Here is a 95,633-nt window from a genome sequence, read left to right as displayed (position 1 = left end):
ACGGTCTTGACCAGCTCGTTGACGGTCACCTGCGCGGTGCCGCGCACCACGATCCAGTGCTCGGAGCGGTGGTGATGCTTCTGCAGCGACAGCCGTCCGCCTGGCTTGACGATGATGCGCTTGACCTGGTGGCGGTCGCCATTGTCGACCGACTGGTAGGAGCCCCAGGGACGATGCACCTTGACGTGGCTCTCGGTGACTTCTGGCGCCGTCACCTTCAGTTTGGCGACCAGCCGCTTCAGTCCATTGGCGTCCTGCTGCCGCGACACCAGCACGGCGTCCTGGGTCGCCACCACGACGAGGTCGTCGACGCCTTCGAGCGCCACCAGCGCGCGGTCGGTCGTCACGTTGCAGTTGCGGGAATCCTCGAACACCGCGGCACCGCGCGCCGCATTGCCCTGGCTGTCCTTGTCCGAGAGTTCCCAGACCTGGCGCCATGAGCCGATGTCCGACCAGCCGCACGCCACCGGCACCACTGCCGCATGCGCCGTCTTCTCCATCACGGCATAATCGATCGAGATCGCTTTCGCCGCGGCAAAGGCCGCCGCATCGAGCTTGACGAAGCCGAGGTCGTGCCCGGCCTTCGCAACCGACTCTTCGACCGAGGCAATGCTATCCGCATCGACGTTGCGGTATTCGTCAAGCAGCATGGCGGCGCGGAACATGAAGTTGCCGCTGTTCCAGAGATAGCCGGCATCGATATAACTGGCCGCGGTCGCCGCATCCGGCTTCTCGACGAATTTTGCGACCGCGCGCACCTCACCGGCGACAACCTCGCCCGGATTGATATAGCCATATTCGGTGGCAGGCCGCTCCGGCTTGACGCCGAAGGTCACGATGCGGCCCGCTTCCGCGGCCACCAGTCCTGCGCGGCAGGCGGCCACGAAAGCATCGGTGTCGCGCACCAGATGATCGGCGGCGAGCGCCAGCACGATCGCATCCTGGTCGCGGCTTTGCGCGAACGCCGCACCGGCCGCGATCGCGGGACCTGAATCGCGCCGCATCGGCTCCAGGAGCACATCGGCCTCGCGGCCGATCTCGGCCAGTTGCTCCAGCACCATGAAGCGGTAGGCCTCGTTGGTGATCACGATCGGGCGCTCGAACACCGCCGCGTCCGAAACCCGCAGCAGCGTCTCCTGGAAGGTCGAGCGCGTCCCGAACAGCGACAGGAACTGCTTCGGATGCACCTCGCGCGAGGCCGGCCACAGCCGCGTGCCGGCGCCGCCGCACATGATCAGGGGGATTATTCGTCGATCCATCGCCTCAAATCCTGTCGTGATCGTGATGCTTGTTCAGCAAGAACGGTGCCAACGCAATGACACCGCGTTCAGCCGCTCGCCTTTGCCAATAGACGCCAACCACTTCATCCGTGTGAAAGTGACCGAACGAGGACAATCGCACGGCATTCTCCTTCCGTCATATTTCTGTGCCTTATGCCTGCTCTCTGCCCCCCAACATTGTGGCCCGATCCATGCAAAGATCCCGATGCTGAACATGATCAATTTGATGAACATTCAGGCGCAACCTGCGCACCATGGCCACAACAATTGTCTGGCAGCGCACAGAATCTGTTCGGTTGCATGCCCTCACGACAACAATTTGGTGAATCGATGAGACATGCTGATCAAATTTCACGCACCAGCTGTGCATCGAAAACGCCTCATGCACCAATGACGATTGATCGCGCGGGAGCGATGTGCTTCTCAATGCACCCATCCCGATGAGGCCACGACTTGAAGATCTTCATCAACGGCCGCTTTCTCTCACAGAAGCTGACAGGTGTTCAGCGCTATGCCGCCGAAATCGTCAAGGCGATGGATAGTCTTTTGGCATCGGGCGAGGTGTCCGCGCCGCTTCGTAACGCGGAGTGGACCATTCTTGCCCCCATCGATGCGAGCGAAACGCTTGCGCTGAATGCGATAAAGGTTCGCAACGTCGGGAGGTTGAGCGGTCACGCGTGGGATCAGGTGGATCTTGCGCGCGCCGCGGCGGGCGGCCGCCTGATTAGCCTCGCGAATTCTGGCCCGGTGCTTCATTCCGATCAGCTTGTGGTCATTCACGACGCACAGGTGTTTCGTCGGCCCGATTTCTTCAACTGGCGCTATCTGGCAGTCCATCGCACCCTCGATCGGCTGCTCGCTCGCCGCGCCATGATCGCAACGGTGTCCGATTTCTCGCGCCGCGAACTCGCAGCCGTGCTCAATTTGTCCGCACCCCAGATTCCGGTCTTCTCGAACAGCGCAGAACATTTTGCGGCCACAAAGCCTGATTTCACGATCCTCGATCGCCTCGGTCTAACGCCTCACCGATATTTTCTTTCTGTCGGCTCCATGACCAAGAACAAAAATATCTCGTTGGCGATCGAGGCGGCGCGAATGCTGGAACGTCCCGACGTTCCACTGGTCGTCGTCGGAGGCGACAACAACAAAGTGTTCCAGAGCAAGACAAGTGTGGCGGATCCAGGCCTGATTCTCGCAGGGCGGTTGAGTGACGGTGAGATCGCGGCGCTCTATGCACGTGCGCTGGCCTTTGTTTTTCCGAGCCTCTACGAAGGTTTCGGTGTTCCACCGCTTGAAGCGATGCTGTTCGGATGTCCGGTCATCGCATCGACCGCCGATGCGGTTCGCGAAACCTGCGGCGACGCCGCTGCCTATTTCGATGCCACCAATGCCGACGAATTGCGTCAACGCATGCTCGAAAGATTGGCAGCAGGTGCAATCGCCGACGACGAGCGGACCAGGCAGCTCGATCGCATCGCGGCGTTTTCGTGGCGAAAGTCTGCAGAATGCCTGCTGCAGTTTTTATCGGTGCAGAGAGAGCGCTGAACGAGCGGCTTACGCGCGCAACAGATATGTGACGCTGGGTTCAACAGGGCGCCAATCCCCTGATCAGTCGCAACTATCTTCGATTGAATTGATGAATTCTAACCGCATCGGCAGATTCTCGATTCGGAAGTCTGCCTCGATGTCGAACAAAATCATGCGCACGAATTCATCACTGCGACCGCGCATTCAAAAGTCGGTGTGATCAGCTATCGCTTCGCGAACATGTCGTGAATGGTGGGGCAAACGTTGATGGCCCAAGAACACCACATCGCGGCCACAATATTGCTTCTCATCGCAATGCACTTTAATCGTGTCGACTTCGGCCTTGCGAAGGATCAACTGTGTCAGGTCTCACAACACCACCGATTAAGATTCTACATGTCGCTGAGACGGTCCGGGGCGGCATTGCGAGCTATCTGAACGAGCTCCATCCTCAGCAGCGCGCGAGTTTCGGCGCCGGCAACGTTCACTATGTGGTGCCTTCAGATCATCGGGATGATCTCGTCGGCATTGAAGATGCCGAAATCACCACGTTCGACCGCTCGGGACGCAGCGTATCGGGTCTGTTCCAGATGCTGCGCGCGACATTGCAGGCGATCGACGTCATGCAACCCGACATCGTCCACCTCCACTCCTCTTTCGCCGGTCTCGTGCTTCGCCCCGCCCTTGCCTTGAGGTCCCGGAGACCACGCGTCATTTACTGTCCGCATGGTTGGGCATTCTCTCGCGAGACGAGCAGGCTCAGCCATCAAGTTACGAAGGCCATCGAAAATCTCCTGGCTCGCACGTCCGATCGAATCATCTGCATCTCCGGCGATGAACACAACGAGGCCACACGCGCCGGCATTGCGCCCGATCGCCTAAGCCTTGTGCACAATGGCATCTCGAGGAACCGCCCGTTGCCGAAGGCGATCGCAGCGAGTTGGCCCTCAACGAAGACGAAGGTGCTGTTCATCGGTCGACTGGACCGACAAAAGGGCTACGATTTGCTGGTTGACGCTGCGCGATCACTCGAAGACGTGCTGGATGTTCGTATCGTCGGCGCAGCCGTGATCGGCAAATTTGACGGGTCAAAAGTCCCTTCCAATGTTTCCCTGCTCGGCTGGCTGAATCGGCAACAGATCGAGGCCCAGCTCGACGCGGCCGATATCGTCGTTATTCCCTCGCGATGGGAGGGCTTTGGCCTCGTCGCCCTGGAGGCGATGCGCGCGGAAAAGCCAATCCTCGCGTTTCGTATCGGTGCCCTGCCGGAGATTGTAGAGGACGGCGTTACGGGCGTGCTTTGCGAACCGGTCTCAACCGCCCAGCTTGTCGAAGGCTTCAAACGATTGCTCGAGCTGGACCTCGGCGTGCTCGGTCGGCGCGGCCACGATCGATTCAGGCAGCTCTATGACGTCGAAAAGACGCACCGCAACCTGCACGAGGTTTACATCGACGTCCTGCAGGGCGATCGGGCTCGTTCGAAAGAACAGGCCGAATTGCAGTCCAATCTACCCAACACCTTGTGACTTCGGCGCACGAGGCAATGCAGCGACCTTCGGGACGCACGTCGCGCGGGACGCGGTACCGGATTTTGAAGCGCTGGGAGAACGGTGCAAGCTTGCTGACCGATATGGATACGATTGGGGAAATCGTTGGGTCATCCCGGAAATGGGGTGGATCCTGGATTGTCGCGATTATCCTGGCTCTCAACATCTCCCCGCAGGCGGCAAAAGCCGATGGTCAACGGCCGCTGGACGGCCGATTCGTCCTGGGGGTCGGCACGCATCAGGGGTTGGGCGGCCCGGTCAGCACGCGGGGTTATGTGCCGTCAGTCAATATCGGCCAGATCAAGCAACTTGGTCTGACTGCGTTCCGCGACGATTTCCCGTGGTCGGATTTCGAACTGCCAGGTCGACGGATGGGATTCAGCCCGCAGCTCGGCAGGCTGGAAAGCCAGATCACATCCGGCGTCGCTCGCCCATTCCTGATTCTCGCGTTCGGCCATCATCTCGTACCGAACTCGATGCCACCGACGACCGACGAGGCGCGACGACGGTTCGCGGAATACGCGGCAGCAGCGGCACAGTCGGTCGCGCAGCAGCGGCCGGTGTTCGAGCTCTGGAACGAATGGAATGGCGCGGCGAAGAAAGACCCTGCCTTCTCCGCGGAAAACTATCTGGCGCTCGCAAAAGCCACTCGGCCGGCGGTGAAGCGTGCCGCGCCGGACGCGCCTTTCGTCATCGGTGCAATCGCCGACGATCCGGGTTGGGCGTGGACCCAGCAGATGCTCCAGACCGGAATCCTGCAATACGCCGACGGTATATCAGTCCATCTCTACAACTTCTGCATGGCACCGACCCGACGAACCTCGGCCGAGATCATCGATCGACTGCAGGCATTTCGCCGCCTCGTGACACAGGCCAGCGGCAATCCGGATTTTCCGATCTATGTCACCGAGACCGGCTGGCCCACAACAACCGCCAAGTGCGGCGTCAGCGAACAGCTACAAGCCGACAATATGGCTCAGCTGATCCTGTGGGCGTCGACGGCGTCGTCCTGGCTCAAGGGAATATCCTTCTACGAACTGAAGGACAGCGGAAAAAATCCGTCGGAGCTTGAAGACAATTTCGGCCTGTTCCATTTCGACAACAGCCCCAAGCCTGCGGCGTGCGCGGTTCGCGGCGCGTGGGCCTTCATTCGTTCGAGCACCAGGGCGGACTCCAGGAAATTGTCCGACGACGTCGTTGCCGTCCGGGCTTCAAGTGCCGCCGGGGACAAGGTCGCCGTCTGGTCGGAGGACCCAAACCGGCGCTACGAGGCACGGCTGAAGGCCGACGCACCACATGCGACGTTTGAGGCGCCCTGCGACGCGTCCGCCCAACCCGCCTCCGGCGCATGGATGCCAGTTTCGAGCACACCTCTTCTGATTACCGCGGTTGGCGGTACCGTTCCCGATCTTGAAATACGGCCGGCCCGGTAGCTGCCGATGAATGGGTTTGTATCTGGGGTTCAGGCGTAGGCCGCACTTTCAAGCGAGATTGACAATGAAAATCCTTTTGACATCCTCACTCTACCCGACACCGAAAGCGCCGAAACTCGTCGGCGGCGCCGAAATCTTCGCCCGCCGGTTCGCCGAAGACCTTAGCGCACATGGCGACGAGGTCGAAGTCATCCGCGCAGCAACCGGGCCCGATCAAGAACCCGAGCAGTGCAACGGCATCAGCATCTATTCCGCCCCGGTGCAGAATGTCTATTTGCCGTTCACCGAACAGAAGAATGTCGCCCTGCGCAGCCTCTGGCACAGTGTCGAGGATTGGCAGATCTTCGCGCCGATGATCTCGCAACGAATCGCCGCCTTCAAGCCTGACGTGCTGCATTCCAACAACCTGTCCGGACTGACAACCGGCATCTGGCGTGTTGCAGCCCAGCACGGCATTCCCGTTATTCACACCATCCACGACTATTACCTGACGTGTCCGCGCTGTTCGCGATTCACAAAGGGCCGCGTCTGCGAACATACCTGCCCGAGCTGCGAGCTCCTGACCTACCACCGCAAGCGCGCCACGCACTGGCTCAGCGCTGTGGTCGGCGTCAGCGAACGCGTCCTTTCCATTCATACCGATCTCGGGCTGTTCGCCGATACGCCCATACGTACCGTCATCCATAATGCCTCAACGGCGCCGCCGAGCGCCCCCTACCCCCGCCCCCTCTGCACCACCGAGGTCACGTTCGGATTCATCGGCCGTCTCACCGAAGAGAAGGGCATCGAGAACCTGATGCGCGCGCTCGCCCTCCTGCCGCGCGACCGCTTCCGAACATTGATCGCAGGCCGTGTCAGCGAACCTGAGCAGCAGCGCCTCAAGGCCCTCGCGCCGGATGCGCGTGTCGAGTTCATGGGCTTCGTCGCTCCCGACGATTTCTACCGGGAGGTCGATGTCGTGGTTGCGCCGTCGATTTGGCACGATCCGGGGCCCCTCGTGGTCGCCGATGCCAAGGCTGCCGGGCGGCCACTACTTGGAACCCGCTTCGGGGGCATGCCGGAAGCGATCGAGCATGGGGTCACGGGCTGGCTGACCGACGCCGATCCGGAATCGCTGGCGGAAAGCATGCGCTCAATCGCAGCGGATCCGCGGAAGATCGTTGAGATCAGCGAGCGGCTCGCCAATGCCAAGAACAAATGGACGTTTGCCGACGTCGTGGCCGACTACAGGAAGTTGTACGAGCGGTTGCGCGAAGCGAGACCCGTCATGTCGTTGCGCGCCGGCTGACGTCTCATCTCGACCGGCCGCCCGGCATCTCCAGCGAAGCACCTTCAGAGCCGACATGATCCGTCTCTTCGCCATTGCCGGCTACGTCTATCAAAGCCTCCTTGCGATCGTCCTGATCTTCGCGATCAGTCATCTGCTACCCGCCGCCGACTACACCAACTTCTCGCTCGCGCTGGCGTCAAGCCAGCTGCTCTGCGTGCTGATGTTCGAATGGTTGCAACTGGCCGGCCTGCGCTTCCTGGCGGCGGCCGGGGAAGCCGAGGCGGCGCGGTTGCGCACATCGCTGTTCGCCGCTGGATTCTTCAGCGCGATCGCGCTCGTTGCCGTCGGAAGCAGCGCTTCTCTGATCAGTGCGCTCGCGCCAGGCGTTGTTGCGGTTGGACTTGGAGTTGCGGTGCTTCAGGGCGCCACCGATTTGTATTTCCTGGCCGTTCGCCTCTCCGACCGGCTCGGCACGGCATCGATCCTCATGGCGGTGCGGGCGACTGCCCTGCTCGCCGGGGCGGTCACCGGCGCGCTCGTCGCGGGGACGGCACAGGCCACGCTGCTGGGAATCGCCGCCGGCCATGCGGCCGTCCTGCTCGTCGGCGTGATCGCTCATCGCGCGCCGTTGCAGGCCGTGTCGCTTCGGACCATGCTGGCACACTGGGCCGAATTCTGCCGGTACGGCATGCTCGCCGCGGGCGCTTCCGTCATTCATCTGTCGGTGCCGGTGATGCTCCGCTTCATCGTGATCAGCCGGCTGGGCGCGACCGGCGCCGGCGCCGGCTTCTCGATCGCGCTCGATCTGCTGCAACGCCCATTCTGGGTTCTCAACGCGGCGATCCATACAGTCAGCTATCCAGACGTGGTTCGGGATTTCGAACACGGCAGCGACGCAAAGGCACGTCGATCGACCGGGCAGATGTTCGACTTCATGATCTGCGCGACCATCGTGCTACTCGGAGGGCTGATCGGCTTCATACCGGACGCAGGCCGCATCCTGCTGCCGCAACCAAGCCTGGACGGCTTTCTGGCGACCGCACCGATCGTCGCCCTGTTCTGTTTCCTGCACACCCACCTACAAGCGACGCTCGCGGTGGTTCCGCATCTGGAGAAACTCGCGCCACGGCTTGTTGCCGTCGCCGCGGGACAACTTGTTATTGTTGTGACAGGTTCGGCAATTGCAAGCGCCACGGGCGTTTCGCCGACCGGCACAGTCGCCTGCGCGTCGGCCGTAACCGCTCTCGCGATCCTGCTTGCGCTCGGTCCGACCATCAGGTTCCACGCCATCTTGCGCTGGGGGCTCACCATCGAGGCGGCCGTGGCAGGCATCCTGATCGGTTCACTCGCCGTCCTGCCCTCGCTCCCGCCCGCCTGGCTTGCAGGCAAACTCGCTCTCGCCGCGACCGCAACCGCGCTGGTCGCCTGGCGGGGCGATTTCCTGATGCTGGCCCGACGCGATTGACGATGGTCGACGCTCTCTGACTTGCGCACGCGACCGTGCGGTTCCGTCGACGGAACCGTCATCCCCGATCGTGCAGATGCGGTGCGCCACGATTGCACGGCAGCGTTCGACAAATCGGCACCGCTGTGAACGCCGCACGACAGCAGCACACCCGTTTCTTGCCTGGCTGCCCGATCAATACAACTATGACTTGTATTGAAATATGGCGCCCGTTTGAACGACGGCGTCGTCGAGAGAGAAGAATCGATGGGAGAGAAGAATCGATCTACTGAACACGAAGATCTCGGCTGAGAATTTCTCCAGCCGACTCTTGGCAATTCGTCTATCCGTGGAATTGCGGAAGCGCATTCGCGGCAAACACCGAATCGCAAATGATTCGCACAATGTTTGCGCGTGCATCACCCGCATGTCGCGAAATCCCGATAGGACTCTCGCAAGCGCAGCCGTTGCTCGGATCAATTCGCACGCAACGTGCGCAGATTTTCGGCAAACCGAAGAAGTTTTCGAAAGCGCCTTCGTCGCGCCATCGTGCTTCTGCATGAAGCGAGTCATCGCGCGACGACGAAGGGTGAGCAGTTTCCACGGAGGAACTTCGACACCCGCCTCGCTTGCTTCGATTTTTATCTGAAATTCATACGCAACGTAGAAGGTTCACCACTAAGCCAGCGGACAATTGCGTTCGCCCTCCAACTCGAGTGTGCAATGTCGACATCGACCGACCAGACCGTTCTCTCCGCAAACGGCTTCATCAACTCCATCGGCGTCAACACTCATGCAGGCTTCGGGTGGGGCGGTTACAACGACCTCGCGCTGATGACCGACGATCTGGAGTATCTCGGCGTCACGCACCTGCGTGACGCGATGGCGACGAGTCCGGCGGCACAACCCGTCGTCGACGGCCTGGCGGCCGCCGGCTACAAGTTCGACTTCATCGTGTCGTCCGCGCTGCCCTCCTCGGGCAGCACCGGACTGCAGAATTACCTGGTATCGCTGGACAAGTTCGTCGCGAGCCATCCGGGCAGCATCACCGCCATCGAAGGGCTCAACGAAGCCAATCACCAGCCGTTCTCCTACAACGGCAGTTCGAGCCTCACCGCGGCCGCCGAGTTCCAGAACGCGCTTTATCAGGCCGTGAAGGCTGACGGCTCCTTGTCCGGCGTCGCCGTCTACAACCTCTCGCTCGCATACAACGATCCGGCGGGGTACAGCCAGCTTGGCGACATGTCTGGTTCGACCGACTACACCAACGCCCATGCCTATGTCAGCACCGGCAGCAATCCGGAAAGCTCAATTGCGGCAACGCTAAGCGCGGTGGAGTCGGCTGCGCCCGACAAGCCCGTGGTGATTACCGAGACCGGCTACACCACCCAGGCCAACACGCAGTATCTCGGCGTCGATCAGACCGTGCAGGCGAAATCCATCCTCAACACCCTGGTCGATGCCTACAAGGCCGGCGTGTCCTCGACATATCTCTACGAGTTGCTCGACCAGAACTCGAGCACGAGCGACACCAATCCAGAAGACAAGTTCGGCCTGTTCAATTCCGACGGGACCCCGAAGCTGGCGGCGACCGCCATCCACAATTTGACGACGATCCTCGCCGACGACGGCACCGGCGGCCATCAGCCGACTGCTGCGCTGAACTATTCGCTGAGCAACATGCCGGCCACCGGCGAGAGCATGGTGCTCGGCAAGAGCAACGGCACCTACGATCTGGTGGTATGGGCTGAGCCACAACTCTGGAACGGCTCGACCGATACCGAGATCTCGAACCCGACGCAGACCGTCACGGTCAACCTCGGCAGCGTGCACCACTCGGTCAAGGTCTACGACACGCTGACCGGAACCACGGCCATCGCGACCTATACCGACGTCAGCACCATCACCATTCCGGTCAGCGACCATCCCATCATCATCGAGATCGATGCACCTGACACCACCCCGGTGACGACGCCGAGCCCGACCGAGGTCAGCGGCACCGCCGCGGGGATCGTGGCGCAGCTTTCGGATCTCAACGACTCAAGCACACTGAAGTCCATCACGCTCACGGATACCCACATCCTGCCGGTCGCCTCAGCGTCGACGATGAACTACATCATCTCGCACTACGGCAAGGCGCTGGCGACGATCCAGGGTGGCTATTCCTTCTCGGTGACCAATACCGCCTCCAACTGGACGACTACCCTCACCTACGGCTCGACCGGAAATCTGCTCTCGACGGCGAACACAGGCCTGAACAGCAGCGGCCAGCCGATCACGACCAACATCACCTATACCGACGGCTCCAAGGACACCATCGGCTATTCCGCGGGGGTGAAGACCACCTTCATCCACGTTGCCGCTGATGGAACCCGGACCACCGACACTTATAATGCCAGCGGCGGCGTCACCAGCGAAGTCGTGCAGACGCCGAGCGGCGGCTACTCCACCACGCTCTACACCAATGGTGTGAAGACCCAAGCCTATGTCAAGAACGCCGACGGCAGCCAGGACAACACCACCTACAATATCACCGGCCAGAGCTACACGACGCAGGTCCAGCACGTCGACCCGAGTGGCAAGGTCACCTCCGTGACCCGCACCCATGCCGACGGCTCGCTCGCCTCCACACAGGTCTACAACAGCGACGGCGGCAGCGTCATCACCACCTACAGCGCCACGGGCGTCAAGCAGGTTGAAACCGACTATCACGCCGACGGTTCCAAGGACGTCTATACCTCCAACATCACCGCTCAGACCTACACGACCGAGCATGACATCTACGACGCGACCGGCTTTCTCACCACGATAGCGCGCCGGCATGCCGACGGCAGCCTCGCCTTCAAGCTGGTCCAGACCGAGAGCGGCACCAAGACCACCGACTGGTACGACGCCAAGGGCGTACTGACCAGCGAGGTCGTGCAGATGGCCAATGGCTACAACTCCACGACGGTCTACACCAGCGGCGTGAAGACGGCGGCCTACATCCACAATGCCGACGGCAGCCAGGACAATTACAGTTACAACATCACCGGCCAGAGCTATACCACGCTGCATCAGCACGTCGATGCGTCCGGAAAGGTCACGGCCGTAACCCGCACCCATGCCGACGGCTCGCTCGACTACACCCAGGTCATCAATCCTGACGGCAGCAGCGCGGTCGCATATTACAACGCGACCGGCGTCAAGATGTCGGAGACCGACTATCACGCCGGCGGCTCGAAGGACGTCTACACCTACAACATCACCGGCCAAGCCTATACGACCGAGCACGACATCTACGACGCGACCGGCTTCCTCACCGAACTGGTGCGCCGCCATGCCGACGGCAGCCTCGCCTTCAAACTGGTGCAGACGACCGACGGCACCAAGACCACCGACTGGTATGACGCCACGGGCAATCTCACCAGCGAAGTGGTGCAGATGGCGAACGGCTACAACTCCACGACGGTTTACACCAACGGTGTGAAGACCGCGGCCTACATCCACAATGCCGACGGCAGCCAGGACAATTACAGCTACAACGTTACCGGCCAGAGCTACACCACGCAGCATCAGCACATCGATGCATCGGGCAAGGTGACCGCCGTGGAACGGACCCATGCCGACGGTTCGCTCGACTACACCCAGGTCATCAATCCGGACGGCAGCAGCGTTGTCGTCAACTACAACGCGTCAGGTGTGAAAACCACCGAGACCGACTACCACGCCGACGGTTCGAGGGACGTCTTCCTCTTCAACATCAGCGGGCAGACCTACACGACCGAGGAGGACAGCTACGACGCGACCGGCTTCCTCACCACGCTGGTCCGCAGCCACGCCGACGGCAGCCCCGCCTTCAAGCTGGCGCAGACGATCGACGGCACCAAGACCACAGACTGGTACGATGCCACGGGCAATCTCACCAGCGAGACGCTGCAGAAGGCGAACGGCTACAGCTCGACGACGCTCTACAGCGCCGGCCTGATGATGAGCGCCTTCATCACCAATGCCGACCAAACCCAGGACAATTACAGCTACCACATCACCGGCCAGACCTACACCACGCAGCACCAGCATCTCGATGCGACCGGCAAAGTCACCGAAGTGGACCGCGAGCATGCCGACGGCTCGCTCGACTACACGCAAGTCGTCAATACCGACGGCAGCAGTGTCGTTACCAACTACAATGCGACCGGCGTCAAGACGACTGAGACCGACTACCATGCCGACGGTTCGCGGGATGTCTTCCTCACCAACATCACCGGCCAGACCTACACCAGCGAGCACGACAGCTACGACACGACCGGGTTCCTCGACAGCATCGTGCGCACCCATGCCGACGGCAGCCTCGCCTTCCAGCTGGTGCAGACCAGCGACGGCACCAAGACCACCGACCAATACAGCGCAACCGGCACCATCACCAGCGAGGTGGTGCAGAAAGCGGACGGCTACGATTCGACGACGACATACACCAGCGGCGTGAAGACCGCGGCCTTTATCCACAACGCCGACGGCACCCAGGACAATTACAGCTTCAACATCACCGGCCAGTCCTACACCACACAGCATCAGCATCTCAACGCAGCCGGCACTCTCACGGAAATCGACCGGACCCATGCCGACGGCACGCTCGACTACATGCAGGTCATCAACAGTGACGGCAGCAAGGTCACCGACAACTACGACGGCATCGGCAACAAGACCCAGGAGACCGACAACAACGCCGACGGTTCGAAGGATGTCTTCTTGTTCAATTTCAACGGCCAGTCGGGCGTAACCCAGCACGAGAACTACAATGCGTCGAATCAGCTGCAGTACTTCGATGATGTGAATGCCAGCGGCGTACACACCGTCACCGCCGTGGCCGCCGGACTCACGTTGGAGGGCGGCAACGGCAACGACACCTTCTCAACGGCACCGGGAACCACCACCGTGCTGTTCGATCACGGCCATGACCAGGTGCTCAACTTCCACGCCGGCGACGCCACCAACCACGACACGGTCGAGATCTCCAAGGCGCTGGTCGCCGACTACAGCCACCTGCAGATCGCGCAATCCGGCACCGACGTGATGGTCACGATCTCGGCCAGCGATTCGATCCTGCTGAAGAACACCACCGTCGCCAGCCTCACCAGCCACGACTTCCTCTTCGTCTGAACACGGCAAATTGTTGGCGACAGTGAATCAACATTGCGGATGATCGGGAACGGCACAGCCGCGCCCCGATCATCCGGTCAAACATTAGGCGCTTGCCTCGTTGAGAGGCGCAAACAGCGCGATAAACATTCTTTATTTCGCGCGCATTGACCCATAGCGTCGTGCGGACGATCGGGTCCGCAGCCCCGCGCCGTTGGCGTCTCACCGTCATTTGCGCTACGCCGACCGCGGCCCGCGCACTTGTGTCACAATCCATCTCTAAAGAATAACGTCCGCCGCCAGAGACTTGATGCCCGACATGAAAGCCAGTGAGCCAAGACGATTCGTCGTCCTCGATTTCTACCGGTTCGTCGCCGCACTCGGCGTCTTCATCTTTCACCTGAAGAACATCGACCAGGGCATCTCGCCGGCCTGGAACGGCTCCTACGGCCTGTTCGTAGACATGTTCTTCATCCTGTCCGGCTTCGTGATCTCCTACTCCTATCCGGCGACGTCGACCGGTATCCGCGCCTACGGCCGCTTCATGGTCCGCCGCATCGCGCGGATCTATCCGCTGCATCTGCTCACGCTGCTGGCGTTCGCGGGCCTGGTGGCGTTCGGGATCGCCGGCCCGACGGCGCATTCGGGTCTCGCCGACTTCCTCTACAATCTGTTCCTGGTCCAGGCTTGGGGCGTCACCGACCATTTGAGCTTCAACACGCCGGCATGGTCGATCAGTGCCGAACTGTTCTGCTATTTGCTGTTCCCGCTGCTGATGCTGCTCGCGGCCTCGGTCCGCCCAATCGTGCTCGCGATCATCGTGGCTGCCGCTTACGGAATCCTGGCCCATGCCTGGCTGCCGATCTGGGCGGAGCGCTCGCAGATGTATGGCGCCAATTTCGACTACGGCATGCTGCGCGCCCTGCCGAGCTTCCTGAACGGCATCCTGCTCACGGTCCTGTTCAAGCTGTCCGGCCCCTACCGCAGCAAGCCGGTTGCGATCGCCGGTATCGCGCTGTTCCTGCTCTCCGTGCTGATCCTCAATGTCTTCGCCAAGCCGGATCTCGCGATCATCCTGTTCTCGCTCGCCATCCTGTTTACCGCGGTCGGCGAAAGCGCATTCAAGCGGTTTCCAGGATCGGCCTGGCTCGGCCGCCTCGGCAACACCTCTTACGCCATCTACATGCTGCACGAATTGCTGCTCATTCTGCTGTTCAAGCCGGCCTGGAGCTATCTCGGCCTGCAACCGGGTGCATTTCCGCTGTTCGCGCTCGGCTGCTGCGTCGTCCTCACGACCGCAGCCGACATCACCTACGTCTATGTCGAGAACCCGGCACGCAAGCTGATCAACCGTCTTGCGCCCGCCAAGCGCGTCGACGTCAAGACCTCAGGCGAACTCCGTCCCGGCAGCGGTAAGGTTCTCGATCTCGCCGAGCGCGGACAGACCGCAAGCGCGCGCTAGATGGCGGCCTCTCCGCTTTCCTCAGGTGGCGGAGCGCCTGATCCGGCTCATGACCTGATGCCACACCTGCAGGACCGCGGGCCGCGCCACGACGAAGACGAACGCGAGATAGACGATCGCGCCGAGCGCCGTGAGCATCGCAAGCCGCAGCCAGGGCGACAGCGGCGGCAACGCCAGCGACACCGTGACGACCGCGGCCGCCATCACGGCGGAGCCTGTCAATGCCGGCATCAAGGCGGCAGCATATCGCCGCACCGGGAACGCCAGGATGCGGATCGAGGCGCCGGCCGACAACGGATACAGCAGCAGCGCCCGGACCACATAGCCCACCGCGATGGCGATCAGTCCGAACGGCGCAGCGATGAAGAAGATCGCAATGTTCGACACTGCATAGATGAAGGTCAGCCAAGTCTGCCAGTGCGGCTTGCCGAACGCCAGGATCACCGAGTGGTTGTAGAGCCCGATGGTGGTCAGAAATCCCGTCACCGACATGATCGACAGCAGCGGCGCCGCTTCCAGCCATTTGGCGCCGAAGAACGCCTGGATCAGGTCGGGCGACAGCGCGGCGATGCCCGCGAAGATCGGCGCCGTCAGCAGCGAGGTGTACATCACGAAGTCGAGCAGCGTGGCGCCCGATGCCTCGCGGTCGTGCTGCAGGCCTGCGATGGTGGAGAAGAACACCCGGTTCAGCGCCGTACCGATCACGGTGCTGACGGCATTCACGAGCCGCTTGGCGAGGCTATAGAGTCCAGCTCCCGCCGCGCCGGTGTACCAGGTGACGAAGATCAGGTCGGAATTGGAGTTGGCGAAATTGGTGACCCCCGTCAACGCCACATACCGCGCATAGCTCAGCAGGTCGTAGGCGGTCTTCCGGCTGAAGCTGAAGCCCGGACGCCACGGCGTCAGCGACCAGAGGCTGACCAGCGATGTCAGCGACGTCGTGACCAGCTGGCCGACCAGCGCAAGCACGCCGTATCCCTGGCTTGCCAGGGCGATGCCAACAGCACCGCCGATCGAGATCGAGAGCATCGAGCGCATCGCCAGCGAGCGGAACAGCTGGTTGCGCGTCAGCCAGGCCTCATGCGTGCGCGACAGGCCCTGCACCGCGACCACGACGCTAAAGCCCTTCAGGACGAGCGACAGGTCCTGCAGCCCGGAATATCGTTCCAGCGCGTTGCTCGAGGCGAACAACAATGCGGCCGCCAGCAGCGAGAGGGCTGCGATCAGCCAGAACGAGGCGCTGTAGTCCTCATCCCTTGGCTGTGCGCGGGCCTGTACCGCCACCGCGATACTTTCGATCAGCACGGAGCGGCAGAAATCCAGCGCCAGCGCACCGGTCGCCACAATGCCGAGAATCTGCGGCGACAGCAGCCGCGCCATGATGACGTAGATGGCGAGGGTCAGCGCCTGCCCGACGGCGGAGTCGATCGTGGACCAGATCACGCCCGAGACGATCGAGCGCGGCTTGAAGGGAATCTGCCGGTTCAATGTCGAACTTGCCGGAAATTTCGGGACACAGGCGGCCTCAAACTCTCAACTGCAGCGCGCAGATACGACGAACGGTCGCCTTGCTTCAACGCGCGAATGACACTATCCGTACCTTAGCATCTGGGATTCAACACCGCATGAACTTTCGACACGACTTCCGAAAATTGATCAGGAAGCTCGGCTATGACTATTCGTATCGGCTTCCATATCCGCATGTCGAATTGTTCTACTGGGAGCCTGATGACGGTACGATAAATTTCGGCGATTTCCTCTCCGCCGTGGTGGTCGATCAATGCCTTCGGCAATTCGGTTACACCCGCGCGGACGAAGCCGCGCGCAGCGCGCGCATGCTCTCGATCGGATCGATCCTGCACTACGCGCGCAACGGAGACGTTATCTGGGGCTCCGGACTGAACGGCCGCGCCGGCCAGGAGGACCTGCATCCCTCGGTCAACCATCTCGACGTGCGCTCGGTCCGCGGTCCGCGCACCCGGGAGATTCTACGCCGCCGCGGACTCTCCGTGCCCGACGTGTTCGGCGATCCGGCGCTGCTGATGCCTCATCTGTTTCCCGGCCGCTTCCAACTTCGTCCGAAGACGCCGTGGGCGTTCGTGCCCAATCTACATGACATCCGCATGTTCGATCCGAACGCCGCGAACATCATCTCGCCGCTCGGGTCGTGGAATCGCCGCATCGAGGCCATCCTCGAAGCGGAGTTCGTGCTGGCGAGCTCGCTGCACGGAATCATCATCGCCGAGGCATATGGCATCCCCGCGCGCTACGTCAGGCTGAGCAACGCCGAAGCCGAATTCAAGTATCGCGACTACTACGAAGGGACCGGACGCTTCGCCGTCGAGTTCGCATCGAGCATCGAACAAGGCAAAGAGATGGGCGGCGTTGCTCGCCCGGATTTTAATCACCAGACCCTGATCGATTCATTTCCCGTCGATCTCTGGAGCAGAAGCTGACACGAACCTGACAGGTTGGAACGTATCCGAACTAAGTCCATTGTTTTGAACAAAACTTGGCCATTTGCTTCTCATCTCATCGCTTGCGCCTCTGTAATTTGTCGCGAGCGCAATTGATTGACGCCATTCAAATGACACGTAGCGGCGCATAGTCGTCACTGCGGACTCGCGATGATCTGCATTTCGAAGGACCCTTGATCAGTCGCAACTTGTTTGAGGCGTACGACGCATATGTTGAATCGATACTGTGTGAGTGGATTGACCGCTCGATTTTCAGACAGCGCTTGAACACTCCGTCATTTTACTTTCGGAGAATCCGATCTTGACCGAACTCAACATGCGTTTCTCCGAGGACGAACAGTCCCGGAATATGCGGAAGGGCGCTCTCGCTGCGGTCGCCACCCAACTCGTGCGCGTCGGGACGCAGGCTGGCTCGGTCATCATGCTCTCGCGCCTGCTGACGCCCAGCGACTTCGGCACCTACGCGATGGCCTCGCCGGTGCTTGCCTTTGCGGTGCTATTTCAGGATCTGGGCCTGGGGCACGCAACGGTGCAGAAGGACGAGCTGACCCAGAGCGACCTGAGCTCGCTGTTCTGGATCAATCTTTCGGTCGGTGCGCTGCTGGCGCTCACCCAGGTGCTGCTGTCGCCGTTGATCGCCATGTTCTACGGCGATCCCAATCTCGCGGCGCTGACGTCGGGCATGAGTCTCACGCTGCTGCTCAGCGGCGCAGACGTGCAGCATTTGTCGCTGCTGACGCGGCAGATGAGATTCTGGACGCTGGCAGGCCTGGAATCCGCGGCCGCGCTGGCCGGACTTCTGACGTCGATCGTGACGGCGTTCGTCTATCACAGCTACTGGGCGATCCTCGCCGGCAGCCTGGCATCCGGCGTGGTGCTCGCAGCTGGCGCGTGGTTGAGCTCGGGATGGCTACCGTCGAGACCCGGCTCGATCAAGGGCGCACGCGACATGCTGAATTTCGGCATGGGCGTGACCGGCTTCAACTTTGCGGAATTTCTCTCCCGCAACACGGATGGCGTGCTGATCGGCAAAGTCTGGGGCGCAGCGTCGCTCGGCGCCTACAACCGCGCCTACCGACTATTGCTGCTTCCGCTGCAGCAGGTCACCAATCCGATGGTTCGGATCATGCTCCCGACGCTGTCGAACCTTCTGCAGGAACCCGAGCGTTACCGGGACGCGTTCCGCCGCGCGGTGTTGCCGGCTTTCCTCATCGTGCTGCCGGGCGTTGCGTTCATGATCGCATCAGCGGACACACTCGTCGAAACCTTGCTCGGTCCGCAGTGGACGGAGGTGACGCCGATCTTCATCGGCCTGAGCGTCGCCGGCCTGCTGCAGACCACCAACAGTCCCGCCAACTGGCTGTTCCTCAGTCAGGGCCGCACCAGGGAATACATGCGCTGGGGCTTCTTCGGCGCCTCCACGTCGGTTCTCGCCTTCGTCTGCGGGCTGCCGTTCGGCCCGATCGGCGTCGCGACCGCATATTCGATCAGCGAGTGTGTTCGCACGCCGATCCTGTGGTGGCTGGTCGGACGAAGCGGCCCGGTGCGTCATCCTGACGTCATGAAAGTGGTCGGGCCACATCTGACCGGCGCAATTGCCTCGGTGGCGGCCGCCTATCTGCTGCATTGCTGGCTGCTGGCACAATCGGTCGACGCCCTGCCCGACCTCGTCGCCTGCTTCTGCACGTCCTACGCGGTGTCCTTCCTGATCGTTTCGCTGTTCCCGGTCAGCCGCGGCGAGATCCGGCGGTACGTGCCAGGTTTCATCGGCAGGTGATGCGATCAGCGCGAGCCTGAATTCGGCCGTGTTCGGTGTTTATTTCTGCGAGTAGCCAGTCTTGGCGACCTGCAGATCGGACCGTTGCTGGGGTCGCAGTACGTCAACAGAACGATCGTCCAGAGCAACCAGTGCACGGAACCAGGGCAGTTCACGCGAAACGACGTCTACGGATCGCAATCTATGCGCCGCATTTTTCCGAGTATTCGTATCGGCTCGCCGCCGGATTGGCGCGCCACTGCGACGTCCGCCTGGTGCTCAACCGCAAGGACGCGAACCAGCAATGGGAATTATCCGCGATTGCGGCGCCGGCGGTGTTCGATACCCGGATCCGCGATCTCAGCTTGCGCCGCTTCGGCGCGATTGGCCTGCCGAACTCCTTCCGGGACGTGATCGCCTTTCGACCCGACATCGTGCATTGCCACGAATGTCCCGAATACTATACCGCCGCACTCATGGACCTGCTGCGCGTCTCCGATATTCCGCAGGTTCTTACGGTCCACGACGCCATTCCGCATACGGAGGGCGGTTCGGGCACGAACTCGAGCGAGGAGCGGCTACGCACCAGGATGCGCGCCGCCGCGGTACATGTCACATTGCACGGCGAGAGCTGCATCGCGGATTTCCGCCGCGCTTCACCTGACTTCAGGGGCGGCATCACCTCCTCCATGCACGGCGTGCTGATGGTGCCGCCGGCCAATGCCACGCCGGTCGAGCCGATCGCCGGACGGGTCCTCTTCTTCGGCCGCATGTGGGCCTACAAGGGGCTCGACGTCTTCCTCGACGCCGTTGACCTGCTGGCCAAACGCGGCGTGCAGCACCGCGCCGTCGTCGCCGGCCGCGGGCCCGAAATGACACGGCTCGGCGCACGCATGGGCGCGATGCCGACGATCGAGGCCATCAATGCCTATATCTCGCCCGCGGACACCAGCACGCTGTTCCAATCCGCCGCGGTTGTCGCCCTGCCCTACAAGGATGCTACGCAAAGCGGCGTGCTCGCCTCTGCATTCGGCAACCGGCGCCCGGTCGTCGCGAGCGCAACCGGCGGCATTCCCGACGTCGTCACCGACGGGGTCAACGGCCTGCTGGTGCCGCCCGGCGACGCCACGGCGCTCGCGGATGCGCTGGAGCGCGTTCTCACCTCGACGTCGCTCGCGGCAACGCTTGGCGACGGCGCGCGGCAGACGGCGACGGGATCACTGAACTGGGATCATATCGCGGACCATCTGGTTTCGACCTATCGAAGGCTCGCCGGGGTCGCGGCCTGAGCACCACGGCCGCGCCGCGCGTGGTCACACGGAATGCTCGACCTTGCCGAGCGGACGAAACAGCCAGCCGCGAAAGGCGTTATCCAGCCACCGCCGTAGCCGCACCTCGATCAGCTCATAGCTGATCGCGCTTGCCGCCAGCGACATGACCAGCCCCAGCAAGATGAAGGCCGACCACAGCAGCCATCGGTCGACGCCGATCGCAACGAGCTTCAGCCCGATCACCTGCAGCGGAAAAAGCACGAAGGGATGCACGAGATAGAGGCTGTAGCTGATCTTGCCGACATATTGCAGCGCCGGCGTGCCCAGCGCGTTGCCGATGCCCGAGCCGCGCGCCAGCACCATGCCGAACAGCAGGAAACCCGGGAGCAGGCCGACGAACGGATGGAACAGCACCAGACTAGCATACATCGCCGCGCCGCAGATCAGGCCTAAAACGAGGCCGGTACGCCCGGGGATATTGATCCGGAAGTCGACCGCGCTGAACAGCATGCCGATGCAGAAGAACGCCGTGATCGGCCAGTGCAACACGCAGGCAAGCCCGAGCAGGACCAGCGGCGCCGCCAGCAGCCTGCCGCCGACCTGCAGAGCCGCAAAGCTGAGCGCAAACCAGATGTAGAACGCCCACTCATAGGTCAGCGTCCAGGCATTCTGCTGGGCGATCGGCAACCCGAGTGCATCCTGCACAAAGAACAGGTTGGCAAAGAATATGCCGAGATAGCTGCCGACGTCGATGCCGCGAAAGAACTTGTAGCCGATGATCGGCCCGATCACGAACAGCGCCAGATGCAGTACGACGAAGACCGGCATGATGCGCAACACCCGGTCGAAGAAGAATTTTGGCAGCGAGCCGTGCCGCACCAGGCTGGCCGGGATCAGGAACCCGCTGATCATGAAGAACAGCTCGACGCCGTGTCCGCCGACGTTGATGACGGATTGCAGCCATGGCCACAGCGGCGGCAGGAAGCCCGGGTTCGGGATGTCGTACACGCCGCCCTTCGGCATGTCGTAGAAATGGTCCATCAGCACGCTGAGCGCGGCGATGCCACGGAGTCCCTGCACCGACGGCACGAACGATCCAACGTCCCTCGCGCCCGGCGGAACCGCGACCGTCGTCACTCGGCGGCGCCCTGACTGCTCAAAGCCGGTTCAAGCACCACCGGTCGTCCGCGCTGCGATCGGAACCGATGGCCGAAGGCGACGCAGGGCTTTTCCACAAACGTGTACGTCACCCAGCTCGTCAGGATCGAAGCCGCGACGATCACGGCCACGAACAGCGCCCAGCCCAGCGGCCCCTCGCCGACGCTCATTCCGTGATGGACCCAGACGATGACGAATGGCGACATCAGGTAGACCGAGTAGCTGATCACACCGACGAAGGCCATCGGGCGCCACGCCATCCGCTCGCCGAACGACGCGAACAGGACGAACAGCAGGCCGGCAAGAATGTAGGCGGAACCGATCGAATAGCTGTAGAAGAAGTTCTCGTGATAGACGCCGCCGAACCGCTTGTACGACAGCGTGGCCGCGAAGATGCAGTACAGCAGCATGCAGCCGGCGACGTGCTGCCAGCGCAGCTTTCCGCCGATCACGGTGTCGCGGACGACCTTGCCGAGGAACATCGCGGTCAGATTCAGCGCGACCTCCATCAGCGACCAAAGCAGCCGATTCTCGATCGCGATTGCGCCGATGGTGCAGACCAGCGACGCCGCAACGACGATGTAGACCGCGGTCAGGGGCCGCTTCAACAACCCCATCGCGAACAGCGCGGTACAGCCGACATAGAAGATGAGCTCGATGGCCAGCGTCCAGTAGATGATCCAGAGGTTCGGCACGTTCACGAAGGTCTGGAACATCGTCACGTTCACGAGAATCTGCGACAGCGGATAGGTCTTACCGTCGAGCAGCGGCATCGTGACCAGCCCGATCAGGATCGACGTCCAGTAGGCCGGGTAGAGGCGGAAGAACCGGCTGATCGTGAAGTCGCGGATCGGCGTCGCGCTGTCGGGAAAACTGAACGGGATGACGAAGCCGCTGACGAAGAAGAACAGCACGACCCCGAAGCGGCCGAAATTGATGTAATACCCGATGGCATCGTGAAAGGCCCAGTAATACTCGCCCGTCGGGTGGTTCTGCACAATCACCTCGAGCGCGTGCTGCAGCAGGACCGCCATCACGGCAATGCCACGCAGCGTATCGATGAATGCAAGCCGTTTATGCATCGCGTCGTCCCCTTGTTCGGCCTAGCGCGCGGGCCTGGGCAATTCGCCGCCGAAATCGCTCAAGCCCGACTGCGCCCCAAATGCCTGGACCCGGCGCGGGCGGCCCGCTGCGACGGCATCGACAACGCGCGCGGACGATGCCGCCCGCCGCGAGAATACCTCGCTGAAGCTCAGCGCGATGACCAGAAGGCCGGTCGCGGGGCCGTAGTTGAGAACCGTGATCGTGAAGAGGTTGACCACGAAAATCAGCGACAGTTTGTAGACATCGGTGACCGCGAAGGTCGCTCGGATCACCATCAGCATGAATACGACGAAAGGAAGTCCGAACATCAGGTAGGTCCCGATGTAGAAATTATCGACCGGCACCCAGTAGGACGCGAGCGGCGAGAACAGCTTCTGCGGATAGTTGAAGCAGCCCGCGCCGCATCCGGTCAGGAGCCCGACCGGCATCAGCTGGCTCATATAGACGAACGGCAGCTGCCAGCTGTTGTTGATGCGGTCCAGAATGCTGAACATCGTGGTCCGCGGAACTGCCACGGTGCCCGATGCCGCCAGAATCAGGAAGAAGGGCACCAGGATCGAGAGGAACGACCACAGCGCAATTTTCTTGATCGCTGGAAAGCGCGATCGCTCCGGCAGCATGCGCACGAACACCAGCAGGATCAGGTAGAGCGCGAGCACGATCATCGTGGTCTTGCTCGTGGTCAGCTTGATCGCGTAGAGGGCGATCGCCCCGAAGAACAGGCACCAACGGGTGCTCTTGCGGATCGAGGTCAGCGTGAACGAAATGAGGGTAAAGAACGCCGCCATGGTGTTATCAGCTGCAAAACCCATCAGCCGCTGGTCGTCGCCGCCATAAGCCCACCACAACCTGCCCGCCTCACGTGTTGCTCCGAACGATTCATACTTGAAGCCGATCCAGGGCATCGGGAAGTACTTGGTCAGGAAGATCCCGATAACAGACAGATAAAAGGTCACGGCAACAACCGAGAGCAGCTTCTTGTAGGTGCCAAGGTTCGCATCGCAGAAGCAGAATCCGACGAACACCGGAAGCATCATCTTGAACGACGAGATTGCGGCATTGGCCGTACCGAGCATGAAGTACCCAAGCACGACCGAGAGCGCGATCTGGATCAGCACCAGCGTCGCCAGGACGCTGCGGTTCCGTATGATGCAATGGGTGATGAACTGAACGAGGCACAGCATCGCGATGCCGTCGGGGACGTACCACAATGCGTCGAGGTGCGTGATGCTGGTGTAATAGCGCATCGCGCCGCCGAACGCGTCGCGAACCAGATAGACTGCGAGCGCGATCGCCTCGATGTTGAGGCTGATCGGCCCTGCTGGTTGACGCTGGGCGATGGCTGTCACGTTTCCCACCTCAATTCGACGGCCGCGCGGACGCCGCCGGCGACGCGGAGAATTCGACCCGGCGGCTGCGGAACAGCTGCCTGACGAACTTGCCGCCGGGAACTTCCACGTAGAGGTAAGTGTAGTTCGACACGACGAGCACGGCCGCAAGCGAGATCACGAGGTTCAGCGTCGCGGGCAGCCCCGCATAGATCGAATCGAGCGCGTTGATCGACCGTGCGCCGACGGCGCGCACGAAATATTCGGCGAACAGCACCACCAGCGCGTGAACCATGTAGACCGAATAGGAGCGGCGTCCGAGCCAGACCAGCGGCCTTGCCACGAGCATCCGCGGGACCAGCGCCGCGTCTGGGAACGCCAGCAGCGACCCGAGGAAGATCGCGAAGGTCAGCGGCGCGATGAAACTGACCGCCGGGTAAGCTTCGACCAGCGCCACCACGACGACGCTCGCGATCATCGCGGCGAACTGCAGGGCCCCCTGCAGGGCCGGGCTGATTTTGCGCGGCAGCCCATCGACCACCTTCACCGTGAGAACACCGAGGAAGAAGCTGGTGAAGCAGCGCAGGATTCCGAAATCGGTCTGCAGGCCGAGGCTCTTCTTCTGCAGCACAAACACGATCACGAGCCAGCTTCCGGCCACCAGCAGCGCCGCGCCGAGATAAAGCCATCGCGGCGAACGCAACCGCTGCGCGAACAGCACCACGAGGCCGAACACCAGATAGGTGTAGAATTCGACGCTGATGCTCCAGCTCGGCGCATTCCAGCTCAGATAATCGATGAAGCCCATCGAGTGCAGCAGGAACAGGTTGAGCACGAACGAATAGGCGTTGTTGACCTCGAATGCCGCCGGCACCGCCACGACAAGGCCGGCCGTCACCAGGCCGATGCGCAGCAGGCGGAACAGCAGACTGGCGAACAGCATGACGACGTGCAGCGGATAGACACGCGCCAGCCGCCGCACCATGAAATCGCGCAGCGAGAACTGCCCGAACTCCCCCTGCAAGCTCAACGACATCACGATGCCGCTGAGCACAAAGAACAGATCGACCAACAGCCACGCGCTGCGGAAGAACGACCAGTTGATCCACGCATTGTGCGGAAACGCCGCAAGGAACGTCGGCATCAGGATGAGGTGATGAATCACCACCGAGATCGCGGCGATCCCTCGAATGCTGTCAAGCGCCAGGACATGGGTTTTCTCACGATGAACCGGCTGCGTCACAACAACATTCCCGACGGTTTCTGCATTTGCCACGGTCTCGCATGGGCCTGCCCCGCCCTTTCGGCGCCGCAGCGCGGTACGCCTATGTGATGCATTGCTAGAAGCGGCAATTTGATGACGCGGCGTCATTTGTTTGGTGACGCACCGATTTGCCGGCCGCGATCGCGAATCGTCTGATCGAAAATTGGACGATGCGCTTGGGAAAGTGGCGACGAATTGCCGATAAGGTTGGCAGATCGCTTTCAACGGAACTCGTCTCGGTCAAATTGCGACCGATGTCGCTTGTACGATTGCGGCAAAGCAGCGGCACTCCGACACAACTTCGTTGCATGCTCTTCACATTCGCAGCGACCAATGATCGACTCTAACAACAGTACACGAATCGCGGAATGCGATCACCGCGCGCTGTGCTGCTCGTATTTTACGCATTGATAGATTGACCGCTGCAATCGTCGGGCAAGAGCTGAGTGTCTCGAATCGACACCACGCGTCAGTCTTTCGTCACGATGGCGTCATACTCAGCACGATGGCGCCACACTCGGCATCGGCTCGCGTGGTCGGCACCAGTTCATCGCCAGCCGCATCGCGCCGGATGCGCATGCTGCTCAATTTTTCGACTTCACACGATGACAGATAACGCAAGGCCGAGGCGATCGGGTTTTCAGACGCTCTGGTTGGTTTTCAGATGCGCTGGTTGCAAGATTCTGAGAGATGCTATTGCGCCGCACAAAAATTGACACAGTTGCCCGTCAACGTTGTGAAACTACCACTGACGTTGGGAAACCTGAATGAGCGAGACGCCGATGATGCAACGCTTGAGATACGCCGGAGCGGACCGACGGCTCGCGTTGCTCGTGATCTGCGTGGCGCTGTTCGGCCTGACGATCGGTCCGAGCCGTGCGCAATGCGTCGACTTCTCCGAGCGGGCGGCCAAGCTCGATCTCGATACGTTCGCCAAAACCCCGATCCTCCTGCTAGAAAGCGCGAGCAACGACAAGGACAAGTTGAAGAACCGGCTTGCTGGCTATCTGGTCACCAATCCGGATTTGCTGCCCCCCGTGCGAACGTTGATTGCGGAGGCGACGTCTGACGAACGATCGGCGATCGGCGCGGCGCTGCGAATTGCAGAGATGCGATGCACGACGACGAAGCCCAGCGCGGCACGCAAGCTCGCCGCATTCGCACAGCGAATCGACGACCTTGCCGTAGCGAAGGGATATTACACCGCCGGCGAGGATCAGTCGCCTCAGCTCGCAAAGCCGGGCGACAACAAAAAAGCCCCCGCCGGCGACGGCTTGATGTCGGGACAGTGGAGAACCGAGATCGCCGACCCGTTCAAGCCGATACCGATCCCGAAATAGCCAGCGAATGCAGTGAAAATTTGCAAATGTACCAGCCGAGAGAGCAGTTCCATCCCAGCCATAAATTCGCCATCGAGATTGGCGGAGCAGTCCTGAGCGCCGAGCGCGTGCTCGACGTGCTGCGCCGCCAATGGCCTCTGATCGCTTCGGTGCTCGGGGGCGTGATGACGCTCGTGCTCCTCTATCTGATGCTGGCAAAGCCGATGTATACGGCGAATGGCCGTATCCTGATTGACACCAAGCAGGCCCAGGTCCTCGACAAGGACAGCGGCACCACCACCGCACTGATCGACACGGGATTTGTCGATAGCCAAGTCGAAATCATCAACTCCGACGATTTGATCCTGTCGGTCGTTCGCCGCCTGAAGTTGACCGACGATCCCGAATTCAACGGGTCCAACCCCGGTCCGATTGCATTCGTCACAGGCAAGGTGGCTGCGTTGTTCAGCTCCGGTGACGTACCGTCACAAGAACGACAAGAACGAATCGAACATGCGGCCGTGGAACTCGTCCAGAAGAACCTCAGGGTCGAGCGGCTCCTCACCACCTACGTGTTGTCGCTCAGCTACCGGTCAGTCGATCCGGGCAAGGCCAGGCAGATCGTCAACGCGATCACGAACGCCTATATCCTGGGCGCGCTTGATGCCAAGTACGAGGCGACCAAACGAGCCACCGAATGGCTCCAGCAACGCAGCGAGGAGCTTCGCGCCCAGGCAACATCCAGCGATCAGGCGGTACAGTCGTTCAAGGCTAAAAACAACATCGTGGGTACGAGCCGTGGCCTGATGACCGAGCAACAGCTTTCGGACGTCAATACCCAGCTCATTCAAGCTCGCGCGGCCACGGCCGAGGCCAAGGCCCGTCTGGACCGCATCGACGCGGTCCAGGACAAGGACCTGGTTCAGCCGACCGTGACGGATGCCCTCAGCAACACCGTCATCACCCGCCTCCGCGCCCAGTATCTTGATCTGGCAGCCCAGTATGCGGATTGGTCGGTCCGCTACGGCAAGACGCACCAGGCGTCGATCAACCTCGCGAACAAGATGGAGGAGCTGAGGAAGGCAATCGCCGACGAGGTTCGCCGCATCGCAGACGCCTACCGGAGCGACTATGAGATCGCCAAAAGCCGCGAGGCCTCCCTCGACCAGAGCGTGAAGGGCATGGTCGCCCAAGCCGACAATACCGGGCAGGCGCAGGTCAAGCTGCGCGATCTCGAAAGCGCGGCCGACACCTATCGGAACCTCTACAACAACTTCCTCGAGAAACTGCAGAACGCCACACAGAACCAGAGCTTCCCGATCAGCGAGGCGCGCATCATCAGCACCGCGGTCAAGCCTTACGAGAAGAGCTCGCCAAAGACGCTCCTGGCGCTTGTCGGAGGCTTGGTGGGCGGGCTCTGTCTCGGCTTCGGCGCGGCCTTCGCCCGCGAACTGCTGAGCGACGTCATGCGCACCCCGAGCGAAGTCGAGGATGAAATCGGCGTGAAATGCCTCGGCGTTCTTCCCGATATCCGCCGGGCGAAACTGACCCAGAGGGCACGCGCGGTGCTGCCATCCGAGGGATCACCCGGCAAGAACAGAGCGGGAGCGGAGCTCTCCAGGCACGTTATCGATCATCCGTTCTCGCGCTTTGCAGAGACCCTTCGTAATATCAAGGTATCGATCGACGTCGCGCGGCTGACCCGCGACGTGAAGGTGATCGGCATCGTGTCGTCGCTGCCGAAGGAAGGAAAGACCACGGTCGCGGCCAATTTCGGTCACCTGACCGCGCTGACGGGACACCGCACGCTGCTGATCGACGGCGACCTTCATACGCGTTCGCTCACGCGCGACCTCGCACCTGATGCCAAGACCGGACTCGTCGAGGCGCTGCAAGACCCGCATTCGTTCGGCTATCAGATCCAGCGCAGCAAGGAGACCGGTCTCGACTTCCTGCCGTCGATCTACCTGACCCGCATGGTCAACTCGGCCGACATCATGGCGTCCAAGGCCATGGCCGAGCTGCTCGCGGTGGTACGGCAGAACTACGAATATATCATCATCGATCTGGCGCCCGTGATGCCGGTCGCCGATTCCAAGGCGATGAGCCATCTTGTGGATGCAATGGTCTATGTCATCGAATGGGGCAAGACGACGCGCAGTGCGCTTCACGAATCCGTATCGAGTTCGGAAGCCATCCAGAAGAAGCTCCTGGGTGCGGTGCTGAACCGCGCCGATCCGAACATGCTTAAGCGCATCGAGGCGTACAAGGGCTCACACTATAACAGCTATTACGTCGAGGGAGCTTGAGGGGGGACAGCGCGCCTCCCCTCTCCGAAGGAGCCGGCAGCGGGAGAACTCAAGTTCCCGCGGCTGGAAAGTCGGCGAAAGTTCTGAGCGGAGGCCTGATCCTGCCGGTCGCAGCCTTTCGCCTAGATCGCCTACCGTGGAGTTTCGTCTGATTTTTGGCCCAGTTGGCCTACGATCGCCATTTGGCGACGGGGCCGGCTCCGTCGCCGCGCGCAGATTGTCGTTGGCCCCGATGGACGCCGCCGGCCTGGTGTGTGCCGGAAGTACCGTAGTGCTCCGGATGCACGTCCGCGGACCGTTGCCTTAGCTAGACCTTCAAGCTATCCAAGTCTTGGGTCGCGGCACCATTTCTCGCCGCAGGCCCGGGGGAAGCACAAAAAGGTAGATCAAGCCATTCCCTGCTACTGTGACTTTGTGCAAACTTTTTAAGCACCGAGGAACTGGTTGAGCGTATAATCAAATTGCTTTTCAGGTGGTTCAGATGGTGACTGCTGTATTGGCTGTTTTGGTCGTGTGGGTCCTGATCAACGTTCTGTTCGTGTTGATTATGGTTCCTCCCCGCAAGCCCCGGAAGCAGCTCGATCTATCAAAAGCCGCCTTGTCACCTGTGTCGATCGACAAGGGCGCAGGTCCCCTCGACCACGACGAGCCACTCTCGCTGCGCCATATCGTCGCCGCGATCGCAATGGGTGCTTTTTTTGTCCTCGCGCCCCCGCTGATCGCAGCACTTCACGCGGTCGAGCGGCTCGTGAAGAGGTCGCTGGGCCGCAAAGACGGAAGCCGGGACCCGAACTAGTAGCCACCAGCCCGTGGCCCTGGACCGGCTTCGACACAAGCCCCACTGGGGCAGCCGTTGGCCTTCAGATGCCCCTCTTCACCACCTGTGCGACTACTGAACGCGCTTCAGTAAGCCTCTTGGGACATCAAAGCCGTTGCAGTTCTGGTCAGGATCTTCAGATCGAGCCAGATGCTCCAATTGCTTACATACCAGACATCGTACTCGACCCGCTTCTCCATCAGATCGATGGTCGGCGTTTCTCCTCGAAAGCCGTTGACCTGAGCCCAGCCCGTCAGCCCCGGCTTCATGTGATGACGGTAGACATAGTTGCTGATGAGCTCGTCATAGTAATTGTCATGCGCAAGCGCGTGAGGACGCGGCCCGACCAACGACATGTCCCCGCGGATCACATTCCAAAGCTGGGGCAACTCGTCGATGCTGGTCATCCGGAGGAAGCGTCCAATCCTCGTGACGCGGGGATCTTCCTTCTTGGCCTGGGTCACCGTCTGCCCGTTCTCCCAAACCGTCATGCTACGGAATTTCCAGATCTCGAACGGCCTGCCGTTGCACCCGCGGCGCGATTGCCGGAAGATCACCTTTCCGGGTGAATCCCACTTGATCAGGATAGCAACCGTGATCATCAGGGGCATCAACGTCACCAACGCCAGCGACGCGACGCCCACGTCCAGACAGCGCTTCTGGAGACGCTCGAACACGGAAAGCGGCGGCCGCTGAATTTCAATCGCGACGGTTCCGCTGACCGGCAAGAAGGGCCGCGACACCAGATCCGCTATCGAATTGTCAGGCAGCAAACGAATGGGTTGCGGCACGGCGCGCAAATATTGTCCAAGCTTCTGCAGCAGCGGCAGTTCGTTCCAGTCAAGTGCCAGCAGGTACTCATCCACGTCGGCTGCGCGCGACTGACGAATCACGTCCCTTATCTGCCTGTCCCACCGGCTGTCGTCGCTATCTGCTCCGAGCACGAAATGGCGCACCACGTCAAACCCGTTCTTGTGCAGGTCCTTGAAGCGATTGGAGGTGAAATCGAGCGGTTTCAAGCTGAGCAGCACTACCTTGCGATCCACCAATCGCCCCTTCGCAAAGCTCGTGCCGAGTACGAACTGCCAGGCAAACCGGAGGCCAATCAAGCCGACCCCACCAATGGTCGCAAACACAATGACGGTGCCGCGGGACAAATTGTCCGTTGATTTCAACAAGAATGCTGCAACGGCGAGGATGGTCAGCGATACCAGCCAAATGATGATCGACTTGCGCAACTGCCAGGTGAGGTTGAGGAGACGATGCGTGTCGTAGACGCCCTGAAAATACGCGATCGCAACGAACACGATGCCGACGATCAGGCCGGCTCCAACGGACGTACCATCAGTCGGCGACGCGACTGCTGCAAGATAGAGCTCAGACGCCACTGCATAGCAGAGCACGATTAGCAGCAGATCGGCAGCGATGACAAAGACCTGAAACGGTCTTTGAAGAACGGTACCACGCGGAGAAGGAACGGAATGGGCGTTATGGGGACTATAGGTAGCAACAGCCATTCGAACCTCTAGGTCTCGAGAGCACGTGACACTGATCGCGATGCTGATGATTTGCAGCTTGGCAATCGGAAGGTGCGAACTGATCGCAGCGACATTGTGGCGCTGCACTCGAAATTTTTGCAGCGCAGCTATCGGCGATTTCAAATGCGATATGCGGGCAACAGTCCTGTCACGAAGCTGACATTCTGTTCCAGTCGTGCCGCATTTTGCGTCGAGTTCCGCACGCAATTTGATCTCGGCGGCGATAAAGACGCGCTTTCCGATCCAATCCCGGCCATCGCACAACCAGCGCAAGCAATTCGTCAGATTGCCACTCTACGACCGAGGCGGTCGTGTGACCCGTTTGCCCGAATCGTAGGTCGCGCACGCCCACCGCTTCAGCACCGTTGGGCAGGAAAGAACCCGAACTCCTTTTGGACCGATCCGTGGGCACGTCGGCGAGCGGATGCGAGAGCGACGACTAGGATTCGGACCGACCGTCGACGGTATCTTGCAAGCAATGGTCGAGAGGTCATCAGATCGATCAAATGATTTCAGGATCGGCACCAAGAACGAATCTCGAAGATGACCTGCTGGATGACTTTTACTTGAGAATAGCCATCGCCTGCCGAATCGGTCGCCTCGGCCACCCACCCCATCGATTAATTTCGGAGCTCAGCAGCAACAGACTCTGCCGCCGTTCCTAGGTCAAGTCAAAGTCCGCGGCCCAGGTACTCTTGCCGGGGTTCTTGCGGAAAATCCAGACCGTGAGAGTCGCAGCATCCGGCACCACAATGCTGTCGCCTGCGTGCAGAGTAAATTGTCTGATATCTCCAACTACCACCCAGATCGCGTGAGCATAGACATCAGGCGAACTTGTAGCGGTGCAGGAAAGAACGGCGGCCTTGGGAACGGCACGGGTGATCGATTGGGTAACGGAAGAGTCCATATGAAATGCAGCCATAGTCGCTACCTCGTAATGCTAGAAATGAAAAGTCAATACTCCCTTAAATTGTTCATGGCAGTCAAGCCTCTAACAACCTAAAATTGCGACGTCAGCGACGTCGTATTGCGAGGCGCTTGTGCAGCGCGGCCGTCCTATGAATGCTCACCGATGTAGGGAAATCGCGCGCCGCGCCGAGCCTCCGCTCTATCCACGCACGCTGCTGTTCTGGCCGGCCATTAAAGCGACTGCTCTCGCGATCCCACTGCTACCCTTCACCAGAAGCCTCTCCTCGCCCGACGCTCTCATAGACGAAGCCGGCAGCGGCCATGTCCTCCGGTCGATAAATATTGCGGAGATCAACGACAACGGGCTGCTTCATCGTCTGCTTCAGCCGATCGAGGTCGAGCGCACGGAATTGCACCCATTCGGTGACGATAACGACCGCATCCGCACCCTTTGCGCAGTCATACGCATCCTCGGTATATTCGATGGTCGGCAGTTCCAGACGGGCTTGGTCCATGCCGGCCGGATCATAGGCACGCACCCTCGCGCCCATGTCCAAAAGGCCCGTGATAAGCGGAATTGATGGCGCCTCGCGCATATCGTCTGTGTCGGGCTTGAAGGTAAGACCAAGCACGGCAATGGTCTTTCCGCGCAGCGTGCCACCAAGCGCATAGCTCACCTTGCGTGCCATCGCACGTTTGCGGCTCTCGTTTACCGCGAGCACCGCTTCGACAATCCGGATCTGCACGTTGTGATCCTGAGCGATCTTGATCAGCGCACGGGTGTCTTTTGGGAAGCAGGAGCCGCCGAAGCCTGGGCCGGCGTGCAAGAATTTGGTCCCAATGCGATTGTCGAGGCCAATGCCGCGCGCGATTTCCTGTACATCGGCGCCGACCTTTTCGGAGAGATCAGCGATCTCGTTGATAAAGGTGATCTTGGTGGCAAGGAACGCATTCGCCGCGTACTTGATCATCTCGGCGGTTCGGCGCGACGTAAACATCAGGGGTGCCTGGTTCAGCGACAACGGACGATAGATGTCGCTCATGACCTTGCGGCCGCGCTCATCAGATGTGCCGACGACGACGCGGTCGGGAAACTTGAAGTCACGGATGGCCGCGCCCTCGCGCAGAAACTCGGGGTTTGAGACGACGACCACATCGGCCTCCGGGTTGGTCTCGCGAATGATGCGCTCGACCTCGTCGCCGGTGCCGACCGGAACGGTGGATTTTGTCACCACGACGGTAAATCCTGAGACCGCCGTCGCAATCGCACGCGCAGCCGCGCGGACGTAGGACAGGTCGGCATGCCCATCGCCGCGCCGCGACGGGGTGCCGACGGCGATGAATACGGCGTCAGCCTCGGCTACGGACCTGGTGAGGTCAGTCGTGAAATCCAAACGCTTGGACTTCACGTTGGATGCAACCAATTCATCGAGGCCAGGTTCGTAGATCGGGATTTCGCCGCGATGAAGCGCGGCGATCTTGGTTTCGTCCTTGTCGACACAGATGACGTCGTGACCGAAATCCGCAAAGCAGGCACCAGATACGAGGCCCACATAGCCCGCGCCAATCATCGCGATGCGCATAAGGAAAAACCCTGGCTGTCTCAATATGAGCTGGAAACGTCTATGGACGCCTTAGAACACGACTTTACACGCGGGAAAAGGGCAACCTTCCGATTAGGTTGACGGCCTCGGCGAAGCGCGAGAACCGGGCTCGACGATCACTTCATGCCGTAGCGCGCGATGCGCGACCAGCTATCGCGCTGGACCGCCGGCGCCCTGAATTTGGGCGCGAATTGCCTCACTATTGGCATGCACTCCCTGCGATGGGGATAACAGGCGCCGTCCATTAACACTGGCGATGGCTAAAGATGCCAAGTCTTCGTTGCGTGCGCAAAGTGGACGGGCTTTGGGCCCGGCTCCCAGGTCCATAACAGGGAATTCTTCCAAGATTCCATTCGCGAAACTGGTTTCCCGCCGATCCGCCGCGGCGGGCCAATCGCGATTGCGCCCTGATATCTGTGCGTTAGGCGATCGTTGCGGCACTTTCCTGCTATTGCCCAAAACAGGCAATTGAACAGGCAGCCTCGAGCGATGCATCAGTTATTCCGCGCCTCAGGAAACAGACATCACCATTTGGATCACCCTCGCAAGATCGGCCGCCAACAATTGGCTGATCCTTTCCGAACGCAGGCGCGATTTGCCGGCCAAATTAGTGGAAAGCCTGCTGGTTCTGGGGATTTGGTGGAGAAGCTGAAGGTGAGGAGTTTGAAAAACTTCCGCTCTCGCCATGGCGCGCTATTTGAGCGTGCATGAACAAACCATTCCCGATTCTACCGGCTGCGCCGCTCAACATTGCCTATCGCTCCCTGAGCGATCTCATCCCGGACCCGCGAAATGCAAGGACCCACCCGAAACGCCAGATCGAACAGCTCAAGGCCTCCATCCGGGAATTCGGGTTTACAAATCCGATCCTGGTTGACCCCGCTGGCCATATCATCGCGGGCCACGGCAGGCTCAAGGCTGCAAAAGCGCTGGGGCTTGCGGAAGTCCCAACGGTCACCCTGTCCGGACTGTCAAGTGCTCAAATGCGCGCGCTGCGGATCGCAGATAATAAGATCGCGCTCAATGCGGGCTGGGATCTGGAAATCCTGCAGCAAGAACTCAGCGAGCTCGCGTCCATCGACCTCGATATCGATGCAACGCTAACCGGCTTTTCGACCGGAGAGATCGACGTCATCCTTGCCCAAGCCCGCCAGGTTGACGATGAAATCATCCCGCCGGTTCCGGTCGTGCCGCGAACGAAGCCTGGCGATATCTGGATCCTGGGCCAGCACAGGGTCGGATGCGGCGATTGCCGCGACGGCGAATTCCTGCGGCGTGTGATCGGCGACGGCGCTCGTATCGATGCGGCTTTCCTTGATCCTCCCTACAATGTCCGCATCGAAGGCAATGCCAACCCATCCGGCCGACACGGCGAATTCGCGATGGCATCGGGAGAAATGAGCGAAGCCGAGTTCCGCGCCTTCCTCGCTGATACGCTGGGTGCGGCGGCCCGCGTTTCCCGCGATGGCGCGGTCCATTTCGTCTGCATGGACTGGCGGCATATGAATAGCGTCTCCGCGGTCGGCTCCAAGGTCTACGGCGATCTCCTCAATCTCTGCATCTGGAACAAGTCCAACGGCGGAATGGGATCGTTGTACCGGTCCAAGCATGAGCTGGTCTTTGTCTATCGCGTGGGAGCAGCCCCTCACCTCAACATGGTCGAGCTCGGCAAGCACGGCCGCAACCGGACCAACGTGTGGGACTATGCGTCCGCAAACTCGATGCGGGGCAATCGGCGTGAAGATCTCGCCCTCCACCCCACGGTCAAGCCAACCGCAATGGTTGCTGACGCGATCAAGGATGTGACCCGGCACGGAGATCTGGTGCTCGATCTCTTTCTCGGCTCCGGGACCACCCTGCTAGCCGCCGAGCGCAGCGGACGCCGCTGCCGCGGTCTGGAGATCGACCCGAAATATGTCGACGTAGCACTGGAGCGCTGGTCGGACCAAACCGGCCTTGAGCCGCGCCTCGAGGGAGCGTCATGAGCAACGTGTCCGAATCCGACGCCAACCCTCAATCCGAATCCAGCTCCAACGTACATCCGGGAGAAACGCGCTCCAACCCGAGCTCGGGCCAGTTTCCGAAGGGCCGCAGCGGCAATCCCAAGGGGCGGCCGCGGGGTTCCGGCTCGCGGGGCGCGCGGACCTCGGCCTTCGACGTCCTCTTGGACAAGACACTCACAGTGACCAACGGCGATCAGACCCGTGAGGTCTCAATGGAGGAGGGACTCCAGCAACGAACCTTCAGGGACGCGCTGGCAGGAAAGCGGTTGGCAATTCGCGAAGTGCTCAAATGGATGATGAAGCGCGAGGAGTGGCGGGCCAAGCATGAACCCAAGCCCGTTGTGAAAGATATCCCCCCTTTCATCCCGTCAATCGATCCAGATAACGCGGATGCAGCCCTTGTGATCTTAGGGATCGCCGCACCAAATCCGGAACGAGCCGACATTCGCGCGGACCGGGCACAGCTCCTTCTCGAGCCATGGGCGGCGCAAGCGGCGCTTAACCGCAAGCGTGGCAGCGAACCTCTTACCGAGAGGAACCGCTATGATGTTCAGCGCTGCACGCGCGATCCGAAGTCTCTGGTCTGGCCGGGGAGCCGCAAATGATATTCTTGGATAATCCCTCAGAAGAAGAGAAACGCGAAAATCCCGACAAGGTAGGCTATCGGAAGCCACCGAAGTCAACGCAGTTTGCCAAGGGCCGTAGCGGCAACCCCGCGGGCCGACCGCGCGGCCGCCACCGCAGCGCTCCTCCCTATGAGACTGTGCTCGGACAGATGGTGACGATCCGCGAAGGCGGGCGCGAACGCCGCGCTCCCGCGGAGCAGGCGTTTCTGCTCCAGCTTGCCAAACGCGGTCTGGAAGGCGACGGCGTTGCCGCGCGAACCTCGCTTGCGCTGATCGAACAGGCGAGAAACCGACAACGGCCGGCCGGCCCGATTCAATTCGTTTTGGTCGCCGTTGCCCCCGGCGGCGTCACATGCGCACTCCAAGCGTTGAGGATGGCGACGAAGCTCGACCCTCTCCGAAAAACCGCACGTATGGCGCTCGAAACATGGATTGTCGAAGCCGCACTGGCCCGCCTGCCCCACCCGCTTACGCCCGACGCGCAGCGCGTCGTTGTTGCGGCCACGCGCACGCCACAGAAGGTGCGGTGGCCGGAATGGTGGAGCTGCTATCCGTGAACAAACGCGGCGTCGACGGTAGAACCGACTTCAATAACTATTCGCGCCAGCGCGACGACAGGTCCACTTCGAAAGGGACGCGCTGGCATGACCGTCAAGTGGACTAAGCAAATCCCGGCTAAAAAGATGAACCTTGTCTACCAAGCGTAACCATAACCCCGCCAGCGTGCGGAAACCGGCTGAGCGGCGCCCTTCGAGGCCCGAACTTCCTCTACCGAACGGAGATACGGACCATAAATCGCCGGAGGGTATACATCGTCCCAATAAACATATCTCGGGGCCGTTACGATGTAAGCTGACCGGTGAGCGCGAGCAATCGACAGCTCGGCGGCAGAAGCCGTGTGAGATGCTGAAACTACTGAAGCAAAAGCAACTAGCACTGGCGCGATAGCTGGCATCTTCATGAAAAAATCCTCCTCAGATCAGCGGACGGGTTTGATTATTGATGTTCTACTAGCCTTTGCAAGCTCCTGACATGCGATTCGCAGTCTCTGATCTGCCCTGCAAGGGGAACGCCGAGGCGCGATATGCAGCGCCTAATCGCGACGGGGACGGACGAGCGTGAAGCTTTCGAAGGGCGCGATCTGACCGTCAGTTCCGACTACATCGTAATAAACCACCTTGATCGAGGTCGTCCCACCGGGGACTGAGCCTGGATCTAGCGTAAATGCGGCAAAGCCGTAGGCATGCGCCGCGTTGCGCATCGCCGACCAGGGCGCCGGCTCCCGGACATAAACGGGCGGGCGCTTCCCTGTCTTCGGGTCGGGTTCACCGACGGCCGTGATGACCCGACAAGCGGGCGGGTCGAAGAACAGCTGATTTGATGGCACAGATGTTCCGCCGCCGCCGATGACCATGTGCACCGTCCCCTTGGTTGTGTCGATGACGTCGGTTGCCGTCGCCGCCGGCACGGGCGTCAGCGTCGCGTTCGATTCACGGCCGCGGATCGGATGGGAGCGTTCATAGTGGTGCTCATGGCCGCACACGACGAGGTCAACGCCAAATCTGTCGAATAGCGGTACCCACTCCTCGCGGATACCGAGGTCAGCGCCGTTAAACATGTCGGCCGTTGAGATCGCGACCTGGTGCATGCACACCACGAGCCAGTCGATGCCATGATCGTCGCGCGCCGCGGCCAATTCCCGTTCCAGCCAAGCCTTCTGAGCTCCTTGCGAATAGCCGCGGACGTAGGAGTTGCCGCCGTCCTGATAGCAGATGTCGTCATTGGCGATGCTGATCACACGCATCGAGCCCGCGGTGAAGGCGTACCAAAGACCCCGCGTAACTTCGGTCTGCCCGGAGGCCTCCGGTACCGAGAAATAAGTTTGATAGGCCTGATATCCGATAGGCCCATTGCCGAGTTCGTTTTCATGGTTGCCAGGCGAAGGCATCCAGGGACGCTTGCGGGCACTACGGGTGTTGTTGTCCCAGAAATCCCACCAGGTGCGAATGCGATCCTCCGCCAGATTGGCATAGCAGAGGTCGCCGTTGAACAGATGAAACAACGGCTTCAACCGCTCGACGCCAAGCGTGGTATCGCCGGCCGCAGGCGAGCCTAGATTGTCGTTCACAAAGGGAGGATTTTGTAGCGTCATTCCCGCGGGCGGCACGAACTTCTTACCGAGGGTCGGCGTACCCTGATCACCGAAGCTCGTGAACGTGAACGGTGCGCGGCCACGTGGGGCGGTATGAAAAGTCGCGAACTCCGGCTCAGCGCCGTCGTGCATGGCACCATAAAGATAGGTCGTTTCAGCCTGCAGTCCACGGAGTTTTGCGTGATAGGCATACACCGGCTTCCCGGACTTCGCATCCATATAGCTTGTCGGCGTGGCCTCGACCGTTTGCTCGAATCTGCCATCGAGATGCCCAAGCACGACTTTCGGGTTTTGAACGGGTTGCAGCGAGTGCCAAGACACCACCATTTCCGACGAGGCATCCGCCCCAAACTGAAGGTGCAGTCCAGTGATCGGAGGTGTCGTCACCGGATCGGACGATCGGCTTTCGAGTGGGACTCGTTCGTCCGCGGCTCGGACGAGGGAGGCCGCCGCGATAGCCGCGCCGGCGATGCCCGCTGCGGCGAGAAGCTTGCGGCGACTGAGGTCAAGGCTGAATGCTTCGTTCTGATGCTCGGTCATGGCGGCGAGATTTCTGCTCCATAGCAACCAGGAAGAGCTTATCGCAACTTGACGACATCTAGGCAAACCGGCCTTCGACCGCCTCTTATATCTGACGAGCAACGCGTCGTCGTCGCGGTCACGCCTGCTACAGAAGATGCGGCGGCCAAATGGGTGGAGCGGGTGCTCGTGAGCATCTTCTCGCCGAAAGCCGCGCAAAAGAGCAAGAATCTTGCTCGGGAAAGGACTGGCATTCCCAGCCAAACGGAGCGTTACTGATTCTGCCGGATGCAAACGGCATCGGTATCTCACCCCGCGAGCGCGGGGCTTAAGGCAGTGCGGCAGACAGGCCGCGCAGTCTTAAAGCAGGAGATACCGGTGAGTACCGTTCAAACTGACATTCAAGCCGACCTTCGAACCGACGCGACCTACGCGCCACAGCCACCCGTTCAGATCATCCGATTCAATCCGAACGACCGACGACATTTCGTCGGCGGGTCGGACGCGCGCATCATCATGGGCGATGATGAGGACAGGCTCGTCCGTCTTTGGGAAGAGAAGCGCGGCGAGGTCGAACCGGAAGACCTCTCCGATAATTTGATCGTCCAGCTCGGGACGGTGACGGAGGTCCTGAACCGCGCCTGGTATCAGCGATCCACGGGACAGACGATCAAGGACATCCAAAAGCGCGTACGTCACCCCATCCACAAATGGATGGCAGCAACATTGGACGGCATGATCGCAGAGACCGGCGCGGTCTTCGAGGCCAAGTTCATGCTGCCGTGGACCTTCACCGAAGACGCCGCAGCCGAAAAGCATATGGCGCAGCTCCAGCACAACATGTGGGTCACCGCCTCCCGCACCTCGAACCTCTCAATCATCACCGGCGGCGGCAAATGGGTGCAGATCGAGATCTACGCCGATCCGCTCTATCAGCATCTCCTGCTTACCGCGGAGAAGAAGTTCTGGCGCTGTGTCCAAAGCGGCGAACGGCCGAACCTCTTCAACATCGAGACACCGCGCCCGCGGTTGGAAGCCGTGAAGATCGTCGACATGGCCTCATCCAATCTCTGGGCCGAACTCGCCGCGACCTACCTGCACACCAAGGAGGCGCACGGCGAGCATGAGTTAGCCAAGGCAGAGCTGAAGAAGCTGATGCCTGAGGACGCCAAGGAGGCGAGCGGCCACGGCATCAAAGCCAAGCGTTCGAAGGCCGGCGCCATCAGCTTCGATGCTCTCGCCGAGGAGGCGGCCGATGCATCAGTCCAGTGAGCGCATCGGGACGATCGCGGCTGCACTGGCCAAAGCGCAGGCCGAGCTAGCCAATCCCGAAAAGACCTTGACCGCGGTGATCCAATCACCCTTTCCCCGGGAGAGCGCCAAAACCTTCCGTTACGCCTCGCTTGCCGCAGGGCTCGACATCGTCAGGAAATCGCTAAGCCAGCAGGAGATCGCAACCATCCAGACCACACGGATCGACCCAGCAAGCGGCCAGGTCCAGCTCACCACCCTGCTTGCGCACGCATCCGGCGAATGGATCTCCTCCGATTGGCCGGTTTGTGCCGCAAAGGATATCGAGGCCCCCCACCGGATGGGGGCGGCCCTGACCTATGCCCGCCGCTATGCCCTCTTCGCCCTGGTCGGGATTGCCGGGGAGGATGATCTGGACGCCCCGGACACGGTTGCCGGACCTCCAGTGGCGACCGAACCGAAGGCAATCTCCGGACCCAAGGGCAAACCGCCCAAGGGCGTCCTGAACCGGCCGCCGGTTCTCGAGCCCGAGAGGTCGGCCGAGTTGCGGGAGCGCCTTCTCGCCCAACTGGCGGACCTCTCGAGTAGCGACGCGTTCTTGGCCTGGGCCAAGGCAAGCCTCCCGCTCAAGAACACGCTGCAGGAGGCCGACGCGCGAGTAGTCGAGGCCGCCTACCAGGAGAGGCTCGAGAAACCCACGCCTCCCAGCCTCGATACCCCCCACCATGGACGATCGGACGATGCCGATCAGACAGGCCCTGCTCTCCCCGCTGAGCCCGTCCCCGTGGAAACACCGAACGGTCAGGCGGGGCGAACACTCATCCTCCCTGATGCCGCTGGGGGCAGTCTTGCCTTCCCCAAAGAGGCTCCCCGGAAGCGGAGCAAGGCGCATCTGGCATTCGTTCGCGAACAGCCCTGCCTCGTTTGCAGGCAAGCCCCATCGGACGCGCATCATCTCAAATTCGCGCAGCCCAAAACCCTGGGGCGCAAAGTCAGCGACGAATTCACCGTGCCGCTGTGTCGCTCGCACCATCAAGCTCTGCACCGGGAAGGCAACGAACGATCGTGGTGGGCCAACATGCAGATATCGCCGCTGCCCGTCGCGGACGAATTATGGGCGGCTAGTTCGGCAGAGGCCGTCACTAACCTCCCTGCGCCGGATCGTGCGTACTCCCCGAAGCTCGGAACGGAGGTCCAACCCAGATGAAGAACGGTCCCCTCGAATTCGAAAAGCATCAGCAACCCGCAAAGCAGTATGGCTGGATGAGACACGGCATCGCATTTTCGATCGCGTGCGTGGTGCTTTACTCGCTCGTGATGTTAGGCGTGCGCTTCTACGCTCATCACGTCGGCCCTGTCGGCGGATTGCTCACCATTGCCGGCATGCTGATTGCCGCCCACTGGTACGATCATCGTCAAGAGCGAAAGAGGTCGGAAAATTGCAAGGAATGCTTGCCGGCCGCTTGCACTGAGTGCGGCGCCGATCGACCGCCATCCACGATACACATCAAACGGCCCGAAATTGACCTTCCGCTAGACGACTGGCAGTCCGATGGCGAGAAGCGGCGCGAGCCGATCTTCGGCCCCGACATCGATCCTCGCTGAGCTAGCAATTTCTGCCGGACACTTGGGCTTCTGTTTCTCGTCCCGCTTCTCGTCAGCACCGTCAAGGAAAAGGCCGATGGCTTGATTTTCGACGGGCCGCAACGCTCACAGCGTTTGAAGTTGAGCGGCTCTATGGTCATCGATGGTGGCGGCAACCGCCAGCACGGTCGAGCCCTTGTCGCGTGTATCAGCGAACGCCGCACCGGCCCGTAGGGTTGCGACAGGAAATCAAACTTAAAGTGCCACCGCGTTGCCCGCCAAGGCAAGCGAACCTTCCGTTCTGATGATGACGAGGTGGTTGCCAGAGATGCGGCGAAGCAATTTCCAGAAAAGCACAATTACTCGGCAGCTGTGCATACTACTGATGCAACCCGCTTCGGCCATAGTAGCGCATTTGCCGCTGCAGCAGTCATTGGCTCGCATCCACCGGATTGAGAGTGCAAGCATGGCTGACACCCGGTATGGTCCGTCGCTACAAATCCCTTTGCCGTAATCCAGGCAGCAGGGCCGAGCGCTACCAGATCGTAAGCGGTGACGACGGAATTAACATTAGTTTCTCGCAAAAATCGAAAAACTCATCTCCCCGTAGCCGGCACAAGCAGTTTCGCGTAAGTACAGGTTTCAACCTTTATGAGATTTCAATGACCAAGAAACGCGCGTTGATCACAGGTGTCACTGGGCAAGACGGGGCCTATCTGGCAGAGCTGCTTCTGGAGAAAGGTTATGAGGTCCATGGCATCAAGCGCCGCGCCTCGCTCTTCAATACAGATCGTATTGATCACCTTTATCTTGACCCGCACGAGCCGAACCCGCAGTTCAAGCTGCACTATGGGGACCTCACCGACTCGTCCAGTCTTATCCGTATCGTTGCGGAGGTACGACCCGACGAGATCTACAATCTCGCCGCGCAAAGCCATGTAGCTGTGTCGTTCGAGGAACCTGAATACACGGCAAACTCCGATGCAATCGGAACGCTTCGCATTCTGGAAGCGATGCGGATAGTCGGTCTCGAAAAGACGGCTCGCTTCTACCAGGCATCAACGTCCGAACTTTACGGTCTGGTTCAGGAAATTCCCCAGAAGGAGACGACGCCCTTTTACCCCCGCTCGCCCTACGCGGTTGCCAAGCTTTACGCTTACTGGATCACGGTCAACTACCGCGAAGCCTACGGCATGTACGCCTGCAACGGTATCCTGTTCAATCACGAGTCCCCCGTACGCGGTGAGACCTTCGTCACTCGAAAGATTACCCGAGCGCTTGCGCGTATCCATCTCGGCCTGCAGGAGCGCCTTTATCTGGGTAATCTCGATTCCCTGAGAGACTGGGGCCACGCCCGGGACTATGTCGAAATGCAGTGGCTGATGCTGCAGCAGCAAGAGCCTGAGGACTTCGTGATCGCAACCGGTGTACAGCACTCGGTACGGGATTTCGTCAACATCGCTGCCAATGAGGTCGGAATTCACGTGCAATGGGAAGGTAGCGGCGTCCATGAGAAAGGGTACGACGCCGCAACAGGCAAATGCATCGTATCGGTGGACCCACGCTACTTCCGACCCGCCGAGGTCGCCACTCTGCTCGGGGATCCCAGCAAGGCAAAGCAGAAGCTAGGGTGGGAGCCAAAGACTTCGTTTGCAAGTCTGGTGCAAGAAATGATGAAGGAAGATCTGGCTTCAGCAAAGCGAGACGAGCTGATCAAGCAGCACGGATTCCGGTACTTTCCACGGCACGAATGACCGTCCGGGCGAAAACGGGCTTTGGGGGCCAAGTTCGCTCGGCCTTCCATTCCTGTATGCCCGGTGTGCCGCCGCCTCGATCAACGAGCGGTGCTGCGCACGTCGTCAGGGTGTTCCGACCGCGTCTTCCACCGGAAGAGGAATCCGATTTTCGACCTTCGCCCGGCCTGCGCCGTCGTTGCCGAACGGACCGCGCGCGGCCACCATGTCTTCCGCCCAACGGCGAACGATGGTCTGGCGGTCCCAACGCTCAATCGAACGATTCCGCCCTTCCGCACTCAATCGCACGCAGATCGCCCGGTCTTCGCTAAGCGTGCAAATTGCCGACGCAAGTGCACGAGCATCACCGGGCGGAATGACCAAGCCGGCTCCCTCGACCTCGGCCGCGAGGCCGGTGCCTTTCCCGGCCATCGCGATCACCGGTCGTCCAGAGGCAAAAATTGCTCCCAACTTCGATGGCAAGACGAGATCAGCCGCCTCAGCCCTTTGCGGAATCAGATGAAAATCTGCCGTCGCCATCAGCTCGTTGAACCGCTCGACGGGCTGCAGCCCGAGAAAATGGACTCTCGAGCGGTTGGCCCCCGCTTCTATAAGTTTTGCTTTCTGAGGCCCCTCGCCCGCCAGAATGATATGAACCCGGGGATGGCTGCCTTCTAGGAGCACTGCAGCTTCGATCACGAGATCGAGCCCTTGTTTGGCGGACATGGTCCCTGAATAAAGCGCAACAATATCATCCTTGCCGAGGCCAAGCGCCTCGCGATAACTGGACTGTTTTGGTCGAGGAAATATCGCTTTGGTGTCGATCCAATTCCGGACCTCGGTGGTCCGCTCGGCAGCAATCCCCTTGCTTTTCAGGCGATCCACCATCTGGGACGAAATCGAGGAAACCCGGTCGAATGAACGAAGAATGGCTGCTTCGACCTTGAGCATGGTCTTGCGGAGCAAGCTATTTTGAAGAAGCCCCAGGTCAAAGGCCGCATCGACTTCGAAGTCCTGCACGTGAAGCCATGACTTCGCGCCGACCTGACGCGCGATGAATGGGACGAGCGCAGCCGACATCAGCGACGGTGCGACCGACAACATGATGTCGGGTCGCCAGGAGAAAGCCTCGCGCAAAACCGGCACCGCGCTTGTCAGCGCGAATGACGCGTGGTGAACCAATCGCTTGAGACCTGATGGACGTCGGGGCACGTAGATCGGCGTGCGAGTAACACGGACACCGCCGATATTTCTCGCCCTGAAATAGGACTTGTGGAAAGCAGCAGGTATCTTCCAATCGGGATAATAGGGCGGGGCGGTGATCACTCTCACCTCATGTCCCTCGGCCGCGAGGCCCTCGCAAAGCTCAGTATTATATTTCGCCACTCCGATCAGATCGGGCGCGTAATTAATTCCGACCAAAAGTATTCGCATTACTCAAAATCCAACTTTATGCGCGGCGTCGCAGGCTCTGCGACCAAAAACGAGGCAAGCTAAATCAACGGGCAGCGGCGACTTCCAGGTGGCGGCCGTAGCCCTGGAGAAAATCTTCGTATGCAGCGCGGAGACCCGTCATCAGGGGGACACTCGGGTGCCAGCCAAGCGACCGAATCCGGGAGCTGTCGAGCAGCTTTCGCGGTGTCCCATCTGGCTTGGATGCATCGAAAACGAGCTTTCCCTCGTATCCGACGACCTCGGCAACCATCGCGGCGAAATCCGCGATCGACAATTCGTCGCCGCTGCCCACATTGATCGGAAGGACGCTTGAATAGGTCTTCAGCAGAAAGATACAGGCGTCGGCAAGATCTTCGACGTTCAGAAATTCTCGCAGCGGCGTGCCGGTGCCCCAAACCGTTACGGTCGGCGCCTGTGCAAGTTTGGCTTCGTGGAAACGCCGGATCAGCGCCGCCGGGACATGACTGTGATCGGGATGATAGTTGTCGCCACGACCATAAAGATTGGTCGGCATCGCGGAAATAAAGTCGTCGCCAAACTGGCGGCGATAGGCCTGACACATCTTGAGGCCAGCGATCTTGGCAATGGCGTACCATTCGTTGGTCGGCTCAAGCGGTCCCGTCAGCAATTCGCTTTCGCTGATCGGCTGCTTGGCGTGCTTGGGATAGATACAGGACGACCCCAGAAACAGGAGACGCCGAACGCCAATCGCGTGGCTTGCCCGGATCACGTTCAATTCGATGGCGAGATTGTCGCAGAGAAAATCGACCGGGAAATTATTGTTGGCAGCGATTCCTCCGACTTTTGCCGCCGCATGGATCACGACCTCCGGACGGTTGGCCTCCAACCATTGGAGCGTCGCGTCTTCTTTCGTGAGATCCAACTCACGGCGATCCGCCACGAGCACATCGCAGTTCTCTGAGGCGAGACGGCGCACAATGGCGGATCCCACCATACCGCGATGCCCGGCGACGAACACCCGCTTTCCGGACAGCTCATAGGCCGAACGTTCGCTCATGCTACAGCCTTAAAAAAACTTGAACCCAAACTGCTTCGCAGTTCAGCGCAATCTCAATATTTTGCTAACACAATCTTCACCATGCAACAGCGTGCACTGCAATACAATCGTATTCATAATGAACGTGTAGCCTGCGCAAAATGAGAGCAGGCGGTGATGCGGAAATGGACAATCGCAGCACGCCACCATCGCGACTGCCGTTGCCCTTCTCGAGAAAACTAGATTCAGAGTTCAGTAGGCTCGACGCAGGACCGGTTCACTGGACACGACGCATGCGCGATCCCAGTACCAACCGTAAGGGGTCTCGACGCGAACCCGGGGGCACCTGTTCCGCCACGGAACGAAGCGATGAGGATAGGGTTGGGCCCAGAACGTGATCGGCGTGGCCCGATTTTCGCCGGCCAGAATGGCCGAGCTCACAGGCACTTGCATTGCGGCACTCGCGCTATTCGCCAGCCCCACGGAAGCAGCCAAGATCAGGAAACCAACCTGCGCGCACGTCTTGAACATCCGAAAAGCTCCCCTGCCCTGACCGACCTATCAATGATTTGCGCGGCTCCGAACAAAGCATGGCCAGCCGCAAACGAGATCCGCCAATCACCCATAAATTCAGACCAATGGCCGAAGCAGACTACCAAGCCGGCCCTGATGAAGGCAACTTGTTCGTCCCGCGAAATTGAAACTTCGGTTGACATAGCGCGGGAGTGTGGCTTCTTCGCCCTAGTTCTCTCCGTTCCAAGCTCCTGGAGCCCCCAGATCAGGCGTACGCCGGTAAACGTCCCGCAACAGCTGGTAGTTGACCGACTGAGTTAAGGGGACGGTCTCCTCGCCCAGCTTGGCGAAGATGAGGATATCCCGGAGTGTCCTCCAGCGGCTTTCGTCGTAGTCGGCAATGCGCCCGCCCGTCGGCAGGACCAGACTTCGCTGCTGCTGAAGCTCAAATCTCACACGGTCTGGATTGAGATTTCGCGGATCAAATCCGACGAGAACAGGCACGCTACGTGCATAGTCGGAATAGACGAACTGCCAGCCCTTGATGAGTCCTTCGAGGACTTGCGCGACGGCAGAGGGACGATCATGAACCAGGTCGGAACGAGCGAAATAGACCAATCCAGGGACATGGATGGCATATTCCTGGGGCTTGATCACGTTCAGCCGTACATAGCCCGGGTCCGACGGTCGAGGCTCTTGGTCAACAGCCGCGATGATCGCGTCCACCTCGCCCTTCTGCAGGGCCTCGAACGTGTCACGGCCGGGTACCTTCTCAATTTGGCTCCGGGGGAGACCAAGCTGGGCCATCATGGCATCGAAAATCACATCTCCATCGCTACCCTTCCGGTAGCCAACCCGCTTGCCCGCCAAATCCGCCGGGCGACGCAGGCCCGAGCTTTCCAGGGTGAAAATCACAGTGGACGTATCAATTAGGCTCGCACCGAACGCCGTCACCGGGATACCGCGCCAGGCCGCTAGCAGGAACTTCTGGCTGGACGTCACGCCAATGGCATGTTCACGTGCGACGCTCGCCACGAAATCAGGGTCATCCGGGTCCGCGAGCAACGAGATGCTGGAAGGCAGAAAACCCTGCTTCTGGGCGATCATTTCGCCCGCGAAGCGCGCTCCCAACGCGCCGTCCACGATAAGGCTCAATTGCGCTGCCGGCTTGGCGTCTCTTGTCACGTCCCCGCCGTCGGGACGCAGGCCGAGGATTGCCAGACCGGCCACCACCGAGGCAGCAAGGACAACAAGCAGCGGCTTGCGGGACCCGCGCCTTGCCATTCGCCGCGACCTTCTTCGAGCCACTTGCAATGTCCTGAAATATTGGCGAGCAACTCGCCAGTTGAGGTTGTGGGGCTATCGCGATACAGTAACAGGCCTAAGATTATTTCTCCCCAATCATTGTTCTAACCGTCATTGTTCTGAACGTCATTTTCTCAAGTACATCGCGGATAATGCTTTAATTTTTTGAGGTCTGGGACCTTTCAGAACCATGACTATTGTATCGTATCGCTCTGATCCACGTCTCGATCCCGGCCCTGACGTGCGTACTGGGGGCGGACCGACCACCCCGCCTTCCCATTCTGGACCGAGCTGGCTGCGCCCGGCGGCCGTCGAACAGCTCATGATTGCTGCGGATGGCCTCTTCATCTTGGCCTGTGGCACCGGCTGCGCAGTAGTATATCACCTGTTGTCTGCCGGAACGGTCGGCAAAGTCGACGTCGATGTAGCTGCCAGTCTGCTCGTCGCGATCAATTTTGGGCTGCTGATCACGGTCCAGCACGGCTATCGGCTGAAGAACATCACCAACCTGCCCCGGCAGTGGCGCATCACGCTAACGACCTGGACCGGCGTGTTTGCCGCGCTGCTGGCGATCGCCTTCACCATGAAGGTGAGTGATGAGTTTTCCCGCGGCACCATGATCTCGTTCTACCTCGTTGGACTAGCCGCGCTGCTGACCTGGAAGGCGGTCACGTCGCGCTGGACGGAGAGCGCCCTGCGCTCCGGCGTGTTTGCCAATGGCCGGGTGGTGGTGATCGCCGAGTTCGGGTTGGCGGCCTCGTCGGCTGCATTGATGGAGCTGTGCCAACACGGCTACCGCGTCATGCACACGCTTGAGATCCGAGCCAAGGACCTCAGCTCCCCGTTGCTGATGTCGCGGATCAACGCCCATTTTGAGGATTTGATCGCCTACACGCGTGAGAACAAGGTGGAGGACGTGTTCCTCCTGATGGACTGGAGCCGGCGGCACGCCATCGACAGCATCCTGGACGGGTTGAAGGTCCTGCCGATTCCGGTGCATCTGATCCCCGACGCAAACGTCTCGCGCTTTCTGCGATATCCGCTGGCCAGCGCCGGCAACACCTGGACCGCCGAGCTCCGCCGCGCGCCGCTGAGCTGGAAGGAGTGCGCGCTTAAGCGCATGCTCGACATCGTGGGTGCATCGCTCGCACTGATCGTGTTCGCGCCAGTCATGCTGATCGCAGCGCTATTCATCGTATGCACCTCGCGCGGGCCGATCTTCTTCCGTCAGACCCGAAACGGCTTCAACGGCCGCGCATTCCGCATCTTCAAGTTCCGTTCAATGAGCGTGCTTGATGATGGGCCAAAGATTGTGCAGGCGAGCCGCGATGATCCCCGGGTGACCATGGTCGGCAAGTGGCTGCGCAAGACCTCGATCGACGAGCTGCCGCAGATCTTCAACGTGCTGAAGGGCGACATGTCTCTGGTCGGCCCCCGCCCCCACGCCGCTGCCCACAACTCGGAATACGAACAACTGATCGGCACCTACGCTTTCCGCCATCACGTCAAGCCCGGCATCACCGGCTGGGCACAAGTGAATGGTTACCGCGGAGAGACCCGCGCCCTCGAGCTGATGGAGAAGCGGGTGGAGCATGACTTGTGGTACATCAACAATTGGAGCCTGGCGCTCGACGTGCGCATACTCGCGCTTACTGCGGTGCGAGAATTCCTGCGCTCTAAGTCCCACTGACGTAACAGTGAGGAGACCCCTGATCCTGATCGCTTGCTCACCGTGCCGTCGCCGGTTCTCATATTCATGTGGTAAATCGCTGAGAGCCCGCGTGTAAGGACGGCAGGCATGAATCTGACTCATGAGCCGGGATTCGCACTTTGGTCCAGCGCACCCTGGATGCGCTCCCGTGCTCCACGAAAGCAATAAAGGTATCTTGCAGTATCGACATGAAGGATTCCCTGCTCACAGCTATCATCCTCACCAAGAACGAAAAGCTGCACATAGCTCGATGCATTGAAAGTCTTCGCGCTTCTGTATCTCGAGTCGTCGTCGTTGACTCGTTTTCCTCGGACGAAACGGTGGAACTAGCGAAAGCCGCCGGCGCTGAAGTATACCAACGCGCGTTTCACAATTACGCAGACCAATTCAATTGGGCTTTGGACAATTGCGGGATCGTGTCTGACTGGACAATGCGCATCGACGCCGACGAGTACATCGATCCTCAACTGGCCGCCGCGATTGCCACCCAGCTTCCAATGTTCCCGAAAACCGTCACCGGGGCAGCCGTCACCCGATACATCACGTTTGCGGGGCGCATCATTCGGCATGGAGGAGTATCGCCGCAGCACCTGCTCAAGATCTGGCGAACGAATTTGGGACGAATTGAAAGCCGCTGGATGGACGAGCACACCGTCGTTTCCCATGGCGAGATTGCCCAACTTCCCGGGGCGCTGATCGACGACAACAGGAAGGATGTCAGCTTCTGGATCGACAAGCACAATCGCTACGCGATCCGCGAAATGATCGATTTTCTGAATGCCGAACATCGATTTTATCGAGAAGACGATTCCCTGGCGACCACGGGAGAGGCAAAGGCGAAGCGCTTCAAGAAGCAGTCGCTCTATAACCGGGCTCCGCTCCTCTATCGTGCCTTCGCGCTTTTCCTCTATCGCTACGTTTTCCGGCTGGGCTTTCTGGACGGAACGGCGGGCCTCTCGTTCAATCTCTTCCAGACACTCTGGTACCGATATCTCGTCGACCTAAAGATCATCGAAGCCCGCAAGTTGATTGCCCGTTCCGGGATTGAAGAATTCAAGCGCGAGCTGAAAGAGGCGCACGGGTTTGAGTTATAGGCCCCCAGCCGCGCTTCGGGCCGCTACAAAATTCCCGTATCGAGCCCAACGGCCCTCGACGCCGACTCTCCACTTCCGCTCTAAAGTGCGATGAGATCAGGTTGAATTATCATCGCGCTTCAGCTCCTTGTTTAAGCATGATCTCCACGCAAACGCGGTTGATGGCGAAGGAACTCCCCGCCGCGGGCGCGCGCTGCCAAAATATCGAAAACAACCCCATGCAAAGTAGCCGGCGGCTACCGGCGTTCGACAAGGCAACTTGACACGTCGGGCAACTCAGGGGCATTATTCCAATATTCCGAAATCTCGCCCCTCCTCGACCGCACTAAAGCGGTTTGAGTTATAGTATTATGACGGACCCAGTCTCTCGAATGATGCAGTCCGCTCAGTCGAGAGCTTGATGATATGCGTCCACGAAGGGAACAACGGCTGTTTGCCAGCTGTAGGAAGCGGCACGCTTCTCGCTAGCTTTCGAAGCGTCGACAACCGTGCTCTCGCCCATCGCTAAGAACCTTGCGAGCCGCGCCTCATCCTGGACTCCTCCGTCGAAATCCAGAAACAGACCATTTTCACCGTCACGCACGAACCTGTTTAAGGGATCCATATCGCGACAAATGATCAGGCAGCCCGCGGCCATCGCCTCTACGATCGATAGACCAAACCCTTCATGTTCGCTGGCGGTGATAAATACCGCTCTTGAGGCGAGTTCATCTCGGAGCGCTTCGATTGACAAGAAGGGCTTGAGTTCGACGCATTTCGTCAGTCCCGCATCAACGATCTGTCGCTTCAGTTCCTGCTGCAAACCGTCGAAGTCGGGGCCGCAAATGCAGAGATCTACCGCGGCCCCCGCCTTTCGGGCTTGCGCCACGCACGCGATTACTCGATCCAGCCGCTTGTTGCGGGACAGACGCCCCCAATAGATCCACCTGTTCGCATTGAGCAAAGTTTTACTGGGTAACTGAAATCGCTCGATGTTAACTCCGTTTGAACAAAGACTCACACGTGTCGAATAGTTCTTGAACCACGCGTAGTCGGCCGCGCTGCTCGCCAATACTTTCCCGTATCGCTTCAAGGCCGGACGCATCAGAATCTTCTCATGGATCGCTTTCGCAAGGCCAAGCTGGCTCGTGTGATAATAGCCTCCATGCGTACTTAGGACCGCAGGTTTAGCCCGGCCGAATAGCATTACGCTGGCCGTTATCGCCGCCAGTTGCGGGTCATGGACATGGAGAAGATCGAAATCCTCCGAGATCTTTCGAAGTTGTGGTGCCAGCCCTATCAGCCGACTCCCAATTAACGGGACCCTCCAGACACACCTGCCGGCGTGGATTTCCTTTTGAAGGGTTTTGTTTGCCAACGAAAGATGCGCAATTTCTGACTCGATATCGTAGTGGCCAAGATGAGCGGTCAACTCCTCGATTACCGTTTCGATGCCCCCGACTTCCGGATAGAAGGTCGGCGTGACCTGAAGGACTCTGATCTTTCGCTTCGATCCGGCAGGCCGCGCCGTCGCGGCGTTCTCAGGCGGAGCGGTCATTCTGCAGATGCCCTTTTCTTTTGCGCTTTGCTTGCGCGGGATTGCCTATGTAGAGCGTCCATGGCTCAAGATCACGAAAGGCTACGGCCCTCGCCCCCAACACGGCTCCAGCTCCCACCGCTACCCCTGGAGCCACGAAAGCATCCGCAGCGACCCAGCTATACTCGCGCAAGACAATGGGCCTGGAAAAAAGCTTGAAATCCGGATCATCGATATCGTGATTGCCTGCGCAAAGATGAGCCCCCTGTGAGACCAGCGCAAATCTCTCGAGCTCTATCGGTGCCATATTGTAGCAAATGACCTTCGGTCCGATCAGCGCACCTTCACCCAACGTCAGATTTGGTGGATACCAGACCCTTGCCGATCCCCTCACGTCACTCAGCCGACACACCTTGGCGCCAAAGGCTCTCAAGATGAGCCGGCGCCAAGGATGAAGCGGTGGAGGCGTCCAGGCTGCAAGGGCAATCCAGGTCACGTTCCAAAGGGCCCGAAACAATCTATGCCGCAGGGAAAAGCTTGGCCGCCCACGGGATTCTTCATTCTGAGATTCGCGACTCATTCATCGACCTCTTCCGGTCTTGCATCGGGAGACGCAACACGAGCACTCCCGAACCGACCGGCCAACTAGCCTTCTCATCCAACGCATCGTCCAGGAGTCGACCGCCCGTTAATCATCCGATACGGCCGGTTTGCGCCTATGATCATACATTGTGGTACAATGAACCAAAGCCACAGAATACGCTGAGGCCGGCCGCGAGGCTTCCTGCTTTCGGTAGGCGTGTTCTGTCTCGCGCGTCGGTCCTGGTAATGTCATGCCGCAGAAATATCACGTTTTTCTCTGGGAGCCGGAAACGTCTCCGCACAAACTGCCGCTGTTTCGGGAGTTGCTTGTCCACCCAAGAATATCGGGTGCAAACTATATTGCCCAGGCAAGTCTGGGCGAACATCGCCGACTAGAAGGTTGGGACGCCGACGGTGGTGGCGATCTGCCCGTAACACTCGCTCCGACCCCAGGAGAAATCGAGACAATCGTAGCACAATCGCCACCGGATTCGATCCATATCTTCTCGGGAATGCATTGGGTGCCGTGTATCGTAAACGGGTTGCGCGCTGTCATTAAGCATCAGCGCCGGTTCGGCATTCTGCACGAACCCCGAGTTCTCGAGGGAGTGCGAGGGCTTGTGCGCCTGGGCCACTCGTGGCTGGCCGAAGCCCCGCTGCGCCGGCATGCCAACTTCATCCTCGCCATCGGGGCTCATGGTCCGAAGTGGTTTCGGTTAACTGGATATCCGGCAACGCGCGTCTTTCCGTTCGCCTACTTCCTGGGCAGGCAAGCCTTGTCTGGAGCAAGCTTCAGCGTGATGGCGAGCGGTAAGCCGGTGGTCACGTTCCTGGGCCGCTTGGAGGAGCTGAAAGGGATTCACCTGTTTTTGAGCGCAATTGACGAGGTCAGGAGCAAGGCGGAGTTCTACGTCGCAGGGTTTGGAACCTGGTCCTCTCGCGTCGAGGATGCCCAGCGGACACATGCCAATCTCCATCATCTTGGCGCGATCAAGATGGCCGAAGTCCCCTATTTGCTATCTAATACGGACATCCTCGTTCTGCCGTCCATCACGATGGACGACGGGTGGGGAGCCGTAGTCAGCGAAGGGCTGATGGCCGGCACTGCCGTCGTGTGTTCTTATAAGGTGGGAGCGTCAATGTGCCTCGCCGATCGCACGCGGGGACTGGTCGTTGATAAGATTTCAGGAGCCGGTGTCGCAAGCGCAGTTGACGAGATTATCGGTGACGGCTTGCTCGACGCCCACTGCAGAAAAGCCAGAGCTGAATGGGCCGACAATCATCTTACCCAGCGCGCAGGGGTCGAATATCTGCTAGGAATATTCGATCACATTTTCGACGGGAAAGCCCGTCCGAGGTCATTTGTCGACGAACATGACTGAGAACAACTCAATCGGATCATCGATCAACTCGCGACGGATGCTGCATCCGCGCGCCACATCGTTCGAAATGGGACGCCGACGCCTTGGAGGCCAAACGCGGTTTGGCGTCCGACACCTTGTCTTTTGCACATCGGCCGTTGTCCTGATGTTTTCAAACGATGACGCGAATGCAATTGTATTCCAGGCGCTCGGGGTAATGCTTTTCGTGGCATCGGCGGCGATGTTTTTTCTCGCCTCCCCGAATCGCGCCATGGACATCACTCCGATCGACGTGATCATGCTGTTATCGGTACCTCTATCCTATATTGCGATTGCTATTTCCCAAGACAGCTACTCGTTGATGCACACGACGATCTTCCTGATTACCTACCTGTCCGTCATGATCATCGCGCAACGCGCAACGGCCGAAGAATTGATCATGTGCGTCCGCGTCTCAACCGTCGCAATATTGGCGATCGTTGTTGTGGTCTTTGGGGACAGGTTAATCGCGGGACTGACGCCAGGTGCGCTCAGGCGCTGGGAACTCCGCGAGGCTCCGTTCGGGATGCATCCGAATCTTGCCGGGTTTGTCTACGGCGGGTTCATCATCATGGCCGCAAATTCCAACTTGCTGAAGTGGCGCTTCAATCATCTGCTAACATCACTTATTGTAGGTCTCTGCCTTGCCGTGATGCTCGTGGCGTCGGCTCGCGGCGGCCTTTTGGCCGTGCTGCTTACGCTTGCGGTGTACGTCCTGACGCAGGTCCTCTCGGGTCGGCGCTCCGTCGCTTATGTAATCCTAATTGGAGTGGCGCTCCTCCTACTGTCTTTTGTTTATTGGGACAGCATCGTGTCCTATGCCTCCGAAATGTTGGACCTCAATTCGAAAGAGCGCGGTCTTGAATCGGGAGGGACGGGACGCTTCGGCATCTGGGCTCGCGGGATTGGGTACATCTCTGACCGAAGCTGGCAAATATTTATCGGAAGCGGCCTGAGATCTGCAACGCCCGGCAACATGGGATTTCCAACCGAAAACTCGTACATCAACGTCGCCGTGGAGTCGGGCATCTTCCTTACAGCGGCGGTCCTGATCGCTTTTCTGCACATTCTCCTGCATTGTTATCGCTACCAGGCGAATGGCAGCGCCTTTCATCGATTCGCGTTCTATACTTTGCTGTTCGCGATGTTCCAGTCCGTATTCAATCGATACCTCATCGCGGTCGGCAATCCATTTTCGCTCCTCATACTCGTGATAGCGTCCAAAGCATCTGGAACGCTGTCCAAGGGCCCAGCTGCGCGGAGGACCGACGCAAATCACAAGGTCCCCTTCCGTGTGAGCGCAGCCTTGCCTCGTATTGAGCGGCATCCCATCAGTACCTCGCCCGAACAATGAAGCGCGCAAAGAACAGCAACGCGACTTCCCACTCGATGCAACCCGCCGGACGCCATACTCTTCTTTGCCCTCTCTCCGGAAGAATAGTGCGCAGCATTCTTTGCGGTTTGGTTGTCTCGACCTTCGCTTTGATCGCTCAAGCTTGGGCCTGTAATGACGGACCGTTGCCGGAGGGGGCGACCAAGCTTGGGTTCACAAGATTAGCTTTCAATATCTGTCCAAACGTTTCTGACATATCGATGGACGGCAGAGGAGACTCTGCCAAGCTCTACAACGGGGTGTGGTGGGACAAAGCAGTTCCTCCAAAGTCGCTTTACACGGACAATGCTGACGGATCGCTCTCGATATCTTTCGGTGGCGCGCTAGCGACCGTTCCGAGAACCATGACCCCAGGCGCGTTGCCCCTTCTTCGAGGCACTGACGGATTTTTCGTTGAGTTCGAGGTATCGTTGTCCGACAACGATCACGATCATTTTCCTGCTGTTTGGTTGATGCCGATCGAGCACAACCAGCGACTTGACGACAGTTATCAACCTGACGAGCGTGGCTTTGAACGCTGGATCGAGATAGATGTTGATGAGGGAGGATTCGCACCCGGCCCCATGGGTACCGCTATCTCATGGTCAGGGACCTGGCCCAATTATACGCGGGTACGGAGCAATCCTGATCTCTACAATCAAAGGATAGATCGTTCACACCGTCATAAGTTTGCGGCTGGGTTCGACCCAAAGACCCTGACGATCACCTTCTGGCACGACGATAAGATCCAGTACGTCGCCAAAGGTGAATCAGTGCCGGAGATCGCCAGGAAACAGAACTTCTACGTGATCATGAACGCCGCTAGTCATAAGCTCAATCTTCCGTATACCATGAACGTATACGGGGTTCGCGCATTCATTCCGAATTAATTACAATTGCACGGTTCGGCTCACGATATTTCGCTTAGCCAAGGCCCGGAGAAATGACACTCATCAAATCGAACGATACTAGTCTGGACATATTGAAAGCTGCGGCGATTTTGCTGGTAGTCAATTCGCATTTGGATGAGTTTTATCCAATCCCCCAGCTCGGCACGGGCGGCATGTTTGGAAACGAGCTGTTCTTTTTCGTTTCGGGTTACGGACTTTTCCTGAGCTTTGACAAAAAAGCTGAGCCGCTTTGGCAATGGTTAAAGCGGCGATTGGCTCGGATTTATGAGCCACTGTTTGTGGTCGTCACTTTCCTGGTGCTCGTCGGCCATTTCCAGATACACACCCTTTCGGATTTCTTTTGGTTGTACATCGTATCCAAGGTCTATTGGTTTTTGCCTGCAATTATGGCCTTCTATCTCCCTATCTATTTCGTCATGTCGCGCTTGAAAACAAAGAGAGAATACATCTACCTCTTTGTAGTCATCAGCATCGTGTACATTTTGCTTTTTTCGATATTCGCCGAGAAGACTGCATGGATCACCGAGAACTTTAATGTGCAGACCTCGGTTGTTGTGCCTCTCCGCATGATCTACTATTTCGGAACAATGGCACTTGGGGTTTATATGGCTCGTTATCAGAGCAAAACGTTCGGCAGCAATTACGACATAGTTTTCTTACTGCTTTCAGCCGCGGCGTATTACCTGTTCGTCGCATCGCTTGGCCGCTTCGTTCCATTTCAGTTGCAGATTATCGATCGCGTGCCGGCAGCCGCTTTTCTCGTCTTCGCATTCCGCGCGGCACGCCATCCAACCGTGAACAGAGTGATCATTGAAAATTTTGGTGGAATGATAGCCCTCTTGGCCGGCCTTACGCTGCAGATATATTTGATCCATGACTACATCCTGCATATGGACGTGCTACGGAGTATCGCCTTTCCGGCCAACCTGATCGTGTTCGCGACGGCGACAGTGGCGTTGGCGATCATGTTTGACAAGATCAGGTTCTCGGGACGAACGGCCGCAAAGCCAGTCCCGGACGGAAGATTACGCCCCGATCAATCCGCTGCGTCGCCATCGATGGCTTCGGAGAAGGCTCAATAGAGCGCACCAATTGTCCGTTCACCTCCACCTGTACGTCCAGGGCCGAAACATATGCGATTTCGTTTTTTAGGCGGAGTATGCGCAGCTGCCGTCGGGGTCCTTCTCTCGGTCGAGGTGCTAATTCGCCAATTTGGTCTCTTGGAATTTCCGCTTTACAGCAACAGCAAAGAACTGGGCTATTTGCTAGCGCCGAACCAACACGGCTCGTATTTGAACAGAAACGATTGGGCTTTTAACGACCTTAGTATGGGCGTTGCCAAGCTCTATGATCCCTCCAAGTCGGCTCGCAATATCCTGCTGGTCGGCGACAGCATTGTTCTGGGAGGAAATCTCATACCTCAAGACCAAAGGCTCGGCCCGCTGCTCAACCGGGAATGTCCTGACGTCTGGCCTGCGTCTGCGGGAAGTTGGGCTCTCCTGAACGAACTCAGATATCTTCGCATCCACGACCGTCTACTGAGCGACATCAATCGAGTCGTTCTGATCCTGAACTCGGGCGACTTCGGTAGCGCGTCGGTCTGGTCATCAGAACTCACTCATCCAACTCATCGCCCGATAAGCGGCTTATGGTACTTGACTTCAAAATATTTCTTTCACGAAGATAATACAAAGTCGAAATCCACCGATGACGACTGGGCCACAGAACTCCGCAATATGCGGTCTACGTATAGCGGCCCCCTCACGATCGTCTTGTATCCGGATAGAGCGGAAATTCAGAGCGATACTCTCCGAAAAAGTAACCTGGAAGCCTATGCCCCAAAGCTCCAATCCTATCGAACCACGGTACTAAGTCTTGCCGAAAACCCGCATTGGTCTCGTGATTTTTATCGAGATGATATTCATCCAACGATAGACGGCTTAAAGGAGCTTTCCGCCTTTCTGAAGCGCAACATTCCAGAGTGTAACGAATGAGACCGAGCTCGACGCTTGCCGCAGTAGCCGTCTCTGGATCAAGGCCATCTCAGGAATGTCACTCCCGAACAAACTGGAAGATACTTGGCTCCAATTCCGCTAATCAGCGGGGCGCTCGTCCGCGCAATACTCAATATCCAAATAGACTAATCCTTTTGCAGCCTCATGAGATATACGGCGAGTACAGAACCCGGCTCGGCCATTGTCGAGGGGTCGGGTTCAACCAACTCCAGCAATTCGGCGCTTCTGGAGAACGGTGCAGCGGTGATGACCACACCGGATCCCATGGCGACTCTCGTACGAACCGAGTGAGACGCAAGGTCGAGATTTGGTGTTGTCATCTTCTGCGGACGCATCACGTGTTCAGCGATTATCGCGTATTTTGCTCCGCTTGCTTCGATATTCTTCAGCGCCAATTCGACCTGAGCATTCGAAAGGTGCTGCAGGACCTGACGCACAAGGATGAGCTCGACGGCGGGAAGTTTGCTCTCGCAAATATTGCCTACCTCAAAGCTGACATTTGGCAGATAATCGTAAGTGGTTCTATTTCGCTCGATTATGAACTTTGAGACGTCGATTCCGATCATCGAGCTCACAAGGGGTGCGAGCTCCGCTCCGACCATGAAGTCGCCACATCCGATATCCGCTATCGACCGGATAGCGTTCGCTGCAACCAGATTGGAAACTATTCGCCTGAATTCGACCGCCCAGATTCCGCTGCTCCCCGGCCCGGAGAGAGATTCGGACTGCTTCCACATCTGCCCACGGTACACCGCATCAAAAGCCTCGGCAGGCGGGAGACGACTGAGGTACCAATGACGGTAGGATGCACGAATACTTCCAGCCAATCTGAGGATCGGTGACGGCAACATCCTTTTTAGTAGAGATACCTGCATAAAAATACTAACCTAGGTTGAAAGTGAAATAATTGAAGACCATTGTGCGCCGGCCAACGGCTTTGTCAAATGCGATCGAGCCGGCCTATGCCGATGTGAGATGGTCAAGTACCGGCGTTGTTGTCGAACGGTGATTAGGACGCACGCTTGAGAAGAACCATTGTCTGCCCTGACAACCTAGGTCCGAAGTCGTGGAACGCCAGAGCAAATTGAATCCGCTTCACTATTTCTATCGCGCTGGCCGCTATGTCCTGCGGAAGCATCTCGTTGGTTATTCAGTTAGCTCCGTTGCTGATTTTGACCAGGGTGGCCTCGAGTTCTTCACCACCGCCATAAGCAGCAGCCGGATTTATCTCGAATACGGCAGCGGAGGCTCGACAATAATGGCCGCCAAGCACGTAGCTCGATTGGTCAGCGTCGAGCCGGACGCGATCTTCGCCAGAACCGTGCAAGCGGCGCTGCCCAAGACGGACGCCGAGATCTCGATCCTGACGCCGCAAATCGGAGCAACAAGGGACTGGGGTTATCCGATCTTTGACCACCCCACGCCGGCAAGGATCGCGCGGTGGAAGAGCTTGCCGCAGGCACCGTGGAAGGTGCTCACGGAAATACCCGACCTGATCCTGGTTGACGGCCGGTTCCGGATTGCCTGCGCGCTTGAGAGCCTGTTGCGGATCGATACCGCAACCAGGCTCCTGGTCGACGACTATGCGGGTCGGGACTACCGTGTGATCGAGCAGTTCGCCGAGCTCGTTGCAATGCATGGTCGAATGGCCGAGTTTCGCAAACGGCGGGATTTCGACTCGCAGCTGTGTCGAGACAATCTCGAACTGGCCTATTCGGACGTTCGTTAGCGATGTCGAAGCGGAAACCGTTTACGCGCTTCCTGCAACGCGCTTCTATAGGGTGCAATTGAAGTCGCCGGCGTCCCGCGCATCTCTGGATCGACGCCGCGGGCGAACTCAAGGCTCGTCCCATCACCGGTCGAGTTGCATGTATCCGTAAACCGCGGCCGCTTGATCCCGCCATCCGACGTACCCAAAACCCGCCATTCCCTTCCGGACAAGGTCGTCCATCGAATGCGACAGAATATCTCGCAGCGTCTGCGCCATGTTCCTCTTCTCGAGCGGAAACTGCTCCTTGAAAACCAGCTGCTCGTTCAACCCACCTTCATATTGTGGAAGCCAGGCGACCCAGCAGGGGATGCCGAGGCAGGTAAACTCCCGAAGACTGCCGGGGACACCTCCCTCCGCCGACGACATCAGCACGCCGACATCCGTGCTCGCGAGGATCTCCAGCAGCTTGCGCTTGCTCGACACGAAGCCGAGTGCCTCGACATAACCGCGGGCGGGGATCAAGCTCCGATCGGGACCGACAACACGCAACCGGATCCGGCCTTGCTCGGCAGCGGAAAGCGTATCGATGGCCTCGATGATCTGCAAAACCCCCTTCCGCACGGCGTCCCGACCGACGATAGTCAAGACAATTCGGTCATCGGACCGCGCGCGGCGAGCTTCCCGCATCCTGCAGGCGAGTTCAAAATCTGGCCGCGACATGTTCAGTCCACGCCCCGTCACGTAGATCTTTTTCTCGTCCACGCCGTACCGCTCGACCAGAACACCTCGGATCACCTGATCGTAGACGAACACGCGGCGCGCCCGCGCGTACAATCTGGTTTCGTTCTCGATCAGCTCTTGCCGGCCTCCCGCCGTTAACGTCCGCGCGTATTTGAACTGCTCAAGGAGCTGGATGTATGTGGCGTCTCGATAGACGTACAGGCGGCAATCATCGACGTCGTCGATCGCGCGCCACAACGAGCGCGCCATCAAACTGGTGAAACTGATGATCCCGGTGTCCTTCGAGATGCTGATCGGCACGCCCCGAACACTGGCCTCGTGATACTCATTCGAAAAGAAGAACGCGGACTTTTCAAAAGTCCCGGTTTTGAGCCCCCAGCGCAGATAGGTGAACGGGATTTCACTGATTCTTTTGAGGGGAATCGGCCGGATGATCGAACCGTCGCAATCCCCGATCACCTCGCGCAGATTCTGCATGAAGTAGTAGGGTGACCCCGAATAATGGATCGGGTCACGCGCGGCGTAAACATAAATGCGGTCGTAGGCTGGCGGCCCGTTGCTTGCGTTTTCAACCATCGTCAACTTCTTGATTTTCAGTTTCTAAACGGGAAGCTGCACCGCGCGACGGCACGATGTCCGACACGCCAAGCCAGCTTCGAAGCGCGCGCAGCAGATCAGGCCCGGTGCCCGCGCCTTGCGCAAACTTCAGATAGGACGTGACCCTGTGCTTGCTCCGCGAGCTGAACAGAACCAGCCCCCGGGGGTTCGCCGAAATCGCAGCCAACAGCAGAACTTTGGCGATATCGTCGGAAGATCGGATTTCGAGCCCGCAGAGACCCTCCAGCCGCTTCCGGGACTCTGCGTCCCCACGAAGCTTCTCGCCGACGGCTCGCATCGCACCAAGAATGCTTCCATGAAATATTTGATATCGATCAGCGAATAACTCCTCATCCGGCACGAAGACCGACCAGGGCCGCTGATAGACCTCGAACTCAAGGCCCGCCTCCCTGATGTGCTTCATGCTTTCGATGCTGGTCCCAATACCGAGCCGGCGCACCTTTCCCTCCCGGACCAGCGCCTGCAGCTTGGCAAGCAGTTCCTGAGAGATATCAGCCGGCCGGACTTCGTGAAGCAGCAGCAGATCGATGTAATCGGTTTGCAGCTTCTTCAGTGACTTCTCAATCGATCGATCGACGAATGAGGGCGAGAAGTCCGTCTGGGCCGGCGCTGAATAAATCCGCCTGGCCGCCAGTTTCGACAGGCCCGGGGTCCATCGACGAAGCGGGGTGGCAATCAGGCGAAGCAGTTGCCTCCTCGGGTTCAGCTCGCCATGCGGAATGCCGACCTTGGTCGCGATGACCACATTGTGCCGCTCGCCCCGAAAGGCGGCGCCCAGGACTTCCTCAGACGTACCGTGGCCGTACATCGGGGCGGTGTCGAAGTGCCTTAGCCCGAGATCATAGGCTCGCCGCAGCAGGCGCACATTTGTGCGTGCCTCGAACCCACCCGTTATGTGCGAGCATCCAAAGCCGATCTGCTCCAGTGCTCGTCCTGTTCCGCCCGTCGTGGAAGTCATTGCTGTACCTGCTGCCTGATCACCTCGGCGGTGCGAAGCGCCAGCGCCATGGCCGTGAAAGTCGGGTTGGCAAAGCCAGATGCGGGGAATACGGCGGCGCCCATGACATAGAGGTTATTGCAACCGAAGACGCGGCCTATCGGGTCAACCACGCCGTTGGATTCGGAAGTGCCCATTCGAGCTCCGCCCATGTGATGGAACGTGTCCACGAACGAGGCAAGCAGCTCGGGGCCACCGGCCAAGACCTGATCCGGAATGGTGACTTGAGCAATTCCGCGACTCTCGAAATATTGCTTCGCCAGCGCCGCAGCGGCCTGAATAGTCCTGACTTCGACTTCGCCTGAGACCGCCCACGTCAACTCAGCGACGCGCATTCCATATTTGTCCAGCGCTTCCGAGAGCTTGATCGTGCTGTCCGCCAAGGGAACTTGCTCAAGCATGACACGCAGCTGGATGTTGCCATTCATCGGCGACCAGATTCGCTGGTTGACCAGATAGTGCCAGGCCATCGGCACTCCGAGACGTGCAGCAGCCCAGATCTCGGACGTGATCTTTTTGGGATTGGACAGACGTCCTTTTAGTAGGCCGGCCAGGAATATCTTGGCATTCTGCACATGCTCCTGCGCCTCGAATTTAACGTGGATGGCCGCGCCGAGCAGTTCGTCCCTGAGTTGGCGCTGCTCAGATATTTTCAGGCGCGGCTGAAGTTTCATTCCCTGCAGGAAGACGTTATCGAACAAGTTCCGGAACAGCTTTTTGTCGAGAGGCACGATGCTCGCGATAGTGCCCTCCAGATGGTCCATGAAGCCATGCCCCAGCCACCGATTGCCAGCCCACGGCGGTGCCTCGCCATCCGTCGTTTGATGCAGCAGCAGGCGCACCAGCTCGACCGTTCCGTTGGCCAGGACAACGTGACGGGCAGGAACATCGACTGCCTTCGGACCAAGGCCAATTGTAACGGCGGCGACATCAGCCTTGCCGGAATGCATCCTCAAGCTTGTCACCGGCGCATCGGTGATCACGGTTATGTTCGGATTGCTTTCGAGAGACCGGGCGAAGCGGTATCGAAAGTTTTTCTCGGTCAGCCAACGTGTGAAGAAGTATTCGAGATCAGCGTCGCAGTGTTCCGAGGGAGTTTGCAGCCTCCTTATCACTGTGCGATCGTCGTTTAGCTCGCCAGGCAGACCCAGCAGCGTTTCGCACTCGGCGTAGAATGGCTCGATATCTTCCAGATTGATCGGCCAAGCGGCATCGCCCAGCCACGGTCGCGCGGCGAATACGGTCCGGTCGAAACGAACCAGCTGCCCGCCCCAGAAATTTGTCGTTCCGCCGAGCGCGCGGAAACGCCCCTGGTGCAAGCCCGAATGCTTGCGGCCACGGGACACCGCGGCGTGGAAAATCGACTGCGAAGACTGGTCTAGTTGCTCTGGGCCAGCCTCGAGCACGAGAACTCTTACGCCCTGGGACGCCAGATATACGGCCGCCAACAGCCCGACCGCCCCTCCGCCCACGATAACGGTGTCAGGCGCGAGCCCCGTCAGCTCGATCTGGTCAGATGATACTATCAACTATCGAACCAACGGCCACAATTGATAGCGAACCCGATTGGGTTGACCACTTAGCGCAACAAAAGCCGCCAGCGTGGCCAGCTCAAGTCCTATTAGAGTAACAGCGATCCCCTCCAGACCGAACAGCTTGGCCGCAGGCCATGCAATCGGGATAAACACGCAAGTGATGACAGCCAGAGCAAACCCGAACCTGACATGCCTGTTGATCGACACCAACAGGTTCGCCGAGAACGCCCAGCAGCCATGAAACAGCGCGCCAATGGCAATCAACCAGACGAACAGCGGCGCAGGATTGACATGGCCATGTGTCCAGAGCTCCACCAGCTGCCTTCCGAACAAGCCAAAAACGGCACAACCTGGAAGCAGGAGAAACACGAGCAGTGCACGCATAATGCGGTCGATCATTTCACGGGAGCGCTCATTATTGACGGCGACGCTGGCAGAATAGATCGGCATGGCGGCCCGGCTGAATATTCCGACCAACTGAACCACTACACGGCTTGCGGTGCGCACGGTGGCAAGGATGGCGGCAGCCGCTGGACCTATCGCGCTGCCCGCGATCCAGATCATACCCTGAAAGTTCATGGCAAGCGCAATCGGCATAGCCATGGCGGCGAGAGCCGGAGCGAGCAATCTGCGGAAAGTGCCCCACTCAAACGCTCCAAGCCCCCAAGGCAGCCATCTCATCCGCCACACGATCAGCAAGACGAGATACGCTACAATCACGGTTCGGATACAGACATAGAGAAGCGCACAAACAAAAAACGTCTTGCCAGCGTAGGCCGCCCAGAGGACGACCAAGCCTTCAAGAAACTGAATGGCATCATAGATCAGGGTGGATTCGGCGTAGTGCCGACCCGCCCGCAGGCACGCGAGAAATAGCTTCGAGAGTATCAATTGAGAGGAATAACAGACGATAAGGAACGTCGCTGAAAGGGCGTCGGAGTCCAGCTGAACACGCCCTATTTCAAAGTGATCGAGATAGAGCAGCGGGACTGCGGCAACGATCAGGCCAACGCATAAGACGATGGTCATCGCCAGGATGGTCTGAAATATCCGCGCCGCTTCGAACTGCTGTCCTTTGGCGATCTCCATAGTCATTTGCGAAGCAGCGGCGTCAGCAAATCCCAGATCAGCAACGGCAAGCAGCGTTGGAAGAGAGGATATAAAAATCCACTCGCCGTACCGATCAGGCCCCCACAAAGCAAGCAGAATTGGCGGCAAAAGCAATTGACCAATAATCCGCCAAAAGATGCTGCCCGCACTTGCGACGTTATTTGCCAGCATCTCTCTCTTCATATCGATCTACCTCGGCATCTCGGACGCGGCTCGCCAGCGACAGGGCAACTACCAATCACTTTTGAAAAATGTAGAACTTGAACCGTGTCACCTTCATCATCGCCCCGAGGAAAACTTCTTCCTTCATATATGCACCAAGGTTGAGGGTCTTACATCGATCGTCGGTAAAGTAGCAGATCTTTAGCTTGAGCATTCGCGAGCAACGATTTTCTAGCTTGACCAAATGGTCGATCAAATCTGGATTCACGACGTGCGCACTTGCAACACCCACAGATTCCAGACACGGTCGATTAAAGGCATCACGAACAGCAGCCGAGCCCGCGTCCTCGGCGGGTTCTTGCAGTTGAAATCGGAATTTTCCTGGATCAGCCTGGGCTAATGCATTCTCGCTCGCAAAAAGCAGGCCGAAACAGAGCAACGCTCGAACTAGATGATTGCTGTAGGAGATCGGACAATGCATAGACATTCAATTGCGGCGCCAAGGTTGATCTGACATCGGAACTCCTGGTACGAGCACCTTTACTCCATGGTCGACCAAGGTTTTTGCGAACGCTTCGCGCGCAGGAAGCGCAACTTTGTCTAGGGACGCAAGCAGTCGTTCGCGATATATCCAGCCCGTTCCGGTTAAGGTTGCTTCAGCTGCGTCAATAAGACCTGCATCTACCAGCGCTGCAAACTCCAGGACAACGAGCTGCTGACTGGGTTCATCCATCTGGCTCAAGACCGCCAGCGCTCGCCGATTGCGGAGGATGGCAATCCATCCCTCCCTTGGACCCACGTTATAGGACTCTTCAAGCAGAGCGACACTCTCAGAAGAAAATCCGCTGATCGCGTTCCAAAGCAGATAACGATGCACCCAGAAAAATGCGTCTTGGGGGGTTAGCGATAATGACCGATTGACGGCATCCCAAGCCAGAAGCTTCCCATCACTTCCTTCAGGACTAACTTGAACTCCGTCAAGCTCCGCAAGATAGAGAAAAACGACCGCCCGTGCTCTCGCAATTCTCGGACTAAGCGCATCGACAGCTCTGTCGGACCGGAGTTGTAAAAGAATCGGACCCAAATCGCGCGACCGAAAAGTGTCGCCTCGGACCAGGCGGTCCGCCACCTCAAGCATGCCTCGCTGCAACCAAAGATCCCGCAGCAAGTACGTCGACCAAAGCACCCCTAACGTACCCAACGCCAGCAGTACGAAGCGAAGTATCGAGTGACGCAGCCTAGGCCATATCATTCCAGATAGCCGTATCTAGAATAGTATTTCTGGTAATAGTATCGGCCTTGATGAGATTCATAGCGCGACAAGAGATTGGTATCGGCCTTGTTCAAAATCACGCCCAACATCTTGTCTTGAATCTCGGGCGAGTTACGGAGATTGTGCATCACAACGTCCATTTTCGTCTTGCCCCATTCGACGACCAAAATGTACGTATCAACGAAAGTTGACGTGACACGCACATCAACTACGGGCGCCATCGGAGGCAGATCCAGCACGACATAGTCGAACTTTGATCGCAGAGTCGCAATCAGGTCGTGCATCCTTTTTGACGCTAGTATTTCGTTGGTATGCAATAGCTTCGAAGTCGCGACTACGGGTAGAACGGCGAGCCCAGTCTGCGCATCTATCTTTAGTACATCCTCTAATTGCAACTTCTGAGCAATAACGTCCAGCAGACCCACTTCTGCATCCGGCGCGAGGGCGCGCGATAGCGACGGATTGCGAAGATCAGCATCGACAAGAACTACACGAGCCCCGCCGTGCGCCATCAGCTGCGCGAGATTGGTTGATACCGTGCTCTTCCCCTCATTCGGCAAGGCGGAGGTAACTGCCAAGACACGGTTCTCGCGTACGATTGAGTTAAGATCCAGACTGACCTTTAACGAGCGGATGGCTTCCGAAAACCGCGACAGGGGGTGCTCCACTACATACTGAAGTAGAGGCACATTCTTATCGGTTCTCCTTGCTCCAAGGATCGTGCGTTGCTGCCCTTCCGGGAGAATAGCCGGCAGAATCGCAAGGCAATTTGCGCCCAGCTTCTCCTGAACCTGGGAGGTCGTTCGAAAGACATTGTCTGTCAGCTCACGGGCAACGGCAGCGCCCAGCCCCAACAGGATGCCTCCCAGGAGGCTGGCCGCAAGAACGACGAAACTTTTCGGGTAGGTCTTGACTAATGGTGTACTGGCAGCGCTGATCACACGCGCTTCGGTTATTGGGAAAGACTGCTGCTGCACGGATTCCATGTATTTTTGCAGGAAGTTATCGTACATTGCCTGATATGATTGCGCATTGCTCTCAAACTCTCTGAGTTGCACCTGCGCTTGGTTCGTTAGCTGCGATTCAGACACAACCGTGTTCAGGCTCGTCTTGATGCTCTCCTCGCGCGTCACCGCGATGTCGTAATCACTCTTGTAGGATTCTTGGATACGCTTGAGCTCATCGACGATGTTCTTCTTGATCTCCGTCATCTGGGTGCGCAGGTTGACAGCGGCCATGTGATCGCGACCGTACCGCGCCGACCAGATTGCCTCCTTCGCTGCCATGTCGACATATTGTCCGCGGAGCTTTACAATCGTCTCGTTCTTCAAAGCGTCTGCGACGGACGCGTCCGGTATTTCCTGCCTGACTATGTCGTTCATGCGGTCGAGCCGCGCCTTAGCTTCTGCAGTCCCGGCGTGCGTAAGAACGAGCTGGCTGTTTACCTCGGCCAGCTGCTGTTCGTTCATGAGTCTTCCACCAGTGTCTACGATCTTGTTGGCTGTCTTGAAATCGACGACTGCCCTTTGAGCGGTAGAGGCTTGTGTCCTCAGCTCCTTGATGCGGTCTTGCAGCCACACGCTGGCGCGCCGCGTTGACTGATATTTGGCTTCGAGCTGGTCAACTATATACGCGTCTGCGATAGCATTTGCGACGATCCCCGCCTTAACCGGGTCCCGCGACGTGAAACCAACTTCCATGACGTAGGTCTGACCAAGCCGCTTGATAGTTCTATTGCCTTCGAATCGCGCCAAAGCCCGTCGCGTCAGCTGGTATTCAGACTGAGGGGTGGGCGATGAGAATAGTCGGGCAACCGATCCGACGATTGCACCAAGCAAACCGCCACCCCCACCCGTGAATTCGGGATCGTCAACCAGGTGCAGATCGCGAACCACAGCGAGGCTAATATTCTCAGACTTCAAGATCTCCACTTGGGTTTCAACACTTGCAGAATCTAGCGCGATGTCGCCGAGCGCGGACTGCTGCTGAAAAAGCTGGATCTTGCGGGAATCAATAACCATCGACGCGGTCGAGGTATATTCCGGCGTTGCGGTAAAAAGATAAAGCAGCGCCAGAATTATGCACGCCGACGCAACGGCCAGCACAGTTGGAAACTGGCGGCGGACCATGTTGACATAGGAGCTCAGGGATTGAGATGAGGAACTGTCAACTTCGACGAATTCTTGATTTATCTCCGAGGTCGATTTGTGCACCTTAAGCATTTTAAGTATTCCTGAAATCAATCCGGGAGGCCGCTAATGCAAACCGTCCAACGCGACTCCGCGCTTCCCAGCAATCTTCGTGCCTAATGTCCCTCGCAACACTAGCACAGTGCGCCCGCAAGCCTAAGGCTATTGATGCAGTGCATCACGCGAGTCGGGTTACATTTCACGTGAACCTTAACGGCTGAACGCAAAGCGGCGCTCAGTGGCGCCGCTTTACTTTGCTTTGATTGCAGATCAAATCGCGTTTGGTCGTACCCTGGTCTCCGTTAGGGACTAACCGACTGAGCAACCGAAGCGCCGGTTACGCTACCGCCAGATATGCTCGAACCTGCCGTAGTGTAATGCAACCCACCAAAGACGGTCGCAGTCCCTCCCCTTCCGCCGGTTGCAAGCCCAGCCCCTCCGGTCGAACCGCCGCCGCCAGACCCACCGCCACCACCACCGCCACCTGCAGCAATAGCAACGTCGCCAGTTGCCGCTTGGTACGCGGCTATCACATCTGGATTGTTGGTCCCGGCCACCAAAGTCTGGATTTCATTAGCGAAGGCTTGGTCAGTCTGCGCAGCCATACGAGCTAGTTGGGCAAGGCCCGCCACGACCGCGCGCATCTGGCCAGTCGTAGTGGCGGGATCCTTCAAAAGCGCGATCAGGCCCGGAACTGTAGTTGGATCAGAGGCGCCAAGGTCGCGCACTCGGGAGATCATCTGCGGGCCTCCGCCCGGATATTGCTGCAGCAATGTGTTCGGTGAACTTTTAAAATCGGAGATAACCTGGGCAGCAAGCTGCCGTTGCGGCGGATAGACAGCACCGCTGGCCCCTGATGAGACCGCAGCGGCCGCTACCACAGCCGCAACCAATAGAAGCGCAAACCTACTGACGCTCATCGCAAACTCCAGACGTCGGCCATCGCACGAAGCAAGCAGACCGCAGTCAAGCGGTGTTCAAAAAACAAAATACCCCAATAAACGGCAACTGTCCACTTATCCTAAAATGTTCGTAAACGAACTAACTGCTTCAAAATTAGACCCTTTTTTCTATTCGGAGTTGCGCCACGTTATCCTTCAAGTCGCGCTCTTGCGCGTTATCGAGGGAGACCTTCGGCAGGGATCCGCGGCTCACTGGGCCAGCGCCGTAAGTGAGACAGGACCGCGCCAAGCCTGCGCCAAAAAGCACAAAGAATGGAATACTATAGCCGGGGATCTGGAGGGTGAAATCCAAGCACGAATGGATCAGCGCCAACGTTGCCGTTGCCGCCGCCGCGAGCGGGACAATTACGCTTCGCCGACGCCGGGATATACCCTTTGCCAGAAGGGCTAGCATTATAACCCAAGCAAGTGCGATCAAAAGAGCCAACGGTAGTCCAACTTCCGAAGCAAGCTCCAATGGAGTTGAATGAGCCCGGTCCCAAACACCTCGAATAGAGATGTTAGGGCTCCGGTAGGGGGGGAAGGCCCATTGGAACGTACCCATACCGGTACCAAACCATGGACGATCGGCAATGATCCGCAGTGTGGATTGCCAGGCCTCCAAGCGCCCCTCATCGACCAAGCCCTGACTATCAAAGCGGCTGGAGACGCGACTACCGAGCAGTTGCAACAACCCAATCGCGCCGACCACGCCCCCCCCCATCGATATCCAGACACCGAACCGTCGCGGCAGGTCCTTCCGCAAGAATACGGTTATCGAGACGATCATCGCGAGCAGCGAAAGGCTGACACCGGCACGCGAGGTCGTCATAAACATGGCCATAAAGCAAATCAGCAACGCAAGGAGCTGCGGCAGGATCTCATGTGATGGAATCTGCGACACGTCTCGCCAAAGACGCTTCCACGAAAGCTGCCGTTCCGGAATGTGGCGGCGGATGGCTTCCACGATCAGAAGTATCCAGACCACCCCGCACGACCCAAAATAGACTGCCGCAGTATTGCGGTTGATGAAGGTGCCGGTCACGCTGCCGATATAGGCGGTCTTGTCACGCCACAGGATCATGGTCGGCTCGATCACAAACGAGAGCACGCCGTATAGCGCGTAAATCGTACCCGAGATCGCGATGACCCAGAGAATTTGGCGGGCGCGTTGGCGCTCGGCACCCAGGACGATGCCCAGGATGATCGCGAGGATGTTGGCAAGCGGTGCGCCCAGCGCAAAGAACGCCTCATTCTTCACGATCGATGCGGACGGCGCGATCGGGACTTGAAGCAGCTCTGAGGCTCTCTTCCAGATCGGATCGAACGGCGCCACGAAAGGATGATCCGAGAGCTGCTCGTGCAGCACGAACGCGTAACCCGCGACGATTAGGCCGATGCCGGCGAGCAACCACAGATGTGCGGTCCGCAACGCGCGCGTTGACGCAAGGATCAACGCGGCACTGAGACACAAGCACCAGAAAGCGATGGAAATGTCGTTTGTGGAGCCGAATGGAAACGGCGCGCAGGCGACCACAAAGAACAGAATTGCGGTCGCAGGAAGATCCCTGGACCAACGTATATTCAGCCGGCTTATGCGCATGTCCCCAACGTCTTGCGGCAACCGAAGCCGCTTAGAAAAAACAATCAATGGGATAAATCTTCAAATCCACATTCAGGCGGCTGTCCCGGGTTTGCGCCCGGATGCCAAGGAACGAGCCGCCATCATCGCTCCCCGGTTCTAGCTTGATCCCTGGCGTAAGCTCGTCCGGCGGCACCAGAAGGCCGATATGACGATTGATCGCGGAAATCTCGATTTTGTCATCGCCCTCGCCAAACCTCCCCGCAAGCTGCGTGACCGTGACCTTCGGCAGTCCTCGGCGCTGGTGGCAGGTGACCTCCTCCCAGATCTTGGTCTGCTTGACCAGCGGTTGCCCCACTCGGTCAGGCACCACGATATCGGAAAACGAGGGATGCAGCATGCCGAAAAACCGGCTCTCCCGGGAGTTCGCCGACAGCCTGACCGTGAGGGAGAGCGTACCCTTGGCCCCGCGCAGGTTTTGGAAGATCGACGAATTTGGCTCCGCCGACACCACCATATCGATCCGGTGACGCACGCCCAGCGTGTTCTGCCCCAAGGCCGTTCCGATACCAAGCCCCGAGGTAACGGCCGCCACGATCAGCATGCAGCAAAGCCATCGATGCCAACGGTGCATAAGGTCCCCCGCAAACCAGAAGACAGCCTCATAAACAAAAATGGCACCGAGACAAAGCCTCGGTGCCATTTGACTTTTGTTAGCTCAGCCTCCTCGCGTTACTGACCTGGCGCTGAGGAGTTAAACTTGATGTTGTTTCGGAAGATGAGTGCGTTGTTACCCAAGTTAATCGCATCGTTGCCAGTCGCCATGATCACCTGGAGGAAGGTCAGGAACTTGGACACTTCGACGTTGCGCGAGTTCGAGACGTAGATGATGTCCTGGTTCTTCATCATGACCTTGGTGGCGAGGAAGAAGCCGCCGGGGTCACGCATGTTCACATTGAAGATGACCGGGATGGTATCGGATGTGTACTTGTTGACGTCGATGCCGAGCTGCGCTGCGACATCGCGCGGCTCGCGGCGATAGAGGAACACGGCCGCCGGGTCGGCCTGCCCATCAAGCAAACCGCCCGCCTTGCCGACGCCTTCGGTCAAGTTGATGCGCCAGGCATCGAAATTGAACTCGCCGCTCTGGCCGCTCGCGCCGAACGCCATGAACTTCTGCTGTTCGCGATAGACATAGATGCTGTCGTTGGGCCGCACGTAGATGTTGTTCTCGGGCGCCATGACCATGTTTTCGAATGGCACCGTCGCCCGCTTGCCATCACGCTCGAGCATGACCCATGTCTCGAAACCCTGGCCCTTGATGCCGCCGGCGCGGGTGATGGCGTCAAGCACCTTGTCCTTCGCACCCGCCGCACTCGCCGGATAACGCGCCGGCGCGTTGACTTCGCCTTGCACGCTGATGAGCTGCGTGCGCTGCGACGACATCGCAACGATCGCCTGCGGCTCAATCGCGCGATTAGCGATCTTCTCGACGATCGCGCGCTGGATATCGACCGCAGTCTTGCCATCGGCCTTGATCTGCCCGGCATAGGGCACCGTGACGAAGCCGTCATTGTCGACCGTCTGGTCGGGGATAGTCACGTAGTTGCCGGGACGAACGCCGGCTTCGGCCGGAATAAACAACCCGCCCGCGGCCGCTTCGAAGATCGTGACGCTGACCACGTCGCCAATGCCGAATACAATACTCGCCGGCGGCCGCTTGTCGGTGAACGCGCCCACGAGCCCCTGGGGCTCATGGCTGTGCAGGATTTTGACGGTCGTCGCGTTGATTGGAATGAGCTCATACTGCGGCCCATTAGCCGTCTGCTTCGAGAGCACGTCGTCGGTCAGGGGTCCGGAGCCTGGATTGGTCGAGCATGCTCCCAAAGCCAAAGCAATGGCCAAGAAACCCACCCGAAACGCAAAAGTCCTGGCAATAGAATGCATGAATGCGCCCAAGATTCCCCTATTGGCTTGAATTGGTACGGCCCCTTGGGCGGTGCGGCAAGGGTTCGGGCCGGAACCAGATGGTTAACAGGCCAATCAGTCGGCCAGTGTTGCGTGCGAGTGACTCTTTCGTAGCCGGACCAAGTATTTATGACCAAATGGTGTACTTTCTTTGCCGCTTCCAAGAGCAACCTGACCGTTAAAAGAGCCTCTCCAAAACCGCCCGTGTCCTTGGTAAGAGGCTGCACCGCGATCTCAAGGAACCTAGTCCGTGCCGATTTTGGCTGTAGCGCTCTTTGGGCTTCTGTCAGCCCACCACGCTGAACTATCTCTTGACCGTCGCTGCCCTGACCAGCCGGCACGATCGCAGCAGGCCTGCATTATTTCCGTGGCCGCCCCCGCCTCCAGCTGGAAATTCACCCGGAGCCAAGGCCCCAAAGAGGGCGAGAGCTTTGCCGCGATCACGAAGACCGCGGACACGGCGCAATCCGACCCGGACTTTGCCGGCTTGATTGTCCGCTGTGCGCCCCAAGGCAAGATCGAGGTGCTTGTTGCCCTCATTCGCCCGTTCCCGCCGCGAAGCCGTCCCCAGGTGACCATCGCCTCCGCCGGTGCTGGTACTCAAACGTTCGGGGCCAGCATGGCGGCTGCCGGCGCCGCGGTCCTTCTCCCCGATGAAGTCTCGGCCTTCGCATCTGCGAAATGGCAGGCCGTTCCGTCGCTGGCGATCAGCGTGAAAGAAAATGGCAGCGAAATCAAAGGGATGATTGCCTTGAACGGTCTGCGCGACGCTTATAATTCGCTGCTCGCCAGCTGCAGCCAGTAAAATTAGCCGCAAAGGATAAAATCTGGATCCTCAATTTAATGCCGTTTTAAGGGCCGGGAACCGACAGTCCAGAGCATGGAGTGCTTTGGATGACCGAGCTTTTGATTTTTGCATTTCTCGTTGGGGCTGTGGTGGGGCAGCGGTTTCAGGTGTTCGTGCTCCTGCCCCTGACCATTGCCATTGCGCTGGTTGCGATCCCGATCGGCTTGATTGCCAATCTCACATTCTTCGATGGACTGAAGGACGTCGTATTTTGTGCTCTGGCTCTTCAGGCCGGTTATCTCTTTGGATCGGCCGCCCGCTTTTGGCTGGCCGCGGCCCGTGCCTCCCGCGTCTTCTCACGTTCCTTCAAGACCGCACGCTGATCCTGTCGCCCTGAGCTTCCGCATCCTCACCTTGTGACGCGATCTGGGTGGGCGAAGGCAGTCCTGCGCTTGAAAACAGGCGGACGACTTGTATGGTGGCGTGGCTGGTCCCAAGTTCAATCGACTGAAGTCTGCTTCGAGCGCGCCGTTTGTCCCTCGCTTATTTTGCCCTCATCGTTTCTATTGTTTCTGCTTCCATTCTCGACATTGCCGGCGCCAAATTTGGCGCGCAGCTTGGGATGATGGCCGCAGCGCTGAGCCTGTTGGCCACCACACTCGAGGCCAGCAAAACCGATTACGATCATTATCTGCGCGCATCGGCCTGGGTGCGCTGGGCCCTCTTTCTCATTCCGGCGTTGATCGCAATCCAACTGATCCCGATCTGGCTTGGGGCGGCGCACCCGATCTGGACGAGCGTCCATGACGCCCTCGGCGGCCTGTCGTTCGGGTATGTCACGGCCGATTTCGGATTGACGCTCAACGCGCTGTTCTTATCCCTCGCAGGCATTTCGTTAGCCGGTGTCACGATCGTGGTGGCCCGCAATCGCAGCCGCGCCGAGCTTGTCTTGTTCGTCTTGGCTGGCGTCACGGCGGTGTCCGCCTTGGCTTTGGACCTGCACCGGATGTCACCGGCGCTCGTGAGTGCCGTGGCACCAGAACTCGCTACAAGCTTTGGCGGCTTCGGCCTCGTGCTCAATCTTGCGGTGATACAACTTGCAGCTGAAAGGGCCGAGACGCACCACGCCCTTTCCCGCTCGGTTGCGATCGGCGTCTGTGGGATTGTTGGCGCGCTGATCAGCGCAGTAGCGACCTTTGGCTTCTCCAGCACCAACAGCGCCGTCGCCGCGGCATTCGGCGTCGTGCTGGTTCTGCTCATCCTCGTCATCCGCAGACTCGACCTGTCGGCGGTCGCTGCCACCGCTCTATCGGTCGCAGTCCTGGTCGGGGTCGGCATCGTGCTTGCTTTCGTGTTCGATAAGAGCTCCGGAGCGGCTCTGTTGCGGCTCGCTCCGCAGCTGCCGACCGAAACAACGGCTGCACTCGAACGCATGCTGGCCGATACAAGGTGGCTCGGCGCGGGGGCCGGCAGTTTCGCGGCCGTCGGCAGGATCTATCAGAGTGATCCAGGCTCGCTCCTGACGGCGCCCTCCGCGGCCGTCGGCATTTTTGCCGATACCGGCTGGATCGGGCTCGCCGCCGCGATTATCGTTGCGGCCGCGCTGCTGCTGCGCTTGTTCTTCGGCGCGCTGCAACGAGGCCGGGACTCGTTCTTTCCGGCAGCGTCGGCGGGCTGCCTCTGTTTTGCGCTGCTTGAGGCGTTCGCCGGTCCCGGGCTGCTGCGGCCCGCAGCGGTGTTTTGCCTTTCGGTGATCGTGGGGCTAGGGCTATCCCAGAGTGTCAGCCAATCCTCCCGGTAGGACCATATTTGAACATGAGGAAAATGATGGGTAAGCTTGCACTTGTCATCGTCGTCGCGGCGATTGCGGTCACTTGCAGTTCGTCTTCCTGGAGCCAGGGCACGAAGGACAATCAATCCGGACAACCACAAAGCGGGGCGTCGCGCACCAGCGGCTCAAAATCCGACACGATGGGTGGCGCCTTCAAGGGAACGGGCACTCCGAACTTCGGGACGAGCCCGGGTATGGGGGCGGAGAAAAAAACGAAGCGCTAAGCGGCTCCCTTCGCTGTCCTTGAGAAGGCGATCTGGTCAAAAACCAGCTATTCTTAACCCCGATCGGCTATCAGCTTGTGATGCCATCGGTTTCAACAAAGGGTCGGCTAGGGGGTGCGACCCGCACGAGCGTTGCGATCGCCTTCTCGTTGGTGGTTACACCTCTTCACGCCGGCGACGGAATGCCAGCCATGGAAAGCGTGGCCTCGACAAGCTCCGAGACCGTTGGAACAGTCGGTGACCCGGACCGTCCGGCGACCCGCGCCGCGGTCCGTCGGATCATCGAGAGAGAGACCGCAAGCACCAAGCTGCCTACGGACATTGCCGAAGCCGTCGTGTTTGTGGAAAGCAGATATGACCCGACCGTCGTAGGTCGCGCTGGCGAAATTGGCTTAATGCAAGTAAGGCCAGAAACCGCGTCAATGCTCGGCTTCCGCGGCAGCAACGCCGAACTCGCCGAGCCGGATATCAATATCCACTATGGAGTGCTCTATCTCAGTCGCGCATGGCGGCTGTCCGGTGGCGACCTGTGCCGTGCGCTGATGAAATACCGCGCCGGCCACGGCGAGGAGACCATGACGCCGCGCTCGCAGATCTACTGCAATCGCGTTCGCAATCGCCTCCTCGCAATGAACTCCCCGTTCGCTGCGCCAGAGGCCGCGGTGGCGGTCGCGCCGATAGAAACACCTCCGCCCCCGCCACCCATGGCAAAGGTAACTTCGCAGGCGCCGATGCACCCGCGGGACGTGTACGCCAAATACAGTCAGGGAACGGCCGCCGCGAGCCGCGCTTATTGGGCCGCGCATGAAGCCAGGATCAAGCTCATCAAGGCCCGCATCGAAGCCAGATGGAAGCGGGTCGCGGCGCGCTAGAGCATGATCCGGACAAGTGTGAAGCGGTTTTCCGAAAAGATCATGCTCAAACAAAATGATAGAGCGCGATGACGATTCGAAGAAGCGTCATTGCGCGCTAGAATCGCGCGCCCGTGCTGAGCCAGACCGGAAGCGGCTGGCGAACCGGGCAGGCTCGCCCGGTTTTAGATGATGCTTCGGCGCGCGCCTTCTCGCTCCGCGCCGACACCAGGAGTGCGTCAGACGGCGCGATCGCCCAACGACGCCCAATAATTCGGGTTTTTCGGGGTCTGGATGCGGACCCAGCGATACGACTTCTTCGACCAGGGCAGGATATGCCCGGTGAGATTGTCCAGCACGAGATCGCCTGAGAAGGTCTGCACCACGACGACCAGGTGATGCTCGCCCCACGTGGTTACGACTTCGCTGAGCAGCACTGACCGGGATGGCCAGCCCTTTGCGATCAGATCGTGACGCTTTGTCACAGCGTAATCATTGCAATCGCCGCTCGCCGGGTGCAACAGCCACTTCTCGCCGCGCAACCCTTCGAGGTTGGGCTCCGGGCGGATCCCTTCGTTGACCTGCCGGTTCACCTCCTGAAGCTGCGCCAGCCGCTCCTCGGTCAGTTTCAGACGACTGCCCCGAAAGGCCATCCGGCGCGGCTTGCACTCGTTCTCGTACTTCAGACAGAACATCGTGAACGCCATCGGCGCCAGCGTCGGCTGATCGAACTTGATATATTGAACGGCTCCACGCAGGCCCATCGGTGCACCGACGAATGCGGCTTTGGCGCTCTGCTGAACACCGATCCCCAATACCGCGACGGCAATCGCCAGGAATTTTGCAACTTTGCGCATCTTGCGCTCCCCCGTTCTTGTTGGGAGAAACCTACGAAACACGCGTTGAAATACGGCTCACCGGCCAAAGGGCCATTGAATCAAAGCCTAGTGGTCTCGTTCGCAAACAGTTAGCCATACCGTTGCACAGCTTGTTCTGTTACGAGCGACGACGATCTGGCAGCATCCAGATTCGCCAGGATTTGATCGCCGATATGGGCCTTTCCGGACGCTTTCGTAAGAAAACCAAACCGCGCCTTCCCGACGGTGTCCGCATCTATGCGATCGGGGACGTGCACGGGCGAGCCGATCTTCTTCAATCGCTGTTAACCGTGATCGATGCCGACCTCCGTTGCTCGGCGCCAGGACGAGCGATCCAGGTCTTCCTTGGCGACTATGTCGACCGCGGGCCTAACTCGCGCGCAGTCATTGATATTCTGATCGAGCGATCAAGATCGCACGAGACCGTTTGCCTGAAGGGCAATCATGAGGTCTTCCTGCTCGAGGTCCTGAACGACCCGGCCCGGCTGGAGGAATGGCGGCATTATGGCGGGCTCCTTACACTCCTCTCATACGGGGTCACACCGACCATGAATCCCACAGCGGAGGAACAGATCGAGCTGATCGAAGGGCTGAAGCGCGCTATCCCGCCCGAACATCTGGCCTTCCTGCAGCAATTGCCGTCCAGCTTTGCCTGCGGCGACTACTTCTTCGTCCATGCCGGCGTGAAGCCGGGCGTTCCACTTGACCGGCAGCGGGACGAGGACATGCTTTGGATCCGCGACGAATTCCTCAACTCGGAGGAGCGCTTCGGCAAATATATCGTCCATGGCCACACGCCGGTCTCCGCCCCCGATATCCGTCCCAATCGGATCAATATCGATACCGGCGCCTATGCGACCGGCAACTTGACGCTGTTGACGATCCAGGGTGATAGTCTGATGGCGATTTAGGACCGCGCGGGCGCCCCTTGGCTTGGGTCGAGCTGCAGGCCAAGCCCGTCGAACTTGGATACCCATCGAGCCCTGACCATGCACCAGCTGACGTTGCTTCGCATGCTCGGCGCCTGCACCGCCACAGCCCTCGTGGTCTACACCGGACTGAGCTTTTACGGTGATCTCGTGCGGCCCTCGTTTCGTCCAAGCGAACTCTTCATGGGCCAGACGCAACCGGTCGAGGGAAGCAGGTCGACGGCCGGGTTTGCAGCGCGCCTCTCGGTCGACGGGGACCTGCTTGCCAACTCCGCAGCGATGAAGGCTGCAAAGGTCCTTCAAGGGCCCGCCACCGATGCGACCCATCGCGCTGAGGAAAACAAGGAGGCCCAGGACGCCGCGATCGCGGCGCTTGAGGTATCCCCGATCAGACCCGCACTGTGGCTAACGCTTGGCATGCTGAGGGCCGGATCAAGCGCTCAGGTCGCACCGGTGTTGAAGATGTCCTACTTGGCGGGCACCGTACCGCTGGAGGTGGCTCTAGCGCGACTGCAAACCGTAACGTCGACGGCGGCCGCCTCCGATGAGGAGATCAGACTGCTGGCACTATCCGACATACGCAGCACGCTTGCCGGCGGCTCCCGTTTCGAGGCGCCGTTGATTGCAACCTATGTCCAGGCGACGCCAGAGGGAAAATCACTGCTTCTGGATGCGACGCAGGCGATCAATCCCAAATTCAACGCGGCCTTGCGGCGTTACTGACCGGTCGTGCGTGGCCTTCAGTGGGGCGGCTTCGGAGCAATCGGCACGAAGTCCTGCTCGCTCCGCGGCTGGTCCGGCCGTCCTTGATAGACAAACATCCCCTTCTTGGTCGCAACGATGTCGCCTCGTTGCAGACTTTCGTCCTTGAGCACGCGCTCGCTGGCGACAACGTCCGGATCCTCCTGAACCGGCAGATAGAATTCGGGGTGCTCCCGGCGTTCCCTCGCGACGTCCTTGGCACGCCGTTTTGCCTCTTCAATGCGCTGCCGCCATTCGTCGCGCGACGGCTCGGGCTGGTCAGGTGGGAGATAATCGCTGACGGTCGGCCCCGGTTCGTCCTGTTGGACTTGGGCGACACTCGCGGCCGGCGAAACGGCAAGGCCAAGACCGACAGCCAACGCAACCGCCGGGAAAACGCGCAGCATCCCGCTCAACCGGTAGGGCAGATGCCTCTTGTCGGGATATCGCGTCATGGCTCCTCGGATCGACCGATAGACCTGCCTGCAGCCCGAAGTCTACGCCGCAGCCGATTGCAAGAAAACGAATTCAGGGGCAAGCTTCTCCTTCAACTCATGAGGCTTAGGCTGTGTTTCGCAGCAATATCGTTTTCCTGGGCTTGGCGGCGATGTTCCTGGTTCAGCCGGCTCTGGCTGGATCGCTCGAATACCCTCAGATCATTCACACTCAATACGAGGCCATCGACCAGAAGGCCGGCGGCCACTTCGTCCTTTGGTCCGAACGGGAAAAAATCTTCTATGGCCTCGACCAAAAGCTGTTTCCTGGAGCTCGATTTGTCGATGTCACACAGGTGACCCCGACGACAGGTTCGATCACGCTTACCTATGTCGAGGTGCGGACTGTCGGCAGCACGACCTCAGACTATTTGTATTTGACCGGTAACGTCCGCTTCCGGGTAAGCGGGATGGCACTCAAATCGAGCAACTTTCCGCCAGGCGGCGGGATGGTTCCGGGCAGCCAGTAGCGCCCCGAGGACTATCGGCGGCCCGAGCCGCCGCCAGGCGTCCTGTTGCCGTAATAGGGCTGCGCAGGACCGCGAATGACTGGGCGGGCTTCGATTCGACTTGGGATATTGGGCGTCGCGTTCGGAGCCGCGGGCTGGGATGGATTCACGATGATCACATTCCGGTTCGGCGTCGATGGATCATTGACCCCCTGAGCCCAAGCTCCGGCAGGAAACATCAGTGCGGCGACGGTCAAAGCCAAGCGGTTCATGGCAAAACTCCCGCACGACAACGTCCAAAGGGCCATAGCCGTTCCGCGGGCTTTACCGCCGCTGGATGGTGGTCAACTTGCCGTCTTTCCAAACCGCCTGCGCAGCCACGCCGGGCGGCAGCTTGCCGGTCGCGACATTCTGGACGGTCGTGGGCCGAGACGGGTCGGCTGTCGACGTCTGCGACTTTTTGGCGCTTTGCGAGGCTGTGAGGGGATAGTTCGGCGGGTCCTTGATGCCCTGCGCGAAGGCTGGCTGCGCCAGGAAGGCCGAAACCGTGAGAGCTGCTACAAGGCCGCGCATGATCAGACACCAAGGAAGAATTTCGACGGACTGTTACAGGTTCTCCCGCAAAAGCAAGCATCTCGCTGTCTCGTGAGCCCCCGGTGACTTGGTCATTGTCAGTCTTGTTGTATGCAAATTCCTAGCGAAGCGGCATTTTCCGGGCTACTTGATCAGCCTGATGAGCGAAACCGGCGATACGGCCGATACGGCCGCGACGACTGAGGCCATGGAAGCCGGTTTCGTTCGCGTCCTCTCGGATCGGATCCGCTCCATCTCTGATAGCCCCAAACAGATGCGGGAGATGGTCTACGAGCTCGCGCGGATCAAGCTATTGGAACAGTTCACTCACGAAGATGCTCGGCGAGCGCGCCCGATATTGCAGGCCCTGGACCGCGCAACCCAGGCGGTCGAGGAAGCTTTCGAACGCGACGCTTCGTCTCCGCCCGACATCCCGCAAACGACCGCGTCTGAGCCGCCGGCCACCACAGGCCGTACGTCTACCCTTCTTCAAAGGATCGAGGGGGAGCTACGCCATATTGCTACGCCCTCGCCGCGGTCCGACTGGCCAAAGAAAAGCGGCACCTTCAATTCCATCCTTCGACTGGCGGTCCTCCTCCTGTTTGTGGCCATTGTTGGCGCAGCCGTCGCCTATTGGCGCGTTGGACCTCAATTGGTCGCACCAACACAGCGTTCTGCGACAGTAGCGCAGCCTGAACCGGCTCCCGCTGCTTTGCCTCCCGCGAGCGAGCCTGCAGAGCGGCTTCCGGATACCTCAAAGGAGTCAACTCAAGCCAGCCAGCCATCGATGCCTCTACCAACCACGTTCGGCGTCTATGCCTTGAGCGATGGCCAGCTCCAGGAGCTAAAGGCGGTTCCTGGGAAGGTTCCCGATCGTCGCGTTGCGATTTCAGCCGCCATCACGACGCCGAGCGCGGCCACGGTGAGCAGCGGGGACGTCAAATTCATTGTCTTCAGGCCCGACGGCTCCATCGACGCAAGGGGTACCGAAGTTCGCGTCGTAGCCAGGGTATCCCGCGCAATGGGCATCGACGCCACAGGAAAAGCCGCGATGACCAATGCAGGCGACTCCTGGGTGATCCGGAGTATGTCCCACCCCTACAAGGTCGGTCCGATCGAGGACCAGCCCAAGATGTTGTTGCTGCAGCCGGAGCAGGACACCTTTGCGCTTACGCCGGGCCGATACATCGTGGTGGTCAGAGGGATCGGCTACGACTTCACCGTAGCCGGTAGCGTCACCGATCCCGATCAGTGCGTTGAGCGGATTAATGCGACGAACGGCGCATTCTACTCGCCCTGTCCGCCACCACGATAGCTATTTGCTCGATTTGCTATCCGGCGGGACATCATCCACCTTGCCGTTGTTCGTAACACATTTGTTGAAGTACTCGCGCTGATCCTTGGCACTCCCCTTTGCGCTGCCTGCCGCCGGATTGCCGACCTGCCGTGGCGGAAAGGCTTTCGCCACCGCCGCTTCGCACGCGCGCGCCACTTCGGCCGTCAAGGCCGATGCCGTCGCCGGCAGGGACAACGCCAGCACAAATGCAATTCCGATCGTCGTTCGAGTGTTTCTGGCAGACACCTGACTTGCTCCTCAATACACGCCGAGTTCAATGCCAAATCATAGCAAGAATAACCCCGATACCAAACGTTCACGACGCGACCGTTGAGACGCCAAGGCTGCCGCGCGGTTTCGCAAATAATTCGACCGCGGCTGCAGGTCGCAAAGACCTGGTTCGCGCGACGCGGTTCCCTGATTGCGATCACGATGGCCAACCCGTTTGCCCCTTAAGGCAGTCGCAACTAATTCGGACAAGCGAGGGGGCGCCGTGCTACATCTGGATATGACAAAATTCCTGATCGTCGCGCTGCTCACCACGTCCGCGGCTTTCGCACAGCACAGCGCGACGCCTATCGCAACGACTCCAACCGATCGCGAACGTGTCCAGGCCGATCGCGCGAAGGCGGTCGAGGATGAGAAAGGCGCCCCGGCGACGCGACCTTGGGACCGCGACGCCGACGGCAAGCGGCCATGGGAGCGGCAGAAAGCGCTGCCAAAGTAACGTCTGCCGTTGCCCTTAGAAGGCAATCCGCAATCCTATCTGACGGCAACATCCACGACGATCACTGACGTTCCGTGCTGTCTCCGATTCTGCCCCGTTATCGAGATCTTGAAACTATCATTGGCAGGCCCTGAAGGCGCCTTGTAGCGAAACGACGGACCAGAGATGGTGACGGCACCCGCGCTGGGAGGGGCAACCAGGCTTACGTCATCCAACAGCATCGTCCTGCCGCGAAGACCCTGTAAGCATTCCAGGCCGCCCCTGACTTCGAAGCTCCAATGCACGGTGTCCGACCTGAGCTCGAAATGCTCTGGACGGGATATGCATTCTCCCGCTATCGCCTCCTGAATCCCCAGCGCAAGAAGCAGCGGGAACACGCCTATCGCCAAGGCTCGAGTTTTCATTGTCGCTGGTCCCACCACGGATTTGACCTTGCTCCTGCAGTCACCGCCTGGTCAACCGTTGCTTCCCGGAGGGGCGCGCGAGCAGGCGTACCTGCCGTCGGTATCCGCGAGTAAGTTGAATGATCAGGAACCGCCCTAGTTCCGCCGCCGCAGTCTAGACGCGGTGATACGCCCGATACCACGCGACAAATTTCGCCACGCCGTCCTCGATCCTGGTCTGCGGCCTGAAGCCGATATCGCGGGCAAGGTCGGTGACGTCAGCAAATGTCTCCAGCACATCGCCGGGCTGCATCGGCATCAATCGCTTGTCAGCCTTGCGGCCGAAGCCTTGCTCCAGAAGTGCCACCACATGCATTAGCTCTTCGGGCTTGTTGTTGCCGATATTGTAGATCCGCCAGGGCGCCGTGCTCGAACCCGGATCGGGCTGCGCGCCCGACCAGTTCGGGTTGCCGCGCGGCACGTGACCGATCAGTCTCGCCATCGCCTCGACCACATCATCGACATAGGTGAAGTCTCGCCGCATGTTGCCGTTGTTGAACAGATTGATCGGCAGTCCCTTGGTGATGGCGTCCGCGAACAAATAGAGCGCCATGTCCGGCCGATACCACGGCCCGTAGACGGTGAAGAAGCGCACTCCGGTCGTCGGCAGGCGATAGAGATGGCTATAGGAATGCGCCAGCAGCTCGTTGGCCTTCTTGGTTGCCGCATAGAGGCTGATCGGGTGATCGACGTTGTCGTGGACCGAGAACGGCAATTTTGTATTGGCGCCGTAGACCGACGACGACGAGGCAAACAACAGGTGCCGGCACGAGGCATGTCGGCAGCCTTCCAGCACGTTGAGAAAGCCTTCCAGGTTGGAGTTGGCGTAGGCGTGCGGGTTCTGCAGCGAATAGCGAACTCCGGCCTGCGCGGCGAGATGAACCACAACTTCAAAGCGGAAGCGCTCGAATAGCTGCTTCATCTCCGCGCGGTCGGCAATGTCGACCTTCAGAAAGGTGAAATGCTGACTCTGCTTGAGGCGATCGAGCCGCGCGTGCTTGAGCGTGGGATCGTAATAGTCATTGAGATTGTCGATTCCGACGACCGCCTGCCCGGCCCGCAGCAGGTGCTCGACGAAATGGAAGCCGATGAAGCCGGCGCAGCCCGTGACCAGTAGGTTGCCCTGTATCTCCATGCCTCTGCTCGCGCCTCAAACTCACCAATGTAAGCCGCAAATGATGATCGCCGCAGAAGCGTCAAACCCGGCGGGCAGATCTCCGCGCTTTAATCGAGCGGACCAGGGACACGAATTTGGTAGTCGGGTGCCGTAGCCGGTTCAAGACTTGAAATCGGGAAACCGGCTTAATACCGCAGTTTTCATGAACTTGAAGTGGGAAATTTCGGTTGCCAGTTCCTTGAGACGGCGCTGTCCGTTCGAAATCTCCTTGTCGAACAGGTCCTGGTGATGGTTGTCGAGCGCCTCGCGTTCGAGATATTCGTCGGTCCCATTGCCGAATGTCACGGCTGCGCGGGCCAAAACGTCGTCCACCCGTCGGTTGAGGCCGGATTGCTCGCTTTCCGCCGCCTGCAGGGCAGCGTCAATTGCGGCGACGATCGACCCGATCCTGGCCCGGTCGGTCTCGGCGTCCCGTTCTACCGAGCGCGCCTTGAAGCCGTCAACGCCAAGCCGCGACCTGACGAGGTTATGCGCACGAGCCTGCAAAAACAGCTGAAACATATGGGCAAATCCGATTCAGGCTCATTCAGGTCAGCGCGCTCCAAAATCACCCCGTCTTAGTTAAAGACCGGTAAATTTGTGTCCCGGCTGGTGCGAAGATCAGCCATCCATCTGAGCCACGCCACGTCGTGCTTACCGTAAAGCTCGCGCCATCGTCGCTCCGGACCGGTTACCGGCTCAGGAGCCCCCGCGTCGTCTCTATGAAGCAGCGTCAAGCTGGCGTCCAGCCGCTCGAATTCCGAGGTCTCCTCGAGGGTCAGACCGACCAGAACACGGCGTCCGTTGACATCCACGACGTAGCGGCGGGGCAGGTTGTTGCTCAGGTCATTCATCTTGCGACAGCGCTCGTGCGATCCACGGACCGGTCCGCGTATCGAGACGCCGCTGATAGCTCCACAAGAACGCCGGAGTACCTACGGCACACAAGGAAACCAGAAACAAGATGATCCACGCCATGTTGCTCTTCCAGGTACTTACACAACCAAACTTGAACACCCCGCACGATCACGCGGCGAGCTCCTCAAGGCGACGCTAGTGATCGACGCTGCGCTGCCCTCGCAGGATCCTGTCGTTCTCGTCCAGATAATAGCTGCGCAACCTGCCCAGGATCAGGACAACTGCGCCAAACAGAACAGCCGCCAGCAAACCGTTCAAGCCGGTCACTCCACCGAAGAATAAAAAGCTACGTCCGACTCCTTCGCACAGCAAACGTCATGCCACTGGCCATGACTGCCTCTTTGGCATCACTCCAATCCTGATCGCTCCAATCTAGAATGCGCGACGTGGATGGCCGAACGTGCTGGCCTGGCGCTTCGGTTTCGATTGATACGCACCGTGCATCACATAGCGCGCGCGGCGCTTTTGGGAGCGCCAGGCGCGCATTGCATATCCAGACAGGAATCCTGCGGCGAACATCGCCGCGAGAATGAAGAGAGCAGTAGCCATCGCAGTCGTTCCAATTCGGCATCGTGTTCACCGAATTTAGAGTCCGAAGTTGTGACCACATCATGATTCAGCGCGCCGAAAGATTGTTCATCGATTGAAAACTTTGTGCAACCGAACGATGCAAAACTAATCAGCGCCGGTTATGCGGAACAATCTAGGAAAAGAGCCACAGGAAAAATCTCACGAACATCGAGCTAAGCAGATAGATCCAGCCTGCCATCGCCAGCAGCGTCAGCGCGACGAAGGCGCCGGAAAGTCCCTTTTCCTTGAAGCGCAACAACAGAGACATTTTTTCCGGTCGATAAGACATATCGAGGCTCGACTGCAACGATTCGGGCTTCCTACCAATCAAATTCGATACTCTCATGACGTAATTGGGTCAGGCCGACCCAATCCTGAATACGAGCAGGGATCGTAAAATCAACCTCAGTTCTATCGCCGGGGGACTCCACTCTCAATGAGATCTGCAATTTAACCTAACTGATCGTGGTTACCGGAGCGAAGAGGAGAAGCCGCGGCAACATAGCAGCGACCATCTCGGGGAAATGTGAACCCGTCCACACTTCGGAATGCTTGGTGCAAGAGAATGCCTGGCGTGCGCGCGATGAGAATCGCAATCATCGTCGCCTGACGGTATCGCTGGCTGACGGCGCCCTCGCCGAGCCAGCGCAAATGCCCCGCAAGTTCATGCGCCGACGCCGAAATCCAACCAGCGGGGCCCGTACCCGAGGTAAAATCCGTGCTAGAGCTAGCTGGGGGCAACCCTCAATTGTTGCGGGGCGAGAGGTACGATGAAGGGGATCATTCTGGCCGGTGGAACCGGGTCACGGCTGTATCCGGTGACGACGGTCGTCTCCAAGCAGTTGCTGCCGGTGTTCGACAAGCCGATGATCTACTATCCGCTGTCGACGCTGATGCTCGCGGGAATCAAGGACATCCTGATCATCACCACGCCGGAGGATCAGCATTTGTTTCGCCGGTTGCTCGGCGAAGGCGGCGAACTCGGCCTCACATTCTCCTACGCGGTGCAGCAGCAGCCTCGCGGCCTCGCCGATGCCTTCATCGTCGGCCGCGATTTCATCGGCAACGACAATGTCGCGCTGATCCTTGGCGACAACATCTTCTATGGCCACGGCCTGAGCGACAAGCTGAAGCGGGCCGGCGGCAAGACAAAGGGCGCGACGATTTTCGGCTACGCGGTCGGCTCGCCGCAGAATTACGGCGTCGTCGAACTCGACGGCAATGGACGGCCGATCTCGATCGAGGAAAAGCCGGCGCAGCCGAAATCGAATATCGCGGTGACCGGCCTCTATTTCTATGACAATTCGGTTCTCGACATCGCAGCCTCAGTGAAGCCATCGGCGCGGGGTGAGCTCGAGATCACCGACATCAATCGCGCCTATATCGAACGCGGCGAGCTCGCCGTCGAAATGCTCCATCGCGGCTTTGCATGGCTCGATACCGGCACGCATTCGTCGCTGGTCGAGGCCAGCCACTTCGTCCAGATCCTCGAGCAGCGGCAGGGTTTGCGCATTGCCTGCATCGAAGAGGTTGCGCTGCGGATGGGAAACATCACGCTCGACCAGTTCCACCATCTGGCGCAGAGATCGGCGAGGAGCAGCTATGGCGAATATCTGCTCTCGGTCTATCACAGCGTCGCGAAGTCGCAGCGCTAGCCATCCGATATGTCGAGCATGAGCCAGAACCAATCGACGATCTTCGTGACGGGTGGAGCGGGCTTCATCGGGTCCGCCGTCATCCGGCATTTGCTTGGCAACAGTGATGTCTCGATCGTCAACATCGACAAGCTGACCTACGCGTCGAGCCTGGAGTCGATTCCGCGGGCCGCGGCACAATCCGCCCGCTATGCGCTCGCCAGGACCGACATCTGCGACGGCGACGCGCTGCGCGAGCTGTTCGCCAAGCATCGGCCGCAAGGCGTGATCCATCTTGCCGCCGAGAGCCATGTCGACCGCTCGATCGACGGTCCGCAGGAGTTCATCAGGACCAACATCACCGGCACCTTCACGCTGCTGCAGGAAGCGCTGCGCCACTGGCGCGCGCTGACACCGCCGGAGCGCAAGGCGTTTCGCATGCTGCACGTCTCGACCGACGAGGTGTTCGGCTCACTCGGCGCGGACGGCGCTTTCACCGAACAGAGCCCCTACGCGCCGAACTCGCCCTATTCCGCCAGCAAGGCCGCCTCGGATCATCTGGTTCGCGCCTGGTGCGAAACCTATGAATTGCCCTGCCTGGTTTCGAACTGCTCGAACAATTACGGGCCGTATCAGTTTCCGGAGAAGCTGATCCCGCACATGATCATCAAGGCGCTATCCGACGAACCGCTTCCGGTCTATGGCGACGGCCGGCAGGTTCGCGACTGGCTCCATGTCGAGGACCACGCGCGTGCGCTGGTCACGATCCTCCGCCACGGGCGGATCGGCGAGACCTATAATGTCGGCGGCCGCAACGAGCGGACCAATCTTGCAGTCGTCGAGAGCGTGTGCCGGCTGCTCGACCGGCTGCAACCGTCAAGCCAGGGCGACCGCAGCCGGCTGATCTCGTTCGTCGCCGATCGCCCCGGCCATGACCGCCGCTACGCGATCGACGCCTCGAAACTGGAACGCGAACTCGGCTGGACCGCGCAGGAGAATTTCGACAGCGGGCTCGACAAGACCGTCCGCTGGTATCTCGCCAACAAGCCGTGGTGGCAGTCCATCCTGAACTCCGGCTATGACGCCAAACGGCTTGGGCTTTCGGCTCCGGCCTCGCCAGCTACTCGGCCGCTCGGCTAATTATACAGTGGCGGTGATAGATTGTGAGCGCCGCCAAATTCGCAAAGCAGATTGGACTTCAGTAGAGCGTTCCCGCGAGAAAATGAGATGGCCTTATGGACGCGAAATCAGCCGCAAGATTTAAACAGCACAGCGAGCGGGTCATTGAGGAGTTGTCCTTGGCGCTCACGCTCGCTAAAGAAGCCTCTCCAACAGATGAGTTTCTGAGATTGAGGACCTCGGTAGGCGATATCATCGCTCGGGTAGACACCATGCTTCGGGACAATATCTATAAAGATCATCCCGATCTGGATCGCATGAAACACTGACCTGTTAGCGTCTGCTCTGGGTCAAACGGCGACACCCCGGAGTTGCTTGCGCAAGTCTGCCTCACCACCAAAAGCAGACATCTCGCACTTGTGACTCCACGCCCTGCTAGCTTCTGCGGACACCTGTCGCAGCCACAGGCGCGGCCAAAATGAAAAACTCCCGCAACACCCTGTCCTGCCAGCGGCGGTTGATCGGCGATCCCGTGATCAGGAGGCCGAACCAGACCGATCCGAAGACGAAATCCAAAGCCGTCTCGATGTCGAGTTCCTTCCTGATATCGCCGGCATTGGCGGCACGACGCAGCAATTCGCGCCCCCTTGCGAGCCTCGGCTCCACGATCCTCGCCATCAGCACCTGCCGGATTGCCGGATCGGCCTGCGCCTCCATCGCCAGCCCGCGCAGGATAGTGGCCCGCTTCGGATCGAACAGGCGCCGAACGCTCCATTGGACGTAGTCGGTGAAAGCCGCCTTGAAGCCAAGGCCATGCCAACCCTCCGGCTCCTCGGCGACCGAACCGAGGTAAAGATCGACCAGCAGGTCGCCGCGCGATGACCAGCGCCGGTAGACCGACTGCTTGGAAACGCCGGCTTTGGCCGCGACGCCCTCAATGGTGAGCGCAGCGCATCCACTCTCTCCCACCAGCGCTTTGGCAGCTTCGAGAATCTGCCGCTGCATCGCCGGATCGCGCGGCCGGCCGGCACGGCCCGGCTGGGGCGCGGACACTTTCGGTCGAGCCGGCGAGACAATTGACATACGCTACGCTCCGTATTGTAATCGTGATGGCACAGGATATGCTTCTTATAGCGGCTGGGCCGGAAGGTTGAAGCGTCAAATCGGCGAGGCCGGACTGTAGCCGAATATCTGAAGCAGGGACGACGATGGACACGGCGGAAATCGGATTTCTGAGCGCGGTCGAACTCAAGGCGCTCTATGCGGGCGGGCAACTGTCTCCACATGAAGTCGCCGACGCCGTGCTGCGTCGCATCGAAGCGTTCGACCCAGCCCTCAACGCGATGACCATGCTGACGCCGGACCTGGCGCTCAAGGCGGCGCGGGAGGCCGAGGCGGCCTATTCCGGCAAACGCGAGCCGCGCCTGCTCGAAGGCATCCCGGTGACACTGAAGGACATGCACCCGACGGCGGGGCTCACCACCGCGCAGGGCTCCTACGCATCGGCCGACTGGGTTCCGGACGTCGATGCTCCCTGCATCAGCCGTCTTCATGCCGCCGGCGGCATGACCGTGGGGAAGACCGCGGTGCCCGAGTTCGGCTGGAAAGGCGTCAGCCAGAGCCCGCTGACCGGCATCACCCATAATCCGTGGAAGCGTGGCTGCAACGCCGGAGCCTCCTCGGCGGGCGCCGCGGTCGGCGCCGCGGCCGGCTTCGGCCCCCTCCATCTCGGCTCCGATGGCGGCGGATCGGTGCGCATGCCGGCCCATTTTTCCGGCGTTTACGGCTTGAAGCCGACCTACGGCCGCATCCCCTATTGGCCGGTGCCCAACAACGACTACGCGACCCATATGGGCACACTGACGCGCACGGTCGCCGACAGCGCGCTGATGCTGGAAGCGATGGCCGGTCCCCATCCATGGGATCACACCTCCTGCGAGGCGCAGCCGCAGCCTTATTCCCGGCTTCTCGGCGGCGACCTGAAAGGCAAGCGCATCGCGTTCAGTCCTGATCTCGGCCATGCCCGGGTCGATGTCGACGTGGCCGCCCTGGTGGCCAAGGCCGTCGACGCCTTCGCGGAGCTCGGTGCCACCGTCGAACTGGTGACGCCGGACTGGGGGCCGCTTGGCCGCGATCTGGCGCATTTCTTCTGGCCGGCGGGCTATCTCGCCCGCGCCGCCACCTACCTTCCCGACTGGCATGACAAGATGGATCCTGGCCTGGTCGCGATGATGCGCGAGGGCCAGAGCTTCAGCGCCGAGCAGTATCATCTGATGCGGGCCCGCAAGCTCGCCTATTGCGAGGCGATCCATCGCTTCTTCGAGGACTGGGATCTGCTGCTGACGCCTGCGGTCAGCACCGCGGCATTTCCCGCGCATCTGCTGCAGCCGCCATCGTGGCCGCAGCATCCCTGGGATTGGCTGATGTGGGCGCAGTTTTCCTATCCGTTTAATTTCTCCGGCAACCCGGCCGCGAGCGCGCCCTGCGGCTTCAACGACAACGGGCTGCCGGTCGGCCTGCAGATCGTCGGCCGCCGCTTCGACGACCTCGGCGTCCTGCAGGCGTCGGCCGCGTTCGAGCAGGCTCGTCCCTGGCGGCATCACCGGCCATCGCTGTCGACCGAAAACAAAAAGGGTGCAGCATGATCACGCGTCGCAGGTTGATCTCGTCTGCCGCCGGCCTCGCGGCCGGTGCCATTGCCGCGCCGCGCCTGGCGGCCGCGCAGGCAAGCCGCGTGCTGAAGTTCGTGCCACAAGCCGATCTCGCGCTGCTCGATCCGATCCAGTCCACGGGCCTCGTGATCCGGCATCACGCGCTGCTGATTTTCGACACGCTCTATGGGGTCGACGAACAGCTTCGGTCGCATCCGCAGATGGCCGAAGGGCATGTCGTCGAGAATGACGGCCTGCTGTGGCGGATCACGCTGCGCGACGGCCTCCAGTTCCATGACGGGCAGAAGGTCCTCGCGCGCGACGTCGTCGCCAGCATCAAGCGCTGGGGCGTACGCGACCTCTATGGCCAGTCGCTGATGGCTGCGGTGGACGAACTGACCGCCCACTCCGACAGCGAACTGCACTTCCGGCTGAAGCGGCCGTTCCCGCTGTTATCAGACGTGCTCGGAAAGCCCGGCACCAATGTCTGCGCCATCATGCCGGAGCGCCTCGCCCTGACCGATCCGATGCAGCGCATCACCGAAATGGTCGGCAGCGGGCCTTATCGCTACATCGCGGCGGACCGGGTGCCGGGATCGCTGAACGCCTATGAGAAGTTCGCCGGCTACCGTCCGACGCCGAACGGCGAGACCAGCTTCATGTCCGGCCCCAAGGTCGCCTATTTCGACCGCGTCGAATGGCGGACGATACCGGACGCCGCCACGGCCGCAGCGGCGCTCCAGACCGGCGAGGTTGACTGGTGGGAGCAGCCGATCCCCGATCTGCTGCCGGTGTTCGCCGCCAACAAGGACCTCAAGGTCGAGGTGCTCGACCGCTTCGGCGCGATCCCGATGATCCGCTTCAATCATCTGCTGCCGCCGTTCGACAGGCCGGAGATGCGGCGCGCGTTGCTCGGCGCGCTGCGTCAGGACGAGTACATGGTCGCGGTCGCCGGAGAGGACCGGCGCTACTGGCGCGATGGCGTCGGCTTCTTCACTCCGGGCTCGCCGATGGCGAACGATGTCGGCATGGACGCCCTTCCCGCCGCCAAGGACTTCGACAAGGTGAAGGCTGCGCTGAAGGCGGCGGGATATGCCGGCGAACGCATCGTGTTTCCGGTTCCAACGGACTTTCCCGCACTCAACGCCATGAGCGAGGTCGCCGGCGACATGCTCAGGCGAGCCGGCATCAATCTCGACTATCAGGCGCTCGACTGGGCCACGGTGCTCCAGCGCGTCGCCTCGCAGCAGCCGATCGACAAGGGCGGCTGGAACATCTGGTGCAATTATTCGACCGGCGTCAGCGCCGTGAACCCCGCTGCTCACACTTATTTGCGAGGTACGGGCAAGACGGCGACGTTCGGTTGGCCATCAAGCCAGAGTCTCGAAGACTTGCGCAGCCAATGGTTCGCCGCGCCGGACGAGGCCTCGCGACAGGAGATCTGCCGGCAAATGCAGCGTCAGGCTTTCCAGGAGCTGCCCTATCTGCCGCTCGGCGTCTTCTACCAGCCGACGGCCTACCGAACCAATCTGACAGGAATGCTGAAGGGTTTTCCGCTGTTCTACAATGTCAGGCGCGTCTGAGCCGCCTCAACACCGCACGATCAGGCTGCGGGCCTCGTTCGAGGCTCCGGTTCGGGAGCTTGAAGCACGCCTGTTCGGAGGTTCGCAACGTCGAACTGGCAGGTCCGAGAGCCGAACCGAACCGCTCATTCATTTCGGCGGCGCGACGCATTGCGCGGCGAACGTGTAGTTCGCGCTGAGGTCGACGCCGCTCGGCAAGCCTGACGTATCGATCGGGCCTTTTGGTCCTTTTGTGACGTTGAACAGAAGGACCGTGCCGCTCGACGCTCCTGAACACTTGGGCGTGTGCTTGGATCCCTCGAAAGAAATGAGAAACTTCTTATTTTCCGGAACGCTGAGCGTGTAGGAGCACTTGCCGCTCGATAGTTTTCCAGAAAGCTCCGCCGATGTGATCTTGTTTCCGAGGTTGGCGCACAGCGCACCCGCCGCGCAGCTCGGCACGTCGAAGGCGGCGATCGAATAATCATCGCACACCAAGCTGGACGTGACCCCCGATATCGTCTTGGGCGCGGAGGCCTCGCCCGTCATCGTTGCCGTCCCCGCAAGAGCAGCGGCGACGGAACCGAGCACAATCGGAAGCGCAAGAACCAAGGCCATGGATCGCATTTCGCTCTCCCTCTTTCGCTCAAACGAGCACATCACCACGGCGCGAACCTAGCAGGTCACTCGCGCAAAGGATGTAATCTGGTTCACATGCCTTTCTTTCTAACGAGGGCGTCTCTTTTGCCCGTCCGCACACGATGAAAAGACCAGCGGCAGGGTTTGGTGGTAGCGCCCGGCTCTGCCGTTCGTCGCGGGTCTCGGCCGCGGCTGGGGCACTATTGCAGGCCGAATGACAGGCGTTACACCCAGAAGAACGCGAACCAGAGGACGCCGAGGATCAGGACTGCGAGCCCCGTCGAGGCTACGAGAAGGGCAAGCACCGAAGGGCCCGGCTCGGCCTGGCGCGCTTCGGTCGGGGTTTCGACGATCTGACCATGTCGTTCCGTTGCCATCGCGACCTCTCTGCTTAAGTGCCTGTAATTTCCGGCAATTGCCGTCCATGCGAGAGGCCAACGCATCATGCGGAACGATGTTCCGAACTCACAGCCGCCCGCGGGCGTGGCCAGCCGACCGCGTCAAACGGGCGCAGGCCGAAACCACGGTTAACGGCGTTGCGAGATTTGGCGACCCATAATGTTTCAAACCGGGGTTCCCGGTGTTATCCTTCTTCGTTCCGTCGGTTGCGTAATCGGAGTTTGCCATGGCCCCCCGCGCCAACTGGAAAGGCTTCCTGCGCCTTTCGCTTGTGACCTGCCCGGTTGCCCTGTACCCGGCGACGTCGGATACCGAAAAGGTTTCCTTCAACCAGATCAACCGCAAGACCGGCCACCGCATCAAATACGCCAAGGTCGACGCGGAGACCGGTGAAGAGGTGTCCACCGAGGACATCATGAAGGGCTACAAGGTCGACACCGACACCTATATCGAGGTCACCAAGGACGAGCTCGACGACATCGCGCTGGATTCAACGCGCACCATCGAGATCGACGAATTCGTCCCCCGGTCCGATATCGACAGCCGCTATCTGATCCGCCCCTATTATCTCGTGCCCGACGGCAAGGTCGGCCATGACGCTTTCGCGGTGATCCGCGAAACCATCCGCAGCCTCGACAAGGTCGCGATCGGCCGCGTGGTGCTGACCAACCGCGAGCACATCATTGCGCTCGAGCCGCTCGACAACGGGCTGATGGGCACGCTGTTGCGCTACCCCTACGAGGTGCGCAGCGAGAAGGACTATTTCGACGACATCCAGGACGTGAAGATCACCAAGGACATGCTGGATCTCGCCAAGCATATCGTCGAGCAGAAATCCGCCGAGTTCGATCCGGAGGACTTCGAGGATCGCTACGAGCAGGCGCTGATCGACCTGATCAACCAGAAGCGCAACGGCATCAAGATCACAAAGCCGGCGGCGAAGGCGAGCGGCAACGTCATCAATTTGATGGACGCGCTGAAGAAGAGCCTCGCCAACGAGAAGCAGGCTTCACCTGTCGCGAAAGCCGAGGGTAAGGCAAAGGGCAAGAAGCCGAAGAAGCGGATCGAGGGCCAGCGCGAGATGCTGCTGCCGATCTCGGGCAGCGGAAAGCGCGAGCCCAAGGAAGCAGCCCGGCCCGAACCGAAGAAGGCCGAGAAGCCGGCGCGCGCGCAGGCCACCGGGCGGGCCAAGAAGGCCGGCTGATCGGATGCTTGCGGCGG

The 95,633-nt window shown here is 59.6% G+C and carries 83 protein-coding genes; 44 read left to right on the top strand and 39 right to left on the bottom strand.

Annotation, left to right across the window (positions count from 1 at the left end; genetic code table 11):
* On the bottom strand, positions 1-1,259 hold a 1,259-nt coding region (locus UP09_RS07410; protein WP_044536917.1), incomplete at its 3' end, for a mannose-1-phosphate guanylyltransferase/mannose-6-phosphate isomerase.
* A gap of 474 nt (positions 1,260-1,733) precedes the next feature.
* Here UP09_RS07410 and UP09_RS07405 point away from each other — a divergent pair.
* The 4 genes from UP09_RS07405 to UP09_RS07390 all read left to right on the top strand — a co-directional run bounded on the left by UP09_RS07405 (position 1,734) and on the right by UP09_RS07390 (position 7,075).
* Positions 1,734-2,825, top strand: coding sequence for a glycosyltransferase family 4 protein (locus UP09_RS07405; RefSeq protein WP_044537402.1), 1,092 nt, complete (start codon positions 1,734-1,736; stop codon positions 2,823-2,825).
* A 341-nt stretch (positions 2,826-3,166) separates the two neighbouring features.
* The gene (locus UP09_RS07400; RefSeq protein ID WP_245301790.1) at positions 3,167-4,333 is read left to right on the top strand and encodes a glycosyltransferase; all 1,167 of its coding nucleotides are present in this window, start codon (positions 3,167-3,169) and stop codon (positions 4,331-4,333) included.
* A 92-nt stretch (positions 4,334-4,425) separates the two neighbouring features.
* A complete protein-coding gene (locus UP09_RS07395) occupies positions 4,426-5,787 on the top strand; it encodes a glycoside hydrolase 5 family protein (RefSeq protein WP_245301788.1) in 1,362 nt (453 codons plus the stop codon).
* 64 nt (positions 5,788-5,851) lie between these two features.
* Positions 5,852-7,075: a glycosyltransferase family 4 protein gene (locus UP09_RS07390; RefSeq protein WP_044537401.1), complete on the top strand. Its 1,224-nt coding sequence runs from the start codon at positions 5,852-5,854 to the stop codon at positions 7,073-7,075.
* Between the two features lie 4 nt (positions 7,076-7,079).
* On the opposite strand, the gene UP09_RS38730 is transcribed toward UP09_RS07390, so the two are convergent.
* Positions 7,080-7,208, bottom strand: coding sequence for a hypothetical protein (locus UP09_RS38730; RefSeq protein WP_283805993.1), 129 nt, complete (start codon positions 7,206-7,208; stop codon positions 7,080-7,082).
* 69 nt (positions 7,209-7,277) lie between these two features.
* Here UP09_RS38730 and UP09_RS07385 point away from each other — a divergent pair, with 69 nt between their 5' ends.
* The 3 genes from UP09_RS07385 (at position 7,278) to UP09_RS07375 (ending at position 15,081) form a co-directional block, all read left to right on the top strand.
* Positions 7,278-8,522 (top strand): hypothetical protein, encoded by a 1,245-nt coding sequence (locus UP09_RS07385; RefSeq protein ID WP_349643908.1) that lies wholly within the window; start codon positions 7,278-7,280, stop codon positions 8,520-8,522.
* A gap of 702 nt (positions 8,523-9,224) precedes the next feature.
* A complete protein-coding gene (locus UP09_RS07380) occupies positions 9,225-13,640 on the top strand; it encodes a hypothetical protein (RefSeq protein ID WP_044537399.1) in 4,416 nt (1,471 codons plus the stop codon).
* Between the two features lie 289 nt (positions 13,641-13,929).
* The gene (locus UP09_RS07375; RefSeq protein WP_245301783.1) at positions 13,930-15,081 is read left to right on the top strand and encodes an acyltransferase family protein; all 1,152 of its coding nucleotides are present in this window, start codon (positions 13,930-13,932) and stop codon (positions 15,079-15,081) included.
* A gap of 21 nt (positions 15,082-15,102) precedes the next feature.
* Here UP09_RS07375 and UP09_RS07370 read toward each other — a convergent pair whose 3' ends face one another.
* A complete protein-coding gene (locus UP09_RS07370) occupies positions 15,103-16,569 on the bottom strand; it encodes a lipopolysaccharide biosynthesis protein (RefSeq protein ID WP_052832995.1) in 1,467 nt (488 codons plus the stop codon).
* Between the two features lie 137 nt (positions 16,570-16,706).
* Here UP09_RS07370 and UP09_RS07365 point away from each other — a divergent pair, with 137 nt between their 5' ends.
* From UP09_RS07365 to UP09_RS07355, 3 genes are all read left to right on the top strand, one after another.
* The gene (locus tag UP09_RS07365) at positions 16,707-17,537 is read left to right on the top strand and encodes a polysaccharide pyruvyl transferase family protein (protein ID WP_052832994.1); all 831 of its coding nucleotides are present in this window, start codon (positions 16,707-16,709) and stop codon (positions 17,535-17,537) included.
* Between the two features lie 322 nt (positions 17,538-17,859).
* On the top strand, positions 17,860-19,335 hold the full coding sequence (locus UP09_RS07360) for a lipopolysaccharide biosynthesis protein (protein ID WP_082070021.1): 1,476 nt from the start codon (positions 17,860-17,862) through the stop codon (positions 19,333-19,335).
* Between the two features lie 131 nt (positions 19,336-19,466).
* The gene (locus UP09_RS07355) at positions 19,467-20,603 is read left to right on the top strand and encodes a glycosyltransferase family 4 protein (RefSeq protein ID WP_044537398.1); all 1,137 of its coding nucleotides are present in this window, start codon (positions 19,467-19,469) and stop codon (positions 20,601-20,603) included.
* A gap of 24 nt (positions 20,604-20,627) precedes the next feature.
* Here the strand turns inward: UP09_RS07355 and UP09_RS07350 are convergent, their stop codons facing one another.
* From UP09_RS07350 to UP09_RS07335, 4 genes are read right to left on the bottom strand one after another with little or no spacing between them, the layout of a single operon-like run.
* On the bottom strand, positions 20,628-21,722 hold the full coding sequence (locus UP09_RS07350) for an acyltransferase family protein (RefSeq protein WP_044537397.1): 1,095 nt from the start codon (positions 21,720-21,722) through the stop codon (positions 20,628-20,630).
* Positions 21,719-22,825, bottom strand: coding sequence for an acyltransferase family protein (locus UP09_RS07345; protein WP_044537396.1), 1,107 nt, complete (start codon positions 22,823-22,825; stop codon positions 21,719-21,721). The genes UP09_RS07350 and UP09_RS07345 overlap by 4 nt, the downstream gene beginning before the upstream one ends.
* A gap of 21 nt (positions 22,826-22,846) precedes the next feature.
* A complete protein-coding gene (locus tag UP09_RS07340; RefSeq protein ID WP_044537434.1) occupies positions 22,847-24,196 on the bottom strand; it encodes a hypothetical protein in 1,350 nt (449 codons plus the stop codon).
* 10 nt (positions 24,197-24,206) lie between these two features.
* Positions 24,207-25,418 carry an acyltransferase family protein gene (locus UP09_RS07335; RefSeq protein ID WP_044537395.1) on the bottom strand — a complete coding sequence of 404 codons (1,212 nt, stop codon included), beginning with the start codon at positions 25,416-25,418 and terminating at the stop codon, positions 24,207-24,209.
* Positions 25,419-26,206: 788 nt separating this feature from the next.
* Here UP09_RS07335 and UP09_RS38065 point away from each other — a divergent pair.
* From UP09_RS38065 to UP09_RS07315, 3 genes are all read left to right on the top strand, one after another.
* Positions 26,207-26,779 carry a hypothetical protein gene (locus UP09_RS38065; RefSeq protein WP_044537393.1) on the top strand — a complete coding sequence of 191 codons (573 nt, stop codon included), beginning with the start codon at positions 26,207-26,209 and terminating at the stop codon, positions 26,777-26,779.
* A gap of 26 nt (positions 26,780-26,805) precedes the next feature.
* Complete coding sequence (locus UP09_RS07320) at positions 26,806-29,067, top strand: GNVR domain-containing protein (RefSeq protein WP_044537392.1); 2,262 nt, start codon at positions 26,806-26,808, stop codon at positions 29,065-29,067.
* A gap of 481 nt (positions 29,068-29,548) precedes the next feature.
* Positions 29,549-29,863, top strand: a complete 315-nt coding sequence (locus tag UP09_RS07315) for a hypothetical protein (RefSeq protein ID WP_044537391.1) — start codon at positions 29,549-29,551, stop codon at positions 29,861-29,863.
* Between the two features lie 107 nt (positions 29,864-29,970).
* Here UP09_RS07315 and UP09_RS07310 read toward each other — a convergent pair whose 3' ends face one another.
* The 3 genes from UP09_RS07310 to UP09_RS07300 form a co-directional block, all read right to left on the bottom strand.
* Positions 29,971-31,695, bottom strand: a complete 1,725-nt coding sequence (locus UP09_RS07310) for an undecaprenyl-phosphate glucose phosphotransferase (RefSeq protein WP_245301781.1) — start codon at positions 31,693-31,695, stop codon at positions 29,971-29,973.
* Between the two features lie 388 nt (positions 31,696-32,083).
* Positions 32,084-32,344: a hypothetical protein gene (locus tag UP09_RS07305; RefSeq protein ID WP_156164492.1), complete on the bottom strand. Its 261-nt coding sequence runs from the start codon at positions 32,342-32,344 to the stop codon at positions 32,084-32,086.
* A gap of 247 nt (positions 32,345-32,591) precedes the next feature.
* Complete coding sequence (locus tag UP09_RS07300) at positions 32,592-33,914, bottom strand: UDP-glucose dehydrogenase family protein (RefSeq protein WP_044537388.1); 1,323 nt, start codon at positions 33,912-33,914, stop codon at positions 32,592-32,594.
* 728 nt (positions 33,915-34,642) lie between these two features.
* On the opposite strand from UP09_RS07300, the gene UP09_RS07295 reads away from it, so the two are divergent.
* The 3 genes from UP09_RS07295 to UP09_RS07285 are packed head-to-tail and all read left to right on the top strand — an operon-like array spanning position 34,643 to position 37,121.
* Positions 34,643-35,920, top strand: coding sequence for a site-specific DNA-methyltransferase (locus UP09_RS07295; protein ID WP_044537387.1), 1,278 nt, complete (start codon positions 34,643-34,645; stop codon positions 35,918-35,920).
* The gene (locus tag UP09_RS07290; RefSeq protein WP_044537386.1) at positions 35,917-36,543 is read left to right on the top strand and encodes a DUF5681 domain-containing protein; all 627 of its coding nucleotides are present in this window, start codon (positions 35,917-35,919) and stop codon (positions 36,541-36,543) included. Before UP09_RS07295 ends, UP09_RS07290 begins: the two co-directional genes overlap by 4 nt.
* Positions 36,540-37,121, top strand: a complete 582-nt coding sequence (locus UP09_RS07285) for a DUF5681 domain-containing protein (protein ID WP_044537385.1) — start codon at positions 36,540-36,542, stop codon at positions 37,119-37,121. Before UP09_RS07290 ends, UP09_RS07285 begins: the two co-directional genes overlap by 4 nt.
* Positions 37,122-37,657: 536 nt before the next feature.
* Here UP09_RS07285 and UP09_RS07280 read toward each other — a convergent pair.
* Positions 37,658-39,256, bottom strand: a complete 1,599-nt coding sequence (locus UP09_RS07280; protein WP_044537384.1) for a purple acid phosphatase family protein — start codon at positions 39,254-39,256, stop codon at positions 37,658-37,660.
* Positions 39,257-39,688: 432 nt separating this feature from the next.
* Here UP09_RS07280 and UP09_RS07275 point away from each other — a divergent pair, with 432 nt between their 5' ends.
* The 4 genes from UP09_RS07275 to gmd all read left to right on the top strand — a co-directional run bounded on the left by UP09_RS07275 (position 39,689) and on the right by gmd (position 43,824).
* Positions 39,689-40,507 carry a YqaJ viral recombinase family protein gene (locus UP09_RS07275; protein ID WP_044537433.1) on the top strand — a complete coding sequence of 273 codons (819 nt, stop codon included), beginning with the start codon at positions 39,689-39,691 and terminating at the stop codon, positions 40,505-40,507.
* On the top strand, positions 40,491-41,693 hold the full coding sequence (locus tag UP09_RS07270; RefSeq protein WP_044537383.1) for an ERF family protein: 1,203 nt from the start codon (positions 40,491-40,493) through the stop codon (positions 41,691-41,693). The genes UP09_RS07275 and UP09_RS07270 overlap by 17 nt, the downstream gene beginning before the upstream one ends.
* A complete protein-coding gene (locus UP09_RS07265; protein WP_044537382.1) occupies positions 41,690-42,091 on the top strand; it encodes a hypothetical protein in 402 nt (133 codons plus the stop codon). The genes UP09_RS07270 and UP09_RS07265 overlap by 4 nt, the downstream gene beginning before the upstream one ends.
* A gap of 641 nt (positions 42,092-42,732) precedes the next feature.
* The gene (gene gmd, locus UP09_RS07260) at positions 42,733-43,824 is read left to right on the top strand and encodes a GDP-mannose 4,6-dehydratase (protein WP_044537381.1); all 1,092 of its coding nucleotides are present in this window, start codon (positions 42,733-42,735) and stop codon (positions 43,822-43,824) included.
* Between the two features lie 105 nt (positions 43,825-43,929).
* Here gmd and UP09_RS07255 read toward each other — a convergent pair whose 3' ends face one another.
* From UP09_RS07255 to UP09_RS07245, 3 genes are all read right to left on the bottom strand, one after another.
* Positions 43,930-45,237, bottom strand: coding sequence for a WcaI family glycosyltransferase (locus UP09_RS07255; RefSeq protein WP_044537380.1), 1,308 nt, complete (start codon positions 45,235-45,237; stop codon positions 43,930-43,932).
* Positions 45,238-45,301: 64 nt separating this feature from the next.
* The gene (locus tag UP09_RS07250; protein ID WP_044537379.1) at positions 45,302-46,276 is read right to left on the bottom strand and encodes a GDP-L-fucose synthase family protein; all 975 of its coding nucleotides are present in this window, start codon (positions 46,274-46,276) and stop codon (positions 45,302-45,304) included.
* Between the two features lie 720 nt (positions 46,277-46,996).
* Positions 46,997-48,052, bottom strand: coding sequence for an ABC transporter substrate-binding protein (locus tag UP09_RS07245; protein ID WP_082070017.1), 1,056 nt, complete (start codon positions 48,050-48,052; stop codon positions 46,997-46,999).
* A 343-nt stretch (positions 48,053-48,395) separates the two neighbouring features.
* Here UP09_RS07245 and UP09_RS07240 point away from each other — a divergent pair, with 343 nt between their 5' ends.
* Both UP09_RS07240 and UP09_RS07235 read left to right on the top strand, forming a co-directional pair.
* Positions 48,396-49,763, top strand: coding sequence for an undecaprenyl-phosphate glucose phosphotransferase (locus UP09_RS07240; RefSeq protein ID WP_044537377.1), 1,368 nt, complete (start codon positions 48,396-48,398; stop codon positions 49,761-49,763).
* 209 nt (positions 49,764-49,972) lie between these two features.
* Entirely contained in the window at positions 49,973-50,878 is a 906-nt protein-coding gene (locus UP09_RS07235) for a glycosyltransferase family 2 protein (protein ID WP_044537376.1), read from the top strand.
* Between the two features lie 385 nt (positions 50,879-51,263).
* Here UP09_RS07235 and UP09_RS07230 read toward each other — a convergent pair whose 3' ends face one another.
* Positions 51,264-52,415 carry a glycosyltransferase family 4 protein gene (locus UP09_RS07230; protein WP_044537375.1) on the bottom strand — a complete coding sequence of 384 codons (1,152 nt, stop codon included), beginning with the start codon at positions 52,413-52,415 and terminating at the stop codon, positions 51,264-51,266.
* An 812-nt stretch (positions 52,416-53,227) separates the two neighbouring features.
* Here UP09_RS07230 and UP09_RS07220 point away from each other — a divergent pair.
* The 5 genes from UP09_RS07220 to UP09_RS07200 all read left to right on the top strand — a co-directional run bounded on the left by UP09_RS07220 (position 53,228) and on the right by UP09_RS07200 (position 58,653).
* On the top strand, positions 53,228-54,358 hold the full coding sequence (locus UP09_RS07220; protein ID WP_082070016.1) for a glycosyltransferase family 4 protein: 1,131 nt from the start codon (positions 53,228-53,230) through the stop codon (positions 54,356-54,358).
* Between the two features lie 145 nt (positions 54,359-54,503).
* Positions 54,504-55,730: an O-antigen ligase family protein gene (locus UP09_RS07215; protein ID WP_044537372.1), complete on the top strand. Its 1,227-nt coding sequence runs from the start codon at positions 54,504-54,506 to the stop codon at positions 55,728-55,730.
* Between the two features lie 86 nt (positions 55,731-55,816).
* The gene (locus tag UP09_RS07210) at positions 55,817-56,638 is read left to right on the top strand and encodes a hypothetical protein (RefSeq protein ID WP_156164491.1); all 822 of its coding nucleotides are present in this window, start codon (positions 55,817-55,819) and stop codon (positions 56,636-56,638) included.
* Positions 56,639-56,691: 53 nt separating this feature from the next.
* Positions 56,692-57,741, top strand: coding sequence for an acyltransferase family protein (locus UP09_RS07205; protein ID WP_044537370.1), 1,050 nt, complete (start codon positions 56,692-56,694; stop codon positions 57,739-57,741).
* 51 nt (positions 57,742-57,792) lie between these two features.
* Positions 57,793-58,653: a hypothetical protein gene (locus tag UP09_RS07200; protein WP_044537369.1), complete on the top strand. Its 861-nt coding sequence runs from the start codon at positions 57,793-57,795 to the stop codon at positions 58,651-58,653.
* A 146-nt stretch (positions 58,654-58,799) separates the two neighbouring features.
* Here the strand turns inward: UP09_RS07200 and UP09_RS38415 are convergent, their stop codons facing one another.
* A complete protein-coding gene (locus UP09_RS38415; protein ID WP_044537368.1) occupies positions 58,800-59,411 on the bottom strand; it encodes a class I SAM-dependent methyltransferase in 612 nt (203 codons plus the stop codon).
* A 329-nt stretch (positions 59,412-59,740) separates the two neighbouring features.
* Here UP09_RS38415 and UP09_RS07190 point away from each other — a divergent pair, with 329 nt between their 5' ends.
* Positions 59,741-60,403 (top strand): KH domain-containing protein, encoded by a 663-nt coding sequence (locus tag UP09_RS07190; protein WP_052832992.1) that lies wholly within the window; start codon positions 59,741-59,743, stop codon positions 60,401-60,403.
* A 123-nt stretch (positions 60,404-60,526) separates the two neighbouring features.
* On the opposite strand, the gene UP09_RS07185 is transcribed toward UP09_RS07190, so the two are convergent.
* The 10 genes from UP09_RS07185 to UP09_RS07145 all read right to left on the bottom strand — a co-directional run bounded on the left by UP09_RS07185 (position 60,527) and on the right by UP09_RS07145 (position 73,480).
* The gene (locus UP09_RS07185; protein WP_044537367.1) at positions 60,527-61,702 is read right to left on the bottom strand and encodes a glycosyltransferase; all 1,176 of its coding nucleotides are present in this window, start codon (positions 61,700-61,702) and stop codon (positions 60,527-60,529) included.
* Positions 61,695-62,702, bottom strand: coding sequence for an aldo/keto reductase (locus UP09_RS07180; protein ID WP_044537366.1), 1,008 nt, complete (start codon positions 62,700-62,702; stop codon positions 61,695-61,697). Before UP09_RS07180 ends, UP09_RS07185 begins: the two co-directional genes overlap by 8 nt.
* Positions 62,699-64,213 (bottom strand): FAD-dependent oxidoreductase, encoded by a 1,515-nt coding sequence (locus UP09_RS07175; RefSeq protein ID WP_245301795.1) that lies wholly within the window; start codon positions 64,211-64,213, stop codon positions 62,699-62,701. Before UP09_RS07175 ends, UP09_RS07180 begins: the two co-directional genes overlap by 4 nt.
* 57 nt (positions 64,214-64,270) lie before the next feature.
* Positions 64,271-65,569 (bottom strand): lipopolysaccharide biosynthesis protein, encoded by a 1,299-nt coding sequence (locus tag UP09_RS07170; RefSeq protein WP_044537364.1) that lies wholly within the window; start codon positions 65,567-65,569, stop codon positions 64,271-64,273.
* A gap of 55 nt (positions 65,570-65,624) precedes the next feature.
* On the bottom strand, positions 65,625-66,035 hold the full coding sequence (locus UP09_RS37470) for a hypothetical protein (protein WP_156164490.1): 411 nt from the start codon (positions 66,033-66,035) through the stop codon (positions 65,625-65,627).
* Positions 66,036-66,686, bottom strand: coding sequence for a hypothetical protein (locus tag UP09_RS07165; RefSeq protein ID WP_156164489.1), 651 nt, complete (start codon positions 66,684-66,686; stop codon positions 66,036-66,038).
* A gap of 110 nt (positions 66,687-66,796) precedes the next feature.
* Positions 66,797-69,043, bottom strand: a complete 2,247-nt coding sequence (locus UP09_RS07160) for a polysaccharide biosynthesis tyrosine autokinase (protein ID WP_044537362.1) — start codon at positions 69,041-69,043, stop codon at positions 66,797-66,799.
* A 1,023-nt stretch (positions 69,044-70,066) separates the two neighbouring features.
* Positions 70,067-71,554, bottom strand: coding sequence for an O-antigen ligase family protein (locus UP09_RS07155; protein ID WP_082070023.1), 1,488 nt, complete (start codon positions 71,552-71,554; stop codon positions 70,067-70,069).
* Positions 71,555-71,585: 31 nt separating this feature from the next.
* A complete protein-coding gene (locus tag UP09_RS07150; RefSeq protein ID WP_156164488.1) occupies positions 71,586-72,137 on the bottom strand; it encodes a hypothetical protein in 552 nt (183 codons plus the stop codon).
* Positions 72,138-72,265: 128 nt separating this feature from the next.
* Positions 72,266-73,480 (bottom strand): polysaccharide biosynthesis/export family protein, encoded by a 1,215-nt coding sequence (locus tag UP09_RS07145; RefSeq protein WP_044537361.1) that lies wholly within the window; start codon positions 73,478-73,480, stop codon positions 72,266-72,268.
* 271 nt (positions 73,481-73,751) lie between these two features.
* Here UP09_RS07145 and UP09_RS07140 point away from each other — a divergent pair, with 271 nt between their 5' ends.
* The 5 genes from UP09_RS07140 to UP09_RS07120 all read left to right on the top strand — a co-directional run bounded on the left by UP09_RS07140 (position 73,752) and on the right by UP09_RS07120 (position 77,215).
* Complete coding sequence (locus UP09_RS07140; RefSeq protein WP_245301779.1) at positions 73,752-74,306, top strand: hypothetical protein; 555 nt, start codon at positions 73,752-73,754, stop codon at positions 74,304-74,306.
* 89 nt (positions 74,307-74,395) lie between these two features.
* Complete coding sequence (locus UP09_RS07135; protein WP_044537360.1) at positions 74,396-74,671, top strand: hypothetical protein; 276 nt, start codon at positions 74,396-74,398, stop codon at positions 74,669-74,671.
* A 149-nt stretch (positions 74,672-74,820) separates the two neighbouring features.
* Positions 74,821-76,089 carry a hypothetical protein gene (locus UP09_RS07130; RefSeq protein ID WP_044537359.1) on the top strand — a complete coding sequence of 423 codons (1,269 nt, stop codon included), beginning with the start codon at positions 74,821-74,823 and terminating at the stop codon, positions 76,087-76,089.
* Between the two features lie 26 nt (positions 76,090-76,115).
* On the top strand, positions 76,116-76,343 hold the full coding sequence (locus tag UP09_RS07125) for a hypothetical protein (protein WP_156164487.1): 228 nt from the start codon (positions 76,116-76,118) through the stop codon (positions 76,341-76,343).
* 191 nt (positions 76,344-76,534) lie between these two features.
* A complete protein-coding gene (locus UP09_RS07120; RefSeq protein WP_245301777.1) occupies positions 76,535-77,215 on the top strand; it encodes a lytic transglycosylase domain-containing protein in 681 nt (226 codons plus the stop codon).
* A gap of 218 nt (positions 77,216-77,433) precedes the next feature.
* Here UP09_RS07120 and UP09_RS07115 read toward each other — a convergent pair whose 3' ends face one another.
* Complete coding sequence (locus UP09_RS07115) at positions 77,434-78,051, bottom strand: transglutaminase-like cysteine peptidase (RefSeq protein ID WP_044537356.1); 618 nt, start codon at positions 78,049-78,051, stop codon at positions 77,434-77,436.
* Between the two features lie 194 nt (positions 78,052-78,245).
* Between UP09_RS07115 and UP09_RS07110 the strand changes: the two genes are divergently transcribed.
* On the top strand, positions 78,246-78,983 hold the full coding sequence (locus UP09_RS07110) for a metallophosphoesterase family protein (RefSeq protein ID WP_044537355.1): 738 nt from the start codon (positions 78,246-78,248) through the stop codon (positions 78,981-78,983).
* Between the two features lie 78 nt (positions 78,984-79,061).
* On the top strand, positions 79,062-79,724 hold the full coding sequence (locus tag UP09_RS07105; RefSeq protein WP_044537354.1) for a hypothetical protein: 663 nt from the start codon (positions 79,062-79,064) through the stop codon (positions 79,722-79,724).
* 17 nt (positions 79,725-79,741) lie between these two features.
* On the opposite strand, the gene UP09_RS07100 is transcribed toward UP09_RS07105, so the two are convergent.
* The gene (locus UP09_RS07100; protein ID WP_044537428.1) at positions 79,742-80,149 is read right to left on the bottom strand and encodes a hypothetical protein; all 408 of its coding nucleotides are present in this window, start codon (positions 80,147-80,149) and stop codon (positions 79,742-79,744) included.
* A 161-nt stretch (positions 80,150-80,310) separates the two neighbouring features.
* Here UP09_RS07100 and UP09_RS07095 point away from each other — a divergent pair, with 161 nt between their 5' ends.
* Complete coding sequence (locus UP09_RS07095) at positions 80,311-80,706, top strand: hypothetical protein (protein ID WP_245301775.1); 396 nt, start codon at positions 80,311-80,313, stop codon at positions 80,704-80,706.
* A gap of 303 nt (positions 80,707-81,009) precedes the next feature.
* On the opposite strand, the gene UP09_RS07090 is transcribed toward UP09_RS07095, so the two are convergent.
* Entirely contained in the window at positions 81,010-81,258 is a 249-nt protein-coding gene (locus tag UP09_RS07090; protein ID WP_044537353.1) for a hypothetical protein, read from the bottom strand.
* A gap of 88 nt (positions 81,259-81,346) precedes the next feature.
* On the opposite strand from UP09_RS07090, the gene UP09_RS07085 reads away from it, so the two are divergent.
* A complete protein-coding gene (locus UP09_RS07085; protein ID WP_245301773.1) occupies positions 81,347-82,573 on the top strand; it encodes a hypothetical protein in 1,227 nt (408 codons plus the stop codon).
* Here the strand turns inward: UP09_RS07085 and UP09_RS07080 are convergent, their stop codons facing one another.
* Complete coding sequence (locus UP09_RS07080) at positions 82,574-82,840, bottom strand: hypothetical protein (RefSeq protein ID WP_245301771.1); 267 nt, start codon at positions 82,838-82,840, stop codon at positions 82,574-82,576. It abuts the gene before it with no gap.
* A gap of 247 nt (positions 82,841-83,087) precedes the next feature.
* Between UP09_RS07080 and UP09_RS07075 the strand changes: the two genes are divergently transcribed.
* Positions 83,088-83,321, top strand: coding sequence for a hypothetical protein (locus tag UP09_RS07075; RefSeq protein ID WP_245301769.1), 234 nt, complete (start codon positions 83,088-83,090; stop codon positions 83,319-83,321).
* Between the two features lie 558 nt (positions 83,322-83,879).
* Here the strand turns inward: UP09_RS07075 and UP09_RS07065 are convergent.
* The 6 genes from UP09_RS07065 to UP09_RS38720 form a co-directional block, all read right to left on the bottom strand.
* Entirely contained in the window at positions 83,880-84,899 is a 1,020-nt protein-coding gene (locus UP09_RS07065) for an NAD-dependent epimerase (RefSeq protein ID WP_044537351.1), read from the bottom strand.
* Positions 84,900-85,040: 141 nt separating this feature from the next.
* Positions 85,041-85,442 carry a hypothetical protein gene (locus tag UP09_RS07060; protein ID WP_044537350.1) on the bottom strand — a complete coding sequence of 134 codons (402 nt, stop codon included), beginning with the start codon at positions 85,440-85,442 and terminating at the stop codon, positions 85,041-85,043.
* A 56-nt stretch (positions 85,443-85,498) separates the two neighbouring features.
* Positions 85,499-85,774: a hypothetical protein gene (locus UP09_RS07055; protein ID WP_044537349.1), complete on the bottom strand. Its 276-nt coding sequence runs from the start codon at positions 85,772-85,774 to the stop codon at positions 85,499-85,501.
* A 199-nt stretch (positions 85,775-85,973) separates the two neighbouring features.
* Entirely contained in the window at positions 85,974-86,096 is a 123-nt protein-coding gene (locus tag UP09_RS38725) for a hypothetical protein (RefSeq protein ID WP_283805992.1), read from the bottom strand.
* 114 nt (positions 86,097-86,210) lie between these two features.
* The gene (locus UP09_RS37465) at positions 86,211-86,387 is read right to left on the bottom strand and encodes a hypothetical protein (protein WP_156164486.1); all 177 of its coding nucleotides are present in this window, start codon (positions 86,385-86,387) and stop codon (positions 86,211-86,213) included.
* Positions 86,388-86,541: 154 nt separating this feature from the next.
* On the bottom strand, positions 86,542-86,676 hold the full coding sequence (locus UP09_RS38720; protein ID WP_283805991.1) for a hypothetical protein: 135 nt from the start codon (positions 86,674-86,676) through the stop codon (positions 86,542-86,544).
* 502 nt (positions 86,677-87,178) lie between these two features.
* On the opposite strand from UP09_RS38720, the gene rfbA reads away from it, so the two are divergent.
* The 3 genes from rfbA (at position 87,179) to UP09_RS07040 (ending at position 89,490) form a co-directional block, all read left to right on the top strand.
* On the top strand, positions 87,179-88,063 hold the full coding sequence (rfbA, locus tag UP09_RS07050) for a glucose-1-phosphate thymidylyltransferase RfbA (RefSeq protein ID WP_044537348.1): 885 nt from the start codon (positions 87,179-87,181) through the stop codon (positions 88,061-88,063).
* Between the two features lie 18 nt (positions 88,064-88,081).
* Positions 88,082-89,182 (top strand): dTDP-glucose 4,6-dehydratase, encoded by a 1,101-nt coding sequence (gene rfbB / locus UP09_RS07045; protein ID WP_044537423.1) that lies wholly within the window; start codon positions 88,082-88,084, stop codon positions 89,180-89,182.
* A 95-nt stretch (positions 89,183-89,277) separates the two neighbouring features.
* On the top strand, positions 89,278-89,490 hold the full coding sequence (locus tag UP09_RS07040) for a hypothetical protein (RefSeq protein ID WP_044537347.1): 213 nt from the start codon (positions 89,278-89,280) through the stop codon (positions 89,488-89,490).
* A 106-nt stretch (positions 89,491-89,596) separates the two neighbouring features.
* On the opposite strand, the gene UP09_RS07035 is transcribed toward UP09_RS07040, so the two are convergent.
* Positions 89,597-90,244 carry a TetR/AcrR family transcriptional regulator gene (locus tag UP09_RS07035; RefSeq protein WP_082070013.1) on the bottom strand — a complete coding sequence of 216 codons (648 nt, stop codon included), beginning with the start codon at positions 90,242-90,244 and terminating at the stop codon, positions 89,597-89,599.
* Between the two features lie 125 nt (positions 90,245-90,369).
* Between UP09_RS07035 and UP09_RS07030 the strand changes: the two genes are divergently transcribed.
* Together UP09_RS07030 and UP09_RS07025 are read left to right on the top strand one after the other, a co-directional pair.
* A complete protein-coding gene (locus tag UP09_RS07030; RefSeq protein WP_044537346.1) occupies positions 90,370-91,806 on the top strand; it encodes an amidase family protein in 1,437 nt (478 codons plus the stop codon).
* A complete protein-coding gene (locus tag UP09_RS07025; protein ID WP_044537345.1) occupies positions 91,803-93,395 on the top strand; it encodes an ABC transporter substrate-binding protein in 1,593 nt (530 codons plus the stop codon). The genes UP09_RS07030 and UP09_RS07025 overlap by 4 nt, the downstream gene beginning before the upstream one ends.
* Positions 93,396-93,524: 129 nt before the next feature.
* Here UP09_RS07025 and UP09_RS07020 read toward each other — a convergent pair whose 3' ends face one another.
* Together UP09_RS07020 and UP09_RS38060 are read right to left on the bottom strand one after the other, a co-directional pair.
* Entirely contained in the window at positions 93,525-93,923 is a 399-nt protein-coding gene (locus UP09_RS07020) for a hypothetical protein (RefSeq protein ID WP_156164484.1), read from the bottom strand.
* 314 nt (positions 93,924-94,237) lie between these two features.
* Positions 94,238-94,390, bottom strand: a complete 153-nt coding sequence (locus UP09_RS38060) for a hypothetical protein (RefSeq protein WP_197082625.1) — start codon at positions 94,388-94,390, stop codon at positions 94,238-94,240.
* Between the two features lie 248 nt (positions 94,391-94,638).
* Between UP09_RS38060 and ku the strand changes: the two genes are divergently transcribed.
* Complete coding sequence (gene ku, locus UP09_RS07015; protein ID WP_044537343.1) at positions 94,639-95,616, top strand: non-homologous end joining protein Ku; 978 nt, start codon at positions 94,639-94,641, stop codon at positions 95,614-95,616.
* Positions 95,617-95,633: the final 17 nt, after the last annotated feature.

Source organism: Bradyrhizobium sp. LTSP885, assembly GCF_000938305.1.
Lineage (GTDB): Bacteria > Pseudomonadota > Alphaproteobacteria > Rhizobiales > Xanthobacteraceae > Bradyrhizobium.
Note: the sequence above shows the minus strand (reverse complement) of the source record. Positions and strands in the feature narration are given on the sequence as shown.

Excerpts from the sequence above, each read along its gene's own strand:
- UP09_RS07230 (WP_044537375.1), bottom strand. The coding sequence starts at position 52,415 with ATGACCGCTCCGCCTGAGAACGCCGCGACGGCGCGGCCTGCCGGATCG.
- UP09_RS07380 (WP_044537399.1), top strand. The coding sequence starts at position 9,225 with ATGTCGACATCGACCGACCAGACCGTTCTCTCCGCAAACGGCTTCATC.
- UP09_RS37470 (WP_156164490.1), bottom strand. The coding sequence starts at position 66,035 with ATGTCTATGCATTGTCCGATCTCCTACAGCAATCATCTAGTTCGAGCG.
- UP09_RS07295 (WP_044537387.1), top strand. The coding sequence starts at position 34,643 with ATGAACAAACCATTCCCGATTCTACCGGCTGCGCCGCTCAACATTGCC.
- UP09_RS07305 (WP_156164492.1), bottom strand. The coding sequence starts at position 32,344 with ATGGCTGCATTTCATATGGACTCTTCCGTTACCCAATCGATCACCCGT.
- UP09_RS07115 (WP_044537356.1), bottom strand. The coding sequence starts at position 78,051 with ATGCGCAAAGTTGCAAAATTCCTGGCGATTGCCGTCGCGGTATTGGGG.
- UP09_RS07315 (WP_044537391.1), top strand. The coding sequence starts at position 29,549 with ATGGTGACTGCTGTATTGGCTGTTTTGGTCGTGTGGGTCCTGATCAAC.
- UP09_RS37465 (WP_156164486.1), bottom strand. The coding sequence starts at position 86,387 with ATGGCTACTGCTCTCTTCATTCTCGCGGCGATGTTCGCCGCAGGATTC.
- rfbA (WP_044537348.1), top strand. The coding sequence starts at position 87,179 with ATGAAGGGGATCATTCTGGCCGGTGGAACCGGGTCACGGCTGTATCCG.
- UP09_RS07020 (WP_156164484.1), bottom strand. The coding sequence starts at position 93,923 with ATGACGGGCGAGGCCTCCGCGCCCAAGACGATATCGGGGGTCACGTCC.
- UP09_RS07055 (WP_044537349.1), bottom strand. The coding sequence starts at position 85,774 with ATGAATGACCTGAGCAACAACCTGCCCCGCCGCTACGTCGTGGATGTC.
- UP09_RS07235 (WP_044537376.1), top strand. The coding sequence starts at position 49,973 with ATGAAGGATTCCCTGCTCACAGCTATCATCCTCACCAAGAACGAAAAG.
- UP09_RS07215 (WP_044537372.1), top strand. The coding sequence starts at position 54,504 with ATGTTTTCAAACGATGACGCGAATGCAATTGTATTCCAGGCGCTCGGG.
- UP09_RS07345 (WP_044537396.1), bottom strand. The coding sequence starts at position 22,825 with ATGCATAAACGGCTTGCATTCATCGATACGCTGCGTGGCATTGCCGTG.
- UP09_RS07060 (WP_044537350.1), bottom strand. The coding sequence starts at position 85,442 with ATGTTTCAGCTGTTTTTGCAGGCTCGTGCGCATAACCTCGTCAGGTCG.
- UP09_RS07320 (WP_044537392.1), top strand. The coding sequence starts at position 26,806 with ATGTACCAGCCGAGAGAGCAGTTCCATCCCAGCCATAAATTCGCCATC.
- UP09_RS07040 (WP_044537347.1), top strand. The coding sequence starts at position 89,278 with ATGGACGCGAAATCAGCCGCAAGATTTAAACAGCACAGCGAGCGGGTC.
- UP09_RS07185 (WP_044537367.1), bottom strand. The coding sequence starts at position 61,702 with ATGGTTGAAAACGCAAGCAACGGGCCGCCAGCCTACGACCGCATTTAT.
- UP09_RS07165 (WP_156164489.1), bottom strand. The coding sequence starts at position 66,686 with ATGCTTGAGGTGGCGGACCGCCTGGTCCGAGGCGACACTTTTCGGTCG.
- gmd (WP_044537381.1), top strand. The coding sequence starts at position 42,733 with ATGACCAAGAAACGCGCGTTGATCACAGGTGTCACTGGGCAAGACGGG.
- UP09_RS38720 (WP_283805991.1), bottom strand. The coding sequence starts at position 86,676 with ATGTCTCTGTTGTTGCGCTTCAAGGAAAAGGGACTTTCCGGCGCCTTC.
- UP09_RS07170 (WP_044537364.1), bottom strand. The coding sequence starts at position 65,569 with ATGAAGAGAGAGATGCTGGCAAATAACGTCGCAAGTGCGGGCAGCATC.
- ku (WP_044537343.1), top strand. The coding sequence starts at position 94,639 with ATGGCCCCCCGCGCCAACTGGAAAGGCTTCCTGCGCCTTTCGCTTGTG.
- UP09_RS07265 (WP_044537382.1), top strand. The coding sequence starts at position 41,690 with ATGAAGAACGGTCCCCTCGAATTCGAAAAGCATCAGCAACCCGCAAAG.
- UP09_RS38730 (WP_283805993.1), bottom strand. The coding sequence starts at position 7,208 with ATGACTGATCGCGAAGATCAGGACGATCGCAAGGAGGCTTTGATAGAC.
- UP09_RS07105 (WP_044537354.1), top strand. The coding sequence starts at position 79,062 with ATGCACCAGCTGACGTTGCTTCGCATGCTCGGCGCCTGCACCGCCACA.
- UP09_RS07245 (WP_082070017.1), bottom strand. The coding sequence starts at position 48,052 with ATGGCAAGGCGCGGGTCCCGCAAGCCGCTGCTTGTTGTCCTTGCTGCC.
- UP09_RS07390 (WP_044537401.1), top strand. The coding sequence starts at position 5,852 with ATGAAAATCCTTTTGACATCCTCACTCTACCCGACACCGAAAGCGCCG.
- rfbB (WP_044537423.1), top strand. The coding sequence starts at position 88,082 with ATGAGCCAGAACCAATCGACGATCTTCGTGACGGGTGGAGCGGGCTTC.
- UP09_RS07300 (WP_044537388.1), bottom strand. The coding sequence starts at position 33,914 with ATGCGCATCGCGATGATTGGCGCGGGCTATGTGGGCCTCGTATCTGGT.
- UP09_RS07025 (WP_044537345.1), top strand. The coding sequence starts at position 91,803 with ATGATCACGCGTCGCAGGTTGATCTCGTCTGCCGCCGGCCTCGCGGCC.
- UP09_RS07090 (WP_044537353.1), bottom strand. The coding sequence starts at position 81,258 with ATGCGCGGCCTTGTAGCAGCTCTCACGGTTTCGGCCTTCCTGGCGCAG.
- UP09_RS07365 (WP_052832994.1), top strand. The coding sequence starts at position 16,707 with ATGAACTTTCGACACGACTTCCGAAAATTGATCAGGAAGCTCGGCTAT.
- UP09_RS07100 (WP_044537428.1), bottom strand. The coding sequence starts at position 80,149 with ATGCTGCGCGTTTTCCCGGCGGTTGCGTTGGCTGTCGGTCTTGGCCTT.
- UP09_RS07285 (WP_044537385.1), top strand. The coding sequence starts at position 36,540 with ATGATATTCTTGGATAATCCCTCAGAAGAAGAGAAACGCGAAAATCCC.
- UP09_RS07180 (WP_044537366.1), bottom strand. The coding sequence starts at position 62,702 with ATGACTTCCACGACGGGCGGAACAGGACGAGCACTGGAGCAGATCGGC.
- UP09_RS07125 (WP_156164487.1), top strand. The coding sequence starts at position 76,116 with ATGGGTAAGCTTGCACTTGTCATCGTCGTCGCGGCGATTGCGGTCACT.
- UP09_RS07155 (WP_082070023.1), bottom strand. The coding sequence starts at position 71,554 with ATGCGCATAAGCCGGCTGAATATACGTTGGTCCAGGGATCTTCCTGCG.
- UP09_RS07220 (WP_082070016.1), top strand. The coding sequence starts at position 53,228 with ATGCCGCAGAAATATCACGTTTTTCTCTGGGAGCCGGAAACGTCTCCG.
- UP09_RS07160 (WP_044537362.1), bottom strand. The coding sequence starts at position 69,043 with ATGCTTAAGGTGCACAAATCGACCTCGGAGATAAATCAAGAATTCGTC.
- UP09_RS07035 (WP_082070013.1), bottom strand. The coding sequence starts at position 90,244 with ATGTCAATTGTCTCGCCGGCTCGACCGAAAGTGTCCGCGCCCCAGCCG.
- UP09_RS07205 (WP_044537370.1), top strand. The coding sequence starts at position 56,692 with ATGACACTCATCAAATCGAACGATACTAGTCTGGACATATTGAAAGCT.
- UP09_RS38065 (WP_044537393.1), top strand. The coding sequence starts at position 26,207 with ATGAGCGAGACGCCGATGATGCAACGCTTGAGATACGCCGGAGCGGAC.
- UP09_RS07385 (WP_349643908.1), top strand. The coding sequence starts at position 7,278 with ATGTTCGAATGGTTGCAACTGGCCGGCCTGCGCTTCCTGGCGGCGGCC.
- UP09_RS07270 (WP_044537383.1), top strand. The coding sequence starts at position 40,491 with ATGCATCAGTCCAGTGAGCGCATCGGGACGATCGCGGCTGCACTGGCC.
- UP09_RS07150 (WP_156164488.1), bottom strand. The coding sequence starts at position 72,137 with ATGCTGATCGTGGCGGCCGTTACCTCGGGGCTTGGTATCGGAACGGCC.
- UP09_RS07200 (WP_044537369.1), top strand. The coding sequence starts at position 57,793 with ATGCGATTTCGTTTTTTAGGCGGAGTATGCGCAGCTGCCGTCGGGGTC.
- UP09_RS07240 (WP_044537377.1), top strand. The coding sequence starts at position 48,396 with ATGATTGCTGCGGATGGCCTCTTCATCTTGGCCTGTGGCACCGGCTGC.
- UP09_RS07255 (WP_044537380.1), bottom strand. The coding sequence starts at position 45,237 with ATGCGAATACTTTTGGTCGGAATTAATTACGCGCCCGATCTGATCGGA.
- UP09_RS07120 (WP_245301777.1), top strand. The coding sequence starts at position 76,535 with ATGGAAAGCGTGGCCTCGACAAGCTCCGAGACCGTTGGAACAGTCGGT.
- UP09_RS07030 (WP_044537346.1), top strand. The coding sequence starts at position 90,370 with ATGGACACGGCGGAAATCGGATTTCTGAGCGCGGTCGAACTCAAGGCG.
- UP09_RS38415 (WP_044537368.1), bottom strand. The coding sequence starts at position 59,411 with ATGTGGAAGCAGTCCGAATCTCTCTCCGGGCCGGGGAGCAGCGGAATC.
- UP09_RS07280 (WP_044537384.1), bottom strand. The coding sequence starts at position 39,256 with ATGACCGAGCATCAGAACGAAGCATTCAGCCTTGACCTCAGTCGCCGC.
- UP09_RS07375 (WP_245301783.1), top strand. The coding sequence starts at position 13,930 with ATGCCCGACATGAAAGCCAGTGAGCCAAGACGATTCGTCGTCCTCGAT.
- UP09_RS07250 (WP_044537379.1), bottom strand. The coding sequence starts at position 46,276 with ATGAGCGAACGTTCGGCCTATGAGCTGTCCGGAAAGCGGGTGTTCGTC.
- UP09_RS38060 (WP_197082625.1), bottom strand. The coding sequence starts at position 94,390 with ATGGCAACGGAACGACATGGTCAGATCGTCGAAACCCCGACCGAAGCG.
- UP09_RS07145 (WP_044537361.1), bottom strand. The coding sequence starts at position 73,480 with ATGCATTCTATTGCCAGGACTTTTGCGTTTCGGGTGGGTTTCTTGGCC.
- UP09_RS07110 (WP_044537355.1), top strand. The coding sequence starts at position 78,246 with ATGGGCCTTTCCGGACGCTTTCGTAAGAAAACCAAACCGCGCCTTCCC.
- UP09_RS07290 (WP_044537386.1), top strand. The coding sequence starts at position 35,917 with ATGAGCAACGTGTCCGAATCCGACGCCAACCCTCAATCCGAATCCAGC.
- UP09_RS07065 (WP_044537351.1), bottom strand. The coding sequence starts at position 84,899 with ATGGAGATACAGGGCAACCTACTGGTCACGGGCTGCGCCGGCTTCATC.
- UP09_RS07135 (WP_044537360.1), top strand. The coding sequence starts at position 74,396 with ATGACCGAGCTTTTGATTTTTGCATTTCTCGTTGGGGCTGTGGTGGGG.